Source organism: Sedimentibacter saalensis, assembly GCF_007830175.1.
GTDB lineage: Bacteria > Bacillota > Clostridia > Tissierellales > Sedimentibacteraceae > Sedimentibacter > Sedimentibacter saalensis.
Map to the genome: position 1 here is coordinate 57,672 of NZ_VLKH01000009.1, position 99,705 is coordinate 157,376.

Sequence of the window (99,705 nt, forward strand, 5' to 3'; positions counted from 1 at the left end):
AAACAAGACTGCCAATCCACAATGAGTAATTTGACAGTCCGGTATTAATCATAACTAATTAAAAACATTTTTTGAACCACATTAATATAAAAGCAACTGTTTTATCCATTACTAATAGTTGTTTTCAGAAAACCTTTTAACTCTATCAGATTTATCCTTCAAATATTTTTCATTTATAATCTTATAGGGACCATCATCTAATTTTTCAATAATGCCTTCAGATTCAAACTTATTTAAGATGTTATATAAACTTCTTCTGCTAATATTCAAGTTGTCACATATGTCATAAATGCTTTTATAGATAAATTTGCAATTGCATGAATTCTCCAGGACATAGTAGGATACCAGCTCGCACTGAGAAAACAAATTGCTCATGAGCATTTTTTTATACATTACATAAACCCTGCTGCTTGTCTTAAAATAAAAGAAAGTAGAAAATTCTGAATTTTTCATCAGCATGTTCATCATATCAGTATTCAGGCACAGCAGTACAACATCAGTCACAGCAATATTATTGCCGTAAAAATTATGTTTTCTGAAATAACTGATCTGTCCGGCAAACTCATTTTCTGAAATGACATCTAAAAGTATTTTTTTGCCCAAATCAGAATAGCTTTCTATTTTAACTGTACCTTCTAGAATATAATAAATTTGATTATCTATATTTTCTGCCCTCGAAAAACATGTTCCCTTTTTCAAAGTCAAAACAGGAATATTATCTAAACATTCTTTAATGTAAGTATATATGTGAGAGTTTTCAATTAACATAAAATACCTCCAATATAAGTTTGAATTATAATATATTATTATAATTCAAACTTACAAACTATACAAGCAGCTTAAACAGCTTTGTTCTCTTCAACTACCTCACCCTTGTCTAACCATTCAACAATTCTCTGTTTATAATGTTTCATTATAAAGCCAACAACTTTTCCAACAAGCAGTGCAGCTAAAATTGTTCCTTCTCTAACTGTCTTCAAAGAACCTAAAAATACAAGAGACAAAAGTGCTGATACTAAAACCATGCCTGTGTCAACTCCAACCTTAGCATTACCAAACTTTATTTTATCCTTGCTCACCTGCACAATAGCAGCGCAAAGGCCTTCTGCCGGAAGAGGCATGATGTTTGGAATAAGAAATCCGGAAACACCTATACCGATAACCACTATACTTATTGCCAAATATACAAGTTGCATTACGTAATTACCAGGAGCTGGCAACCAAAACAACAAATATTTTGTGCTTGTATATGTTATGAAAGTTCCAAGAATAAAAGTCGGAACAATTTGCAGCAAGTTTCTTACTTTATATTCTTTTCTCAACAATATTATCTGCAGTGCCATTAATCCCATGTAGACAAAATATGTTGCCTTTCCAAGTTCAACTCCCCAAACAAGTTCACAGGCATAAGGAATTGAACTAACAGGAGAAATACCGAGACCTGCTCGTTTCGAAATATTTATTCCAATTGCTAATATTAAAAATCCTAATAGATAAAGACATACTCTTTTTGCTGTTTTCATTTACTTCCTCCATGTTATTTTAATTTTTTATTCTACTTATTATAATAAAGGCTGGAGAAATGAAAATCAATCATTATCACCAGCCCTATTAGTGTACCCTATAGATCAGAAAGGAGTGTCATCACCAATATAGCAAGCTATATTATTATCTAAATATATTCCTTGAAGAAGTTCCATTTTTTCTTCTGTCATATCTCCATGATTGCTATATTCATACTCTTTCCCCAACTGTTCCCACTTGGTCAATCCAAGTCTATGAAATTTTAACAGATTAATTTCGTACAATCCATTTTCATTCATAAACTCAATTAATTTATGAGCATTTTCAACGCTGTCATTGTACCCTGCTATAGTTGGCTGTCTCAGAATTAATCTTCCTTTCCAACCTGCTTTAACCAAGGCCCTGATGTTCGAAAGTACTAAATCATTATAAACTCCAGTACCTTCCTTATGCTTTTCTCTGTCCATGTTCTTGACATCAATAAATGCAAAATTGATATATTTCATAATTTCCAAAAATTCTTCCTGTTTTGCATATGCTTCGGTCTCAATTGCTGTGTGAATTTGCAGTTTATGGCATTTTTTTAATACCTCCAGCAAAAATTCATAATGCATCAGCGGATCTCCGCCTGTAAATGTTACTCCTCCGTCCGGACCCCAACTGTTGAAATCCCGCCTAAGTAATGCAACAAGTTCATCAACTGAATATTCTTTAACGACCTGTTTGAAAGCATTGTTTGGACAAATATTGATGCAGTCGAATGTTTCACATTTCATGCAAATGCCCCAGTCTATGCTCGGTTTGCCTGACTGATCAAATTTTATGTTGTGATGTGGGCATACATTTCTGCATGCCGCACATCCCTTTTCCCATTTGCACATTTTATCCGAAAACATAATATGTTTTTTCTTGTTCCAGCTTTCAGGATTAGCGCACCATTTGCATGTCATAGGACAACCTACAAAGAAAACATTAGTTCTGCAACCTGGACCGTCATGCACTGAATATGCCTGTATGTCAAATATCAAACCTTTTTTTCCAGTGCCTAAATTTATATTTTCTTTATCCATATCAAATCCTATTGTTGGTTGTTTTTTGTTATTTATTGAACTTTTCACATGCAAATGCTCCACAAGAAGCATATGCCCAGTTTTCTTTGGCAAAACCTTTACAAGTTCCTACTCCATACTTGTCAGGATCAGCAAAATTCTTGCAAACTCCGCATTTTTCAGCCTGCATGAACATTGGGCATGCATCGCTGCCTTCGCCATCTATTGGAATTAAATTTTTACTTAATGCGCATTGTCCTTTTTCGCAGTCCAAGTTTATATAATTTTTACAATCATAATGTTTCATCATCATACCTCCATCAATTTTTTTATGCTTCATCATATTGAGTTCTAAAGATAACCTCATCCTGGATCGGTTTTCCGATTTCACACCAGTACTGTGTAAATCCGGCAACACGAATCATAAGATCTCTGTACTTGTCAGGTGTTACCTGTGCACTTCTTAATGTCTTAGAGTCAACAATATTGAATTGAACGTGGAAACCACCTTTTCTCATGTAAGCTCTTACAACGTCAAGAAGCTTTCTTGTTCCGTTCAAACCTTTTACTGCTGATGGATGAAGCTTTAGATTCATTTGAGAATTCTGATGTATACCGTGATCATATACAGTTGCAGATTCAAACAATGCATAAAGTCCGTTCTTATCTGTACCAGGTGCTGCTGACAAAGAACCATCTGAATATGTTGTTCCTGCAAGTCTGGAATCAGCTGTACCCAATGTTATAAATCCTTGAGGACCATGTGTTGAAACTGATATCTGGCACAAGTATAATGGTTTTCCATAATATGAATTGTAGCTGTGTACCATTTCATACATGTCGTATTCATATGTCTTGAGCAATTGGTCAACATATGGAATTGCATTACCATATTTAGGTGCATTTACACATGCTGCAAATATTTTTTCATATTTAGGACTGTTTTCAGTGCTTTCTCTAAAGTCTGGTGAGAATACTCCTGTTTCATAAGCAGTCTTGAAACCAAAGTTGTTGATCATTGCATCTGTCATTTCTTCTATTGTAAACTTCTTGTCGTCATATACGTTTTTCTTAATAGAAGCTAATGAATTTATTAATGTAATAGTTCCGCATGATTCAACATTGATGCTGGCATTGTATCTAGCCCCCATAGTACCCAGGTGTTGACCTTTTCTGAAGCAGTCAGGTTTCAACAAGGAGTTAACAGCTGGCATAAGGTATTTTCTCCATACATCCATCTGAATGTTATTTACTTTATTAAGAATAAGTATTGAATCATTCATGTACTGTTTCCATTGCTCATAAACAGCTTCAAATGAATCAAGATTTTTATTATGTGCAGGATATACTCTTTTGCCTGTTCTCTTATCTACTCCGTTTGTCAATACAAGTTCAAGTATCTTTGGCATTGCCAGGAAGTGAACTCCTGTACCGCATGTTGGTGAAGCTCCTCCAGGTACCCAAGTTACTTTTCCGTCAAAATGCAATGGCTGGAAGCATCCAGGTGAAGATTCAAGACATCCTCCCAGGCACCAAGCTCTTGCATCTTCAAGATTCATGCCTTCCGGTCCATAGTTGTCAAGCATATAGTTCATACCACCTTGGTTGTTCATCCATGCTGGATATCCAAGTCCAAGTTTTGTACAAGATGCAGCTTTCATGAGGAAATCTTCAGGTGTTTTTTCATCATATAAAACGCTCAGTGTTGGCTGAGGAGTTCTGTTTCTCATTCCTGCTTCAATAATCAAATATTCCAAAGGAACAACTGCTGTAAGTCCTTCTTTGTTCAATCCGCCCATTGACAAGTTATTGAATGTATTTCCGGAAAGAACTCCGCCTGATACTCCGGCAGAAGCAAAACATTCTATACAAGTAATTTTAATTCTGTATAATTCAAGGATTTCTATTACTTCTTCATCAGTCATGATTCCTTCACGGATGTCATGTTCATAGTATGGCTGCAATACCTGTCCGAGTCTACCAATAGATAATCCTGACATTGCATCTTCATTTGTAACACCAAGATGACAACATACTGTCATTTGTATAGCTTCCCAGAAGTTAGCAGGTTTCTTATGTGCAATATTGTGCATAACTTCTTTGATTTTTTCGTAATTAGCTTTTAATTCAGGATCTGTCTCAACAGAAGCAAGGTAAGCTGCTTGTCTTGAATAGTTTTCACACCATTTGCTCAAACCCATTACAATTTCTTTCATGGCTGCATAGTAATATCCTCTGCTCATGCCAAGGATTCCGTCATCTCCTGCTTCACCCATCACTTCAGCCATTTTTTCATCACATATTTCTAAGATTCTGTCAAAGCCATATTCTAAAGGAACATAGTAGTTTGATACTTCACGTCCTTGTGCAATTGCAAAGGAGTCAAACATACAAACAACACTGTCCATTAAATCTCTATATTGTCCATATCCAGGTAATGTTCTTGAATATTTATCACTTATATCTTCTATGGAAATTCCTCTCCAAGGTTCAGATGTTTTAACAAGTACCGGAATTTCTTCTTTTCTCATACCGAATTTCTTAGCTAAAGAAATAATATTGCCATAGCTTTTAGTAACGTTTCCACCACCTGCGCCAACGATACTTACAGCATCAGCTTCATTCTCAGCAGGAGCATCAACTTCTGCCATCAAAGCATCTGCTTGAGCAAGGAAAAAGCTTGACGTTGTCCAAGGGAAAGGGAATCCGCCTCTGACATTTTTTGTCTTGTTCATAACAATTTTTTCATAAGGCTGAATAGTCGGTGTCATGTGTGATAAAGCAGCTCCCATGGCTCTGGCTCTTCTGACTTCAATTAATTCGCCGTCATTTTCCCACCAGCTTCTGTTGTACCAGTATGGAACTTCCATATCTGCAGTAACTTTTAAGGTGTAATAAGTTTCCATTAATTTTTTTGAAGACTCTTTTGCTTCTGGTATTTCAGCTTCCAATTGCTCGTCAACTTGAGCAATGTCTATGCCGCGTGATTTTAAAACATCTTGTAATTTTGTTTCATTAGAACTCATAACAATTCCTCCTTGTTAAATTTAACTCATTATACTGCTACCCAAAATTATGAGTTAGTGAAAAGTGCACAGTTTTAAAAATTTTATTCTGTTTATTTTCTTCAAATTGTTTGATTTTCCAACAAATATTTACGTGTTTTCATGTTTGTTGACTAAATTTTCAAAACATTCTTGCAATCCATGAAATGAAAATATTTTATCAAAATTATATTGATGAAAAGCAAAAAATAAAAAAGATGTTCAGCATTTTACTAAACATCTTTCATTATTTGTTAATTAATTTCTGATAATTTTACCCGGCCCATATGTAATGCTTAAACATTTACATTATCATACAATTTTTCGCAGCATTCAATGTTGCAACTTAAGTTGTCTATTACATAAAATACTACCTTTTCATCAATAAGCTTAACTATTATGCTGCTTCCCGGTGCAACATATTTTGATAAGAGCTCAGTAGCCAATGCATCTTCAAGTTCCAGCTTGACTGCACGTTTCAACGTCCTGGCACCCATTTTTAAATCGTTATGTTTCTCTACAATGTACTCTTTAACTGCATTTTCAATTACAAGGTTAATTCCATACAGCTTCTTGCACCTATTAGAAAGTTCATTTACAAGCAATGTCATAATCTGTTTCATATCATCAATATTCAATGCATTAAACACTATGACATCATCAATTCTGTTAATGAATTCTGGTTTAAACGTTCGCTTTACTTCAGCCATGACACTTGTTTTCATTTTCTCATAATTTTCTTGAGCGCTGTTTATACTTGTGAAACCAATAGTTTCAGGCACCATAATCCTATGAGCACCCACATTGGACGTCATAATTATAACAGTATTTTTAAAATTGATTTTTTTGCCTTTTGCATCTGTTAACTGACCGTCTTCCAATACTTGCAGCAAAATATTCAATACATCAGGATGAGCTTTTTCAACCTCATCAAATAATATTACCGAGTATGGATTGCGCCTTACTAATTCACTCAATTGTCCTCCATCTTCAAAACCCACATACCCTGGAGGAGAACCTATCATTTTTGATATAGAATGAGACTCCATATATTCAGACATGTCTATTCGTATAAAAGACTGTTCTTTTTCAAACATAATATTTGATAACACTTTGCTTAGCTCTGTCTTTCCAACACCAGTAGGTCCGAGAAACAGGAATGATCCAATGGGTTTATTCGGATTTTGTATTCCTGCTCTTCCACGCCTCATAGCCCTTGCTACTGCATCTACTGCTGATTTTTGTCCTATAATACGTTTATGAATAAGCATTTCTAACTTAAGAAGTTTTTCACTTTCTTTTTCTGTAAGACTTTTTACCGGAATATTTGTCCAGTCAGATACCACATTAGCTATTTCTGTTTTATGAACAGTCAGTACATTTCCACCTGCATCTGGTGTATCAATAATTTTCAACCTCATTGCTGCAGCTGCCTCATCTATCAAATCAAAAGCTTTATCAGGCAATCTCCTGTCGTTAATGTAACGATTGGACATAACCACTGCTGCTTCAACTGCTTCCGGCAAAATATATACGTTATGATAATCCTCATATTTTTTAAGAACCCCGTTGAGTATTGATATGGTTTCTTCAGTAGTAGGTTCTTCAACCATTATTGGCTGAAATCTTCTTTCTAATGCAGCTTCCTTTTCTATGTACTTTCGATATTCTTCTAAAGTTGTTGCACCTATCAGTTGAATTTCTCCTCGTGCCAAGTATGGCTTCAATATATTAGAAGCATCAATAGCTCCTTCTGCACCACCAGCTCCAACAATTGTGTGAATTTCATCTAAAAACAGCAAAATATTGCCAGCCTCCAGTACTTCGCCCAAAATTTTTTTAAACCTTTCTTCAAATTCTCCCCTAAATTTACTGCCAGCAACAATCCCAGCCAAATCTAATGCAACTACTCTTTTACCCGCCATAGAAACAGGTGCCTTGTTTTTAGCAACAAGCATTGCAAGGCCTTCGACAATTGCAGTTTTTCCAACACCCGGTTCACCTATTAGACAAGGGTTATTTTTAGTTCTTCGTATTAATGTTTGCATCATTCTGCGTATTTCTTTTTCTCTTCCAATCAGAGGATCCAGTTTTTCGTCCCTGGCTAATGCAGTAAGGTCTCTGCTGTATTTATCCAGCGTTTCAGTTTTTTTACATGCAGCACCTTCATCATAGGATTCTTTAACCCTGTAGCCGGATTTATTTTCTTTCATAGCCGAAATAATGTCTATGTATAATTTATGAGCTTCAACTCCCAATATTTTCATCAACTTTAGAGCCATATTATCTTTATCCTTTAGAATTGCTAAAATAATATGTTCTGAACTTGTAGCTTGTGCATGGAACCAGTCTGCCTGACTGTGACTATTCTCTATTATTTTCATAACGGAAGGCGAGTAATCACGAACGACTCCAAATACCGGTGTCTCACCGGCAGGAATCCATTCTTTTATCATTTCAGTTATTATTTCATCAGCAACATCATTTTCACTAAGAATCCTTGAAACAAATCCAGTCTTTTCCCGGATAAGCCCCAGCAGAATGTGCTCAGATCCAATATTTATTTGTCCAAATTTTCCGGCTGATTCTGATGCTATGGTTAAAACATTGCTTGCGTCTTCAGTAAAATATGGTTTCAAAAACAATCCTCCCAATTATATTAATTTTATATAATCTTCCTTCTTAATCAATTGTTTCCATCATTAACTTTATTATTCTCATAACAAATAGACTGCAACATATTTTAACACATAAAAAAATGGCGTCGTATTCACTTCGCCATTGAGTGCTATAGTCCTGATGTATATTTCTTTTTTATTTTAAGACGTTCCATTGCTCTTGCTAAATTTGCTTTTGACATATAATATTCATATGTGCTCTGATCCTGGCGCATTTGTTCTTCTGCACGTTCTTTTGCTTCCAGCGCTCTTTGTTCATCAATTTCCTCCGGAAGTTCCACAGTATCCACAATCATAACTACTTTGTTATTAGAAATTTGAATATGGCCGGCACCTGTAACTGCTATAATCCATTTGTCTTCAGCAGTTTGAATGCGTAATTCACCAACACTGACAGCTATAACAGCATCCTCATGATGAGCCAAAATACCCATGGATCCATCTGTTGACGGCAATATTAACTGCTTTGATTGACCTTCGTAAAATATTTTATTAATGGCAATTATTTTCAACTCAAAGGAGCTCATCTTATCACCTCATTCGTTACTGACCTTTTTTTGATTTTTGGATTACTTCTTCTATGGTTCCCACATTGAAAAATGCCCATTCAGGATAATCATCCATTTCACCGTTAATTATTGACTTGAAACCACGAATGGTTTCTTTTAAAGGAACGTATTGTCCAGGTACACCGGTAAAAACTTCTGCCACATGGAATGGCTGAGACAGAAATCTCTGAATTTTTCTTGCTCTTAAAACCGTAAGTTTATCTTCATCTGAAAGTTCTTCCATACCGAGAATTGCAATAATATCCTGCAATTCCTTGTATTTTTGTAATATCTGCTGAACACATATTGCCGTGTTATAATGTTGTTCTCCTACAACATCAACTTCTAATATTCTTGAAGAAGATTCCAGTGGATCAACAGCTGGGTAAATTCCTTGCTCAACAATTTTTCTGGAAAGAACAGTTGTAGCATCCAAATGAGCAAATGTAGTAGCTGGTGCAGGGTCCGTCAAGTCGTCTGCCGGTACATATACTGCCTGTACGGACGTTACAGAACCATTTTTAGTTGATGCTATTCTTTCTTGAAGCTCGCCCATTTCTGTTGCCAGAGTAGGCTGATAACCTACTGCTGAAGGCATACGCCCAAGAAGCGCTGAAACTTCTGAACCTGCTTGAACAAATCTGAATATATTGTCTATAAACAACAATACATTTTGATGTTCCACATCCCTGAAGTATTCTGCCATTGTAAGCCCAGATTCTGCAACTCTCATACGTGCTCCCGGAGGTTCATTCATTTGACCAAATACAAGAGCAGTTTTTTCCAACACACCTGATTCTTTCATTTCTATCCACAAATCGTTACCTTCTCTTGAACGTTCTCCAACTCCTGTAAAAATCGAGTAACCTCCATGTTCTGTTGCGATGTTTCGTATTAATTCCTGAATCAATACAGTCTTGCCTACTCCTGCCCCGCCAAAAAGACCTATCTTACCTCCTTTTGCATAGGGAGCAAGGAGATCTATTACCTTGATTCCTGTTTCCAAAATTTCAACAACCGGATTCTGGTCCTCAAATTTTGGCGGATTTCTATGAATAACCCATTTTTCCACATTTTCTAAATGTTCTTCTTTATCTATTGTATTTCCTGTTACATTAAATAGTCTTCCAAGTGTCTTTCTCCCAACAGGGACCTTAATTCCGTCACCTGTTGCTGTTACTTCCATGTTTCTAAAAAGGCCATCACTGGACGAAAGCATGATGCATCTCACGATATTACTTCCAATGTGCTGCGCTACCTCCATAACACGAACTTCACCATCTTTTATTACTTCTAATGCTTCTTTTATAGAAGGCAGTTTATTTTCATCAAATTCAACATCTACAACAGGGCCTAAAATTTGAACTATTTTTCCTTTATTCATAGCTTCTTCCTCTTCTGTGCTTTAGCACCGCTGATTACTTCTGTTACCTCTTGAGTAATAGCTGCCTGCCTAGCTCTATTATAAATAATCGACAACTCTTTCAGCATGTCTTTTGCATTATTCGTAGCTGCTTCCATTGCCATCATTCTGGCATTCTGCTCACTTGAATAAGCTTCTGTTAATGCACCATAAATAAAACCTGTTACAAAGTTCGGTATTAAATTGTTTAAAACATCGTGGGGTGTCGGTATGTAATTTGTTTCATCTGTACCATCGTCAGTTCCATCTTCATCCATGAAATCGACTTTCCTTAAGGGTAAAATTTTCTGAATTTCAGCTTTGCTTTCCAATGAATTAATCATCCTTGTATATATAATATAGATTTCATCCAGCTTCTTCTCATTAAACATTTGAACAACCCTTCCTGAAATAACCCTTGCCCTATGAAGTGTAGGGTTTTGAACTGTATATTTAAATTCAGCATCATAATTAGTTCCTTTGTTTTCAAAGTAGCTTCTTCCAACATTACCGGCTACAAATAAAACATGATTTCCATCTTTTTTAAGTTCATCTTCAGCAATTTTAATAACATTATTGTTATAAGCACCCGCCAGACCTTTGTCTCCGGTTATTACTATATACCCTTTATTTCTGTCTATTTTATCAGTCCTGTCATCAAAATAGCTGAGTTTTACATCTTCAGGTATTCTCTTAATCACGCGAACAATTGCTTCCTGTAGTGAATAAAAATATGGCTGAGTATTTTTAAGGTTTATTTTCGCCTTTTTTAACTTTGAAGAAGAAATCATATACATTGCATTTGTAATTTTCATGGTATCCTTAACGCTGCTTATTCTATTTTTGATTTCTCTTGCATTTGACATATGCTACCACCTGCTTTTATAATCGGATGATGCTTTTAATATTCTTTTCTCAAGGTCTTCACTCAGCACTTTTGTAGTTTCCAGCTCCTGAATGATATCGAGATGATACTGTTCGAAAAATTCCAACAATCCGTTCTTATATTCTTTAAAGCGTTTAGTATCAATGCCTGTCATACACTTCTTTGTTGCAGCACAAAGCAAAATAACCTGTTTTGCCATGCTTAACGGTTCACATAACGGCTGTTTTAAAAGTTCCATCAATCCTTTTCCATAATTCAGCTGTGCAAATGTTGCTTCATCCAAGTCAGAACTGAACTGAGTGAAAACTTCCATTTCTCTGTACTGGGCAAGGTCGATACGAATGCTTCCTGAAGACTTTTTCATCGCTTTCGTCTGTGCTGCACCTCCTACACGAGACACAGAAAGTCCAACATTAACAGCAGGACGTTGTCCCGCAAAGAACAGGTCACTCTCCAAATAAATCTGACCGTCAGTAATTGATATAACATTTGTAGGAATATATGCAGAAACATCATTTGCTTGTGTTTCAACAATTGGAAGCGCAGTTATGGAACCGCCGCCTAACTCGGGTACAAGTTTGCTGGACCTTTCCAGAAGTCTGGAATGCAAATAAAAAACATCTCCCGGATATGCCTCACGGCCTGGTGAACGTTCAAGTAAAAGAGAAAGAGATCTGTATGCTACCGCATGTTTAGTCAAATCATCATAGACTATCAATACATCCTTTCCCTTATACATAAAATATTCTGCCATTGAGGTACCTGCATATGGAGCAATATATTGCAAGGAAGCTGGATCACTTGCAACTGATGATACAATGATTGTATAATCCATGGCGCCATGCTTTCTCAAGGTATTTTCTACCTTTGCAACTGTTGATGCCTTCTGTCCTATAGCTACATATATGCATATAACATTTTGTCCTTTTTGGTTTATAATAGTGTCAGTAGCAATGGTTGTCTTACCTGTCTGCCTGTCACCGATGATGAGTTCCCTCTGGCCGCGCCCTATGGGGAACATGGAATCAATTGCAAGAATTCCTGTTTGCAAAGGAGTATTGACTGATTTTCTGTCTACAATACTCGGCGCCTTGCATTCTATGGGCCGAAAATCTTCTGCTAGAATTTCTCCCCTTCCGTCTATGGGAGTTCCTAAAGCATCAACTACTCTACCTAAAAAATTTTCTCCTACAAAGACACCTGCTATTTTGCCTGTCCTGATTACACGTGAGCCTTCTTTTAAATCATTTTCACTTCCGAATAAAATGCATCCTATTTCATCAGACCGTATATCCTGAACCATTCCTTTAACGCCTGATTCAAAAATTACTATTTCGCCAAACATTGCATGATCTATACCGTCTACTGCAACTATACCATCTCCGATACTTTTTACAAATCCAATTTCCTTTTCTGTTTTTTCAAACTCCAAATTTTCAATTTTTGCTTTAAGCAAGGAAATTATCTCTTCAGAACTGGAGAAGTTTTTGTTGCTATCAAAAACTTCCTGCTTCACCTGGTTAAGAAGTCCACGCATGCTACAATCGTATTCCTGATTGCCGACACGTATTATAAATCCACCTAAGAGCTGAGGTTCTTCTACTAAATCAATTTTCATATCAGTAATATTTACTTCATATTTTTTTGACAAGAAATTTATGATTTTATTATACTGCCCTTCATCAGGCGCTGTTACATATGAAATAATGATAGAGAGCTTTTTCTTATTTTCATCTGCTGTCTTTTGTACCATCTAATTCACCTGCTTCGGTTAAGAACCTTTCATAGATTATCTTATTGCTCTGTGGTGTAACATTTGCACCAATAATTTTAGTCGCAGTGTCCATTGCAAGATTAGCAATTTCTGTCTTCATCTTAAGAAGTTCTTTGCTATGTTGAGATTCAATATTTTTATGTGCATTGGCAATTATTTTTCCAGCCTCTTCATTTGCGCTTCTTATTATGTTGTCGTATTCTATTTTTGCTTGTGCTTTAGTTTCATCAATTATTTGTTTTGATAAATCGTTTGTAGTTTTTAAAGCATCTTCATATTCAATTTTCAATTTTAATGCATTGTCCTTAGTCAGATTAGCTTCTGCATACTGTTGTTCCAGCAAGCTCTTTCTTTTATCCAATATGTTGTTTATTGGATTAAACAAGAACTTTTTCATTAAGAAATAGAGAACAAGCAGATTTATGATTGTGAACAAGAGATTGATATTTATTTTAAGCAACGCTTTCTCCTACCTTTCTTTTTCTTAATGCTATGCCAAAAACAAAATAATTAATATGGCTACTACGAATCCATATATTGCAGTTGCTTCTGCAAGTGCGCATCCCAATAACAGCAATTTTGTAATTGCTCCCTCAGCTTCCGGCTGTCTTGCCACTGACTCTGTAGCCTTACCTGTTGCTATACCTATGCTTATACCTGCTCCTATACCTGTTAATACTGCTATTCCAGCTCCAATTGCTAATAAAGTTGTCATATAATACTCCTTTTCTTTTTTAGTGTTTTATTCAATTGCTTCTTTGATAAAAAGTGATGTTAAAAAAACAAAGACGTATGCTTGTATAAGCCCATCAAAGATATCAAAATACAGACTAAAGGGAACCGGTATACCCACTGGTATTATGATTTTGATTAATTCCATAACTACAAAGGCTCCAAGCACATTCCCAAATAGTCGCATACATAGCGATAATGGACGAATAAATATTTCTAAAATATTTATTGGGGTAACAACAGCAACAGGTTCTGCAAAGCTTTTAAAGAATTTTTTCGGCCCCTTTTTTTGAAACTTAGCCGCTTCTGTCAAAACTATGCTCATTATGGCCAGTCCCAAAGTTACATTAAGATCCTTTGTGGGGGGCTTAAATCCAAAAAGAGCACTTGTATTGGCTATTCCAAGAAAAATCAGAACCGTGGCCAAGTAAGGTACAAATTTCTTCCCATGTTCTCCAATTATGCCTTCAATCATATCTTGAAGCCCTACAACAGCTGTTTCTAATATAAGCTGTTTCTTGCTGATGTTTTCTACCTTTAAATCCCTTGTAAGCAACATAGAAGCAATCAATAAAATTGCCATTATAACCCATGTTACTACAACTGATTCAAGTACTTCTATTCCTCCAAGCACCGGGATAATCAGCACAGTCTCACAAGTAAGTTCATGCATTAATTCTTCTGCTAAATGATTCATTCATTCACCTCCTTTTTGTATATTGATGCTTTCGTTTTTGTTAATTATTTATCATAATTGGTGATTCTTATGTATCATTTGCTTAAATAGTTTGATTTTTACTTATTCTAAATAAATTCACCCGCTTATGCTTGTTTAACATATTAATATGTTTTATTATCTTTTAGTTAGTAAAGTTTGCACATATATTAATTTTATTTCACTTTTTTCAATTTTTTATTCTTTTTATATTTCATGTTACATAACAAACATGTTGATTTTCTTTTAACACAATCAATATAAAAAAGATGCTCCGCAACTCCGCTAGGGGGACCTTTATACAACAAAAATAGGGATGGCTGTGCCATCCCTAAGACTATTGACAAACCCTGACGATGTCATCCTGAACGATAGTGAAGGATCTCATCTTTACTGAAAACATGAGATTCTTCGGCTTCGCCTCAGAATGACAACGTCCAATTTTTTACTTTGCCATCCCTATTATCGTTATCCAAAGTTATTAATATATTTTGTTGCTTATTTTAATAAGCTCTTGCAGCATATATCATGTGCTTTGCTTCCTTGCCGCATATGTGGCACTTGTCGCCTAAATTTTCCTGCTCAAAAGGAATGCATCTGATTGTTGCTCCTGTTTCTTCTTTCAGTTTGTCTTCACATTCTCTGCAGCCGCACCACATCATTTTTGCAAAACCAGGCTTGTTTGGAAGATCCTTTTTATACTGCTCGTAATCTTTCACAATGTATGTGTGAGCTTCTCTGTGTGCTTTAGCTTTTTCAAACATGTCTTTTTGCATTGTTTCAAGCATTGAAGACAGTGTTTCTTCTATGTTGTCCAGTGATATAGTTTCTTTTTCAAGCTTATCTCTTCTTACAGCCACAGCCTGATTGTTTTCAATGTCTCTTGGTCCTATTTCAATACGGATTGGATATCCCTTCATTTCATATTGGTTGAATTTCCATCCTGGTGAATTTTCTGTGTCATCATCAAGCTCAACTCTGATTCCTTTTGCTTTTAACTTGTCGAAAAGTTCATTTGATTTTTCCAGCACTCCTTCTTTTTTCTGAGCTATTGGAATAATAACAACCTGGACTGGTGCCATCTTTGGAGGAAGAACCAGACCTCTGTTGTCGGAGTGAACCATTATGAGTCCTCCTATAAGTCTTGTTGAAATACCCCATGATGTGTGGTATGGGAATTCTTCCTTGCCTGTTCTTCCCTGGAATTTGATTTCAAAAGCCTTTGTAAAATGCTGGCCTAAGTTGTGTGATGTTCCTGCCTGAAGAGCCTGACCGTCATGCATCAATGCTTCCATTGTGTATGTTGCATGAGCTCCTGCAAATTTTTCCTTTTCGCTTTTTTGTCCTACAACAACAGGCATTGCCATTAAATCTTCAGCAACCTGTCTATATATGTTAAGCATCTTGAGTGTTTCTTCTTGAGCTTCTTCTTCTGTTTCATGAAGTGTGTGACCTTCCTGCCATAAGAACTCTGAAGTTCTGAGGAATGGTCTTGTAGTTTTTTCCCATCTTACAACGCTGCACCACTGATTGTAAAGGTATGGCAGGTCTCTGTATGAACTGAGCCATTTCTTGTACATGTGGCATATTATTGTTTCTGAAGTAGGTCTTATTACAAGTCTTTCTGCAAGTTCCTGACTTCCTCCGTGAGTAACCCATGCAACTTCAGGAGCGAAACCTTCCACGTGCTCTTTTTCCTTTGTCAACAGACTTTCAGGAATCAAAAGAGGAAAATACATGTTCTTGTGCCCTGTAGCTTTGAACTTTTCATCTGCATATTCCTGAATTTTTTCCCACAAAGCATATCCGTAAGGTCTTATAACCATGAATCCCTTAACCGGTGAATAATCTACCAATTCATTTTTCAATATTACGTCTGTGTACCACCTGCTGAAGTCTTCTTCCATTGGCGTTATTTCTTTTACAAAATTCTTTTCTTGTTTAGCCATAATTTCTCCTTTCATACACCTGCGTTAATGTCCGCAGTCTCATTACAAATTTAAATTCCTTTTAAAATATAAAACCCGCCTCCATACAAGAGGCGGGTTAGTCCGCGGTACCACTCTAATTGCTTAAATTATAAGCATCTCATTTAAATAAGGGTTTTGGCCCTTTGGGTTTTCCCAAAAACTCGGAGGCGGGTTCTCTACACAGAGGGACAAAAATCTTTCACCGGTGATTTTCTCTCTTGAGTCCATGTATAAATACTGATTCTCTTCATAGTCTAATATTCAACAATTAATATTATAGTATATTAGTTTTTAATTTTTGTCAACTTCAATTCATTATATTTTAAAATGAAAATGTTTCCTTGAAAATGTAATTCCATGAATGTATAATGTAATCAGTTACATAATTTTACTTAGGAGGGAATTTATGAAAAGAAAAGTATTGAGTTTGGTCATGATCAGTTTGCTGATTTTAAGCAGTTTCAGTTTTGCATTTGCAGCTGATGCTTCTACAACAATCACAATTTTTCATACCAATGACACTCATGCAAGACTTTTGAGCAACGACACAAACATCGGTTTTGCAAAAATTGCTACATTGGTTAAAGAAGCAAGGTTATCAGATCCAAACACCCTGTTGTTGGATGCGGGAGATACGCTTCACGGTATGCCTATAGTAAACATAAGCAAGGGTCAAAATGCAGTCAAAGTCCTTGAAGCGACAGGATATGATTACATGACTCTTGGAAACCACGACTTCAACTATGGACAGGAAAGACTTTTGGAACTCAAAAACATGAGCTCAGTTGGAATGTTGAGCGCAAATGTTCTTGACAAAGACGGCAAGTCACTGTTCACACCTTATGTAATTAAGGAAATCAACGGAGTAAAGGTTGGTATATTTGGACTTTCAACTCCGGAAACAGCGTACAAAACAAGCCCTGCAAATGTTGAAGGACTGACATTTGCTAACCCTGTTGAAACTGCTCAAAAAATTGTAAATGAAATCAAGGATCAGACAGATGTCATCATAGGCATTGTACACCTTGGACTTGATGGAGGTTCTGAGTTCACTTCAGAAAGATTAGCAAAAGAAGTTGAAGGAATAGATGTATTAATTGACGGACACAGCCACACGCTGCTTGAAAACGGTCAAGTTGTTAACAATACACTCATAGCTCAGACATTCGAACACGACAAAAATTTAGGAAAAGTAACAATTGAAGTAACAGGCGGAAAAGTTGTGAACAAAACAGCAGCACTTATCAACGTAAGCAAGGTTGCTGAAGTTACCCCGGATCCTGAAGTTACAAAAATAATAGATGAAATAAATGCTGAAAATGCAGAAGTATTTGCACAGGTTGTTGCAAAAACAGATGTATATCTTGACGGTGTAAGAGCAAATGTAAGAACAAGGGAAACAAACCTTGGAAACCTCTCAGCTGATGCTGTTAGAAAAGCTGCGGGTTCAGACATTGGTTTTGTTAACGGCGGAAATATAAGAGTTGATATTCAGCCTGGAGACATTACATTTGGCAAGCTTGCTGAACTGTTCCCATTTGGAAACACAGTACAGGTTAAGAAAATCACAGGTGCAGACCTGTTAAAGGTTCTTGAAATATCAGTACAGGCATATCCTGAAGCTCAGGGAGGATTTATGCAGGTAAGCGGAATGAGCTTTGAATTTGATCCTTCACAGCCTGCAGGTTCAAGAGTTGTGGGAGTTAAAGTAGGCGAAAGCGAACTTGATTTGTCAGCAGAATACACTGTTGCAATAAATGACTTCCTTGGAATAGGCGGAGACGGATATGAAGTTTTCAAGAACTATCCTATTTACGGTGAAGTTGGAACTTATGAAGAAGTATTTGCAGATTATCTGAATACAAACGGAACTAAGGGAAGCGACGTTTCAGGAAGAATCACTGTTAAAGCAACAGCTCCTGCAGCAGAACCAACACCTGCTCCGGCACCTGTTGAGCCTGCTCCTGTTGTTGAGCCAGCACCAGCTCCTGCTCCTGCACAGACTGAAGTTTCATACATAGTTGTATCAGGAGATGTTTTGTGGAAAATAGCTGAAAAATACAACACTACATGGGAAGCTTTGGCTAAATACAACAATCTGAGCAATCCGAACTTAATATTCCCGAACCAGGTAATAAAAGTACCGGCAAAGTAAAAAATGAAGAATTAAGAGTTAAGAATTAAGAATTAAATGAAAACATCCGTTGATAAAATCAACGGATGTTTGTTTTTATGAAAAAATAAATTGTTGACGTTGTCATTCTGAGGGCGACACGTAATAATCTCATGTTTTCAATAAAGATGAGATCCTTCACTATCGTTCAGGATGACAGCGTCAGGGTTTATCAGTAGTCTGACATTAGTTAATAAAATTAACAGATGTATATTTTAGTTCTATATGTTTAACCTTCAAGGTTAAACTAATAATTCTTCACTCTTCATTCTTCACTCTTAATTGTGATTACCCTTCAGGGTAATAACCGTCAGTTCCGGAGCTGCCATGAAGCGCATTGGAATTGTTGAAGTCCCAAGACCTATGTTCACATAAACCTTTGTTTGTCTAAAATTTTCAAAATCATAAAATCCCCTCACATATTTTTCTCCAAGGCTGGGCAAGTAGTTTGCGAAAGGAAGATTAACCTGTCCCCCATGGCTGTGTCCAGCTAACAATAAATCTATGCTGTATTCAAGCAGTCTATCAGCTACATCCGGTTCATGACTGAGCACTATGTTGTACATGTCTTTATCCATGTTTCCTGAAATTACTGCAGGTTCATATTCTCCAAATATTGAATCATCCATTCCGATGAAGTTTATGTTGTACTGGGGAAGTTCTTCTTTTTCGTTTATTAGCAGCTTGAAGCCGCTTTTTTCCATTATTTCCTTGTAGACTTTTTCTGCTCCGCCGCCATAATCGTGATTTCCGTAGACAGCATATTTTATGGGGGCATTTATTGAGCCTAAGATTTCCCAAATTTCATGAATATTTTCCTTGTTTTCATAATTGTTAAATTGGTCAATGAGATCTCCTGTGAAAACAACTATGTCTGGGTTTTCCTCATTTATCTTATCTATTGCGTTATTCAGATCATCAATGTCAAAATATTCAGAAATATGTGTATCTGAAAACTGCAGTATTTTTATTTCATCGTTTTTTAAATAATCTGTGTTGATTGTTTCATAGCGCACAGTCAGAAGCTCCGGCTCTATGAATCTTGCATATATGTAAATCATTATTAGAATTGTCATAAGTATTGATAATACACTCAAAAATTTTTTCACTTTATACTCCTAGGAAAGTTTCAATTTTTAGTATATCAAACTTCAACAATAAAATAAAGCGAAACTTAAATGTTTAAGTTTCACTTCAATGCTACACAATGCGAGTTTCATTCTCATTGCATATGAAGAGCTCAACGTAATTTGTCAATATATCAATATAGTTAAACGATACAACTCTTTTTAATCCTTTGCTTTCCACCCTTACGGTAAAAATAGACGGGTATGTTTCAGCTATAACCCCTTCGCTTATAAGAGGCTTGCTTTTGCCTTTTTTTATTTTGAATTTAACTTTCTGTCCTACACAGCCTTCAACAATTCCCTTTACTCTTGTTACAGAACTCACTGTCAAAAAATCACCTTCTATACTATATTATATGAAAAGTGGTGAAATATAATTCATTTGCTTTTATCTTAACCATTTACATAAAATTTATTCTATTTTTCTTTAATTTGCGTATAATTGTCTTGCAAAACAGATTAAAATAGACTATTATAATAAAGGCAATTAATCATATAAAAAAGGATGTGAAAGTAATGGATGAGGTCCCTACGGTCAAGTCTATAAAATTGTTAAAAACAACTGAATACTTCTCTATTACTGATTTGATTTCAATTTGGCAATAGAGAAAATCTATTATTAAATTGAGGTGAAAAATGCTTGATATATTCAAAACCATTGACGACACTTTATTCAAGCTTGAAGAAATCGAGGACGGTGCTTGGATCAACCTTGTAGAGCCAACTGCAGAAGAACTGGACAGAATCGAGGATGAGCTGGGTGTTGACAGAGATTACTTAAGAGCTGCTCTGGATGAGGAAGAAAGTGCACGTTTAGAAAGCGAAAACGATCAGGTTTTAATTTTAGTGGATACTCCATATGTCGAGAAAACGGATGATCATATTATTTATGAGACACTTCCTCTTGGAATTATAATAACTGAAAATAACATCATAACCGTATGCTTGAAAAATTCCATTGTACTGGATCAGTTTGAGAAAAATTCAATACGTACATTCTACACATACAAAAAATACCGTTTTTTGTATCAGATATTGTATAAAAATGCTCAGAGGTATTTATTGTACCTGAGACAAATTGACAGGATGAGCAGTTTTATTGAAAAACAGCTTCATGAATCAATGAAAAACAAAGAGCTGATTCAGCTTCTTGACCTAGAAAAATCATTGGTTTATATTACAACTTCCTTGAGGGCCAACCAGGTTGTGCTTGAAAAGATATTAAGAATCAACATCATCAAGAAATATTCCGAAGACGAGGATTTGCTTGAAGATGTTCTAATCGAAAATAAACAGGCCATAGAAATGGCTAACATATACTCAGGAATATTAAGCGGTACCATGGATGCATTTGCTTCCATAATATCAAACAACCTGAACATAGTAATGAAACTATTGACTTCAATAACAATATTGATGGCAATTCCGACCATGTTTTCAAGTTTCTTTGGAATGAACATGATAAATATGCCATTTGCAAACTCCCCTTTCGGATTCTGGATAATTCTTGGGGCGTCAGTAGTTTCTGCTGCTACAGTTGGTTTCATACTTGTGAAAAAGAATCTGTTTTAATTTAAATATTTCAAAAATTAATAACACCCGATTTTCTGCAGTTACACACTAGAAAACCGGGTGTTATTCTTTTAGCATTTCACTTTCTGTGTTTGGAGGACTCACCTCTTCCATTCATCTGTTGTTAACATTTGTTTTACATCATCCGATAATTTAATACCTCAACATTCAGGAAATTCAATTTGTTTTAAGTTTGTAAATAAACTACTTAAACTCATAATCTTTAATTGATATTAATCTTAATCTTTTGTGTAAATTTAAATATTTTTACTTTAAAGCCTAAATCTTGATTAAAAATCATTTAATTTTTGATCCAATAGCTTTATTTAAATTAATTTTAAATCTAAACTGCCGATATTAATTTATATCTATTAAATCTTTACTAAATTTAAACCATTAACTTAATACTTAAAACCATGAATTTTATTGAAGCTAAATATTAGAAAATATGTAAAACATATGTTGTATTATATTTATACCCGACATTTTATTTTTTAAACATTGGTTTTGAAAAAATTGAAATTAATTTTAAATTCATTGTTAATAGATTGTGTTTGCTATATAATGTTCATATTATATTTATGTGAGGTTCCTATGTTGAAGTTGAAATCATATGCAAAAATAAACCTTTTTCTTGATATTGAAGGAAGGCGCCAAGACGGTTACCATCTTATAAAGACAGTGATGCAGTCAATCGACCTTTACGATGAAATTACCATTGATTCAATTGCTGAAGACAAAATAGAAATTGAATGCAGCAATCCTTTAATTCCAACAGACCAAAGAAACACTTGCTGGAAATCAGCTGATATTATAAAAACACTGTATAATATCAAGTACGGAGTTAAAATTAGAATCAAAAAGCAAATTCCATCAGAAGCTGGTCTAGCAGGAGGAAGCAGTAACTGCGCAGCTGTAATTGAGGGACTTAACAAACTGTGGAGATTAAACATGTCCCAGGATGAAATGCTTAACATTGGACTAAAGGTTGGCGCTGATGTACCATTCTGCATTCTTGGAGGAACTTACCTTGCTGAAGGCATTGGTGAAAAATTAAGCAGGCTTAATGATTTTAAGTGGGAAAATATATTGATTATAAAACCTGATTTTTCAATGTCTACGGCATTTGTTTACAAAAATCTTCTTCCGCAGGATTACAATTCATTCAAAGAAAACAAAATAATTGAATTTATAAACTCCGGTGAATTTTACAATGCTGCAATATCGACTTCAAACACCCTTGAAAAAGTTGTTGAAAAATTTCATCCTGAAATTAAAGATATTATTAACTTATTGCTTGAAAATAAGGCTGTAGCAGCACGAATGACAGGAAGCGGCTCAGCAGTACTTGGTTTTTTTGAAAGCGAACAAAGTCTAGAAGAAGCATATAATAACATTGTAAAAGAATTTCCCCATACATTTAAAACAAAAACAACTCTAAAAGGCATCGAAATTTGTGATTAAATTGTTGCGGTATGGGTATTAGCTTAATGACGAATGCGAGGGATGTATATGAAAAAAATCATAATTTTAGCACTAATAATAGCTTTAATTGCTTCAGGATGCTCCGAAAAAAATGAGACTGAAGAAAATAAAAACACGAGCACTCAAAAACAGGAAAATCCACAGACTTCCGAAGATGCAATAATAGCCCCCGATTTTGAACTTGAATCTCTGGACGGCACGACAATTAAACTCAGTGAAATGAGAGACAAAAATGTAATAATAAATTTCTGGGCTACATGGTGCGGGTACTGCGTTATTGAAATGCCTGACCTTCAAAAACTTCAAGAAACATATAAGGACGATTTGCTCGTTTTAACTGTGAATGTTGGTGAGTCAAAAGAAATTGTTCAGAAGTTCATGGAAGAAAACAACTTAAATCTAACTGTAGTACTGGATAAGGACATGGCTGTGTCGAACAATTACGGCATACGCTCATATCCTACAACAATTGCAGTAAATAAAAAGGGAGAAGCCGTAAGAGGTTATGTAGGAATGCTTACTTACGAACAGATGGAACTTCTTTACGATTATTTTGAAGAATAACATGACTATTGATTACAACATAATTTTTCACAAAATGTAAGGGCGGATCTTGTGGACGTCACTGAAAAAGTCCTTCCTGTCATCCTGAACGATAGTGAAGGATCTCATCTTTGTTGAAAATATGAGATTCTTCGGCTATGCCTCAGAATGACAGTGAATAAATGTATAGTTTTTCAGTGGCCTCATCTTGTGTCCGCCCGTATTATTAAACTCAACCCTACATCATTGAAACAACTTTGTTATGAGACTGACATGGCTATGCATGTTATTTTTTTGCTTCTTTTATTTCCTTTATTAAAAGAGGCAGAATTTCTCTTACGTCTCCTACTATGCAGTAGTTTGCAACCTTGAATATCGGCGCATCAGGATCAATGTTTATTGCAACTATTGTCTCTATATCTGCAAGTCCTGCAAGATGCTGAATTGCTCCGGAAATTCCGCATGCTATATATACTTTTGGAGCAACTGTCTTGCCTGTCTGTCCAACCTGTTGACTGTAGGGCATCCATCCCTGATCAACTACAGGCCTTGAAGACCCTAATGCTCCTCCGAGGGCATCTGCAAGTTCCTGTGCAAGCTGTATATTTTTTGCACTTCCTATTCCTCTTCCCACACTTACAATAATATCTGCATCGGAAAGATTTGCTCCTTCTTCATTGTCAATGTTTCTGATTTTTTTTACAAAACTTTCTATTGGTGAAGGAACAGGTAGTATTGTTATTTTTCCTGTTTTTGTATAGTCTGGTAAAAGGGGCTTGAAAACTTTTGGTCTTACTGTAGCCATTTGTGGGCGGTTGTTTGGGCACACTATGGTTGCCATGAGGTTTCCACCAAATGCTGGCCTTGTCTGGAGAAGAAGTCTTTCTTCCTTGTCAGCTTCAAGCACAGTGCAATCTGCAGTAAGTCCTGTTCTCAATGTGGATGAAATGTGTGGAGCTAAAGACCTTCCGTTTGATGTTGCACCTATTAAGACTATTTCAGGCTTATACTCTTGAATAAGCTGTATCATCATTTCTCCATACACATGATCGTTGAAATCATCCAACCATTCTGCTTCCATAACCAGAACTTCATCAGCTCCATATGCACAAAGTTCCTGTGCAAGATTTTTTATGTTGTTACCAATGAGTACCGCAGTAACAGGCACATCTAAATTTTTCGAAAGATCTCTTGCCTTTCCCAGGAGTTCAAGTGAAACTGTCTTTAACTTCCCATATCTTTGCTCGGCGAAAACCCATATTCCTCTGTAAGAGCTTAAATCTTTTTGAACAATATCATCTCTTACAAAATTAATTGCACTAAACTTGCAGCTATCAGAACATGAACCGCACAATGTACATTTTTCATTTATGTCTGCTTTTTTATCCTTAATTTCAATTGCTCCAAATGGGCATGCTCCCACACACTTCTTGCAGCCAACACATTTTTCTTTAATTATGTTTATGTTTGCCATATTATGATTCCTTCCCCATCAATATTTCAGCTAACTTCTTCGATTGTTCGAAAGGTGTTCCCAATAGGTAGATACTGTTCACATCATGAACAGGAACAAATGTCTTTCTAACTTGTGTTGGTGAACCCTTGAGGCCTGATCTGTTTTCATCAGCTGCTGCATCCTTTGATGTAACAATTTCAATTTCCGCACTTTTAGCATTTCTCATGCTTTTTATAGAAGGAAGCCTTGGCATGTTTATTTCCTTCACAACTGTTATGAGGGCTGGAAGCTTTATTTCTATTTCTTCATAACCGTCATCTGTTATTTTCATGCAGCGCATAAAGCTGCAGTTTAATTCAATAATTTTGCTTATGTCTGTTGCATAGGCAATTCCCAATGTCTTTGCAAGGCTTGGTCCCACTTGGGCAGTGTCTCCATCTGTTGCCTGTTTTCCGCATATAATAAGATCATATTCTCCGATTTTTAGAGCTCCTCTGCTCAGGGCATAGGATGTTGCAAGAGTGTCTGCTCCGGCAAATTTTCTGTCAGTTAAAAGCATTGCCTTGTCTATTTTAAGTGAAATTGCTTCTCTGAGCATTTCAGTGGCCGCTGGTATCCCCATGGAAAGGCCGTAAACTTCAGCACCGTATTTTTCCTTTATGCGCACAGCTTCTTCAATGGCATAAGTGTCAAATGGATTTATGATAGATGCTACATTTTCTCTTATTATTGTATTTGTTGAGGGATCCATTTTTACTTCATTGGTTCCCGGAACTTGCTTTATGCATACAATTATTTTCATTATATGTCCTCCCCTTTTTCATATGGAAACACAGCGCCTCTGTTTAATAGCTGATCAGGGTCAAATAATTTTTTTATACTTCTCATTTCATCCAGCTCTTCATAGCTGTACATTTTCTGAAGGAAAGGAACCTTAAGCTTTCCAACCCCGTGTTCAGCAGAAACAGCTCCTCCCATGGCAGCAATTTTTTCAGCCCATGTGAGATACAGTTCCTTACCTTTTTTATATTCTTCCATGTTTCTTGGAATTGTGTTCACATGGAGGTGGTTGTTGCCTACGTGACCAAATATGACAGCATGAAGATTATTTTTTTGGATGTCTTCATTGTACATTTTCATCAGTTCTTTCAGCTTGTCATCAGGAACGGACATGTCTGTCCCAAGCTTAGTAATTCTTGAGTCAGTTTTCTTGGCAATATCTATTTGCATGTTCACGCATTCAGGGCATGCATGCCTGAAACTGTGAAGTTTTTCAAGGCTTGTTGCATTGTTTGCAACCCAGGTTGCATCTCCATCTCCTCCAAGTTTTTCTATACAAGTTCCAAGGCTATCAATTCCACTCCATATTTCGTCATCAGAATCGCTTTCAATTTCTATGTAGACAGCTGTATGATATCCGTCCTTAATTTCCTGTATGGCTGCAAAGGCAGGATTTGTTTTTTGCTGCACTTTAAGCATTTCCAGTGCATTGTGGCTAAAAAATTCAATGGCTGAAGGTTTTAAGCTAAGCGTCTTCATATCTTCAAAAATCTTCTCTCCCCGGGCTGCACGCACCAGATCAAGAGCCTTGTCCTCATCCGGCATGAAGACAGTAACTCCCCAGTTTGCTCCTTGCTTTTTATTCAGTTCAATTTCTATTTCGCTTATTATTCCAAGAGTTCCGTCCGAACCTATGAACAAATCAATCATGTCCATGTCAGGCTTGTTGTAGTATCCGGAAGTGTTTTTCCTCACATGAGGCATCTTGTATTTTGGAAGTTCTCCCTTAATTGTTCTTCCGCTCTTTGTGACCAGCTGGAAGTGTCCATCTCTTGCCATGTACTGTCCTCTTTTTAGGCTCAGCACATCTCCGTCTGCGAGAACAACACGAAGTGATTCAACGTGATCCCTGGTTGAACCATATCTGAAGCTTTTTGCTCCGGATGCGTTGCATGCAGCCATCCCTCCTATGGAAGCAGAAATTTCTGTTGGATCCGTAGAATAAAACCACTGATTTTTTTCCATATTATTAAGTGCTTCTCTTGATTGCTCATCCCAGTCCATAGTCACAAATGATTTGTTAGCGAGATATTTTCTCACTTCCGTCAAAAGAACACCTGGCTGAACCCTCAGGAAAAAGCGATCATTTTCATGGTCATATCTTGCTCCTGTAACTTTGTTCATCTTGCTGAGATTTATGATGTGGCCGCCAAAAGGAACGGCAGAAGCAGCAAGTCCCGTTCTCGCTCCCTGTGTTGTTATTTCCATGTTTTTATAAGCACATTCCTTTAGGGAATGTATGATTTCTTCTTCTGTCTTTGGAAATGAAATGCTCTGTGCGGTTCCTGTCTGACGTGATTCGTCCCTCAGGTACTCACTGTACATTTCAGCAAAGGTATTATAATTTTCCATTGGTCCTCCGCTTATATGATTGAATTAATTTAGTTAACTGATTGAAGAAAGTTTAGCACAATTACTAGATGCTGTCAATGATATTAAGTGTAAAAATAACAAACAAAAAAACAGATCATTGTCTGTTTATATGTTGATATGGTTTTTCAATACCGTAGGGGAGGACTTCATGTCCTCCCGCAAATTTTACTATTGAATTATAATACGGGCGGATACAAGATCCGCCCCTACAACTCGTTGAAAATTCAGTTTGTCAAGTCTGAAGATTTCGTCTGCTTGTTATTTATTTTTGTAAAACCTGTATGGCCTTTCCATGTGCTCCTGCATGTTTTCTCTTGCCTGTTCAGGTTTTTGATCCCGTATGGACTCATATACTCTTTCGTGGAGATTCACTGTGAGCTTGCGGTCTTCCACAGGAAGGTTGTATATAGTTTCAACCATTTGCTTCTTCATGAGAATGTTCAAAGTTTCCATAAGCTTGAAACACATGTCGTTGCCTGAACACTTAACTACCTGCTGGTGAAAATCATAATCCAGTCTTGCAAAGATTTCGTAGTCTTCATTTATGTGTTCCTTGTGGTTTTTTATGATTTCTTCAAGAACATGCAAATCTTCCTCTGATCTGTTCCTTGCTGCAGCTTCAGCCATGGCAATCTGAATTGCACGTCTTAGTTCAAACAACTCAAGCTCCGTGGTTTTTTCAAACATCAACATATAAATAAGCGGCATGTAGCTGTCAGTCATGTCCGGCTTGTTGATTCTTATTCCCTTGCGGGGACTTACGGTAACAATGCCCAGAAACTCCAGCACTCTCAAGGCTTCCCTAAGGGTTGGCCTGCTTACATTGAGCATCTTAGTCAGTTCAGGCTCACTGTATAGCTTATCTCCATATTCAATCTTGTTTTCATGTATGCTGTTAAGTATTCCTTCAACTATCTGCATATATGCTTTCTTGCTCTTAACTGGATTTAAGCTGATATTTTCCATATTCTTCTCCGGATTAATTTTTCCTTAGTATACCACAGTTAACTGAATTAATCAATTGCCGCAAGAACAACTCCTGCGGCAATAAAAATTATTTTATAATTTCTTTTAGACATTTTATGGTGAAATCAATGTCTTCTCTTGAAACTCCTATGTGGCATACAAAACGGTATTCTCCGCCTTCTTCGCCGTTTATTTTTATGTTTTTCTCATAGAGCTTTTCAACAAGTGTATTGCTTGAAACTATTTCTTCGCTGATTTCAAAGAACACCATGTCTATGTCGAGCCTGTCAGTTACAACCTTTACTCCGTCAATCTTTGAAAGTTCTTCAGCCATGTATTTTGCATTCTTGTGGTCTTCTTCAAGTCTTTCTGTCATTTTTTCCAGCGCAATTATTCCGGCAGCTGCAAGTATTCCAACCTGTCTCATTCCGCCGCCCATTAATTTTCTGTTTTTTCTTGCCCTGTCTATGAATGATTTGCTTCCTGCAAGCATTGACCCTGCCGGAGCCGCCAGACCCTTAGAAAGACAAAACATAACTGTGTCGGCACATGCAGCAAGTTCCTTAACATCGACTCCCAATGATATTGCAGCATTGAACAGTCTTGCTCCATCCATGTGAACAGGAAGTGAATGTCTTTCTGCTATATTTTTTATTTCTTTCATTGTTTCAAGAGGAACAACAGCCCCGCAGCCATGAGCATTTTCCACGCATATGAGTCCTGTTTCAGGTTCATGTATGTCATCGACTCTTATTGCTTTTTCCACATCCTGGGGATTCATGGCTCCATTTTGAGTTTCAAGAGTACGAAGCTGGACACCTGCTATTACTGCAGAAGCTCCTACTTCATGAACAACAATGTGGTTGTTTTTACCTATAATGACTTCCTGTCCTCTTCTTGCATGAGTAAAAAGAGCAAGCTGATTTCCAAAAGTTCCGCTTGGAACAAAGATTGCCGCTTCCTTGCCAACTTTTTCAGCTGCCAGCTTTTCAAGCTTGTTTATTGTTGGATCGTCCCCGTAAACATCGTCACCGACCTCAGCATTTGCCATTGCCTGTCTCATTTCATCTGTTGGCATTGTTACAGTATCGCTTCTCAAATCAATAAATTTCATTTTATCATCCTCTATTCTATATTGTTGTTTATTTGTCTGCATGCTTTCACAACGTGCTTTGCCAGTACAGCTGTTGTTACAGAACCCACTCCTGCAGGTACCGGTGTTATGAGTCCGCACTTTTCAATGCAATCTGTTGTGTTTACATCACCTGTCATGTTTCCTTGGCTGTCGACGTTTATACCAACATCAATTACTGCTGCCCCTTCTTTTACAAAGTCAGATGTTACCATGTTTGATTTTCCTATGGCTGCAATTAAAATGTCCGCCTTTGCAGCAACATCAGGCAAGTTTTCTGTCTTTGAATGGCATATGGTAACTGATGCATTTTCTTTCAATAAAAGCATGGCAGCAGGCTTTCCTACAACCATGGATCTTCCAAGAACTACAGCATTTTTGCCTTTCAAGGGAACATTGTAGTGCTTAAGAATTTCAATTGCTGCAGTAGGTGTACATGGAGGAAATCCTGTTTCATCACCTTCCAAAACCTTTGCCACATTAATTGGGTTGAAGCAATCAATGTCCTTTTCAGGACTTATAATAAATTTAACGTCATTTTCATTTATTTGTTTTGGAAGAGGTCTGAACAAAAGTATTCCATGTACAGTTTCATCACCGTCAACCTTTTTTAATTCCTGTGCAAAATCATCCTGGCTTATATCTGCAGAGAGTTCCAGAACCTCGCATTCTATTTTGCAGGAATTCATTCTTTTAACAGCTGCTCTTTCGTAAGACAAGTCGTCTTCTCTTTCGCCAACTCTTACGATTTTAAGTTTTGGAAAAATGTTTTTTCCCTTGAACTGTTCTACTTCTTTTTTAACTTCTTCTGTTATTTTATCTGCAACGGGCTTTCCTTTTGCCAATAGTCCCATATTATTCTCCTATAATTAATTGCTCAATATTTCAATTACCCTTTCATAAACCTCATCGGCTTTTTCATTGCCGTCCTTGAGAAGTTTTTTTGAACTTTCCAGATTGTTTTTAACATATTCTTCATCTGTTATGGAATTCAGATTTATGAGTACATTAAGATACGCGCTGTTTATGGCAGCCTTCAAACACTGTATACCAACGCCCACATCGCTTACTATTGTCTTCGTACAAATTTCTATGAGCTCTTCATGAAGAAGTATTCCTTCGTATGAAAGCTTCAATGTTTCCAAAGGTGCTTCACACGCTTCTTTAAGGCACTTCTGAAGAGTTTCTTCCTTTATTTTTTGTTCCTGCTCTGTTTCTTTGGGCATGATATATGCTCTTGACAAAGGTTCAAAGCTTTTTGCATCTTTTTCCACCAGATCCAGCAGTTCGTTTCTTAATATGTCTGCTCTTCTTAAAATATCCATGTGCTGTTCTTCAAACTGCAGCAATTTTTTCTTACCAACGGAATAGTTTACAACCATTGAATTAAGGGCAGCTCCTAAAGCACCTGCAAGTGCTGCAGCTCCCCCTCCCCCTGGAACAGGTTTTTTTGCTGCAAGCTCATCTGCAAAATCCCTGCATGACAATTCAGTTAACACCATATCACCTCGCTAATATATAATACACAAATATCATTACCATTTTATTATAATATAGCATTTTTAAAAAGTCATCATAAATCATGAACAGATATTCTTTTATAAAAAAGACCAGCACCACTGCCATTCAGTTGATACCAATTTTTTTCAATAATGCAGGGTAGGACTGCCGTCCCCCCCAAATATAACAATATTTTGAATTAATAACACTCGGGCGGACACAAGATCCGCCCATACGAACTATTTAATTAACATATAGCGGTGAATCAGAAATCCCGGATATTTTTTGATTTAATAAAACAGGCAGACACTGAATCTGCCCTTACAATTAGTGGAAAGCTATTTATCGTTGTACACAGCAAAATGAATGTGGTCTTCCCACACCCCGTTTATTTCAAGATAGCGTTTTGAAAATCCTTCCTGTTCAAATTTAAGTTTTTCCATAACCTTCAACGACCTCTGATTCCTTGGCACCACATTGACTTCTATTCTGTGGAGTCCGAAATCGTCAAACATTATTTGAACTGTCTTTTCTATTGCTTCTGTCATATAACCCTTGTTTATTTCATCCTTATCTAATTTGTATCCCAAAAAACAAGATTTGAAATTTCCCATTATAATATTGCTGTAGCAAACATTGCCTATGATTTTATTGTCTTCTTTTTTTATAATCCAGAAGCGCACAAGGCTGTTGTTCTTAAATGTGTTGTATTCATAGTTAAGCTGTCTTTTATGATATGAAAGGGTATAAAAATCTCTAGTTCTTTTTGGCTCCCACTCACTTAAGAAATTATGATTCCTCTTGTAATATTCAAGAACCTCTCTGCCGTATACAGGTTTTAAAATTTTTAAGTACAGTCTTTCCGTTTCATATCGCGTCTGTTTAAACATTAAATCACTCCCCTTAAGACTATTACAATTTTATATTTCATCTGCTCATAAGTCAACTTATTTTGCTTTACTAAGCATTTTATTTGTGATAGTATACATTATTATAGCTGACTTCAGGGGGTGGGAAAAAATCAAAAGAAAAAATATATTTCTCATATTCACATTATTTTATTTGTACTTCATCATGGCTCTTTTTGAAAGTTCCAAAGGAAACTTTGTTCCGTTTTTTCTTGAAGAATTCAAAATAACCAATGCTGAATTAAGCCTTGTGCTTTCTCTGAACACAGTGGGGTGTGTAATAGGAAGTTTTCTTGGAGGATATTTTTGTGAAAAATTCGGACATAAATTTGTGTACATAGCAGGTTCGGTCTTATCAACCATCGGTGTATTAATTGCACCTTTTACTTCAAACATATTTATGCTTGGACTTTTCAATTTCATATTCGGAATCGGGCGTTCAGCCATATCCGTGGGAGTAGACTCCATGGTTCCTGTTTTGTCAATAGGATTTGAATCCATATTGATGAACATAACCCATTTTACATACGGTCTTGGAAGTTTTGCAGGACAAAATGCCTATGGAAACTTTCTTACACAAGGAGTGGAATGGAGGAGAATATATCTGTTCCTGGGGATATTCTATGTTGTATCGGTAATATTAAGTTTGATTGTAAAAACACCAAGCATCAAGGTAATAAAAAGCGAAGATTCACCAATGAAGAACAAAATGTACAAGGAGCCATTGATATACATGTTCATGTTTGCCATAACATTTGGACTGGTGACAGAAGCTGTTATCAATACATGGTTTATAAGCTACATAAGAAGCTCTTACAGTCTTGATCCTGCAGCAGCAGCAAAATATGCTTCAATATTTTTTCTGATGTTTGCTATGGGAAGGCTTTTAGGCGGGTTCATAGTGAATAAAATAGGAGATTCAAAGGGGCTGCAGATGTTTTTGCTTGCAGGTGCCGTGTGTATTTTGGCAGGTCTTAAATTAAAAAGTGAAGGAATTATGCTCATCGCCATGTCAGGATTTTTTATTTCAATAACATTCCCAACAATGATGGTCATAATCAATTCCATATTTAAACAGAAATCATCTCTTGCCATTGGTTATTCAGTGACATTAAGCAACATTTTATATGTCATCATATTTAATCTGACAGGATATTTAAATGATTTGCTTGGAACATACGCTGCATTTTACGTCGCACCTGTTTCTATGATAGGATGTTTGACAATGCTCATATTAATAAACAAAAAAGTTAAAAATGAAAATTATGTATAGAAAATCGGAGGAAATATGTCTTTAGAAAACCTTATAATTCCAGAAAACTACACCAGTAAACTTTCACTGCTGGAAACTCAAATTGCAATCAAAAAAATAAAAGATTTTTTTGAAGGCGAACTTTCAAAAAACCTGTCACTCATAAGAGTATCAGCACCACTTATGGTGCGACCTGAATCAGGACTTAACGATGACCTGAACGGCATTGAAAGAGCAGTTCGCTTCGATATGCTTGATACAAAGTATGATGTTGAAATTGTACAGTCTCTTGCAAAATGGAAAAGAAATGCTCTGGGAAGCTACCGCTTTGACACATATACAGGGCTTTACACAGACATGAATGCCATCAGACGTGATGAAGATTTGGATAATATCCATTCTATTTATGTTGACCAATGGGACTGGGAAAAAATCATAAAGAAAACTGATCGCAGCAAAGATACACTCAAGTATGTTGTTACCCAGATTTACAATGTTTTCAGATCTACAGAAAAATACCTAGAAAGTTTGTATCCGTTCCTGAGGAATGAACTTCCTTCAGAAATTCATTTTATAACTACCCAGGAACTTCTTGACCTTTATCCGGACAAAACTCCAAAGGAAAGAGAATACCTGATTACAAAAGAAAAGAAAGCTGTATTTTTAATGGAAGTTGGAAAAAAACTGTCTGACGGAAAAATACATGACGGCCGTGCAGCCGACTATGACGACTGGTCATTAAACGGCGACATATTGTTTTATTTTTCAACTCTCGACATTGCACTTGAGCTTTCATCAATGGGTATAAGAGTTGACAAGGACGCACTTCTTTCTCAGCTTGAAGAAAGAAATCAAATGCACAAGTCTAAATTTCCGTTCCATCAGGATGTCATCAATGAGAGAGTTCCTTTTACCATCGGCGGCGGCATCGGACAGTCAAGAATATGCATGTTCTTCCTTCAGAAGGCCCACATAGGTGAAGTTCAGTCATCTGTATGGCCTGAAAACATGATAGAGCTGTGCAAGAAAAATGAAATACACCTTTTGTAAAGAAATGAAGAATTAAGAGTGAAGAATTAAGAATTAAAGGAAAGGCATTGTGCTTAAGCACAATGCCTTCAATCATTTTTAACTCTTAATTTTTAATTCTTAATTACCTACATATGTAGGCGTCTTTTTATTTCAGCGCGCAATTTTTGTTCCTCGAATATGAGTATTGTAGATAATGAAATTATGCTTGTCACTATGCACAACAGCGAAGGAAACAATGATTTTACCAGCCCCATCAGTATGAATATAACCGGAATTATTCCGAACAATCCGTCTATTATTATGTAAAGGATGTAATCTTCAACGTGAAGATTTCTGACCTTTGATATGATCGCCATGGATATTATGGCAAACACACATGCAAGTGGAATAACATATGTTATGGACCATCCTCTCCATCCCGTTATCAAATCCCACAGAATTGTTATTACAGAAATAATCATTACCTGGTATACAAGGTTCTTCGGAATGTTGTTTCTTTTGTTTATGGCTGTAATCAGGCTGGCCCATACTGACCCCAGGCCGCCCAGCACGAACAATGACCATGCTCCCCTTTGAGGAAAAAGAATATTAAATGCTACAGACACTGTGGCTATTACTATTGAAGCAAGCAGCATTATTTTAAAGAACAACCCATGTTCTCTGTATACAAACGATATGGTTGGAAATACTTCATCAGTGGGGTCTCCCTTTATTGCTTCCTGACAAAGAGGGCAATATTTTCGATTTCCCACTACATTTACTTTACAGTTATTACAATATTTCATAAAGCACTCCTATTCTTCATCAACTTTGTTGGATGCTATGTCAACGGGTATACCCATGTCAGTAAGTGTTTTAAAAAAACGCCTTTGAATTTCCGTACTAACGAAAGCAGAAGTAAAACTTATTCTCAATATGTTTTCGTAGGAGCATACACAAGCCTGAAGCTTGTTTGTGCTTACAAAAATATCAAAGGATGAAATGAATGGTTTTATTTCATCGGGCATGTTTACCTTTCCCACATTTGACAATGTTGAAGTATAGCTTCTGTCAACAAAGCTGTTTGCAATTTTAAGAAAAAAGTCCTTTACTGACAAAGGGATGGCCCTCAATAAATAATTGTGTTCAAGAGAAGCCAAAGAGTTTATCCTTCTTCCAAGGTGTTCCGGAGTCAGGTTTTCCCTGAAACTGTTTTTTAAAGCTTCTATAACTTCCTCTATTTCGTTGCCCCCTCCCGAAAAATTATAATCAACATTTATTACCCCGAAGAAATTTCTGGCTGTCTGGGAATAATAATAATTTCTCAGGTTTACCGGTATGCTTAGAACAACAGGTCTTTTCTTTAGTCTTGCAGGGATTTCATCGTTAATTGCAATCATTAATATTGCAGCTAAAAATATGGTAAGAGATGTGTTGTATTCCTTTACCTTTGCAAGTATTGAATCAACAGGAATAACACCTTCTATAATTCGTATTCTGTATTCAGGCAGCTTCAACCCCCTTATTCTAAAAGCCTTCTGACTTTTTTTGCCATTAGATGTACTTGTCTTGGAATAATATTTTTGAAAGCTGTCGTCCATTTTCTGTGTTCTGGAAGCATCGCTCAACAATACAGGAACATGTTCCTTAAATTGGCCTTCGTGCTTTATGGTTATGTAATGAAAAACAAGAGTTTTGAAAAACTGCAGCGCACCGGCACCGTCAGACAATGCGTGATATACCTCAAAGCTTATGCGTTTTTTAAAGTACATAACCCTGAAAAGAAGCGTCTTGTTGTTTTTATCGTACAATGTCGAGCACGGAGGAAGATTTTCCTCAGTTACAACTGCCTTGAAGTGGCTTTTTTCAAAATAATACCAGAACAAGCCGCTTTTTATTATGGACTTGTAAAGAGGAAATGTTTCAATTGTAATGTCAAGGGCGCTCTGAAGTGCATTTTTGTCAACATTTTCATACAGTTCGCATGCAAATCTGAACACCTTTGTATCGCTGTTTTTGCTGTTTGGGGGAAATATTTTTGCAGCATTGTCCAGCTTGCTCCATTCTGATACTCTTTTATTCTTCAACGTTACTCACCTCATCTAAAAAGCGGTTTATTATTTCATAGCAAATCTTCACCTGCGGAAAGCTGGGAGGAAGAGCAAAAAATCCGTGGAGGGCATCCTTGATTCGGAATATTTCAACTTTATTTCCGGCAGCTCGAAGTTTCCTTCCGTATTCCTCTCCTTCATCTCTGAGAGGGCAAAATTCAGCCGTTATTATAAGCGTTTCAGGCTGATCTGATAAATCATCTGCAAGTAGTGGAGCAAAATAAGGATTTGAATAATCGCTGTCATTTGATTTATATAATTCCATGTAATCACATACTCTTTTGGATGTGAGAAGGTAATCAGTTCCATTTAAATGAACAGACTGAAATGGTGATGTTTCACTGTGATTGTTGTAAGTGGAAGGATATATCAATATCTGCTTTTTAATGCTGAATTCCTTCCTTTCCCTGGCCATGAGGGACAATGCAGCAGCTAAGTTGCCTCCTGCGCTGTCTCCTATTATGGTGATTTCTTTAAAATTGTTTTCTTCCTTAGTTATAAAGGCTTTCGCTGCCTGATAACAGTCTTCCAGCCCTGCAGGAAACGGATGTTCAGGAGCAAGCCTGTAATCCACTGAAACGACGTTGTGATTTGTTATTCTTGCCATGTTGGCGCACACTTTGCTGTAAGAATCTATGTTTCCTGTAACCCATCCTCCTCCATGGAAAAAAAGAAGCATGGGATAATCTCCTTCCTTTTCAGGAGAAAAAATTCTCACAGGTATGCTGTGATTTTCAGAATCAACCTCACAGTCCCATGTCTTGAAGAACGGCTTAAGGTAGTGCCTGTGAGTAATATTTACAAAATTCCTTTGAAGCTCATAATTTTTTTTAACATCTATGTCTTTGTAGGACAATGCCTTAAGGGCAGCTCTTACAACCTTATTTATTGCCATAATTACCTCATATTATTATTTTACATCATTATATATATAAAAATAATAGGTGTCTACATTTCTTTTAAAATTTGATAAAGTAGTCTCATTGCTTACATGGAGAAAATCATTTCCTTTTTTGGTTGACTTTTGTTTATAATATATTAAAATAATAAGTGAACAAAATATAATTTAGGAGGAAACTATGCAAAAATACGTATGCGACGCTTGTGGTTATGTTTATGATCCAGCCGAAGGAGATCCAGACAACGGAATCGCTCCTGGAACATCATTTGATGCTTTGCCGGATGATTGGGTTTGCCCATTGTGCGGTGTAGGCAAAGATATGTTTTCACCAGAATAAAATATTTGTTTATAAAGATGGCGTAAGCCATCTTTATTAATGTGTTATGAATGTTCCTTCTTCAAGCTCCTTGAAAGCTTGATTAAGCTGTTCTCTTGTGTTCATTACAATGGGTCCTCCCCATGCTACAGGTTCTTTTAGAGGCTTTGCTGCATGCAGGAAAAATCTTATTTCACTGTCAGAAGCCTTTACTTTAAACTCATCACCTTCACCAAACAACAATGCTCTCCTGCTTTTAACAAGTTCTTCTGATGTGCCGAAAAAGCCTTCACCCTCGACTATATAAACAAACAAAGTATTATCACTGTCAATCTTCAAGTTCCATACAGCATTTGGTTTCAAAGAAACATCCAGATAAAGCATTTTTACATAATTGCCAAATACAGTGCTGGTATTTTCCTTATAATCACCTGAAATCACCCTTATTTCTGCATTGTTTTCATGAACAACCGGCACCATGTCATTTGTAATATCACAGTAAGCAGGTTCCGTCATTTTATCCTTTGCAGGAAGATTAAGCCATAGCTGAGTGCCAAGCATTCTGTCTGATGCCTGTGGCATTTCCTGATGCATTATTCCTCTTCCTGCAGTCATCCATTGACAACATCCGTCCTTTATGCTCCCTTTGTTCCCAAGGCTGTCACCATGTTCTATATCTCCATTTATAAGATATGTTATAGTCTCAATTCCTCTGTGCGGATGCCACGGAAATCCTTTGATGTAATCCTCCGGATTTGTTGAATCAAACGCATCAAGCATCAAAAACGGATCAAAATCCTCAACGTCCTTATGTCCTATTACCCTTACCAATCTTACTCCTGCACCATCGACAGCCCTGGCTCCTTCAACGGTCTTTTTAATCTCTCTTATCATGTCGCCTCCAAATTTTTCATTTTTATAAATGATACCCAATTACTGTGCAGATAAACAAAAACAGCATGCTATGCATGCTGTTGATTGTTAAATTATTGTTCCGCCGCCTATTACAATGTCTCCATCATAAAAAACAGCTGCCTGTCCGGGAGTTATTGCTCTTTGCTTATCTTTGAACTCCACAAGTATTTTATCATCATCAACAGGATGAAGAGTAGCCTCAGTTTCCATTTGGCTGTACCTTGTCTTCACCATTGCCTTCATTGGTGCAGTGAGTTTTTCTACAGCAATCATGTTAATGTCTGAAGCCGTCAACCTGTTTGAATACAAGTCTTTTTCGTCTCCAATGGTAACAGTGTTCATATTCTTGTTTTTGCTTACTACATAAGCAGGTTTTCCGAAAGCAACCCCAAGACCCTTTCTTTGTCCAACGGTGTAATGGATGATGCCCTGATGCTGTCCAATAACCTTACCTTCCATGTCAACGAAGTTTCCACGTGGGGATTCAACACCCATTATATTTTCAAGAAATCCGGCATAATCTCCGTCTTTAACAAAGCATATGTCCTGGCTGTCAGGCTTCCTTGCGTTTATGAGATCTCTTTCTTCTGCAATTTTTCGAACGTCTGTTTTGTACATTCCTCCAAGAGGCAGAAGCGTCCTGGACAAATCATGCTGAGAAAGAACGTAAAGGACGTAGCTTTGGTCCTTTGAAGCATCAACGGCTTTTTTAAGCAAATATCTTCCGCTTCCTTTGTCCAGTTCAATTTGTGCGTAATGACCAGTTGCTATATAATCTTTTTCCATTAAAATTGCTCTTTGGATAAGTTTTGAAAACTTTATATATCTATTGCAGTCTATGCACGGATTAGGCGTGTTTCCCATTTCATAGCTATGAGCAAACTTATGCATAACTTCTTCCTTGAATTTTTCTCCGAAGTTGAAAACAAAATGCTCTATACCAATCTTGTAGCATACCCTTCTTGCATCCTCCACATCCTCTAAGGAGCAGCAAGTTCTTGTTCTGCATGAGGTTTCTACATCTTCATTTGAAAAGAGTTTTAACGTAGCACCGCATATGTCGTAACCCTGGTCCCTCAAAAGTACTGCGGCAACTGAGCTGTCAACCCCGCCGCTCATGGCAACCATTACTTTTTTATTCATTAATATCTCCTATTCTAAAAAACAGGACATTTCTGTCCTGTTTAAAAGTTCTTTATTACATTATATAGCTGTATGTTTTTAATGTCAATTGTTAATCTTCCTCTTTGTCTTCTGCCTTCTTCTTATTTGTCTTTTCTATCAATGTGGAGAGAATTATTCCAACTTCAAACAAAAGAAGCATTGGAGCTGCCAACAGCGTCTGTGTTATTACATCAGGCGGCGTTAATATTGCAGCTACTACAAATATGGCAAGAATGAAGTATTTTCTGTTAGCCTTAAGGAACTCAACTTTAACTATTCTGAATTTTGTCAAAATTACCATTATTATTGGAAGCTCAAATATCAGTCCAAAGGACAACAATGTTCTTATAACGAAACTCAGATAATTTTCAAAGCTTATCATTTCCTGTATCTCATCAATCTGGAATCCCATGAAGAATCTGAGCATTATAGGCATAACTACCATGTAGGAAAAAACAATTCCGACTATAAAAAATATTCCGCCTACAAACAACGAAACGGCAATAGTTCTTTTTTCGTTCTTCTTAAGCCCCGGGCTTATAAACATCCATAACTGAAGAATCAAAAATGGTGCAGCTATGACAAATCCGCCTATTACAGCTATTTTCACATAGGACATCAGAAGCTCTGCAGGTGCTATAAAGACAAATTGGATTTCTGGAACTATTCCTATTATATCCTTGACTACAAACTCAGAAAAATTATAGCATCCCAAAATAGCAACCAATAGCACTATGCTTGAATAAACAAGCCTTTTTCTCAGTTCAGTCAGATGTTCGACCAGTGTTAAATTTTTTACATCTTCTACTTTTTCTTTTCTTCTTATCATAATTTACCTTCAAGTTAAGCTTGTATTTGCATAAAATATATTTTACCTTTATAGTCTATGTTTGTCAACAAAATATCATTTTAATTATTAGTATAATTCTTCCAGCGACTTAATTATGCAGTACAAAACATGATTGACCGGTGTTGGAATGTTAAGTTTTTTCCCAAGTTCAATAACTGTGCCTGCGAAATAATCAACTTCAGTCTTGCGTCTTGCTTCCACATCCTGTAGCATGGATGTCCTTCCTGAAGGAGAAAAATTATTCATTAATGTTACAAAGTCTTCTATGTCTTCTTCCCGAAGGTCAATATTTGAAGCTTTGGCTATTAATAGAACCTCCGTCATGGCTTCCCGGAAAAGAGTAAGGTTTGTACCTATTTTTGTCACTTTGCCGTAAGGGGCTTTCGTAACAGCCGTTACCTGGTTTACTCCGACATTCAGCATGAACTTTTTCCATATCATTCTGATCATGTCCGGAAATACAATGTTTTTAATTCCGGAATCGTTGAAGCATTCCTGCACTGCCTTCACTTCAGGAGACAATACTGTATTGTCGGCCTCACCGAAATGAATTTCACCGTCTTCTGTGTTTACAACTCCATTTTCAACTCTTTGGGCATCAATTTTCATGGACAGTCCATAGAGAACCTTGTTGTTTGGATATGCTGAATGAATTCTGGTTCTTGCAGTCACGCCGTTTAAAAATGTAATTAAAATAGTGTTGTCATCAATAAAACTTCTAACATCTTCTATGGCTTCCTCAAGCTGATAATTTTTTACGCAGAATATTAAAAGATCAAATTTTACATCAAGATCTCCCTTTGACAGCACATTTGTGTGAAATGTTTTTCCGTTTAAGGTGAACCCTTGTTTAAGCAGTCTTTCTTTTCGTGAAGCATCAGATATAACGGCAAAATTATTGCCGAAGTGATTGTTAAGTATATTGCCGTATACAGTTCCTACGGCTCCCATTCCTATTAAAGCAACATTTTCAATCTTCATATTAAACTCCCTTTGCTGATATTTAATATATTATAATCAAATTAGCAACATATGGCAATCGTTTTAAGGTTAATTAAAAATTTAACTTTCTCTATAAATATTAAAGCAGCGAATCTTTCAATAATGAAAGTTCGCTGCTAGATAGCTATATATTTTGTTCAAGCATTTCAAGCACGTAGTTTGGAAGTGCAAATGCTCCTTTGTGAAGAGCACTGTTGTAGTACTTTGTTTTTATAAGGAGCTTGTTCCATGCTTCTTCATCCATATGGTTTATGGGGTCGTACTTCTTTGAAGCAAACCCAAACAGCCAGTGACCTGAGCCATAAGTAGGAATATGTGCCTGGTATACTTTAGCCACAGGGAACACCTTCTTGATTTTTTCGTGAGCACGCTGCATTGCCGCTGCTTCCCTTGCATAGTATGGGCTTTCATGCTGATTCACAAGAATTCCATCTTCTTTCAGAGCCTTGAAACAATTTTCGTAAAAATCAACCGTAAAAAGTTCCATTCCCGGGCCAACAGGATCTGTTGAATCTACTATTATCAGGTCATATTCATTTTCTTTGGTCTTTACAAACTTCAAACCATCCTCGAAATATAAATTGACTTTTTCATGGCTCAATTTACATGCTGTTTGTGGAATATGGTCCACACACACATCAACAACCATTTTGTCGATTTCAACCATGTCTATTCTTTCAACCGTATTGTAGCGTGTGAGTTCCCTTACTGTTCCTCCGTCTCCTGCTCCGATTACAAGAATTTTTTTAATGTTTGGATTAACGGACATGGGTACATGTGTTATCATTTCATGATATACGAACTCATCCTTTTCAGTGAGCATAATATATCCGTCTATAACCAGCACTTTCCCAAACTCCGGAGTTTGGAAAACATCAATTTTTTGAAAATCGCTCTGCACGCTTTCAATCTGTTCGTCCACCCTGATGGTGAATCTTACATCTTTAGTGTGCTCTTCTGTAAACCATAATTCCATTTATTTATCCTCCTGAAAAATATTCATTCCGCTGAAAATTTCAATCATTTCTTTCCTCAAGCTGTCTGAAATTTCAAGCCTTTTCTTAGGAGCAAGCTCATTGACATCCTTGTTAAAAAGATAGTTCTGCAAATCAATGTCCTTTATGAGCATCTTTGTATGAAATGTATTTGACTGAAACACATTTATATCTATGGCGTCATACTTTTTCAAAGTTTCCTTGTCAATATAATCCTGAATAGATTTTATATCGTGGTCTATGAAAAACTTTTTGCCTGAAACATCTCTTGTAAAACCTCTGACACGGTAATCTATTGTGATTATATCAGAATCAAAACTGTCAATAAGATAATCCAATGCATTAAGAGGTGAAATCTGCCCGCACGTAGAAACATCTATGTCAACTCGGAATGTTGATATGGCATTTTCAGGATGATGCTCCGGGTAAGAATGAACGGTTACATGACTTTTGTCCAAATGGGCATGTATTGTTTCATGCTCCAATTTCTTCTTTTCTCCGATGATACCTTGATTACATGATTCATCTATTTCTTCCGGGGTCAATGCTCCTTCCGCAATCAGAATATTAACCGAAGCGCCTTGAGGATCATAGTCCTGCTTGGAAATATTCAGAATGTGTGCTCCTATAACATCCGTTACATTGCACAATATTTTCGTAAGCCTTTCAGAATTATATTGCTCATCAATATATTCTATATACTCCTTTTGTTCTCTCTCGCTTTTGGCATAGCAAACATCGTAAATGTTAAAGCTAAGAGATTTAGTAAGATTATTAAAGCCATACAATGCCAGCTTTTTTTCCAACCCTAACACCACTACCTTTCTTTTTTCAATTTACCTAAAATATTCCAAAGAATAATATTCTTTAGAATTAATTATTACATTATAAACTATTGTTTTTAGTATAGCAATATTTTTGTTTATGCTAATTTAATCTGACTTACATTTTATAGTGGATATCCTTTATTTGCAAAAAAAACGTCCGAAAGGACGTCAGCTTGATGACAAATTATATATAGAACGTTGTCATTCTGAGAGCGCAGCTCGAAGAATCTCATGTTTTCAATAAAGATGAGATCCTTCACTATCGTTCAGGATGACAGCGTCAGGGTTTGTCAATAGTCTGACGTCCGAAAAGACGTTATATTAGGTTTTTCCCAAATTCCCTGCATCTTTCAAGTGAATCAGAATCCGGGTTCCAAAGTTCTTTTATTCCTTCAGAAACCACTTCAAATTTTGCTTCCTTAAGTTCATCATAGATGATTTTCACTGATTCGCCGCTCCAGCCGTAGGAACCGAACGCTGCAGCCTTCTTTCCCGTAAACTTGAGGCCTTTAATCATCTCAAGAATACCTGCCGTTGCAGATAAAATACCATTATTTATTGTAGAGGAACCCACCAGAATCATTTTCGATTTGAAAATTTCCGTAACTATGTCATTTTTATCCCTCTTTGCACAGTTATACAATTTCACATTCACAGACGGATCCTTTGCTCTTATTCCTTCAGCAATTGCTTCTGCCATTCTGCGGGTTGCGTTCCACATGGTATCATAAATTATTGTAACTTGATTTTCCTGGTATGAATCAGCCCACTCCAGGTACTTTTCAGCAATCTGCAGAGGATTATCTCTCCATATTATCCCGTGGCTGGGGCAAATCATGTTCACAGGGATTTTCATATTAAGCACTTCATTGATTTTAGCAGTTACAAACTTAGAAAAAGGTGTCAGGATATTTGCATAGTATTTTATGGCTTCATCATAAAGTTCATCCTGATCAACAAGATTGTTGTACATGAGCTCAGAAGCATAGTGCTGACCGAATGCATCGTTGCTGAACAAAATGTTTTCACCAGACATGTACGTCATCATTGAATCAGGCCAGTGAAGCATTCTTGCCTCCACAAACACAAGCTTGTTTTTTCCTATGTCCAGAGTGTCCCCGGTTTTAACTTCAACAAAATTAAAATCCTTGTGGTGGAGTCCCTTGATTATTTTTGCTCCGTTTTTTGTGCAGTATACAGGAGTGTTGGGTATTTCCTTCATGAGTTCAAGAAGAGCACCTGCATGGTCAACTTCTGAATGATTCATTATTATGTAATCAATTTTGTCCAGCTCAATTTCCTTTTTTAGGTTATTAACAAACTCTTTTGCATATGGTTCCCATACTGTATCTATGAGCACTGTTTTTTCGTCTCTTATTAAATATGAATTGTATGATGAGCCTTTGTGTGTTGAATATTCATCGCCATGAAAGCGATTAAGTTCCCAGTCTATTTTTCCGACCCAGTCTACTTTATCAGTTATTTTAAACATATTTCCTCCTTATAATTTCAAGGAAGAACCTCCTGTAAAAGGAGATTCTTCCCATAATTTTTATCCTATTTCCTGAGCAAATTTTGTGTTGTTTGGTTTAGGAGTTAATGTGACAAAAATGGATAGGTCTTCTTCAACACTTGGTATTCCAAAGGATTCCTTTCCCTTGGCAAGAACTGCCGAGCCTTTTTGGATCTTCTGAACTTCCTCTCCAACCTGCACTTCACCTTTTCCTTGAATAACTATGAATATCAAATCTGAATTTTCATGCTGGTGGTTTGGAAGTGACTGTCCTGGCTTAAAGTTAAGAACAAAGCTCAATACATTTTCATCTTCAAATACTATTTTTTTAGTAAACTGATTGTCGTTAAAAACAATGCTGCTTTCCGTATTTCTATAATTCATGTTTTCCTCCAGATATTTTTTCTTATTATCTGCAATAAACATGAAATTATTTTTTAAGCCAGGTATTTCTTCTCCAGATTTTCTAACATATCAATATAATGTTTCTGTATTCCTTGTTTTTCTGCTTCATTTTCAAATTCTTCAGACTTTTTGTTTATTTCTTCCATCACATCTGCAGGAAGATTGTTTTCTCCAAACTTGTATACTGCATCATTTTCTTTGTTTATGTGTCTTGTAAGAAGAGAAGCATATCCAATGGCGTTGCTTATTACATCAAGCTTGCTTTCTTCGTCTCCGTTTTTTACTCTGTGAAGTGCTTCTGTAAGATCATTCATGTAAAGTCTTCCGTAATCATGCTCAACCAGCATTCCATGAGTGATCAGATTTTCTCCCAGCTTTCCAAGTTTAAGCTGCATTTCCTTGAAAAGAAACTTTTCTTCCTTTCCATGGTGATGGGCATCTGCATATTTCCTTACGAAATCAATCATGTTGTTGAAATCATCATAATTTATTTCTCCGCCATTTAAGATGTTCATGCATGCCTTACGGACAACCTTTAGCATTCTGAGTATATTGTCATGTTCCTTTACCATTAATTCAACACTGTTCATTTTTACCTCCTGGAAATTTTACTTGTTGTTTCGTCTATTTTCTCATAATTTAAATTTGCTTTTTCAACCAGTCCTTTTATGAATTCATCTCTCAATGAATAATATACGGCAATGTCTCCTTTTGCAGCTTCCCAGAATCTGCTGTGTACGCATTCATATCTTTTCCAAACTGCTTCATTTTCATCCTGCGATATAACCCCTAATGCATGGTCGCAGGGCATTCCGTCAAGAAGTGTGTCATTAATTGATTTAAATGCTTCTTCAACTGATGAATTTTCATTTAGTGCAGAAGCTTTCACTCCGTTGTTGTAGAAAATGTCCTTCAATGTTTTTATTGAATCTGAATTCTTATTGATTATTTGGGTTACTGAAATCGCCAGTTTGTTTTCAACCTTTATGATTTGATCCTGAAGCCAGCCATGAATGTTTGATGTGTCTATAACCTGATCAAGTTCTTTTAAGTCCCCGTCACCAAACTCACTGTAGAGATCTTTTCTAAGATTTAATCCTTTTTCTTCTGAGAAATCCAGTATTTCTTCAACTATGTTGTTTTGAATTTTAATTTTATTGTACAGCCAAAAGTGTATTGGCCCTAAAAATGCGCTCATACTTCCTCCAATTTTTCCTATTTATAATAATGAGCATGAATTAATCATGCTCAGATTATTATCAAACCCTATTCTGTAAATTGTAGGGGCGGATCTTGTATCCGCCCGCGGGAGGGCAGTAACCATCCCCTACATATAATTATTCTGCTGATTTAAGGTAATTATTCAGCTGATTTAGTAAATCATCAACATTGAAACCGTGAACCATTGCTGCTTCTTCAATTGTTTCCATTTGTGAAGAAGGGCAGCCCAGGCAGTGCATGCCGGCGTTCATCAATATTTCTGCAAGTCCTCTGTCCATCTGAAGAACTTCGCCTATATACATTCCTTTTGTAACTTCTTTCATATAGTCTCCTTTTCCGTTTATTAATTATAATTTGCCCATTTGACAATTAATTATTAACTCATCACTCTTAATTCTTAATTTTTATTTATTATCCTAAAAATATTTTCAAATCATCTTCAACAGTTCCTATTCCAGCTATTCCGAATGTATCAACCAATACTTTAGCTACGTTTGGTGAAAGGAATGCAGGAAGTGTAGGTCCTAAATGAATGTTCTTAACTCCCAGGTACAACAGTGAAAGAAGAACTATAACTGCTTTTTGCTCATACCATGCAATGTTGTAAGCTATAGGAAGCTCATTAACATCGTCAAGTCCGAACACTTCTTTCAGTTTAAGTGCAATCAATGCCAATGAATATGAGTCGTTGCATTGTCCTGCATCAAGAACTCTTGGAATTCCACCGATATCTCCTAAATCTAACTTGTTGTACTTGTATTTAGCACAGCCTGCTGTCAATATTACAGCATCCTTTGGAAGTGCCTGTGCAAATTCAGTGTAGTAGTTTCTTGATTTTGCTCTTCCGTCACATCCTGCCATAACGAAGAACTTCTTGATTGCTCCTGATTTAACTGCATCAATAACTTTATCAGCCAGTGCAAATACCTGTTCGTGAGCAAATCCTCCGATTATTGATCCTGTTTCAATTTCTGTAGGAGCAGGGCATTTCTTTGCAAGTTCGATGATTTCTGAGAAATCCTTCTTGTCTCCTGAGAAGCCTTCAAAGTGTTTGCATCCTGGATATCCTGCAGCTCCTGTTGTGAACAATCTGTCCTTGTAGCTGTCTTTAGGAGGAACTATACAGTTTGTAGTCATAAGAATTGGTCCGTTGAATGACTCGAATTCTTCTTTTTGTTTCCACCATGCATTTCCGTAGTTTCCTACTAAGTGTTTGTATTTTTTCAAATGTGGATAGTAGTGAGCTGGAAGCATTTCTGAATGTGTGTAAACATCAACTCCGGTGCCTTCAGTCTGAATTAAAAGTGCTTCAAGGTCTTTAAGGTCATGGCCTGAAACAAGGATTCCAGGGTTTGTTCCAACACCAATGTTTACCTTTGTAATTTCAGGGTTGCCGTATGTGGTTGTGTTAGCCTTGTCCAAAAGTGCCATTCCATTTACGCCGAATTTTCCTGTTTCCATTGTAAGTGCAACAAGTTCATCAGCTGTCAATGTATTGTCAAGGAGTTTAGCCAAAGTTTCCTGCATGAAGGCATTTACTGAAACATCGTTGAATCCTAAAGCATTTGCATGCTTAACGTATGCTGACATACCTTTTAATCCGTAAGTGATGAGTTCTCTTAAGCTTCTTACATCTTCATTTTCAGTTGCAAGTACACCAACTGTCATTGCTTTTTTGTCAAACTCATTTTCATCTTCTGATGTCCATAAAGCAGCTTCGCTTAAGTTTTCTTTATTTGTTAATTTATTTAATAAGTCATTTTTAACTTTTAATGTCATTTTTACTCTGTCATAAAATACATCATCATCAAAGTTTGCATTTGTGATTGTTGTAAACAAGTTCAATGTAATCAGGAAATCTACATCTGATTCAATTTCTTTTCCTTCTTTTCTTAATCTTGTAGTTACTTCAGATAATCCTTTTGATGTATATATAAGTAGGTCTTGCATTCTTGCTGTTTCAGGTTTCTTTCCGCATACTCCGACTTTTGTACAGCCTGTGCATCCGGCAGTTTCTTGACATTGATAACAAAACATTGCATTTTCCATTTTTTAATTCCTCCAGATTTTTTTAGTTTGTTTGTAGGTACATCATAAAATAAAACCAGCACTTTTTCTGTAACATATGTTACCAACATAAAATTTTTACCTTTACCGATAATTTTATACCCTGATTTATTTGAGCTAATCTTTTTTCTTCATATTAGTAATTATTAAATGTATTCAAGCTTGACACCCGCAGAGTTTTAATGTATGTTTTATTTACTAATCAAATGAATATTGGAGGTATTTATGGAATTCAAACATGAAAAAAGCAGAATATTCCTTAACAACGAAGAAGGAAAAACAATTGCGGAAGTAACATTTCCGGAAACTTCTGATAACACTGTAGACATAAACCATACATTCGTGGATGGCTCTTTGAGAGGACAGGGCGTAGCAGATAAACTTCTGTCGGAACTGGCTCAGGAACTTAAAAGCAAAAATAAAAAAGCAGTTGCAACCTGCTCTTACGCTGTGGGCTGGTTTGAAAAGCATCCTGAATATGAGGATTTGTTAAAATAAGATACGATTAATATTTTTGATTAAAAAAGGCTTTGTACAAAAACATAAAGTATTTGGCATTGTCATTCTGAGAGCTTGCTCGAAGAATCTCATGTTTTTAACAAAGATGAGATCCTTCACTATCGTTCAGGATGACACCTTCGGGATTAGTCAATAGTCAAAGGCTTTGTGCATGCACAAAGCCTTCGTTTTTAATTCTTAATTCTTAATTGTTACAGACAGCCTTGTGAGAAATCCGGATGACACACAATTTCAACTTCCTCGCCGGATATTAATCTTGCAACATGTTCATCGATTTCTTCAGGAGTTATGTTTGGAGCAAATCTTCCTACAACTTCTCCATCCTTGTCAATTAAAAATTTTGTAAAGTTCCATCTGATATCATCATCTGCTATGCCCGGTGTGTACTGAGCAACTTTTTCATAAAAATCTAAAGTTTCCTTGTTTCTATATTCAACAGCTGCAGTCTTCAAATATTTATACAATGGTTCTTGATTTTCGCCATTAACTTCAATTTTTGAAAACTGTTTGAAATCAACTCCAAAGTTCAACCTGCAAAAACCAACTATTTCTTCATTGGTTCCCGGTGCCTGACCTAAAAACTGATTGCTTGGAAAGTCGAGGATTTCGAAACCGTCATTTTTATATTTACCATATAGCTTTTCCAGTCCATCGTATTGCTTTGTAAAGCCGCATCCTGTTGCACCGTTTACAACAAGCAATACTTTTCCTTCATATTCTGATAAAGATACTTCTTTATCTTCTGCATCTTTTACTTTAAAATCATATATTTTCATTTATTCCTCCTAAAATTTAAGTACATTTATTATGATTCTTATATACCCGTTTTCTTGACACTTAAGCAACAAATTTATATTTTATGATTCGACCTCTTCAACATCGTTGAAACAGTACGAAATTTCTGTTATACTGAATTTATATGGAAACATTTGACTGAAGATTTCTGCAGTGTTTATTATAAATGCAAAATTTCTATAAGGAGATGATATTTTGAAAACAATTTTGAAAAACGGAAAGTTTTATGTTGAAAAAAATGTTTTTAAAGAAGCAGTGCTGATTGAAGACGACATTATTAAACAAGTAGGCTCACATGAAGATATACTTAAAAACAGTGCAGACAAAATAATAGATCTTGATGGCAAGACTGTAATTCCTGGTTTAAACGACAGCCACATGCATATTTCACTTGTTGGAGATGCTATGACTTCATGCAATTTGACATTTGCAAAATCAATTGATGAAATAATTAGTATCGGCAAAAACTTCATCCGTTTAAATCCTGGTCTCAAGGCACTCAAGGGAAGAGGATGGAATCAGGATAATTTTCAAGAAGGAGAAAAACGAAATTTAAACCGCTTTGATCTTGATAAAATTTCAACTGACATTCCGGTTGTGTTCGAAAGAGTTTGCAGCCATATAGTATCAGGCAACACAAAAGCATTGGAAGTTCTTGGAGTTGACGAAAACACATTTGTTGACGGAGGAGTGGTTGAACTTGGACCTGACGGCAAACCAAACGGAGTGTTCAACGAAAATGCAACACGTTTAATTAAGGAGGCAATTCCTAAAAAAGAAATTCAAGACAAAGAAAATGAATTTTTGAAAGCTGTGTCTTATGCAGTAAGCATGGGGCTAACATCCATTCAATCCTGTGACATAATGGAATCAGACTTTCAAATTATGTTTGACTTAATCAGCAGCATTTATAAAAATAAAAAAACGAAACTCAGGTATAGTCATCAGTTTAATTTTCAGAAAATTGAGGACTTTGAAAAATATCTGGATACAGAATTTAAAACAGGTGTATATGATGAAAAATACCTTTCCAGAGGTGCTTTAAAGCTTTTCAAGGATGGTTCCTTGGGTGGAAGAACAGCTTTGATGATAAACCCATACTTTGATGCTCCTGACACAAAGGGAGTTGCAGCTTTAAGCGATGAACAACTCAATAATTTGTGTGATTTAGCTTCAAAAAACAACATAAGGGTAGTAACCCACGCCATAGGAGACGGTGCAGTTGAAAGCGTCATAAATGCATATGAAAAAACAATGAAAGGCTTGAAAAATCCACTTCGCCACGGCATTGTTCACTGCCAGATTACAAGCATGGAACAGCTTAGAAGAATTGCAAATCTTAACATACCTGTAATGTACCAACCTATATTTTTGGATTGCGACTTGAAAGTTGTTGAATCAAGAGTCGGAAAAGAATTGGCCTCCACATCATATGCCTTTAACACGCTTAAAAATCTTGGAGCAGCAATAAGTTTCGGAACAGACTCCCCTGTTGAAGATTTAAATCCATTTAACAACATATACTGCGCAGTAACAAGGCAGGGAATGGACTTGAAACCTGAGGGAGGATTTAATCCGGTTGAAAAAATGGACGTTTGTGATTGTGTTGATGCATATACTATTGGCAGTGCATTTAATGAATTTAAGGAATTCTCAAAGGGAAGAATCAAGGAAGGCTTTCTTGCCGACCTGGTTGTTATAGACAGAGACATTTTCACTGTAGATCACAATGAAATAAAAGATATAAGAGCAGAAAAAACAATGATAGGCGGAGAATTTGTATTTGAAAGAAGCTAGCTAAATGAAAAAAACAAAGCATCCCAGATGCTCATAATATTGACACCACCGTAGGGGCGGACCTCGTGTCCGCCCGGGGCAATTAATTCATTTAATGACTTTGCCTTCAGCCTAAGCATCCCAGATGCTTTATTTTTATGTCCATGTTAGATTTTCAAGCTTCATATGATTTTTGTACCACTGGTCATTTTTCAGAAGCATTTCAGGTGTTCCAATATTTTTTACCCTTCCTGCTTCAAGTATTACAATTTTGTCTGATGCTGCCATTGATGACAGGCGGTGGGATATTGTGAGTATTGTTCTGTTTTCACATGCTTTTTCAAGAACAGAAACTATTTTTTCTTCAGTTACCTGATCAAGATTTGCTGTAATTTCATCAAGTATCAATATGGGAGGATTATTTACCAGTGCTCTTGCTATAGACAAAAGCTGTCTTTGGCCCTGGGAAAAAATATTTTCATTTTGAACAACAGTGCTGCATCCTTGTTCGAATCCCTCCACATATTCCAGTAGTCCTACCATGTTCAAGGCATTTTTTATCTGATCCATTGTAATGTCACTGTCTCCAAGGCTTACCTGATCTGCAACAGTTCCCTTTATCATATGAAAGTTCTGCTCAACATAACCAAATATTTTCCTCTTGTCTTTGTTTTGTATTTGAAAAACATCTGTTCCATTAATTGTGATGCTTCCTTCAGTAGGTTTCAACAGACCGACAATCAGCTTAAAAAGAGTGGACTTTCCAACCCCTGTTCTTCCAGTGAATGTTACTTTTTCAAAAGAATTAATTTGAAAGTTAATGTCTTTTAAAACTTCATTTCCTTTGTCATAGGCAAATGATACATTGTTGAATCTTATATCAACGTTGTTTATATCAAAATTAAATATTTCTTTTGTTTCTTTTATGTCTTCCTCTTCTCTTAAAAATTCGTCGACCCTTTTAACGCCGGACAATGATTTTTGTATGCTTTGAAGCTCCATTCCCAGATTTTCCACAGGTGTGAACAGACTGGATATTAAATCTATGCTTGCTGCTGCCATACCTACGGAAATACCTAGATAATCAAGTTCCTTAGAACACATAACTGCAATAAAAGCAATAACTGCAGCACGGATTATCCTAATTATTGGTGAAAATATTGAATCATAAAAGTTTACCTTTTCCAGGGTTTCATAATTGTTTTCAAGTATTAAGCCATACTTGTCTTCCATGTAACTTTCTTTGGAAAATGACTTTATCATGAAGATGTTTTTGAAGCTTTCAGCAATATGGTTGTTGACTTCCCCCACCTGCTTCCTGTTTTCAATTTGAGCCCCCAGCATTTTCTTTTGAAAAAATCTAGTTATAAAATAAATTACCGGCAACAGCAAGAGGGCTATTATTCCAAGGCCTCTGCTTAAATAAAAAACAGAAATCAGCACTCCGATTATTTTAAACAAATCTATAGCCATTCCGGCTATTCCTGAAGTAAACATTGAACTTACTGCATCCACATCATTTATTAATCTAGAAGATATTTGTCCGGATTCATTTTTTGAAAAATAAGAAGCGCTGATTTTTTCAAGTTTTTCCATCATCAAAAGACGAATATCCGTGGTTATATTCTGACCCAACACTGTCAGAACTGCTTCCCTAAAAAAATTAACAACACCTGTAGCAAAAATAACCATTACATAAATAACTGCCGTAAAAATAAGTTTGTCTTCAGTTTTCAGCGTAAAATTGTAATCTATCAATTTTTTCATCAGCAAAGGAGGAACGACATTTAAAATTGTTGCAGCAGCAACAAGCAACAAAAGCAATGCTATGTAGATTTTGTTTTTCTTTGCAGTGCCAATAACTGAATTTTTCACATTATATTTTTTCATTGTCATCACCTGCAGCACTTTGTAAATTGTATATTTCCTTGTATATGGGATTGTTCTTCATCATATTCTCATGGGTTGAAAATTCATAAGATTTGTCTTTGTTCATAAACAGCACATTATTAGTTTTTTCAAAAATGGCAATCCTGTGAGAAATTAAAATAATTAGGCTGTCCTGATATTTTGCTTTAATGTTTTCAATTATTTTTTCTTCCGTCTTCATGTCAACGGCCGAAAAAGGGTCATCCAGTATGATAATTTTATTTTTGTTTATAAGAGTTCTTGCCAGAGCTATTCTTCCCTGCTGCCCTCCGCTTAACCTTATTCCTCCGTTGCCCACTCTTGTATTTTGTCCCTCTGACATTTCAATCATGTCCTGATCGAAGCATACATCTTTTAAAACTTCTTCAATTTCCACTTTGATTCCAAGGGTTATGTTGTTGTATATGGTGTCTGACAAAAGCTGTGGCTTGTGGCTCAAATATGATATCATTTCACTTCTCTCCGGTGCAGAATAGTCCTTTAATTCCCTTCCATTAATCTTGATGCTCCCACCGTATGAATAAAGGCCCAGAAATGCTATTCCAAGAGTAGATTTTCCGCATGCAACAGGCCCTGTTATACCTATTATTTCTCCTTGTCTTCCTTCAAATGTAATATTCTCAATTATATTCTCTTCAGTTCCCGGATATCTGAAAAATAATTTATCAACAGTCAATGTTATATTTTCTTTTGTTGTGAACATCTTCTTTTCATCTTGTTTATATTCTGTCAGATAATCTTTTATTCTGTTCCATGAAGGCCGTGATTTTTGAACTGTATTGAAGAGTTTTGCTGCCTTGCTTGCTTTTATGGCCAAATCTCCGAACATTGCAGCATATGCAGTAAAAGTTCCAATTGTCCAGCTACCTCTTATAACCATATTTCCACCCATGTAAATTACAATAATAATTCCTGACATGGCTATGGCATTATAAATTGGATGCATGGAATTTTCAAGGAGATTAGCTTTAACAGTCTTGTTCTTAAGGTCATTTATTTCTTTTTCATAATTTTTTCTGTTTGTTTCTTCCATGCCGCTTATTCTGAAAAGCATTGCATTTTCAATCGTGCTGTAAGTAACTTCAGCAACCTCACTGCTTTTTTTTCTATAATCCATAGAATACTTGTATATTTTAACTTTAAGTTTTTCGGCAAGAAGCATTGCTACAGGTATAAATACAATTGATAACAATGTTAATTTTACATCATAAAAAAGCATGGATACAAAATACGCTGCCATCATTACACCGGTGTCAAAAACCTCGGTTGTAAACTTACGCATTCCTTCCACACAAAATTCCACATCGGATACAGCTCTTGTCATTAGGTTTCCTGCATTTTCTTTGTCCAGCTTTTCAGCAGTTTCATGCATTATGTTATTGTAAATCATAAAGCGCATTACAGCACTGGTGCGGTTGGCAAAACGCCGTATGTAAAAACGTTTGAAGTATCTGAAAATCTGTATGACCGCAATTATTGATATAAATTTAACAGAAGAAAAAATTACTTGTTCCAATTTTCCGTCTGCAATGGAATCTATGAGTTTTCCTTGGAATACAGGACCCAAAACCATTGATACATTGTAGGCAAGTCCAAAAATTAAGATGCACGTGACAGCAAATTTTTCTTTTTTCCAATAATTAATCAGCTTGTTTGGTTCTTTCATTGGTTCAATTTTAATTTTACTCATATTATGGCCTCTCTTATGTATAAATGAATAATATCACAGTGTAATGTTTATTACAACTTTTATTGCATATGAAATATTGTTATGAAATTCTCATGATTTGTACAAAAATTTAGTCAATTAACCATTTTATTCATCATAATAGATACATAAAACACTCAGAAACAGCAACATATGTTTAATGAAACGATAAAATATTGAAAAATGTGGAATTTGAAAACCATTTCGCAAATCTATTTGTAAGGGGCAAATGTTATTTAATTAACTTTCTGTTAAATAAATGTAAAATATAATATTTTTTTATGGAAAAATTTTAATTCCCTGCTTTTTGAAAGATAAAAACCAACATACTAATTAATTATTATGAAGTTTTTTTCATTATATTATAATTGAACACTGCTGTATTATATGCTATAATCTAAAAGCAAACGTTATTTATTGTTTGTTTTCTCAAAACATACGGGAGGAACTATGATGCAGTTACACTTTTGAGAATAGACAAAATTATGCGGAACCGCCTGTCTGACTATACGCTACCATAATTCTAATTCTCACCTTTACTTTTCCTTTTACACTTCTATTAATGTTCTTTGTTCTGCGCTATGGAGTTACCACCCAAAGCTGTTGCCGCAGCTTGCAGCAAATGTTAGAACATACTTTACGGCAAAACACTTCATTACATGATGAAGCCTTGCTTTTTGGCAGACTGCATAATTTATGATTTTGCAATATTTAAATGACTCTCGTTGTATTTCGCATTTATACCAAAGCTTGTTTTTGACGGGAAAACATTTGTTTTTTCAGTCTTTATTAAAATTTTGTTTTTTTAAATTATTATTGGTAAAAATATTAACACAAATTAAATTTTGGAGGTATTTATGGAAACAATAATGAACATTAACAACACCATTAACGGTATTGTGTGGGGACCACCTATTCTAGTTTTAATTGTTGGAGCAGGACTCTTCCTGTCAGCAAAAACCGGATTTTTTTCAATTTTTAAACTTGGTTATATCCTAAAAAATACACTGTTAAAAATGTTCTCTAAAGAAAACAAAGGTGAAGGAGAAGTAACAGCATTCCAGGCAGTAGCTACAGCTTTGGCTGCTACAGTAGGAACAGGAAACATAGCCGGAGTAGCAACAGCTATTGCAGCAGGCGGACCAGGTGCAGTTTTCTGGATGTGGTTGGCAGCAATCTTAGGTATGACTACAAAGTTTGCTGAGGTTGTACTGGCAGTTAACTTCAGAGAAAAAACTGAAGACGGCCGTTTCGTGGGCGGACCAATGTACTACATCACAAACGGACTGGGATGGAAATGGCTTGCAGTGTTGTTTGCATTATTTGGAGCATTCGCAGCATTCGGTATAGGCAACATGGTTCAATCCAACTCAGTAGCAGCTGCTCTACAGTCTTCATTCAATCTTAATCCTTGGGTAACAGGTATAGTATTAGCAGTTGTAACAGCACTGGTTATTATAGGCGGAATTAAAAGAATTGGTGCTTTTACTGAAAAATTAGTTCCTTTTATGGCAGCTATTTATATACTCGGTGGACTTGCTATTATAGTTATTAATGCAGCTAAGATTCCAGCAGCATTTGCTTTGATATTCTCAAGCGCATTCACAGGAAAAGCTGCTGTAGGCGGATTTGCCGGAGCTACAATTTCTCAGGCAATAAGATTTGGTATTGCTCGTGGAGTATTTACAAATGAAGCAGGCTTAGGTAGTGCACCTATAGCTCATGCTGCTGCTACAACAGACCATCCTGTACGTCAAGGTTTATGGGGAGTATTTGAAGTATTTGCAGACACATTAGTAATATGCTCAATTACAGCACTTGCAATAGTAACTTCAGGTGTTTGGGAATCAGGTGCTACAGGTGCTGCTCTTACTACATCAGCTTTTGAGCAGGCAATTCCCGGCGGCGGATACATTGTTTCAATAGGTATAGTATTGTTTGCATTTTCAACTATTGTTGGTTGGGAGTATTACGGAGAAAGATGTGCTGAATACTTGTTTGGACCAAAAGCAAACATGATATACAGAATAATTTGGATTCCGTTTGTATTGGTAGGAGCTATAGGCGGACTTGAATTTGTATGGTCATTGGCTGATACATTAAATGGTTTGATGGCAATTCCAAACTTAATAGGTGTTCTTGCATTAAGCGGAACTGTATTCAAGCTTACAAAGGAATTCTTTGCTAAAGAAAAAGTAAGCAAATAATAACACATAAAAAATGCTAATCCTTTCGGATTAGCATTTTTATTTGATTTAATCAATTACTTTAATTTCGATTACGCCGTTGTATTCTTTATCAGCTTTGTCTTCGTCAACTGCTGTAAAGTTAATAGTTACCAACTCATCATCTCCATTGGAATCATCAACCGGCACATATTTCAAATTAAGGATTTTATTTAACTTATATTCTGTACCAGCTACAACATTTTTATAACTGTCGCTGTCCCCATCCAAGTCAATCATTAATTTGCCCTGGTCAGGAAGTTCAAATGTTACATAATCAATTGAGTCAAACACTGTTTGTGTGAAAATCTTTCCTCTTTCAGTCAAGCCATCAAGTTCATCTTTAAAATCTATAACCAAATCTTCATCTTCATCAACAGAAAGTTTTAATGTCTTGATTTCCTGAACTTCTTTTACTGTGATTCTGATCATTCCTGAATAAGAATCTTCTCCGTCTTTTGCAGTGTATTGTATGTCTACTACGCCACTGAAGTCCTGAGCAGGAACAAATACTATATTGTCAAATTCACTGTCATCATAGAAATTACTTTCACTTGCTTTTACATCTTTTGTATCTAAAAGGTCTCCGTCACCGTTATAATCAAAGTATAAAGTTCCCTTTTTATCGCTAGGCTGAACAAATTTCACTTCATCCATGTTGCTGTCAAGGTCGTCTTCAAATTCTTTTGCAGTGTTTTCATTAGTTGTATACTTGATTAAAGCAAGATCTTCATGTCCATCATCAACAACTGTTATTATAATCTTGCCTGAATAATGTTTGCCATCATCATCATATGCATGGTAGCTGACATTTACTGTGCCGCTGAAATCGCTCTTTGGAACAAATGTTATTTTTTCAAGCAAATTGCCGGAACCATCTAAATAATATTTTGTGTTTTCTGTTACCAAATCGTTCTCGTTGCTGTTGGCATTATATTCATAATAAAGTGTGCCGTTTTTTGGATAATCAAATTTTACATATTCTATATCTGAATTAAAATCTTCAAGAATATCTTCAATTGAATCCTTAAAGTTATTATCTGTTGATGTAAATGGAAGAACTTCATCTTCGTCTATTTTAAATTTAATATCGTCGATTTCATCATCTTCAACTTCGCCTTCATCTTCGTCATCTTCATAATCATTTTCGCCTGTCATCATGTAATGAAGCATCAATGCGATATCTTTTCTTTTTGCAAATTTATTCAGTTCGTTTTCATCAAACAATACGTCTAAGTCATCTTCTTCAATATCAAGATCATCATCCACCAACTGCTCTGCTCTCTCAATGAGCCATATTGCTTCTTGAATTGTAACAGGTTTGTTTGGTTTGAAATACTTTCCATCTCCCTTTGCAATACCAAGCTCCTTAGCAGCTTTTACAGGTCCGTAAAAGTATTCATCTTTAGCTATATCAAGAAAGTTTTCACCTAACTCTTCATTGCTAATTTGAATATTAAAGGCTCTTACAATCATAACGATAACATCCCCACGTTTTACATTACCTTCTAAACCGTAATCACCATGTCCGTTCCCTTTCATTATTTCCTTTTCAATCAGTGATTCAACAGCAATTTTATAGTTTTTTTCATCTCTGACTTTTTTATTCCCCGGTGTAGCAAATGCTGCTGTGGTAAATATCATGCTCAATACAACCACCAATGCTAATACTCTTAGCATACTTTTGTTTTTCATTTTTTTCCCTCCATTTTATACAATATATTTAAATTATATTTCTGTATCAAGGTTGTAACACAGATACATTATAATTTTCGTACTATTAGAAAGTTTTTTGGGGGTAACATATAAATATTAGAATTCAATGGAATCATTGTTCATGTCAACCAGAAATCTCTTTACTTTTCCGTTGAATCTTTTTATTACCAAATTTTCTATTTCATCCATGGATTTTTTTAATGTTGAATCTTCGTTGTATTCAAAGCCAACCAATTGAAAAAATACATTGCTGCTTTCATTTGTAAGCTTCCCAAGCTCGCTTTGCCTCCACACCCACTTTAACGTCTGCACTACATTGCCGCTGGTAAAAACAAGCTCTCCTTCAGGAACATCCTCATATTCTTCGGCGCCGAAAGGTAGAAAAATGTCGCCTTTTCTGCTGTATCTTACTTCAAGGTCCTGGTGTATATCCCTGAGGTCATGTCCTCCCAATGATATGCCGTTTTCTATGGAAACTGCGTTACATAAATCAACCAGTGCATTAATGACAGGAAGCTGACCTCCCTTGATTATCCTTTTAAACATCGCTTCAACAGAAGGAGGATATTTGTTGGGATTTATTCCTGATTTTATCATCACATCTCTGTACAACTCAACATTGTGAAGGCTTCTGAGGTTTTCAGGCTTAATTTCTTCTCTCATTTTGTTTTCTGCTTGTCTTAATCTTTCTTCATCTGCAAAAGTTGTTTCAGAATTTTCAATGTTTTCTCCTATTAAAATTCCAAACTTAATGTCTTTGTTCAATTCAAATACTGATTTATCAACGGTGTATTTCATAACTATCTCCTAATTAAGTATTAAGCAAATGTTTCCAGCATGCTGATAACATTATAATACTTTTTAAGCATTACACAACCTTTTTTAAAATATAAAATTTGATTTTTTAAAAATTCGGTCATTTAAGGGATATATTTTGTTGTTTTGAAAATAATATTGTAGGAGGTGTTTATATGAATTTTTCAACAAAAGAAAGATATTTGCTTGAAGACCAGAAAAACCATGAAAAACTTTGTATTCAGAAGTATGCTAATTACGCCAATTTAGCCTCAGACCCAGCTCTTAAAAACATTTTTAAGCAGAATGGTCAAATTGAACAAGAACATTACAATACAATTGACCAGCTTCTTAAAGGACAGATGCCTGCTGTGGGACAGCAAAGCGGAGGTCAGCAGCAGTCCGGTGGTATGCAATCTAAAGGTATGCAGTCACAAGGACAACAAAACAGCTCTTCACAGAATATGATTTTCCAAAACACTAATCAGTCTGGTTCACAGGGCAGCGGAAGTATGAATACAAACGACAGAGATCTTTGTACAGATATGCTCATGACTGAAAAATATGTTTCAGGAGCATATAACACTGCAATTTTTGAATTCAGAGACACACAGGTAAGAAACATCCTTAACCACATTCAAAAAGAAGAACAACAGCACGGAGAATCAATTTTCAAATATATGGAAAGCAACGGTATGTACAACGTGCAATAAAAAAAGTGGCATTGCCACTTTTTTTATTGCAGCATCCCTTCACATAATTTCACTAAAATAAAATATATCAATAAACCTTTATAAATCCTATTATACTGTGTTTATGATTTTATATTAACGAATAATTAACCATATTATTCCTTTCTAATCATTTATTAACATTTTAAATTGTAATCCAATTATAAAATAAAGTAATGTAAAATTGACTTTGTTATTATTTTAATTATTCTTGACAAATGTTGAAAACTCAATATTTTGTTCATATTTCAACGTTACAGAACGCGTTCACCCAAAAATATATCTTGAACTTTCATACACTCGATGCTAAACTATTAATGAAGACAAACATTGTCTTACATATTATAATTATATCGGGAGAAATAATATGACAGAAAACAAACAAATTTCAAGGAAGGATTTTCTTAAGGGAATGGGCCTTACTGTAGCAGGCGTTGCAGTAACAGGATCTCTTGCAGGAGTTTTAACAGGATGTTCAACTAAGGAAGCCGAAGCACCAGCACCAGCAGCTGTTGCAGCGGCAGTAGATACATCACAGGCTCCAGCATGGCCATTTAAATATGAGAAAATCGACGTAGCAACAGCACAGGAAAAAGCTTATGCAGGCTATAAAGAAAAAGGTGGCTGAGGCAGCGGCGTAGCCGAAGGGTTCTTCGGTACATTAGCTGAACAGGTTGGATATCCATTCAATCAATACCCAGCACAAATGTTTACAAACTATGGAGCAGGTTTCACTCAAGCATCTTTATGTGGTTCACTGGGATGTGCTGCAGCATGTATTGGTTCAGTATGTGATGCAGATACAGCAAAAGCAATATTAGGAGAATTGGAAAACTGGTACAAGGAAGCAGAACTTCCAATGTATCAGCCAGAAAATCTTAATTTGCCAACAACTGTAGCAGGTTCAATATTGTGTTCAGACTCTGTAGGAAACTTCATGGCAAAATCAGGATATGCAATGGGTGACCCTGAAAGAAAATCTCGTTGTGCAGGTGTTGCTGCTGACGTTACAGGAAAAATGGTAGAGCTTTTAAATGCTAAATTAGCTTAATAAAAACGAGGAGCAATCCTCGTTTTATTAATAATACTTGATTAAAATTGATAAATGATTTACAATGTACATATATAAAGTAGGAGGTACTCTATGGGTAGAATTGGAGCAACAGAGCTTATATTAATATTAGCTATTGCGCTTATAATATTTGGTCCTTCCAAGCTTCCTGAAGTTGGAAAATCTTTAGGAGAAGCATTGGGACAATTTAAGGCTCACGCTAATAAGGTTTCAGATAATGCAGCTGCTGAAACTAAGAAAGATGATGAAAATAAAGATATATAAGCCAATATATGTACTTATTTGAATTAATATATTTGATAAATTCCTCAGTTGAAAAATTGGGGTTTTTTATTTTTATAAGCATGTGAAAATTATTTTATAAATTAACTCTTGACAAATCATATGGATTCTAATAATATGGGATAAATTTAAAACATGCCATGAAAAAGAGGAGTAAGTACAAATGCTCACAGAGAGTGAAGTCCACAGGCTGAAAGATTTCACAGTTGAATTTGTATTGAAGGTAGCTTTGGAGCATTTAATCTGAAGTAGCAGTAGGATTAAACGGTTATTCCGTTATAATAACAAGAGCCTTTATGGAAATTTGGTGGTACCGCGGGAATTCTCGTCCTTATGTGAGAATTCCCGCTTTTTGTTTACAAAAAAAAAGAAAGAGGTAAGCGTATGAAAATGAAAGCATCAGAAGCAATCGTAAAATGTTTTGAAGCAGAAAACGTAGACTTGGTATTCGGATATCCCGGCGGAGCAGTCCTCCCCCTTTATGAAGCCCTTCGTAATTCTGCCGTCAAACACATACTTGTAAGACAGGAACAATCAGCAGCACATATGGCAAGCGGTTATGGACGAGCTCTATGCAAAGTTGGAGTATGTATTGCCACTTCAGGTCCAGGTGCCACAAATTTAATAACAGGAATTGCAACGGCTTATATGGATTCAATACCTCTTGTTGTTATAACAGGTCAGGTAAACTCATCAACTATCGGAAGAGACATGTTTCAGGAAGCTGACATCATCGGAGCAACTCAATGTTTCACAAAAAACAGCTACCTTGTAAAGCATGCTAGTGAACTTCCGCGAATACTGAAAGAAGCTTTTTATATTGCTTCCACCGGAAGGAAGGGCCCTGTGCTTATAGACATTCCCCGTGATATTCAAGAGACTGCAATTGACTTTTCTTACCCTGAAACAGTTAACATAAGAGGATACAAGCCTACACTTAGCGGCAACGCAAAACAAATCAAAAAAGCTGTTGAACTGATAAACAAATCCCAACGGCCGATAATTTGTATAGGCGGAGGCATCAGGTCTGCCCAGGCTTTTAATGAACTTAACATGTTTGTTGAAAAAACAGGAATTCCGGTTGTGTGCACCCTTATGGGAGTAGACTCTTTTTCTAACACAAGCCCTTATTTTGCAGGACTCATAGGATCTCACGGCTATCCCTTTGCAAACAGGATGATAAATGATTCTGATTTGCTCATAGTTATTGGAGCACGTTTTGCAGACCGGTCCACATCAATGATGAAGAAGTCCTTTAACAGTAATATTATTCACATTGATATTGACCCGGCGGAAATAGGAAAAAATTTTGAAACAGCTGTCCCCATTGTAGGAAATGCAAAGGACATACTGACTGATTTATTAGAATGGGATTACAGCTTAAACACTGCTGAATGGGTTAGCGCTTCACAACACATGCGCAAAGACTACATGGATAAAATTTACTCCCATGATACAACCATGAATCCAAGGCTGTTAATCAAGAAAATTTCTGACTTTCTTGGAGAAAAAGGAACATGGGTTGCTGATGTAGGTCTTAATCAAATATGGGCAGCCCACAGCTTTTCAGCAGGTTTAAACAAGAGATTCTTTACTTCCGGAGGTCTGGGCACAATGGGTTATAGTCTTCCTGCTGCCATAGGTGCAAAAATGGCATTAAATGAAGAACTCGTAATTGCTTCCATGGGAGACGGGGGCTTTCAAATGCTCATGAGCGACATTGCTGTTGCCAGAGAACACAACGTTGGTGTAAAATTCATTATTTTTAACAATGGAAAACTTGGCATGGTAAGGGAACTTCAAAAAAATTCCTACGGGAATCAGTCATACTTCGGTATAGAGTTCGGGTTCAATCCTGATTTTATGAAAATTGCAGATGCCTACTGCATCAAATCCATGAAAATTTCAGACAATGGAGAAATTGACGAAGCAATTAAGGAAATGTTCAAGACCAATGAACCATTTGTGCTTGAATGCATTGTAGATCCTGAAATTTCTTCAGTACCGCGTTTAGGAGGCAGATCATGAGCGAAAACAAAAAAATATTGTTGTCAATACTTGTTGAAAACTATTCAGGAACTTTAAGCAAGGTAGCCGGACTTTTTACCAGAAGAGGATACAATATTGACAGCCTTAATGTAGCAGAAACACAGGATCCTAAAATTTCAAGGATTACAGTAACCGTAACCGGCGACTCATATGTAATAGAACAAATAACTAAACAACTTCATAAGCTTATCAATGTTATTAAAATTTCAATACTTTCATCTGAGTCCTCCGTACAGCGTGAGCTTATGATGATAAAAGTGAATTCTGAAGGACAAAAAAGGTCTGAATTAGTGCAGATAGTGAATATTTTCAAAGCAAACATAATTGATGTGCAACATAAAAACTTAATTGTTTCAATAAGCGGAGATGAAGACAAAAACAATGCTTTTCTAGAACTTCTTAAACCATTTGGCATTGTGGAAATGACAAGAACAGGCCCTACTGCTCTTGAAAGAGGATAAAAAGGAAATCTCAGAACGCTGAGATTTCCTTAAATGCTTCCGGCAGGTACTTGATTATGTCCCCTGCAATAAGCGAATATTCACCAACATTTTTTGCAGCAATGTCTCCTGCTAGGCCGTGAATGAATACAGCAGCCATAAGAGCATGTTTAATATCTATTTGTTGCCCAATAAACGATGTTATGATACCGGTCAACACATCTCCGCTTCCTGCAGTTGCCATTCCCGGATTACCTGTGGTATTTATAAAAATGCTGCCATCCGGACATGATATTAAACTCCGTGCTCCCTTAAGCACAAGGTATGCATTGTAAAACAAAGAAAAACTTCTTGCAGTTTCAATTATATTTTCTCTAATTTCTGCAACACCCTTATTTAACAGCCTCGCCATTTCTCCGTAATGAGGGGTTAATACAATTTCTTGGCGATGATTTTTTAATTTTTCAAGATTTAATAAATTTATGCCTTCAGCATCAAGTACCAGTGGATTTAAACATTCATCCAGAAGGCTGTTCAAGATTTTTTCATAATTGAACAAATTAGTACATCCTGAACCTGTTGAAACCACATCTGCAAATGAAAGAACTTCCCTGCTGAATTCGTCAAAATACAATCTTTCTTCATTGAAGGGATGTGTGATTGCTTCAAGAGACATTGTTTCAACAACATTGTATATTGAAGCAGGAATAAACCCTTTAACCAGCCCTGATCCGCTCCTTAATGCAGCGTTTAGGTTAAGAACTGCAGCTCCAGCCATTCCTTTTGAACCTGATACAAAAGCAGCTTTTCCGTATGTTCCTTTGTGGGAATCTCTCTTCCTCTTAGTTATAATTTCTCTCACATCATGAATTGTAATTAATTTTGCGTCATTGTTCTTCAATTGTGACGGTTCAACAAAATCCTCAATTCCTAAAATGAATTTATCCATTGCTCTCCTACCCTTTGTTTGTTGACATTTTCTTTCAATTATTATATCTTAAATTATAAGTAAAATCAAATTAAACAGGAGGTTTACATGGCACAATTCAAGTGTTCTTCATGCAAAACTACTGCACCTTTAAGCACATTGTCCTTTAAGTGCAGCTGCGGCGGTCTTTACGAACTGGATTTTTCTACGCCGAAGTTTTCCATGAATTTAATAGATACAAAAGAGTTCAATATTTTTAGGTACAGAGCTTTCATGCCTTTAGATAATGATTTGTGGAAACAGATTACTCTTGGAGAAGGACTGACTTCAATCATACACTACAGCGAAAATTTGTACGTGAAGCTTGATTATGCAATGCCAACTCTTTCCTTTAAAGACAGAGGAGCAGCCGTTCTTGTATGGCTCTTGAAAACCATAGGAGTTAAAAAGGTTGTGCAGGACAGCAGCGGAAATGCCGGAAACTCTGTTGCAGCCTATTGTGCCCGAGCAGGTATTGAATGCGAAATATTTGTTCCTAAAGGCACATCTCCCAAAAAAATCAAAATGATAGAATCCCATGGAGCAACCGTGACTGTATTTGACGGTACAAGGGATGAAACTGCAGATGCGTGCAGAAAAAAAGCAGCTGAGGAAAATATCTACTATGCTAACCATGTTTACAACCCCATGTTTTATCAGGGAACAAAGACATACATCTATGAAGTTTATGAACAGCTTGGAAAAATTCCAGACAATTTGTTTATACCTGTAGGAAACGGAACACTGCTTATTGGATGCCGCCTTGCCTTGATGGAGCTATATGAAGCAGGGTTAATTAAGAAACTTCCGAAAATTTTTATAGTCCAAAGCGAGAAGTGCGCTCCTCTTTTCAATGCAACGGATACTCCTCTTGAAATAGTACCCCATAACACATATGCTGAAGGGATTGCAGTTGGAAAGCCCATGCGTGGAAAAGAAATACTAAACAGCACTTATGCAGGAGTTCAGGAAATAATTCTTGCTCCTGAGGAAAAAATACTGCCTGCAAGAAGTGAACTTGCTTTGGGAGGATTTTTTGTGGAACACACTACTGCAGCAACTTATGCAGCATACACAGATTATATTTCAAAACACCGCCTTGAAGGAAATTCACTTATACCTCTTTGCGGTGCCGGACTTAAAAGCGAAAAGTAATTTCATAATAAAAGAAGCACTTATGTGCTTCTTAATTTTATTCAAGTACAATAAATACCGGGCAAGGAGAATCAGAAATTACCCTTTGTGTAACCGAACCAACAAAGAATCTTTTAACCTTTGAGAATCCTCTTCTGCCCATTACAATCAAATCAAATTTTCCGTCTTCTGCAGCTGCAAGAATTTCTTCGTAGGGTTGTCCTGTAACAATCAATTTTTCGACTGCCACTCCGTTCAAATCAAGTCCTTCAAGGAAGGAATCCACGAATTTTGTACCTGTAGCAATCATTTTTTCTTTCATTTCTTTGAAGTCATATTCCATGTAAATACCGTACTTTGTATGGCCTACAGTGTCAGGAATATATATAACATGAATAAATGTAAGTTCACTGTTGAACAATTTTGCCAATTCCACACCCTTTTCTGCCGCTTTCTGTGATGCAGCAGAACCGTCAATTGGAACAAGAATTTTTTTCATATAGGTACCTCCCTTTTTTAAAATCATTTTTCCATTGTATTATATATATACCTACATTTTTCAATTGTAAACATATTCATGAAAAATTATGTTGGTAAGTAACAAATCAGGACTCCTTGAAAATATCTGAAGCATATGTTATAATCAGTTAAACTATTTTGGGAGGATGTCATGATACACGAATCCGGAGAAGATTACTTAGAAACCATACTCATGCTTCACAATAAGAACGGTTATGTGAGATCAATAGATATAGCCAATGAGTTGAATTACACAAAACCAAGCATAAGCCGTGCTGTGAGCATTTTAAAAAATTCGAACTACATAACAGTGGATAAAAACGGCCATATCCTTCTTACTGACCTTGGCAGAGAAACTGCCGAAAGAATTTATGAACGTCACAATGTCATTGCAGAATTTATGATTGCATCTCTTGGAATATCAAGAGAAACTGCCGAAAAAGAATCCTGCAGAATTGAGCACATAGTAAGCGAGGAAACTTTTCAAAAAATGAAAGAATATATAAAAACTCCTGCGAAATATGAACAGACACTTGTCAAGTAGACAGGTAATTTAATTAAAACGTTATGCACATATGGATGTATGGTTTCGATATTCTAAAGGAGCCATGCATCCTAGTCTTTTTTGAAATCTTTTTTCATTGTAAAACTCAATATACTTAACTATTTTCTCCTTTAATTCTTCAAGTGTTTTGAACTTTACCTATTACATATTCTTCAACTACTGACAATTTAAATTCTTTGCTATATGAACTATTTCTATTTGATGTTTCAAATGCACTAGGTCCATGTTCTTTATATCTTAGATACCAACGACGTACAGATGCTTCATCAGCTTCGACTGATTTCGCAATACTTTCAAAGCTACCATTACCTTTTTCATAATTCTTACATGCTTGAATCTTAATTTCTTTACTATGTTTAGTTTTTCTGCCCATAAAAAATACCTCCAAGTAGATAATCTAATTTTAATTAATTAGACTGTCTACTTTGGAAGTATCATATCAATAACAGGAGTTTATTTTTATTTATGCTTTTGCTTCAGCCTTTTTTCCGTATAGACTGAATTTGTTGTATATCATAAATCCAATAGCAACAAGAAATAATGCTGTGAAAATTATTAGTACAATATCACCATTTACAACAGCACCTTCAGCTGCTTCTTCCATAATAGATATATCAAGAACTTTTCTTTCTGTTGCAGAAGTACCTCTTAGTAAAAAACTTCCAACTGTGTTTACAAGGAAGGAAAGTACATATGCCAATCCGGTCTGATATCCTATGGCAATCAAAGTCCATTTCCAGTTGCCCATCTCATTTCTAATTGCTCCTATGGCAGCAAAGCAAGGTGCTGCAAGAAGAGTGAACACCATGAATGCAAAAGCTGTAACTTGTGTAAATTCAATTGGAATAACACTTCCAACCGATGCAAATGTTGCTACAACAACTTCTTTAGCAATGAGGCCTGTAATTGAAGCAACGCTTGCTGCCCATGAATCTCCAAACCCAATAGGTACAAATATCCATTTTATAGACCCGCCTATGGCTGCCAGCATGCTCTCATCAACTCTCTCGGCACCTAGATATTCAAATGTTGCACTGAAATTCTGAAGAACCCACAGCACTGTACACGAAAGAAATATGACAGTTCCTGCCTTTACAACAAAAGATTTTGCCTTTTCCCACATGTGAATTGCAACGCCTTTCATTCTAGGCAACTTGTAGTTTGGAAGCTCCATAATAAACGGTGCAGGGTCTCCTGCAAACAATCTCGTTTTTTTCAAAAATATTCCTGAAATTATAACAGCTGAAATTCCAATTAAGTACATTGACGGTCCTACCCATGCAGCACCGGGAAACATGAGCGCTATAAACATTGCAAACACAGGAAGTTTTGCTCCGCATGGAACAAAGGGAGTGAGCATTATGGTCATTCTTCTGTCTTTTTCATTTTCCACAGTCCTGCTTGCCATAATACCAGGAATGGAGCATCCGGTTCCTATGAGCATTGGTATAAATGATTTTCCTGAAAGTCCAAATTTTCTGAATATTCTATCCATAATAAATGCAACTCTTGCCATGTATCCGCTGTCTTCCAGAAGAGACAGGAAGAAAAATAATATCATGAGCTGAGGAACAAATGTGAATATTGCCCCTATACTTCCTATTATACCGTTAACTGCCAGGTCAATCGCCCAAAATGAAGCTCCTGTGCTGACAAGAAGATTTTCTACTCCTGTCTGTATGGATTCCACAATTGACTCCACATATCCTATGGTCATGTCACCTATGGTTGAAATTGATACATAATATATTAACCACATCACTGCAAAGAATATAGGGAGTGCAAGGAACTTGTTTGTAACTACGCTGTCAATTTTGTCAGATGATGACAAGCCGTTTCTTCTTTGTTTGACAACAGTATCCTTAACAATTTTTTCTATGTACTCATATCTTTGATTTGTAATTATGCTTTCAGAATCATCATCGTATTTATTTTCGGCTTCTTCCACTATTTCCATGATTTCTGTTTTAAAATTCTCAGGAAGTTTGACACTTTCCATAACAAGCTTATCTTTTTCGAAAAGTTTTGCTGCAATCCATCGTGAATTTGGAGAATATTCACAGCTGTTGTATATGTCTTCTATTCTTGTTATGGAATCAGCTACATATTTGCTGAACTCAATGGTCGGAATAATTTTCACATTTGTTTTTGCAGCTTCAACAGCCTTTGAAGCCAATTCCTTAAGCCCTGTCCCTTTGACTGCAGAAGTTTCCACAACTGTACAGTTAAGAAGTTTCGAAAGTTTATCTGTATTTATCTTAATGCCTGCTTTTTCAACAATATCCATCATGTTTAACACTGCTACAACCGGTATGTTTAGTTCTGTTAACTGTGTTGTAAGATATAGATTTCGCTCTATATTTGAAGCATCAATAATATTTATAATTGCATCCGGTTTCTCTTTAAGTAAAAAATCTCTTGCAACAACCTCTTCAAGCGTATATGGAGAAAGCGAATAAATTCCCGGCAAATCCACTACTGTAACACCCTTGTGTCCCTTTAGAATTCCTTCTTTTTTTTCAACCGTTACTCCCGGCCAGTTTCCCACATGCTGGGAGCTTCCTGTAAGCTCGTTGAACATGGTTGTTTTACCGGAATTAGGATTTCCGGCTAGTGCTATTTTAATATTCATAAACCCTCCCTTGTTAGCTATCGCTAACTCAATTTTAAAAAAATATTACTCTACGATTATTTTATCTGCATCTTCTTTTCTTAGGGACAGTTCATATCCCCTTACTGTTATTTCTATTGGGTCCCCAAGAGGAGCAATCTTTTTAACACATAGTTCAGTTCCTTTTGTAATTCCCATGTCCATAATTCTTCTTTTTACAGCAGCTTCACCTGAAATTTTTACAACTTTTACAATTTCTCTGCATTCTGTTTCTTTTAAAGTTTTCATTTCCCCTCCATTATCAGACCATTATTCTGTTTGCCATTGACTTATCAATTGCAACTCTGGAATTTTTCACCATAACAATAACATTTCCATTATTTTCAGATACTACAGTGACAAATCCTCCAATTACAAAACCCAAAGTTTCCAAAAATTTTTTAGTTTCATCCCTGCCCAGTATTTTTTTAATTAACAAATTTTCTCCAGCCTTGGCCATTGTTAAAGGCATTAAAATCACTCCTTTATAGTTGTTAGTCATTGCTAACTGTTACGAGTTTACCATCGCTAACTATCTTTGTCAACATTTTTTTGAAATAAAAAAAAGAACTCAAAGAATTCTTTAGACAATTGATACCCTTGTTTTCCACGGATCGTAGGGGCGGACCTTTTGGACGTCACTGAAAAAGTCTTTCATGTCATCCTGAACGATAGTGAAGGATCCCATCCTTGTTGAAAACATGAGATTCTTCGGCTACGCCTCAGAATGACAGTGAATAAATGTATAGTTTTTCAGTGGCCTCACCTTGTGTCCGCCCGTATTATTAATTCTTTAATCACTATCTTATGGTCGGGAAACGATCAGGTATTACAATTCCTGCTCTTTTTCTTATTTTTTCGGCCATTTCTTCTGCTCTGTCCAATATATCTTCTTCTGAAACAACCGCAACTTTTCTGTTTTTCATGAGCCACCTGCCATCACACATGGTTGACTCAATATTTGTTGAGTGCATTGAATATACAATACTTGACACAGGATCATGCTGAGGCATGTTTCCAATGCTCCTAGGGTCAATAACAATCAAATCCGCTTTTTTCCCAACTTCGAGGCTTCCTGTTTCCTCTTCCCTCAATATTGTCTTTGCACCGTTTATGGTTGCCATTTCAATTATTGTTTCTGCAGGAGTTGTTTTGGGACTAAGAGTTCTTCCTTTGTGAATGAGAGCAGTCAGATACATTTCATCAACCATGTCCATTCTGTTGTTGCAAGGCGCTCCGTCAGTTCCTATGGATACAACCACTCCCTTTTTAAGCATTTCAGGTACCTTTGCAAAACCAAGAACTCTCATGGCAGCAGCCGGGTTGTGAGATGATTTCACGTTGTGCAGCCTGAACAAATCAACTTCCTTGTCAGTGAGCCACACTGTGTGGGCACCAAGTATGTTTTTGTCCAGGAAACCTATTCTTGATAAGTGCTCAACAGTTGAATACCCTCCTGTTCTTTCCTTAACATAATCTATTTCTCCCGGGATTTCAGCTATGTGCATGTGAATTCCTGTGCCATGTCTGTCAGCCAGCTCTTTCGTCCTTATAAGAAGTTCATCTGTAGCATTGAATATGGTCCTTATTGCAAACCAATACTTTATCCTGCCATTTCCTTTGTTGTTCCATTTTTCAAAAGCTTCTTCCTGTTTGTTCAATGTGTAGTCTGTGCTTTCTCTCCATGACAGTGGAAGGCCTACGCCGGAATCCATTGTTGAACGGGCAAGGGCACATCTCAATCCTGCTTCATCAACTGCTCTTCCCAGGCCGTCCACATGGAAGCCCCCTGATTCTGCAAATGATGTAACACCTGATTTAATCATTTCAACACAGCATGCAAGGGCAGAAATGTATTGCTCTTCTTCTGTCATGCTGCTTTCGTAGGGCCAAATCCTATCTCTTAGCCATGTGAGTAAATCCACATCATCGGCTAGTCCTCTTCCAAGCTGCTGTGACATATGGACATGAGTGTTTATTAATCCTGGCATTACAATTTTTCCTTTAAGATCAATTATCTCTGCAGCATCTGTTAAGTCGGAATCTATAAGCTCTCCTACTTTGATTATTTTATCATTTTCTACAACTATACTTCCTTTTTCGTAAACCTGCCTACATTTGTTCATTGTTATTATGTAGGCATCTTTCAATATTATCCTGCTCATATATTCTCCTTATGTTAGTCTTCCCCATTCTTCACTAATCACAACTAGTCATTTTTATCCTTTGTGGTATCTTCATAGACGGCATACTGGTTTTTCCCGTTTCTTTTCGCCTCATACAACGCATGGTCTGCTTCCTTGTATATGTCATCGAATGTCTTTTTGTCATCCACAAGAGAAATTCCAATACTCAATGATATGTTCATACCATCCACAGAACTGCTGATTTCTTCATTAAGCTGCCTGCATCTGGATTTGACGAATTTTTCAGAAGGTATATTCTGCATGTAAATACAAAACTCATCGCCTCCAAACCTGCCTGCCACATCTGTTTTTCGGAATGTTTTTTTAATTGTTTCGGAAAGTCTCTGCAAAACCTGATCCCCAGTGTAGTGGCCATAGTTGTCATTTATTTCTTTGAAGAAGTCCACATCGATTAGTATGAATGCATCAACAGTGTCTGCCTGTCTCTTTGCAATCATAGTTATGATTTTCTCCCTGGTTGAGGTTGGATTGTACAAACCTGTCATACCATCAATTTGAGCTTTCCTGATTAGAGCATTTTTTTCAGCAACTTCTTCACTTATGTCTACGAGCTTTCCTACTACATATTCAATCTTTTGATTTTTTCCATACAGATTTGTATTTATAACCTTGAAATGCCCTTTCCTTCCATCAAGAAATGGAATTTCAATTTCATATGATTTATCATTTTCCTTCATCATTTTATTCAATTCCATAGTTTCAGAAGAATTTTCATGAATTACATCAACAAGATGGTTTTTAAGTCTGTTTCCATATCCTCTAATCTTTCTTTCAGTTCCAATGAGTAAAGCAATTTTATCTGATAGTATCAAAACATCTCTTTTAACGTCATACTCAAAGAAATATTCGTTTGATATTTCAGCAAGCATTGAGTAGCGACTGTTTCTGATTTTAAGCTCTGCATTTGTTTTCATTAAATAAAAAACATATATCAATACAAACACATATAAAATTAAAGAAATTGCAGGACCTTTGGAGTTAAATATAAACATCATAGGCAGTGATTCTGCAACTTCATTCTGTCCATGCTTCAGAGCTTCTGCAGACACATCAACAAATGTAAGCAAAGCCAGGCACATTATTATAATCTTTTTTGCTATGTTATTGCAACTCTTCATATGGTTCTCCTTGTAATATCCTAAAAAACAAGAATGCAAAAAACAATATTTGCTCATGCAAATACTGCATTTCCCCATACCCTTTGAAGCTTATGTTAATGTCTAGCTCTTAATATATTTACTGCCCTGTAAATTGATGTTCCTGCTAATGCTCCTGAAGTGTCAATAATCACATCTTTCAATTGGCATCCCCTGCCTGGCACAAATAGCTGGTGTAGCTCATCGCTTACAGCATAAGTTATGCAGATTGCCAGTGATAAAGCAATGGTTCTTTTTCCTCGGATTTCATTTTTAACCAAAGCATATGAAACCAGTACTCCAAGGACAGCATATGCTGAAAAATGTGCAAATTTTCTCACAAAATGATTCAGCTGAGAAACAATGTCATTTAACGTACTCATTTCAATATCTAAAGGAATTACTTTTCCAATAGTTTCAACAATAATTTTAGTCACGCCTCTGCTCAGGCTGTTTGAAGCAAAAGCAGGCTGAGCTGAAAGGTAAAATATTACCAGCATCCATACTGCAGCAGGCAGCCAAGGCGTTATCCTTAATTTGTTATTCATATTGCATTCCTTAATAATTTATAATTTTTAATCTTACTAACAATATCATTATTTTATGTCTTAATCAATATATTATTTCTTAATTTATTAAATACCCATTAATAACCAAACAGAGCAGTTTGCGTATAATGACATATAATATTGAGGAGGAATAAAATGAAATTCTTTTATGGCGATAAAAACATCCTTAGAGCTCTGGAAGAAGCTGAGTTCTGGAAGCATCAGGAAAGTGAGCATACAGATGTAATAATGGAGGTTGCTCCCGACCTGGAAAACGAATATGTTGAAAAACTTGAACAGTATAAGCAGATTTTTGACTCAACCCACGACCGTGCAGTCCAGTATTCACAGGCAGCAATAAACTGCAGTAACATCATATCAGGGGAAATGTACGAAAACATAGTGAACATTGTTGATCTATCAATAAGGCAAAGCAAAGTCTTTGTTGAATTTCTTGGAATGCTTCTTAGAGAAAGTGAAGCAGTAAAGGAAAATCCTGCAGCAGTAACAGTTGTAAACCACATAAGAAGAGAGTCTGAGTACTTCATAGGAGTTGTCACTGCATTTTTAAATGAAGGGTGCTCAAATCATTATGATGGCGGTCCGATTTACGGAAATATTATGTAATTGAAAAAACGGCGGTATCCCGCCGTTTGTTTATTTTTTTGAATTAGGTGCTGCAAAACTTGGTGGCTGTGCATTTTGAGCACTGAAGGAATTGCTTCCCGGTGATGATAAATCAAAATAAAGTTTTGAATCAGCTGTGACACCCCAGCTCTTATTGGAACCTGTGTCTTGAATTTTATTGAATGCTTCACGAAACATTGTGTTATGTGCTTCTTCGCGGTTTAATAAAAAGTCTATAGTTTCTCTTACACCCTTGTCGTTGATTTGTCTGTACAAATATTCATAAACAACCTTTGCTCTTTGTTCCGCAGAAATGTTTGACAAAATGTCAGCTGCCAGATCTCCTGTTTCTTCGATGTAAGCAGCAGTCCAAAGATATCCTGAAGCGTTTGAAAGCACAGGTGTAAGTCCTGATGATACATGAGCCTGAATGTTTCCTATGGTTGCATTTTGAGCATCAAGTTCATGTCCATTCAGCAAATTCACTGTTGTTGCAACCATTTCAAGATGGCTTAATTCTTCAGCAGCAATGTCAAGAAACAAATCCTTTATTTCCTTGTCCTTGATTCGTAGACTTTGGGACATGTACTGCAGTGCTGCTTTAAGTTCCCCATGAGGTCCTCCAAGCTGTTCCTGCATCATAGCCGCATAATTTGGGTTAATATTATCCACTTTTACTTCAAAAAGTAACTTCTTGTCATGTTTAAACATATATTTCTCCTTAAAAGATTTTGTTTTATCTTTTCCTTTAAGCGAGAAAATATGAATATTATTTTCTTAAATCAAGGTTTATTCTTCCATCCTTTACTTCAACAATTCTGTCTGTTTTTTCAGCAATTCTCTGATCATGGGTTATTATAACAAATGTTGTTTTATATTTTTGATTTATGCTTCTTAATATTGAATAAACAGTTTCAGTTGTATCGGAATCAAGGTTTCCTGTAGGCTCGTCAGCAAGAATTATTTTTGGTTTATTAATAAGTGCCCTTGCAATGGCAGTTCTTTGCTGCTGCCCTCCTGACATATCCGTAGCCAGGTTGTTTTTAACCTTTGAAAGCCCCACCATGTCAAGAAGCTCGTCTGCCCAAAAGTCTACTTCCTTTGGGACATTAAAATTTTTTATTTTATAAGGCATCAGCACATTTTCTTTTGCTGTGAATTCAGGAAGAAGGTAGTGAAACTGAAATATAAAGCCCATAGTCTCATTCCTTAGCTTTGCAAGAGAATCCTTGTCCAATGTGTCAGTCCTGAATCCGTCAATGTAAACTTCTCCGCTTGTAGGTTTGTCCAATGTTCCAATGATGTTCAGCATGGTACTTTTCCCGCTTCCTGATTCTCCTATTATTGAGTTGAAGCTTTGTTCTGCAAAGCTTAAGTTAATGTCGAACAAAACATGCGTCTTTATTTTTTCTCCGTAAATTTTATTTATATTTTTAAGTTCAATAATATCAGCCATTTTTAATCACCTCTATGGGGTTAAGTCTCGAGGACAGTCTTGCAGGAATTAGTGATGCTGCAACTGCAGAACATACGGCAAACATTCCTGAAAGAGTAATAAATCCTATGTTTATGTAAATTGGAACAATTGGTGAGCCGTCAGGGTTCACTGCAAATTTTGTGAAGAACCATAAGAGTACAAAACCAAGGATTATCCCAAACACTGCTCCCACAATACCCAGCATGAAACCCTGGAAAACAAATATTAAGCTTGAATCCCTGTCCTTTATTCCCATTGCCTTAAGTATTCCTATCTGTTTTGACCTCTGGACTACAGAAATGGCAAGCACACTGGAAATTCCAAGAAGTACTGCAACCAGCACAAAGACCTGAATCATATAGCTTGATACGCTTTGACCGTTTAGACCGCTTAATAGAGACTGATTTTGATCCTTCCAGTTTTCAACTTCAACATCATTTACTGACAGATTGTACGCTAAATCCTTTGCTGTTTCATCGGCTGTAAACACTTTTTTGACCTGCATTTCTATTTTTGTGATGCTGCTGTCCAGTGACAGCATGTCCTGTGCTGTTTCAATTGTTGTTACAACCCATGATTCATTCAGGGATGAAACTTCCAAATCGAACAGACCTGTTACTTCCAGTCTTGTTACATTTCCTGAAGGCAATATAAGTGTTATTTCATCATTTATCTTTGTGTTTGACTTAAGTGCAAGGTCTTTTCCTATTATTGCTTCATCTTTTTTGACCGGCAGTCTTCCCTCATAAAGACCTTCGCTGAATTTGTATATTTTGTCAGCATCATCTACCACAAATCCTCTTACAAGAACAGGAGCAGTATCATCATAGTCAATGGTAGCTGAGCCCTCTGCAGCAGCTGATATGTTAATTATGTTGCTGTCTGAAATCCCAGCCTCATACATTGCTCTCTCCCAATCCTTGATTGATGTTTTGCCATTTGCAGGAACTATGGTGATGTGTGATGAACTTCCTATAGTTGTATCAATGAGACTTGCCTGAAGACCTTGTATTAACGATCCTATAAAAAGCTGCACTGCAACTCCCACAGATATTCCAAGTATAATTAAAAGTGTTTGTCCTTTGCCTGACTTTAAAAAGCGCAGGGCTATGGTAAAAGATAATCTCACTTTTCTTCACCTGCCCTTAAACTTACTATATCCTGGTATGACTCAAGGTAAATGTCTCCGCCTATTTTTTCAACTGAAACCAAATTGCTCCGGAAAGCATTGCCTCCAACCAGCACAGTTACTTTTCCGCCTGTCATTTCCTTTATTCTATTTATCATTCTCTGAGCTTCAAACAAAAGATAATAATCTGTGACACTTATGGCTGCATATTTTGGACTATTGCTTGCAATTGCATAATAGACCTGTTCTCTGGGAGTGTTTGTTCCAACAAATATTGCTTCATATCCGTTCAGCGAAAAAAAATCTGCAATCATTCTAAGTCCCACCTCATGATATTCCCTTTCGGGGCACGCAAGGACCACCTTCATTCCAAGAGGCTTTACATGTTTTTTCAGTTCTATTACAAAAGGATATGCGGATTCTATGACAGTCCTGATGATGGAAGTTTTAACGTGTTCAATCCATATGGAGTCTTCCATTCCCATGCTTGTGTCTATGGAATAAAGGGCAGGACGAAGAACATCCTCATATAGCTCAGGAATTGTAATCTCATTATTTTTCAATGCATTTATTGCAAGCAATACGCATGCATCCTTGTCCAGTTTATCGAAATGATTTATGAAACTTAACTTAAACTCATCCATACAGATCTCCTTAATTCTTAAGTTTCACAGAATCACCGTCAATCAATTCTTCAGGCGGGTTTAAAATAACTTTTTCACCTTCAGGAATTCCTGATACCTCTGTGAGATACCCATCAGATAATCCTGTCACAACGTATTTCTTTTCTACAGTATTATTTTTTAAAACAAAAAGGTACATTTTGCCGTCAACATCTCTTTTAAGAGACTCATTCTTTAATAAAAGGGAATTATCACTGATGTCAATTATTATATTTGCTTTTCCTTCATATCCTGACTTAATGAAATTGTCGCTGTTTGTAATCTTTATTGTTATTTCAACTTTTGGAGTTTTGCTGCCGCTGTCCTTGTCAATCTCAGCCGTTTTTCCTACGTTTATTACTTCTCCTTCATAGACGCTGCTCATTCCGTTTAAATACACCATTGATTTTTGGCCTTCTCTAATTAATACAGCATCTTCCTGAGGTGCCTTTGCTGTAAATTCGTAGGAATTTGTGTCATAAATAATGATTTTGCTGCCTGCAGAAGTTTTTCTTCCTTCATTCAATGGAAATTCTGTGACAACACCGTTTACAGATGCGTAAATTTTATTGTTTTCAATTTTATTGTTTATGTTTTCAATGTCAAGCTTCAGGGTATTTATGTCTCTTCCTGTATTTATGGTGTCAATTTGTAAAGACTTAATATAGTCGTTGTAATTAGCCTCAGCATCGCTGTAATCAAGATTGGCTATATTAAGTTTGCTTTCTAAGTCCTTTGCTGCTGAATCATATCTGTCATATTCTAATTTGCTTATGGCGTTTTCATCATACAACACACTGATTTTCTTAAGGTCTTCATATGATGTTTCAAGATCAGATTTAACATTGTTGTACGCTTCCTGACTCTTTAAAAGCTTGTTTTTAAGGATGCTCACTTGCGAATCTCCGTTTTTTGATTCATCAAGATCTGAATAAAGTTTTTCCAGATTAATTTCAGATTTCTTAAGTTCAATCAAAAGGTCTGTTGAATCAAGTTCTGCAAGAAGCTGCCCTTTTTCAACAGTGCTGTTTTCTTCAACATAGGTTTTCAGGACCTTCAATTCAGAAGGTATTGTTATTTCTTCGTAATCTGCTGATTTTATCACCCCTGAAAGTTCTATACTTTTAGTTACACTTCCATAGTAGGTTTTCATTGTGCTAACTTCAATAGCTTCATCATCCTTTGAAAGCATAAAATAAACAAATAGAAATACTATTATTACTGTTACTATAATTATTACAGTCTTTATATTCTTTTTCATAGAGTCCTCCCTTGTGAGAATTTCCATGAAATAATACCCTATAAAAATTGAAATTAAACACTGTTTTAAAATATATTATTTTTATTAGCTCAATATAAAGTAATATGAGTTTTTTAAGTATTCCTGCCTGTATTTGATGGTAAGTTTTTTAAGGTGACTTTTAACTGTCTGAAGGGATGTTTCCGACTTCATGTATTCATCCACCAGCTTCATGAAAATGCTTTTTTCATTTTCTGTTGCCACGCCCTTAAAATATCCCCATACATGCTGCAGCGAGTTTATGGCATGGCCCTTCTCCTCTTTCTTTGACATTGCAAATTCGAGAATATTATAAAAACCCACAGCATCATAAACATTCTTGTTCTTTAACATTTGCCTTATTTTTAAATAAACCTCAGGTGATTTTTCCAGCACGCTGTACTTGTACCTGCTCCATTCCTTTTCAAGATACTTGATATTTTCATGTTGAACTGTTGAGTTGATGCATTTTATGCAGGAAATGTTTTTGTCCTTAACTTCAAGCATTATATCTAAATTTTCTCCTCCCACATGTTTGTAAAACTCCATGAATTCATTGATTCCTATTGTTTCAGAATGTGAGCCTTTCTTTTTATGAGGATTTTGCTGAGAATAGTGTACTTTCTGCCTGCCGTCACTAATATTCCAAGTCTTGCTGCACTCCTTTATCCAGAAATCATCACTTGAGTTATCATAAGGATTTGCAGTATTGTGCAAATTGTCATATACAACTGGTATGTTAAGCTGAACTCCTGCTTCAAGCACATCTCGTACATTAAATGATTTATCGTCATTTTCTATAACAAGTCTGTTCTTTATGTTTTCGTCAAGCAGTTTATAATTGTCCATGAATCTCATAATGGCTGATTTTTTATCTCCATAAACTCCTCCTATGTGGAGAATTATTTTCGAATCTCTTCCAGCATTCAGACAGTCCAGAAAGTGGTTGTGGTAAATGAGGTCTTCCACAGCTCTATGAACCACCTCGTGTTTTGGAGAGTTCAAAACTGTGTATTGACCGGGATGCATGGAAACCCTCATGTTGCTTTTTTTGATTTTTTCTCCTATTATTTGAAATCTCTCTTCGAAAATATCCCACCAGGGAATGTTGTTTACAACGCTTGAGCCAAAAGGAATGATGTCGGAACTTATTCTGAATAGGTTTATATTGTTTTCAATGTTGTAATCAATTATATTTTCAAGTGATGTAAGATTGTGTTCAATAAGTCCCAGAAGTTTTTCATATCCTGCATTCTTGATTGTGCAGCTTTTAAATCCTGCGTTATGTACACCAACTGTAAGACATGCATATCCTATACTCATAATTCCTCCTATAATAAAAGAGTTGCTGTGCAACTCTCAGATTATTGACAAATATGGGCGGATCTTGTATCTGCCCGTTGTCAAATCAATAATTTTCTTATCTTCGGGAGGACAGTAGTCCACCTTACATTATTAAGAAAAACTCCGGCAATTTTCTAGCCTCGTTTTCTTCTTCTAGTTCTATTTTGTGTTTCACAAAATTCTCATCGTCAAAATATTTTGCATGTACAGGGCATTTTTTTATGCAAGCGCAGCATTTTATGCATATGCCATTGAGTGTTGATACGTTATCATAATCAATGCTTCCCATGGGACACACTTCTGCGCAAATTTTACAGTCTGTGCATGAATCACCGGTCTTTGGAGTAATTTTTCTGAAGTCCACCGGATTACCTTCTCTGTCCTTTGGTTTGTAGTAATCCCTGTAAACTTTTTCTATTACCTTATATTCATTAACTGCATTGATTTTTGGTTCTTCATTTATTATTTTAATGATTTTTGCTGCAAAATCAGCAGCTGTATTCATATCTTCTTCATCAGGCCTGTTCATGGCAAGTGTGTCAGAAAATGAATGTTCACCAATAAATGCACAGCCACATAAAACATTAAAACCATCTTCATCGAGTATGTCCCAAAGTTCCTTCAAGGCATCGTCATAATTTCTGTTTCCGTACATGACAATGGCTACAGCCGTTGCTTTGTTTCCTTTGACTGTGTTCAGGAACTTAAGAAGTACGTTTGGAACCCTTCCTGCTATAACCGGAACCCCTACTACCACTATGTCATCTTCCGTAAATGAATACTGTTTTTTTCTTGCTTCAGGCAATGTGAAATCAATTATTTCCCACGAATTCTGCCCTGCTCCTGCTGAAATCTCCAGCGCCAATTTTTCAGTGATTTTTTTTGTTGTTCCTGTGGCGCTAAAATAAAATGCACTGATTTTTCTGTTAATAATCTCTCTCTCCATATTATTCCTGCTTTATTTTATTTTTATTACGTGACGATAATAATTCGCCAAAATTTATTTCCATTATAAAAATGCTTGTAATCATAAGCACTGCTCCCACATACGACTTTGCAGTAAGAATTTCTCCTGCAACGAAAAATGCAACAATTCCCGCAAACAATGTTTCCAGGGAAAAAATAATACCTACGTGAGAGGCATTTGTATATTGTTGAGCAATTGCCTGTACAATAAATGCCACTCCCGTGCAGAACACAGCCAGGAACAACACAGGAGCCCATATTTTGGGTTCTGTTGGCAAATGTGGTGTTTCAAACACAAAAGCCAAGATTAAATTAAATAATCCTGTAAATCCAAGTTGAAAAACTCCCAGCTGGAATGGATTCACCTCTTCATGGGCAACAACTTTCTCCGTTACCAATAAATCAATGGCATACATGAAAGCGCACATGATGGAGAGAAGATCTCCCTTTAAATTTGCATAGTTAATTGTAAAACTTTCGGTAAGTGTCAAGAGCCCTATTCCAATGAGAGTCATAAACACAGCAAGAATGACTTTTTTGTCCGGTATTTTTCTGTACACAATGCTGGACAATATGGGTGTAAAAATTACAGTCAACCCACAAAGAAATCCTGTATTTGACAAAGTTGTATACTGAATGCCGAACGTTGCTCCTATGTAAACAACAACAAGAATGGCTGACAGCAGCACGCTGTACTTCAGCGTTGCCTTAGAAACGTTTTTTAGTTTCGTAAAAGCCAATATTCCTGCAACTGCAAATGCAATGAGAAACCTGTTTGCATTAAGTGTAAACGAACCCATATCTTCAAGACTCAAATCCACCAGGTAGTAAGAAACCCCCCAGCTTAATGTTACAAGCAGCAGCATTAAGTCTGCCTTTAATTGCTTAGACATTTTATCCCTCTATATCAATGAAATTTTATTCTATAATTCAATATATATTATATCTTAAACATTAAAAATTTACAATTGCATAGTCATTATTTCATTCAGTAATCTATTTAGAAAAATTTCGAAATAGGTATTGACATTTATGTTTTACTGGATTATAATCTATTTAGAAAAACATCTAAATAGTGAGAGGTGATAAATTGGGATTCCCAGAAACTTTTAAGGCGCTTTCCGATCCGGTACGAAGAGAAATACTTGTGATGCTCAAGGATGGAAAAATGTCTGCAGGAGAAATATCAGAACACTTTGACATGACAGGCGCTACCATATCCTACCACCTGTCACAGCTTAAGAAAGCTGGATTGATTTTTGAAAGCAAATATAAGAATTTTATTTATTATGAAATAAATATTTCCGTATTTGAAGAGGTTATGTTGTGGTTCACCCAGTTTGGAGGTATGAAAAATGAAAATTAAATTTGACAAAATGCTTATTTTAACCACTGTTATATGTATTCTTCCCGTAATAATGTCACTGATTGTCTTTGACCGTCTTCCGGATCAGATTCCGGTTCACTGGAACTTCAAAGGCGAGGTAGACAACTACGCTTCAAAGGCATTTGGAGCATTTGGACTTCCTTTTTTAATGGCTTTCATCAACTTCATAGTGCATATGAGCCTTAACAATGATCCTAAGAAAGCCAATTATTCAGTTGTTCTAAAGCAGTTTTCTCTATGGCTCATACCTGTGATGACATTGTTCCTGGTTCCTGTTACTCTTCTCATTTCCATGGGCTATGACATCAAAATAAATATAGTTGTTCCGGTTTTTGTTGGTATTATTATAATAATATGCGGCAACTATCTTCCGAAGTGCAAACAAAATTACACAATGGGTATTAAGCTTCCATGGACATTGAACAGTGAGGAAAACTGGAACAAGACACATCATCTGGCAGGTTTTATTTGGACCATAGGAGGAATACTTCTTGTTTTGACCACATTTTTAAACGTGAATTCTTTGCCGCTTCTCCTAACTATAGTATTTTCCCTGGTTTTTGTACCGGCAATATATTCATACATGCTTTATAAAAAAGGAATTTAGCAAAAGGCGCAGAAAATTTTCTGCGCCTTACTTTTACTTCATTGATTCAATTATTTTGTCAACAAATTCATCAATTGCTTTGTGCTGCTCTTCTTTCATTGATGATGTTATTTCAATGGGATTCCCAATTATTTCAACATTTTTCATTGTACATGCTATTTCTTCCATGACCTTTGATGCTCTTGGTGCCCAGGAGCCGTTTCCTACCAGTGCAACCTTCCTGTTCTGAAACTGAAGTGCTGCAAGTTCCTTCATGAGGTTTTCCATTCCATAGTAAAGTCCAAGGTTGTATGTTGGAGATGCAAAAATTATGTGGCTGTATTTCCAAGCATCAGAAATGATGTATGAAGGATGTGTCTTAGAAACATCATACATGTGCATATCTTTCACACCTTTGACAGCAAGCTTATTTGCAATTACATTCATTACATTTTCCGTATTGCCGTACATTGAAGCATAAACCAACATTACACTTTTCTTTTCAGGTTCATACCTGCTCCACAAATCATATTTATTTAAAATGTATGACAGGTTGTTTCTCCACACCGGTCCGTGAAGAGGACAAATCATTTTTATCTCACATGATGACAATTTCTTCATTACAGCCTGAACCTGCTGTCCGTACTTGCCAACTATATTGGCATAGTAGCGCCTTGCTTCTTCCGCATATGTGCATTCAAAATCAGTGTCATCTGAAAAAAGATTTCCGGATAGTGCTCCAAATGAACCGAAGGCATCTGCTGAGAATAGAATTTTTTCAGTCATTTCATAGGTAAACATAACTTCGGGCCAATGAACCATGGGTGCAAAGAAGAATTTCAGGCTGTGTTCTCCAATACATAGAACATCGCCTTCTTTAACTTCATGCATGTTCATGTGGAAGTCAAAATTGTAAAACTGGCTTATCATCTGGAATGTTTTTTTATTTCCTACAATTTTAATGTTTGGGTACCTTCTTACTATTTCTTCAATGTTTGCGCAGTGGTCAGGCTCCATGTGGTTTAAGACAAGATAATCAAGATTTCTTCCGTCCAAAGCTTCAATTATGTTTTCAATAAACTGTCTGCTAATAGACTGATCAACAGTGTCTATGAGTGCAGTTTCACTATCTATGATTACAAATGAGTTATAGCATACCCCAGACGGTATTGGAAACATATTTTCAAAACGCTCAAGTCTTCTGTCATTTCCCCCAACCCAAATTATATTCTTGCTTATATTTTGTATACAGTGCATAATTTTCCTCCTGTTATGCTATGTAGTAGTTTTATTGATATTTGCATAAATTATATCACACAAAGGTATTTCGTGAAATATTTTTGACGACAAAATGAGATTATTTTTTCAAATTCTATTAAACAGGGATTACAAAAGCAAGTTGACTACGTAGATAATTAAATGTAAAATAAAATAACAAATTAGGGAGAATGACTATGAAATATGAAGTAATAATGTTTGACGCAGATGATACACTGTTTGATTTTAAAAAAGCAGAAAAGGAAGCTTTTAAGAATACAATGGTTGGTTATGGTATCAATTATGATGAAAATTACCACTACAAAATATATGATGAAATAAACACTGCACTGTGGAGAGATTTCGATAATGGGCTCATAACTCAGGAAAATTTGAAATACCAGCGTTTCAAAGAACTGTCCCATAGACTGGGTGCAGGATTTGATGAGTATGAGTTTGCAGAAATTTATATGAAAAATTTGTCTCAAGGTTCATTCCTGTATGAAGACAGCATTCCATTGGTGGAGAGCCTCAAGAATGATTACCGTATGACAATTATAACAAACGGACTTACAGATGTGCAGCACAACAGGGTAAGAAATTCTGCCATAGGTAAGTACATGGAAGAAGTTATAATATCAGAGGAAGTGGGTCTTTCAAAACCTGATTTCAGAATTTTTGACTATGCACTTAAAAAAATCAATTACCATGACAAAAGCAAGGTTATAATGGTGGGTGACAGTCTCACCACGGACATACAGGGAGGAATCAACTCAGGAATTGACACATGCTGGTACAATCCGGATAAAAACGTAAATAAATCAAAATTTAAACCTACATATGAAATATCTCAGCTCATGATGCTGAAACAAATACTTGAAAATTAAAAAAGTCAATTTGCATTAGCTCAGATTGATGACAAAATTGTTGGATATATAATACGGGCGGACACAAGGTCCGCCCATACAACTTATTCTGTTATAATTTAATTATTAAGACTTTCGTAGAGAGAATTCAACAACACTTTGTTCGGGTCCTGGCTTAATTCCCATACTGCAGCTCCCCCTAGCCCCTTAGTGTTTATGTAATTTGCCTTAAGAGACATTGAGGCAGCATCATCATAGCTTATGAAAATTTTTCCGTTGTAAAGCCATGGAACCATGGACTGTTCATGAAAATATCTTACAAAGCCAGCTTTGTTTATGTAATTTGCTTCGATACTTGAATAACTCAAAGATTTTCCTGTTGAAAAAGTCTGATAGAGGCCATTGTTGCCTGTGCTTGAAGTTTCATATAAATATCCGTAAAACGGAACTCCCGCTACCAGTTTTTCCTTTGGGAAACCTGCATTTATCCAGGCATTGACACTTGAATCAACGCTCCACTTGTACTGCAAAGAGGCATCAGTGTTGTTGTAAAGAGGTGCATTGAAATCTGTGTAGGAATCCCATGTACCATGAATATCATATGTCATGAGTGTGGCATAGTCTACATATTCATGAAAAATGCCAGGCTCGGTGTTTCCTATGTAGTAATTGCTAGCACCGCCTGCAATTGTTAAAAGATAATGCTTGTTGTCCTTCAAGCCTTGTTCATCCATTTTTTCACGTATTTTTTTCAACAGAAGTGTAAAGTTTTGCTTGTCTTCAGGGCGCCTTGAATTTTCAGCCAGGCCGCCGCCTACAGGGTATTCCCAGTCAAGGTCTACGCCGTCAAGTCCATACTTTGTAATGAACTCAACACACCCGGATGCAAAGGCTGATCTTGATGTTTCAGTTGCAGCAGCATCTGAGAACTTTCCGGACCATGTCCAGCCGCCAACTGAAATCAGAATTTTCAAATCAGGATTGATTATTTTTAAGTCTTGAAGCATTTTAAAATTGGCAGGATCCTTATCAGGATATCCCATTACTAATTTAAAATCAGAACCGATATTAGCAAATGCGTAATTTATGTGGGTAAGCTTGCTTGCATCAAGCTTGTTCGGAGTAAATCCGGAATATGCAGACCACGCAGCATAATAGCCCACAATTTTCTTTGTAGATTCTGTTGGAAGATCAGGAGCATAATCCTTTGACAAAGTCACAGTTATAACATTGCTTGGCTTTGAGAGATTTCTCTTCACATCCTTAGCCTTTATGTAAAATTCATATTCAGTTCCCGGAGTCAAATTTTCGACTGTATAAGTGCAGTTTAAAGTTGATGCGAAATATGTACCGTCCTTGTAAATGCTGTATGCATTGACACCCACATTGTCCGTTGATGCATCCCACTTAAGAGTAACCGATGTTTCATTTGCATACGTCATATGAAGATTGGCTGGAGCTGTTGGCGGCTGCTTGTCCGCTTTGTCTGCAAATGCAAAGTTGTCGAAAGACAAAACGAGCAGCACAAAGGCAAGAGCAATTGATAACGTTTTTTTGATTTTTAAGTTCTTATTCATGATAATTCTCCTATGTTGTAGTGATACAAGTATAGCATAGCCCCTTTTATTAAGGTAATGCAATATATGGCAAGTTGTTTTGCACTTAGTTTTTCAGCCATAATAATCCATGATTTTGCATTGAATAGCCCTTATCACATAAAAAGTTCCGGCAAATTTGCCGGAACCTAATACTATACAATTAATCTATCCTTTTGTCACCGTAGAAGAATAAGGCAACTGTGCCCGGACCAGTGTGTGAGCCTATTACGGTTCCAACGCTGTTTATCATTATCTTACCGTCCAATTTGAGGAATTTGCTTTCGATTAAATCAGCAACTTTTCTGGCATCTTCATAGCAGGCTGAGTTAGATATGTAGCACCTGCCTGAATAATCAAGCTTGTTTTCCGCATGTTCTTCCATTCTTGTAACAATTTCTTCAATAACGTGTTTTTTCCCTCTGTATTTTGACCGAGGTATGAGTTTTCCTTCATGGTTCATGTTGAGGAGAGGGCAAATATGGAGCATTGTTCCGACTATATTTGAAGCTGCTGAAATTCTGCCGCCTCTGTAGTAACTTGTAAGGTCAGTTGAAAAAAACCAGTGGTTGACTCTCAGTTTGTTTTCCTCAAGCCATTGAAATGTTTCCTCAATTGTGCTCCCTCCATCCCGCATGTCGCAGGCAGATGTTACAAGTAGTCCGTAACCTGATGATGCCCCCAGAGAATCCACAATCATTATTTTTCTTTCAGGATACTTTTCCATGAGTTCTTCTCTTGCAATGTTAGCAGAGTTGTATGTACCGGAAAGTCCGGATGACAACGAAATATGCAGTATGTCTTTTCCTTCCTTAAGCAACGGCTCGAAAAATTCTACAAATTGAGCTGCATTTACTTGAGACGTAGTTGGCTTTGATCCATCTGATATTTTTTTATAAAACTCTTCAAAGGGCATTGATTGACCTAAATCGTCCTCATATTCTATTCCGTCCATAATAAAATGAAAGCAAACAAATGGTACATTTCTAGATTTAAAAAATTCAAGAGGCATATCTGCAGTTGAACAGGATGTGACAATAAAATCAGACATATTATAACTCCTTTTTTTATTTTACAAATTATTTTATCATGAAAATATTGCAGATTTAGTCGAAGTTTATCCGAAAAATCAACGCTTAAATGCAATTAAGTTTATTATTCCAAAAATTACATCTATTTACATTATAAATTATTGAAATTATATGTCAAGTTTATGCCATTTTTGATTCTATTTCTGTTCCTATTTTTGTTTCACCTTCTGTGTTATGTCTTCTCTTTTTCCAAAAATACATGTAGTATATGATAAACAACACTGAAGTTACAGCCCAGCTCAAAGGATAGCTGAATATAACCGTCTTGATTTCAGGCCTTTTTGGAACTGCTATTAATATCCATAAAACCCTTAATCCGCACACACCTATACTAGTGAGAAGCATTGGTACAAGCGAATTTCCCATGCCTCGCAGCGCTCCTGACAATATTTCTATAAATACAAATGTAAAATATGTGGGAACTAGGAATTTTAAAATTTCCATTCCTTTTTCAACAACGGCAGCATCTTCAGTGAACAAAAGGTACACATACTGTCCTGTAAAGTACAATATTATGCTTAAGGTAACTGCTGCTCCCATGCACATTACAAGGGTCTGGCGAACTCCTTTTTTCACTCTGTCGATTTTTTCCGCACCGTAATTTTGTCCTGAAAAAGTTGTAATGGAAACACCAAAGGCTCCCATAATCATCCAGAACAATCCGTCTATTTTTGAAAATGCAGTCCAGGCGGCAACCGTGTCTGTACCGAAGGAATTTATACTTGACTGTATCACTATGTTTGCTATGTTGTACATTGAAGACTGAAACCCTGCAGGAAGTCCTATTCTGAAAATTTGTGCAAGCTTGTCTTTATCTATTTTAATTTTACCAAGCATTATCCTGTATGACTCGGATGTATGCATTAATATATAAATTACCAGAAATGCACTTATGCACTGTGACAACACAGTGGCTATACCAACGCCGTAAATACCAAGACCGAGCACCGCTACAAACAACAGGTCAAGCACTATATTTATAATGCAGCTGGCTATCAAAAAGTAAAGAGGTCTCTTTGAATCCCCAACTGCCCTGAGAATTCCTGAACCTATATTGTAAACCATGTTTGGAATCATTCCGGCAAAGTATATTTTTATATAAATCAGGGAATATTGTATTACATCTTCAGGAGTTCCCATTGCTTCAAGTGCAATAGGAGCAATCAGTATTCCTCCAACTGTGAAAAGTGCTCCTCCTATGGTTGCCATTGCTATGGCAGTGTGAACAGCAACATTTAAATCATCATGTTTTCTTGCTCCATAATACTGTGAAATTATTACTGTGGCTCCTGAAGAAAGTCCAACAAAAAAACCAACAAGAAGGTTTATAAGAGTGCCTGTTGTTCCCCCTACGGCCGACAGCGCTTGTTTTCCTATGAATCTTCCCACAACAATGGCATCTGTAGTGTTGTAAAGCTGCTGAAAAAATGTTCCCAGCAAAATAGGAAAAAAGAATATGAGTATCTGTTTCCATATAACCCCTTCAGTTATATCATATTTATTAATATTATGCTTCATTACTTGCTCCAATCAAAAGAATATCATTTTGATGTTATATCACTTTAGCATCAAAGTCAATAATTCAAATTTATTTTTTAGCATAGCCATAGGAAAACATTTTAAAAAAATAACAAAAAGGCAAATGTGATATTCACATTTGCCGATGAGTTATTTAGTTAAATGACTGTTCTGTTCTGTCAATTATTTCATCCTGCAGAGCCTTTTCAAGGTTGTTGAAGTGGTCTGAATATCCTGCAACCCTCACTATAAGGTCCTTATATTCATCAGGATTTTTCTGTGCGTCAAGAAGAGTGCTCTTGTCTATGACGTTGAATTGAATGTGGTGACCCATCATGTGGAAGTAAGCTCTTATAAGCGCTGACACATTGTCAAGTCCTTCTTCTCCTGCTATTGACGACGGTGTGAACTTCTGATTTAAAAGTGTTCCTCCCGTTGAAGTGTGATCCATTTTTGCACATGATTTTATAACTGCAGTAGGACCGTTTGTATCTGCCCCCTTCTCAGGTGAAATACCGTCTGTAACAGGTTTTTCCTTGAGCCTTCCGTTTGCTGATGCTGTCATGACAGAACCGAAATATACGTGGCAGGTTGTCGGAAGCATGTCAATCTGGTACGTTCCGCCGCATACTGCCTTTCTTCCTCTTATTCTGTCTCTTACATTTTCAAAAACATCCAGCATAATGTCATCTGCATAGTCATCGTCATTTCCATATTTTGGTGTATGATTGAGAACAAGGTTATGAATCATTTCATGGCCTTCAAAGTTTGCATCTATGGCAGCAAGTAGTTCCTTCATGGTAAATCGTCCTTGTTCAAACACGTTGTATTTTATTGATGCCAGACAGTCAGTGATTGTTCCTATTCCAACAATCTGAATGTACCTTGTGTTGTACTTAGCACCGCCAGCGTTGTAATCTTTTCCGCTTTCCTTGCAGCCGGTTGTAAGAACAGACATGAATGGTGAAGGCATGTGTTCTGCAAATATTTTTTCTATTACGTTGTTTCCTCTTATCTTAACATTGATGATGTGTTCAAGCTGTTTAAAAAATGCAGCTTCAAGCTCCTCATATGATTTGAAGTCTTCAGGATTGCCGGTTTGAATGCTGATTTGCTTGTTTGTGTACTTGTCAAAACCATTGTTCATTGCAAGCTCGAATATTTTAGGAACGTTGAGATATCCCGTCAATACATATGCTTCTCTTCCATGGCATCCTGTTTCAACACATCCGCTGGAACCTCCGAACCTTGCATCTTCAAGAGATTTACCTGCGTTTATAAGCTCCTGTATGAGTTCCTCTGTGTTGTAAAATGCCGGCTGTCCCCATCCCTTTCTGGAAATTTCAACAGCGCGTTTTAAAAACTCATCAGGTGTTTTTTCGCTTATCTGCACATTTGAACTTGGCTGGAGAAGTCTCATTTCATCCATGGTATCAAGTATGATGTATGAAACTTCATTCACTCCGTCTTCACCCGTGTAAGGATTTATTCCTCCGGTGTTGAAGTTTGCAAAGTCAGTGTATGTTCCGCTTTCCTTGAGGGTTATTCCCACTTTTGGAGGAGCAGGCTGGTTGTTGAATTTTATCCACAGGCACTCCATCAGCTCTCTTGCCTTATGGTAATCAATTGTTCCTGATTCTTTTTCCTTCTTATAGAAAGGATACAGGTACTGATCAAGCTTTCCTGGAGAAAATGCATCCCATGTGTTCAGTTCTGTTGTGATACCTATGTGCACAAACCAGTACATCTGAAGAGCCTGTGCATAAGTTTCCGGTTTGTTTGCAGGTACAACATCACAGTTTCCGGCAATCCACAAAAGTTCTTCCTTTCGTTTTGGGTTAGTTTCTTTTTCAGCCAGTTCCCTTGCATAGGCTGCATATCTTTGTCCGTAAATCATTATGGCATCGCATGAAATTGCCATTGCTTCAAGCTGTGCCTTTTTGTCGTAAGCATCCTTGTCATTTAAAAAATCCAGCTCATCAATTGCTTCAAGGATTTCCTTTTTAAATTCCAAAAATCCCTTGTGATAAAATTTATCATCTGCAACTGTATGTCCCGGAGCCCTTTGTTCCATGAATTCCGTGAACATTCCCGCTGCGTAGCAATCTTTCCATTCCTGTGTCATGGAGGCAAGAATTTTGTCTCTTGTGGACTTGTTCTGCCAGTAAGGCAGAATTGTTTCAGCCTGTACTGTTTTGTCTTCTTCATTGACTTTGAAATTGATGTATTTTCTTTCGTTCATTACAGTCATGTCTTCAACGGTGTGGGCGCAAAGTTCAGGGAATGTGGGAACAACCTGAGGTCCTTCGCTTTTTTCTCCAACTATAAGCTCACCTTCACCAATGTACAGTTTCCTGTTTTCCATTAGATATTTAAAGTTCATTGCACGGAGCACCGGGATTTCCACGGTTCCGAAATTATTCTTATAAAACTCCGTTTCAAGCAGTGCCCTTTCCAAACTTACCCTAGGCTGTGTAGACACACTTTCCAGTCTCAACATCTTTGTTCTTTCTGTATAGCCTCTCATATTAACCTCCTATTTTTGCTTTATAGCCCTTATTTTCAAACATTTCCTTAAATTTTTGCATCTTTTCATCGGATGGTTTTGACATCCTGTCATCTTCATAAACTTTTCCTAGTTTTTTGTATTTGTGCTTTGCTATGTCGTGGTATGGAAGTAGATTTACTTTGCTGATGTTTAACCCTTCAATAAATTCAATTGTTTTAATAATGTGTTCTTCGTCTCCATTGACACCTTCAATTATGGGCATCCTGAGATTAATATTGTTGTGGATTTCAGATAATTTTATTATGTTTTCAAGAATCAGCTTATTTGACATTCCGATAAACTCAACGTGCTTTTCATCATCCATGAGCTTGATGTCGTAAAGGAACACATCCGTATATTTTGCTGCTCTTTTAAGATTTTCAAAGCTCACGGCTCCACAGGTGTCAACTGCAGTGTGAATATTATTATCCTTAAGTTTTTTTAGGAGCTCTTCTACAAAATCAATGTGAATCAAAGGCTCTCCTCCTGATAATGTCACTCCTCCGCTGGATTTTTCGTAGAAAACCCTGTCCTTCAGAACTTCCTTCATTACATCATCAACAGTGTATACTTTTCCGGCAATCTGCCTTGCGCCCTGAATGCAGTATATTACACATTGCCCGCAGCAGTCACATGACTCATCTGTAGTAAGCTTGTTGTTTTCAATTTTAATGGCTTTTTTATGACAAATTTTTTCGCATGTTCCGCAAAGAACGCATTTGTCCCTGTCGTAAAGAATTTGAGTGTTTATATTCTGGCTCTCTGGATTATGGCACCACAGGCATTTAAGTGGACATCCCTTAAAAAATACGGTTGTCCTTATGCCGGGTCCGTCATGTACAGAAAACTTTTGTATGTTAAAAATATTTGCTGTATTCATTTTATCTCCAATTATATTTTCATACAATTATATATGCAATTTTCAAGCCAATAATTAGCATTTAAATTTCAATGTTTTTATTTTTATGTATAATTTTTAATACAAAAATGTGCCCGATTTTATGACAGTTGTAAAATTTTCATATTTTTCAATAAATCGGCTCCTATGCTGATATTATAACAGTAATCGACAAATTACAACATTTGATTTATTCAAATATGTTGAATTTCATTTTTTTCAGTGCTATTATGGTTAAAAGAGTGTAAATCACAAAAACAGAAACAGAGGATATCATGGACTATAAAAATATTTTGAAATTAATATCTGAAAACTTATATTGTGGAATATTTATTGTTGATAATGAAGGAAGGGTAATATTCTATAATCAGTCAATCAATGATCTTGCCGGGCTGAATGTTGAAAACGCTGTAGGAAAACATATGCTTGAAATTTTTCCAAAACTTACAGAAGAAACAAGCACCATTTTGAGAACATTGAAAACCGGGGAAGGTTTAAAAAATTATGTTCAAAATTACTATAACTACCAGGATAAGAGAGTAACAATTCTTTCAAGCACTGTTCCAATATATGAAGACGGGCACCTTGTAGGTGTTGTTGAAATATTTTCTGATGTGGACAAATACAATAACATGAACCAGACCAAGAGCAGCAAAGGCTTCATGGAAAATACCGTATACACACTCAATGACATCATTGGAAACAGCAAGGAAAAAAAAGAATTGAAAGAAAAAATCAAAAAAACAGCCAACAGCAATTCACCCGTCCTTGTTTACGGCGAAACCGGAACAGGAAAAGAACTGGTTGTACAGTGCCTTCACAGCGAAAGTACACGCAGAAATAAACCTTTTATAGCACAAAACTGTGCTGCCATCCCAAGCACACTTTTCGAAAGTATTTTGTTTGGAACTGCCCTGGGAAGTTTTACTGGAGCAAAGGATTCAAAAGGTCTCATCGAATCAGCTGAAGGCGGAACGTTGTTTCTTGACGAAATTAATTCCATGGATATTACATTACAAGCTAAGCTCCTTAGATTCCTGCAGGAAGGCCACATAAGAAGACTTGGGGAAAACAAGTCCCATGAGGTTGATGTTCGTGTTATAGCAGCTTTGAATGAAGACCCATATGAAGCAATAGAAGCAGGCACACTGAGAAAAGATTTATTTTACAGACTTAGCGTTATAAATTTTAGTCTTCCTCCTCTCAGGGAAAACAAAAAAGACATAATTGAAATAAGTAATTATTTCCTTGAATTTTTTAACAGTAAGCTTAACAAGAACATAAAAGGATTTTCAGATGAAGTTCTGGAGTTTTTCAAGAGTTATGACTGGCCCGGAAATGTAAGAGAACTAAAACATTCAATTGAATATGCTGTAAATATAACTGAAAGCAACACAATTTCTAAAAGTGATCTCCCTGATTACTTTAAACTGAAAAATAAAAAAACAAATGCTGACGTTAAAATGACAGATGATTTATTAACAGATGATAGTTCTTCACTCCTTACTCTGAGTGAACAAGTAGGACAGTTTGAAAGAAAGGTAATAATAAACGCACTTAAGCAATATGACTGCAACATTTCCAAAACTTCTAAAAAACTTGGACTTCCAAGGCAGACACTGTACTACAAAATGGATAAGCTAAACATAAAAATGGACAAAACATTAGATTAAAAAAGTGCTTAGAAAACCTTTATGAGGTTTTCTTTTTTTGTAACCAAATAAATATTCCACATAAGATAATATACACTAAAAAGGAGGTATTCTTTTGGAAGTATCAGCAATTGCAGAAAGTGTTTTTTCGCTTTTCATAATAATCCTTGTAGGAGTTTATGGCAGCAAGAAAAAAATAATTACCCCAGAAATCAACAAGGGACTTACAGATATCCTAATAAAAATAGCACTGCCTTTCATGATTGTTTCTTCTTTTATTTTTACATATGACGACACCATAAGGACAAATGTTTTAAAGACATTTTACTTAAGCCTCACTGCATATGCATTAATGGCCGTCTTTTCTTGGCTTGCTCTTTTTCCTGTGAAAAATGACAAAAAAATAATCCTTCATTTTGCCAATGTCTTCGTAAATACCGGTTATGTTGGTTTTCCAGTTTTATATTCCATATATGGTGCAGAAGGTGTAATTTACGGATCAATATTCAACATGTTTTTTGTTGTATTTGTCTGGACTTACGGGCTCCTGCTTTTTAAAGGTTCTCTAAATAAAAATGAAATCAAAAAAGAAATGTTAAGCGTGATATTAAATCCATCTATTTTAGCAGTATTTATAGGAATCTTCATGATGATATCAGGCATAAGGCTTCCTGCTCCTATTTTTTCAAGCATTAAAAGCATAGGGAACATTACTGGACCATTATCCATGTTCATTATAGGAAACATTCTGTCAAATGTAAAAATTAAAAACCACTTCAGAGACTGGACAATATATTACGGAATAACATTAAAACTTGTTGCTATTCCATTAACCATATATTTATTTTCACTGCTGTTAAATGATTATTCTAAGGCTGTCAATTCTGTTATTGTCATGACTGCCATGCCTGCTTCTGCCATGACTTCCATCCTTGCAGAAAGTTTTGATAAAGAAAAAGAATTTGCAGCCATAATTGTATCTGCAACAACACTGCTTTCCTTGATAACAGTACCTGCACTGATACAATTCACAACATATTTTGCTCCATAATAATTTGTTGCCAATGATACAAATAAAAAGTTGCTCCGCAACTCCGCTAGGGGGACCTATGTCCCCCGACCGCGCAAAAAATACTGACGTATTTTTTGCTGAGCACCCCCCTTGACGGCAAGGGCGTCCCGCCCTTTGCAATCCCCGTTTTTTATATACTAGGAAAGAGAATTTTCCTAGTATATAAAAAAGCCGCAGTTGAAAACTAATACAACTGCAGCTTTTGTTTCATCTGTTTATATAAAAGTTGACTCTTTATGAGCTAGAATCTTCTGCAGCATCTTCTGCGACAGCGATTATTGCACCTGCCAACTCCATAACCAAGTATGAACCATGGGAATAAAGTACACCACATATTATCAAATCCTTTATTTTGTACTTGTACTTATATTATTCCATTTTCGTTTTTTTGTTACAATACTTTGAAAATCTATTTTATAACAGTCATACCGCCCATGTATGGCTGAAGAGCAACAGGGATGTTTACTGAACCATCTTCATTCAGGTTGTTTTCCAGGAAAGCTATAAGCATTCTAGGCGGAGCAACAACAGTATTGTTCAGTGTATGAGCAAAATACTTGCCTTCTTCGCCATTTACACGAATTTTCAGACGTCTTGCCTGTGCCTCTCCTAAATTAGAGCAGCTTCCAACTTCGAAGTATTTTTTCTGTCTTGGTGACCATGCTTCAACGTCAACAGATTTAACCTTAAGGTCTGCTAAATCTCCTGAACAGCATTCCAGGGTTCTTACAGGAATATCCAGTGAGCGGAACAAATCAACAGTGTTCTGCCACAACACATCAAACCATTTTGGGCTTTCTTCCGGTTTGCAGACAACAATCATTTCTTGTTTTTCAAACTGGTGGATTCTGTAAACTCCTCTTTCTTCTATGCCGTGAGCTCCCTTTTCTTTTCTGAAACAAGGAGAATAGCTTGTTAATGTCTGAGGCAATGAGCTTTCAGGAAGAATTGTATCTATGAACTTGCCTATCATTGAGTGCTCGCTTGTTCCTATAAGGTACAAATCTTCGCCTTCGATTTTATACATCATGGCATCCATTTCAGCAAAGCTCATTACTCCTGTAACAACTTCGCTTCTTATCATGAAAGGAGGTACGCAGTATGTAAAGCCCCTGTTTATCATGAAGTCTCTTGCATATGAAATAACAGCTGAATGAAGTCTTGCAATGTCTCCCATGAGGTAGTAGAATCCGTTTCCGGCAACTTTTCTTGCACTTTCAAGGTCAAGTCCGCTGAATTTTTCCATTATTTCAGTGTGGTATGGAATTTCAAAGTCTGGAACAACCGGTTCACCGTATTTCTGCACTTCCACATTTTCACTGTCATCCTTGCCTATTGGAACGCTTGGATCGATTATGTTAGGAAGTGTCATCATTATTTTTTTAATCTTTTCTTCAAGCTCTGCTTCTTTTGCTTCAAGTTCAGCCAGCATTTCAGAATCCTTTGTAACCTGCAGCTTCAGCTCTTCAGCTTCTTCCTTCTTGCCTTTGGCCATGAGTCCGCCGATTTCCTTAGATATTTTGTTTCTGTCTGCTCTTAAATTGTCAGCCTTTTGTTTTGTTTCTCTGCTTTCAACATCCAGTGCTATTACTTCATCCACCATAGGCAGCTTGTTGTCCTGAAATTTCTTCTTAATATTTTCTTTTACTATTTCAGGATTTTCTCTCACAAATTTTAAATCTAACATGTCAAACCTCCAAATTATTTTTTTACCGGCAAATGCCGCAATATTTTTAAACAATAAAAAAATCCTCCATCCCGTACATGGGACGAAAGAACCGTGGTGCCACCCAAATTGTCAGCATAAGCTGACCACTCGCAGTATTATAAAGGTTACTAACCTTCGATTCATCACCGACAGCTCCTAAAGTGGAAAGATTTAGTCTTTCACCGGTTCTCACCAACCACCGGCTCTCTTGAGAAATTCATAAATCGAAGCTTTAATCATCGCTTAAAATATTTGTTTTGATTATTATATAACATTTTTTTCAAATTGCAAAGCTTTTTTAATATTGTTTCCAAATAAAAATATAATAACAATTATTTCTACGTTTAATTTTGAAAATGGAGACAATAATATTCATATAAAGAGAGGAATTTAATATGGATGATAAAATATTAAGTAAAAATATTGTCTCACCTGAAGCAAGAATGGCTTTAGATCAGATGAAAGCCGAAATGTCCAGAGAACTTGACATAGCTAACCCACAGGCAACAGACAGAGGAAATCTTACTTCAAGACAAAACGGCTACGTGGGTGGATATATAGAAAAAGCAAAAAAACAATTCAACATAGAACACAAAGGAACAAAAATCACATAACATTAATCCCCGAATTCAATCGGGGATTTAATTTATAATTTTCTATTATTATCTAAGTCCATTAAAGTACCTGGCTTTATTATTGAAGATCCGTACTTTTGACGTATATTATGAATGGCATTTTCAAGGCTGTCAATTTTGTTGTTACTTGTCATTTCATTGTCTGATTTTGGAAGTTCAAATAATGATATTTGTTTTGATTCATGATTTTTATCAAAACCACTTAAACTTATGCCAAGAAGCCTCACGGGATTTCTGTTCCAATTAGCCTTAAGAAGATGAACTCCTGCAGTATAAATATCCTTCACCAGACAGGTAGGAGGAACGCTCATCTGCCTTGTGATGCTTTTAAAATCCGAATACTTTATTACTATTTGAACTGTGTGGCCCTTTTTTTTATACTTTCTTGCAGACATTCCCACATCATCTGAAAGTTCTAAAAGAACTGATTTTGCAAATTCTATATCGGTGGTGTCATGTGATAGAGTAACAGACCTTCCAATTGATTTCATGTCACCTTCACAGTGAGGTGCAACAGGCGACATGTCAATGCCGTTTGCCAGCAGATGAATTTCTCCGCCCATCTTTCCCAGCTTGCTTATTAAATAATCCCTGTCTGAAAGAGCAAGGTCTTTTATAGTTCTCAATCCCATATTTTGAAGCTTAATAGAAGTTTGTTTTCCAACTCCATACATGCTGCCAACAGGAAGAATCCACATTTTTTCTTGTATGTCTTTCTTCCAAAGCTCTGTAATCCCAAGAGGCTTTTTCATCTCTGAAGCCATTTTAGATAAAAATTTATTTTCAGAAATACCAATGGAACACCACAGATTAAGTTCACTTTTTATGCGTTCCATTATATTTTTAGCAGCTTCCAGAGGTTGACCGAAAATTTTTCCGGTTCCTGTCATGTCAAGCCATGCTTCATCGATGCTGTTTTGTTCTACAACAGGAGTGAATGAAGATAAAATTTCCATTAATTCACTTGATTTTTCTTCATAGAAACGATGGTCCGGTGGGATTACAACAAGATCAGGGCAAAGCCTGAATGCTTCCCTGAGAACCATAGTGGTCCTGATTCCATATTTTCTGGCTTCATAATTTGCAGTTAAAATTATTCCGGTTCGGTTTTCAGGGTCACCTGCTACTGCTGCAGGCTTCCCTGCAATTTCAGGATGGCGCGTACTTTCGCAACTTATAAAAAAAGCATTCATATCAACCAGAAAAACAACTCTTTCCATCTTCACACCTCCTTTAATCTTTATACAAGTATATCCTTTTTGAGCTTTAAATTCAAGGCGCTTGTTCTTTTAATGAGTTATTGAATTCAATAATATTTATAAATCATAAATTAATAACAAAAAAACAGTTGAAAAATTTCAACTGTTTTCATTACCCGGCGACGTCCTACTTTCCCAGGCAGTTTCCCACCAAGTATCATCAGCGCTAAAGAGCTTAACTTCCGTGTTCGGGATGGGAACGGGTGTGTCCTCTTTGCT

At 36.3% G+C, this 99,705-nt stretch carries 94 protein-coding genes, 1 rRNA gene, 1 pseudogene and 3 other annotated features; of the genes and pseudogenes, 25 read left to right on the forward strand and 71 right to left on the reverse strand.

The features are described from left to right. Positions 1 to 111: 111 nt before the first annotated feature. From LY60_RS13785 to proS, 14 genes are all read right to left on the reverse strand, one after another. The gene (locus LY60_RS13785) at positions 112 to 768 is read right to left on the reverse strand and encodes a Crp/Fnr family transcriptional regulator (protein WP_145085017.1); all 657 of its coding nucleotides are present in this window, start codon (positions 766 to 768) and stop codon (positions 112 to 114) included. A 71-nt stretch (positions 769 to 839) separates the two neighbouring features. Further along, positions 840 to 1,523 carry a YczE/YyaS/YitT family protein gene (locus LY60_RS13790; RefSeq protein WP_145085019.1) on the reverse strand — a complete coding sequence of 228 codons (684 nt, stop codon included), beginning with the start codon at positions 1,521 to 1,523 and terminating at the stop codon, positions 840 to 842. A 105-nt stretch (positions 1,524 to 1,628) separates the two neighbouring features. Next, a complete protein-coding gene (hpdA, locus tag LY60_RS13795) occupies positions 1,629 to 2,594 on the reverse strand; it encodes a 4-hydroxyphenylacetate decarboxylase activase (protein WP_145085288.1) in 966 nt (321 codons plus the stop codon). Positions 2,595 to 2,622: 28 nt separating this feature from the next. Further along, a complete protein-coding gene (hpdC, locus tag LY60_RS13800) occupies positions 2,623 to 2,880 on the reverse strand; it encodes a 4-hydroxyphenylacetate decarboxylase small subunit (protein WP_051011017.1) in 258 nt (85 codons plus the stop codon). Positions 2,881 to 2,902: 22 nt separating this feature from the next. Continuing rightward, positions 2,903 to 5,599 (reverse strand): 4-hydroxyphenylacetate decarboxylase large subunit, encoded by a 2,697-nt coding sequence (hpdB, locus tag LY60_RS13805; RefSeq protein WP_145085022.1) that lies wholly within the window; start codon positions 5,597 to 5,599, stop codon positions 2,903 to 2,905. Between the two features lie 314 nt (positions 5,600 to 5,913). Next, positions 5,914 to 8,256, reverse strand: a complete 2,343-nt coding sequence (locus LY60_RS13810; RefSeq protein ID WP_170226240.1) for an ATP-dependent Clp protease ATP-binding subunit — start codon at positions 8,254 to 8,256, stop codon at positions 5,914 to 5,916. 149 nt (positions 8,257 to 8,405) lie between these two features. Continuing rightward, positions 8,406 to 8,822, reverse strand: coding sequence for an ATP synthase F1 subunit epsilon (atpC, locus tag LY60_RS13815; protein WP_019229292.1), 417 nt, complete (start codon positions 8,820 to 8,822; stop codon positions 8,406 to 8,408). A gap of 16 nt (positions 8,823 to 8,838) precedes the next feature. Further along, a complete protein-coding gene (gene atpD / locus LY60_RS13820) occupies positions 8,839 to 10,227 on the reverse strand; it encodes a F0F1 ATP synthase subunit beta (protein WP_145085027.1) in 1,389 nt (462 codons plus the stop codon). Continuing rightward, positions 10,224 to 11,111: an ATP synthase F1 subunit gamma gene (gene atpG, locus LY60_RS13825; RefSeq protein WP_145085030.1), complete on the reverse strand. Its 888-nt coding sequence runs from the start codon at positions 11,109 to 11,111 to the stop codon at positions 10,224 to 10,226. The genes atpD and atpG overlap by 4 nt, the downstream gene beginning before the upstream one ends. Before the next feature lie 3 nt (positions 11,112 to 11,114). Further along, entirely contained in the window at positions 11,115 to 12,884 is a 1,770-nt protein-coding gene (gene atpA / locus LY60_RS13830; protein ID WP_145085033.1) for a F0F1 ATP synthase subunit alpha, read from the reverse strand. Next, the gene (gene atpF / locus LY60_RS13835; RefSeq protein WP_145085036.1) at positions 12,862 to 13,365 is read right to left on the reverse strand and encodes a F0F1 ATP synthase subunit B; all 504 of its coding nucleotides are present in this window, start codon (positions 13,363 to 13,365) and stop codon (positions 12,862 to 12,864) included. The genes atpA and atpF overlap by 23 nt, the downstream gene beginning before the upstream one ends. A gap of 30 nt (positions 13,366 to 13,395) precedes the next feature. Next, entirely contained in the window at positions 13,396 to 13,620 is a 225-nt protein-coding gene (atpE, locus tag LY60_RS13840) for an ATP synthase F0 subunit C (protein ID WP_019229297.1), read from the reverse strand. Between the two features lie 27 nt (positions 13,621 to 13,647). Next, a complete protein-coding gene (locus LY60_RS13845; protein WP_145085039.1) occupies positions 13,648 to 14,334 on the reverse strand; it encodes a F0F1 ATP synthase subunit A in 687 nt (228 codons plus the stop codon). 521 nt (positions 14,335 to 14,855) lie between these two features. Then, positions 14,856 to 16,301, reverse strand: a complete 1,446-nt coding sequence (gene proS / locus LY60_RS13850) for a proline--tRNA ligase (RefSeq protein ID WP_145085042.1) — start codon at positions 16,299 to 16,301, stop codon at positions 14,856 to 14,858. Positions 16,302 to 16,386: 85 nt separating this feature from the next. Further along, positions 16,387 to 16,582 (reverse strand) — a binding site (T-box leader). 146 nt (positions 16,583 to 16,728) lie between these two features. On the opposite strand from proS, the gene LY60_RS13855 reads away from it, so the two are divergent. Continuing rightward, positions 16,729 to 18,477, forward strand: a complete 1,749-nt coding sequence (locus LY60_RS13855; protein ID WP_145085044.1) for a 5'-nucleotidase C-terminal domain-containing protein — start codon at positions 16,729 to 16,731, stop codon at positions 18,475 to 18,477. Between the two features lie 296 nt (positions 18,478 to 18,773). Here the strand turns inward: LY60_RS13855 and LY60_RS13860 are convergent, their stop codons facing one another. After that, positions 18,774 to 19,604, reverse strand: a complete 831-nt coding sequence (locus LY60_RS13860; protein WP_145085047.1) for a metallophosphoesterase — start codon at positions 19,602 to 19,604, stop codon at positions 18,774 to 18,776. 91 nt (positions 19,605 to 19,695) lie between these two features. After that, complete coding sequence (locus LY60_RS13865; RefSeq protein ID WP_198018505.1) at positions 19,696 to 19,947, reverse strand: Veg family protein; 252 nt, start codon at positions 19,945 to 19,947, stop codon at positions 19,696 to 19,698. Positions 19,948 to 20,258: 311 nt separating this feature from the next. Between LY60_RS13865 and LY60_RS13870 the strand changes: the two genes are divergently transcribed. The 3 genes from LY60_RS13870 (at position 20,259) to LY60_RS13880 (ending at position 23,243) form a co-directional block, all read left to right on the forward strand. Continuing rightward, on the forward strand, positions 20,259 to 21,194 hold the full coding sequence (locus LY60_RS13870) for a magnesium transporter CorA family protein (RefSeq protein ID WP_145085050.1): 936 nt from the start codon (positions 20,259 to 20,261) through the stop codon (positions 21,192 to 21,194). A gap of 594 nt (positions 21,195 to 21,788) precedes the next feature. After that, positions 21,789 to 22,658: a 4-(cytidine 5'-diphospho)-2-C-methyl-D-erythritol kinase gene (gene ispE / locus LY60_RS13875; RefSeq protein ID WP_170226241.1), complete on the forward strand. Its 870-nt coding sequence runs from the start codon at positions 21,789 to 21,791 to the stop codon at positions 22,656 to 22,658. A gap of 48 nt (positions 22,659 to 22,706) precedes the next feature. After that, on the forward strand, positions 22,707 to 23,243 hold the full coding sequence (locus LY60_RS13880) for a TlpA family protein disulfide reductase (protein WP_170226242.1): 537 nt from the start codon (positions 22,707 to 22,709) through the stop codon (positions 23,241 to 23,243). Between the two features lie 265 nt (positions 23,244 to 23,508). Here LY60_RS13880 and LY60_RS13885 read toward each other — a convergent pair whose 3' ends face one another. The 8 genes from LY60_RS13885 to LY60_RS13920 all read right to left on the reverse strand — a co-directional run bounded on the left by LY60_RS13885 (position 23,509) and on the right by LY60_RS13920 (position 31,599). Continuing rightward, complete coding sequence (locus LY60_RS13885) at positions 23,509 to 24,696, reverse strand: electron transfer flavoprotein subunit alpha (protein ID WP_145085059.1); 1,188 nt, start codon at positions 24,694 to 24,696, stop codon at positions 23,509 to 23,511. Between the two features lies 1 nt (position 24,697). Further along, a complete protein-coding gene (locus LY60_RS13890) occupies positions 24,698 to 25,480 on the reverse strand; it encodes an electron transfer flavoprotein subunit beta/FixA family protein (protein WP_145085061.1) in 783 nt (260 codons plus the stop codon). Continuing rightward, on the reverse strand, positions 25,480 to 27,090 hold the full coding sequence (locus LY60_RS13895) for an FAD-binding oxidoreductase (RefSeq protein WP_145085064.1): 1,611 nt from the start codon (positions 27,088 to 27,090) through the stop codon (positions 25,480 to 25,482). The genes LY60_RS13890 and LY60_RS13895 overlap by 1 nt, the downstream gene beginning before the upstream one ends. 279 nt (positions 27,091 to 27,369) lie before the next feature. Next, on the reverse strand, positions 27,370 to 28,077 hold the full coding sequence (locus tag LY60_RS13900; protein WP_145085067.1) for a FadR/GntR family transcriptional regulator: 708 nt from the start codon (positions 28,075 to 28,077) through the stop codon (positions 27,370 to 27,372). 88 nt (positions 28,078 to 28,165) lie between these two features. After that, positions 28,166 to 29,191 carry a low-specificity L-threonine aldolase gene (gene ltaE, locus LY60_RS13905; protein ID WP_145085070.1) on the reverse strand — a complete coding sequence of 342 codons (1,026 nt, stop codon included), beginning with the start codon at positions 29,189 to 29,191 and terminating at the stop codon, positions 28,166 to 28,168. An 11-nt stretch (positions 29,192 to 29,202) separates the two neighbouring features. Next, complete coding sequence (locus LY60_RS13910; protein WP_145085074.1) at positions 29,203 to 30,063, reverse strand: bifunctional 5,10-methylenetetrahydrofolate dehydrogenase/5,10-methenyltetrahydrofolate cyclohydrolase; 861 nt, start codon at positions 30,061 to 30,063, stop codon at positions 29,203 to 29,205. Between the two features lie 15 nt (positions 30,064 to 30,078). Then, positions 30,079 to 30,711 (reverse strand): cyclodeaminase/cyclohydrolase family protein, encoded by a 633-nt coding sequence (locus tag LY60_RS13915; protein ID WP_145085077.1) that lies wholly within the window; start codon positions 30,709 to 30,711, stop codon positions 30,079 to 30,081. A 336-nt stretch (positions 30,712 to 31,047) separates the two neighbouring features. After that, complete coding sequence (locus LY60_RS13920) at positions 31,048 to 31,599, reverse strand: GNAT family N-acetyltransferase (RefSeq protein ID WP_145085080.1); 552 nt, start codon at positions 31,597 to 31,599, stop codon at positions 31,048 to 31,050. Positions 31,600 to 31,684: 85 nt separating this feature from the next. Here LY60_RS13920 and LY60_RS13925 point away from each other — a divergent pair, with 85 nt between their 5' ends. Both LY60_RS13925 and asnA read left to right on the forward strand, forming a co-directional pair. Then, the gene (locus tag LY60_RS13925; RefSeq protein WP_145085083.1) at positions 31,685 to 32,890 is read left to right on the forward strand and encodes an MFS transporter; all 1,206 of its coding nucleotides are present in this window, start codon (positions 31,685 to 31,687) and stop codon (positions 32,888 to 32,890) included. Positions 32,891 to 32,905: 15 nt separating this feature from the next. Further along, a complete protein-coding gene (gene asnA / locus LY60_RS13930) occupies positions 32,906 to 33,919 on the forward strand; it encodes an aspartate--ammonia ligase (protein ID WP_145085086.1) in 1,014 nt (337 codons plus the stop codon). 107 nt (positions 33,920 to 34,026) lie between these two features. Here asnA and LY60_RS13935 read toward each other — a convergent pair whose 3' ends face one another. Genes LY60_RS13935 through LY60_RS13945 form a run of 3 tightly spaced genes read right to left on the reverse strand, consistent with a single transcriptional unit; the run spans position 34,027 to position 36,886 of the window. Continuing rightward, positions 34,027 to 34,686, reverse strand: coding sequence for a DUF6320 domain-containing protein (locus tag LY60_RS13935; RefSeq protein ID WP_145085089.1), 660 nt, complete (start codon positions 34,684 to 34,686; stop codon positions 34,027 to 34,029). 9 nt (positions 34,687 to 34,695) lie between these two features. Beyond that, positions 34,696 to 35,967: a hypothetical protein gene (locus LY60_RS13940; protein ID WP_145085092.1), complete on the reverse strand. Its 1,272-nt coding sequence runs from the start codon at positions 35,965 to 35,967 to the stop codon at positions 34,696 to 34,698. After that, positions 35,957 to 36,886: an alpha/beta hydrolase gene (locus LY60_RS13945; RefSeq protein WP_145085095.1), complete on the reverse strand. Its 930-nt coding sequence runs from the start codon at positions 36,884 to 36,886 to the stop codon at positions 35,957 to 35,959. The genes LY60_RS13940 and LY60_RS13945 overlap by 11 nt, the downstream gene beginning before the upstream one ends. A 184-nt stretch (positions 36,887 to 37,070) precedes the next feature. On the opposite strand from LY60_RS13945, the gene rd reads away from it, so the two are divergent. Further along, on the forward strand, positions 37,071 to 37,229 hold the full coding sequence (gene rd / locus LY60_RS13950) for a rubredoxin (RefSeq protein ID WP_019229860.1): 159 nt from the start codon (positions 37,071 to 37,073) through the stop codon (positions 37,227 to 37,229). Positions 37,230 to 37,265: 36 nt separating this feature from the next. Here rd and LY60_RS13955 read toward each other — a convergent pair whose 3' ends face one another. The 12 genes from LY60_RS13955 to hcp all read right to left on the reverse strand — a co-directional run bounded on the left by LY60_RS13955 (position 37,266) and on the right by hcp (position 48,149). Continuing rightward, on the reverse strand, positions 37,266 to 38,102 hold the full coding sequence (locus LY60_RS13955) for a pirin family protein (RefSeq protein WP_145085098.1): 837 nt from the start codon (positions 38,100 to 38,102) through the stop codon (positions 37,266 to 37,268). Positions 38,103 to 38,189: 87 nt separating this feature from the next. Then, a complete protein-coding gene (gene mnmA, locus LY60_RS13960) occupies positions 38,190 to 39,266 on the reverse strand; it encodes a tRNA 2-thiouridine(34) synthase MnmA (protein ID WP_145085101.1) in 1,077 nt (358 codons plus the stop codon). 91 nt (positions 39,267 to 39,357) lie between these two features. Then, entirely contained in the window at positions 39,358 to 40,116 is a 759-nt protein-coding gene (gene tatC, locus LY60_RS13965; protein ID WP_145085104.1) for a twin-arginine translocase subunit TatC, read from the reverse strand. Positions 40,117 to 40,203: 87 nt separating this feature from the next. Next, positions 40,204 to 41,118 (reverse strand): ketopantoate reductase family protein, encoded by a 915-nt coding sequence (locus LY60_RS13970; protein ID WP_145085107.1) that lies wholly within the window; start codon positions 41,116 to 41,118, stop codon positions 40,204 to 40,206. Positions 41,119 to 41,263: 145 nt separating this feature from the next. Next, positions 41,264 to 42,115 (reverse strand): polyamine aminopropyltransferase, encoded by an 852-nt coding sequence (gene speE, locus LY60_RS13975; RefSeq protein ID WP_145085110.1) that lies wholly within the window; start codon positions 42,113 to 42,115, stop codon positions 41,264 to 41,266. Beyond that, the gene (gene speD, locus LY60_RS13980; protein WP_212633492.1) at positions 42,116 to 42,952 is read right to left on the reverse strand and encodes an adenosylmethionine decarboxylase; all 837 of its coding nucleotides are present in this window, start codon (positions 42,950 to 42,952) and stop codon (positions 42,116 to 42,118) included. A 325-nt stretch (positions 42,953 to 43,277) separates the two neighbouring features. Next, the gene (locus LY60_RS13985; protein ID WP_145085116.1) at positions 43,278 to 44,453 is read right to left on the reverse strand and encodes an anaerobic nitric oxide reductase flavorubredoxin; all 1,176 of its coding nucleotides are present in this window, start codon (positions 44,451 to 44,453) and stop codon (positions 43,278 to 43,280) included. Positions 44,454 to 44,513: 60 nt separating this feature from the next. Beyond that, complete coding sequence (locus LY60_RS13990) at positions 44,514 to 44,858, reverse strand: cupin domain-containing protein (protein ID WP_170226243.1); 345 nt, start codon at positions 44,856 to 44,858, stop codon at positions 44,514 to 44,516. 53 nt (positions 44,859 to 44,911) lie between these two features. Then, entirely contained in the window at positions 44,912 to 45,469 is a 558-nt protein-coding gene (locus tag LY60_RS13995) for a hemerythrin domain-containing protein (RefSeq protein WP_145085122.1), read from the reverse strand. A 2-nt stretch (positions 45,470 to 45,471) separates the two neighbouring features. Continuing rightward, a complete protein-coding gene (locus LY60_RS14000) occupies positions 45,472 to 46,077 on the reverse strand; it encodes a hypothetical protein (protein WP_145085125.1) in 606 nt (201 codons plus the stop codon). A gap of 139 nt (positions 46,078 to 46,216) precedes the next feature. Continuing rightward, positions 46,217 to 46,423: a DUF1858 domain-containing protein gene (locus LY60_RS14005; RefSeq protein WP_019229849.1), complete on the reverse strand. Its 207-nt coding sequence runs from the start codon at positions 46,421 to 46,423 to the stop codon at positions 46,217 to 46,219. 88 nt (positions 46,424 to 46,511) lie between these two features. Then, complete coding sequence (gene hcp / locus LY60_RS14010; RefSeq protein WP_145085128.1) at positions 46,512 to 48,149, reverse strand: hydroxylamine reductase; 1,638 nt, start codon at positions 48,147 to 48,149, stop codon at positions 46,512 to 46,514. Between the two features lie 243 nt (positions 48,150 to 48,392). Between hcp and LY60_RS14015 the strand changes: the two genes are divergently transcribed. Then, positions 48,393 to 48,665 carry a GNAT family N-acetyltransferase gene (locus LY60_RS14015; protein ID WP_145085131.1) on the forward strand — a complete coding sequence of 91 codons (273 nt, stop codon included), beginning with the start codon at positions 48,393 to 48,395 and terminating at the stop codon, positions 48,663 to 48,665. A gap of 212 nt (positions 48,666 to 48,877) precedes the next feature. Here LY60_RS14015 and LY60_RS14020 read toward each other — a convergent pair whose 3' ends face one another. Next, positions 48,878 to 49,462: a glutathione peroxidase gene (locus tag LY60_RS14020; RefSeq protein ID WP_145085134.1), complete on the reverse strand. Its 585-nt coding sequence runs from the start codon at positions 49,460 to 49,462 to the stop codon at positions 48,878 to 48,880. 214 nt (positions 49,463 to 49,676) lie between these two features. Between LY60_RS14020 and LY60_RS14025 the strand changes: the two genes are divergently transcribed. Then, the gene (locus LY60_RS14025; RefSeq protein WP_145085136.1) at positions 49,677 to 51,278 is read left to right on the forward strand and encodes an amidohydrolase; all 1,602 of its coding nucleotides are present in this window, start codon (positions 49,677 to 49,679) and stop codon (positions 51,276 to 51,278) included. A 135-nt stretch (positions 51,279 to 51,413) separates the two neighbouring features. Here LY60_RS14025 and LY60_RS14030 read toward each other — a convergent pair whose 3' ends face one another. After that, on the reverse strand, positions 51,414 to 53,147 hold the full coding sequence (locus LY60_RS14030; RefSeq protein WP_145085138.1) for an ABC transporter ATP-binding protein: 1,734 nt from the start codon (positions 53,145 to 53,147) through the stop codon (positions 51,414 to 51,416). Further along, positions 53,134 to 54,876: an ABC transporter ATP-binding protein gene (locus tag LY60_RS14035; RefSeq protein WP_145085141.1), complete on the reverse strand. Its 1,743-nt coding sequence runs from the start codon at positions 54,874 to 54,876 to the stop codon at positions 53,134 to 53,136. The genes LY60_RS14030 and LY60_RS14035 overlap by 14 nt, the downstream gene beginning before the upstream one ends. A gap of 875 nt (positions 54,877 to 55,751) precedes the next feature. Between LY60_RS14035 and LY60_RS14040 the strand changes: the two genes are divergently transcribed. Then, positions 55,752 to 57,101, forward strand: a complete 1,350-nt coding sequence (locus tag LY60_RS14040; protein ID WP_145085144.1) for an alanine/glycine:cation symporter family protein — start codon at positions 55,752 to 55,754, stop codon at positions 57,099 to 57,101. 48 nt (positions 57,102 to 57,149) lie between these two features. On the opposite strand, the gene LY60_RS14045 is transcribed toward LY60_RS14040, so the two are convergent. Continuing rightward, positions 57,150 to 58,814, reverse strand: a complete 1,665-nt coding sequence (locus LY60_RS14045; RefSeq protein ID WP_145085147.1) for an S-layer homology domain-containing protein — start codon at positions 58,812 to 58,814, stop codon at positions 57,150 to 57,152. 117 nt (positions 58,815 to 58,931) lie between these two features. Next, positions 58,932 to 59,633 (reverse strand): B3/B4 domain-containing protein, encoded by a 702-nt coding sequence (locus tag LY60_RS14050; RefSeq protein ID WP_145085150.1) that lies wholly within the window; start codon positions 59,631 to 59,633, stop codon positions 58,932 to 58,934. A 173-nt stretch (positions 59,634 to 59,806) separates the two neighbouring features. On the opposite strand from LY60_RS14050, the gene LY60_RS14055 reads away from it, so the two are divergent. The 6 genes and pseudogenes from LY60_RS14055 to ilvN all read left to right on the forward strand — a co-directional run bounded on the left by LY60_RS14055 (position 59,807) and on the right by ilvN (position 64,225). Then, a complete protein-coding gene (locus tag LY60_RS14055) occupies positions 59,807 to 60,343 on the forward strand; it encodes a spore coat protein (RefSeq protein ID WP_145085153.1) in 537 nt (178 codons plus the stop codon). Between the two features lie 385 nt (positions 60,344 to 60,728). Further along, on the forward strand, positions 60,729 to 60,989 hold the full coding sequence (locus tag LY60_RS18230; protein ID WP_246145497.1) for a hypothetical protein: 261 nt from the start codon (positions 60,729 to 60,731) through the stop codon (positions 60,987 to 60,989). A 24-nt stretch (positions 60,990 to 61,013) separates the two neighbouring features. Then, positions 61,014 to 61,412, forward strand: a pseudogene (locus LY60_RS18235) (C-GCAxxG-C-C family (seleno)protein); the annotation flags it as partial. A gap of 93 nt (positions 61,413 to 61,505) precedes the next feature. Next, positions 61,506 to 61,697: a twin-arginine translocase TatA/TatE family subunit gene (gene tatA / locus LY60_RS14065; RefSeq protein WP_145085158.1), complete on the forward strand. Its 192-nt coding sequence runs from the start codon at positions 61,506 to 61,508 to the stop codon at positions 61,695 to 61,697. Positions 61,698 to 61,846: 149 nt separating this feature from the next. Beyond that, positions 61,847 to 62,051: a binding site (T-box leader), on the forward strand. A 48-nt stretch (positions 62,052 to 62,099) separates the two neighbouring features. Further along, positions 62,100 to 63,743: a biosynthetic-type acetolactate synthase large subunit gene (gene ilvB, locus LY60_RS14070; protein ID WP_342783543.1), complete on the forward strand. Its 1,644-nt coding sequence runs from the start codon at positions 62,100 to 62,102 to the stop codon at positions 63,741 to 63,743. After that, entirely contained in the window at positions 63,740 to 64,225 is a 486-nt protein-coding gene (ilvN, locus tag LY60_RS14075; RefSeq protein ID WP_145085161.1) for an acetolactate synthase small subunit, read from the forward strand. The genes ilvB and ilvN overlap by 4 nt, the downstream gene beginning before the upstream one ends. A 10-nt stretch (positions 64,226 to 64,235) precedes the next feature. On the opposite strand, the gene LY60_RS14080 is transcribed toward ilvN, so the two are convergent. Next, complete coding sequence (locus LY60_RS14080; protein WP_145085193.1) at positions 64,236 to 65,153, reverse strand: NAD(P)H-hydrate dehydratase; 918 nt, start codon at positions 65,151 to 65,153, stop codon at positions 64,236 to 64,238. An 87-nt stretch (positions 65,154 to 65,240) separates the two neighbouring features. Here LY60_RS14080 and LY60_RS14085 point away from each other — a divergent pair, with 87 nt between their 5' ends. Then, complete coding sequence (locus LY60_RS14085) at positions 65,241 to 66,326, forward strand: threonine synthase (RefSeq protein ID WP_145085196.1); 1,086 nt, start codon at positions 65,241 to 65,243, stop codon at positions 66,324 to 66,326. Between the two features lie 37 nt (positions 66,327 to 66,363). On the opposite strand, the gene LY60_RS14090 is transcribed toward LY60_RS14085, so the two are convergent. Then, entirely contained in the window at positions 66,364 to 66,804 is a 441-nt protein-coding gene (locus tag LY60_RS14090) for a universal stress protein (RefSeq protein WP_170226244.1), read from the reverse strand. 174 nt (positions 66,805 to 66,978) lie between these two features. Between LY60_RS14090 and LY60_RS14095 the strand changes: the two genes are divergently transcribed. Beyond that, a complete protein-coding gene (locus tag LY60_RS14095) occupies positions 66,979 to 67,368 on the forward strand; it encodes a metal-dependent transcriptional regulator (RefSeq protein ID WP_212633493.1) in 390 nt (129 codons plus the stop codon). A gap of 21 nt (positions 67,369 to 67,389) precedes the next feature. On the opposite strand, the gene LY60_RS14100 is transcribed toward LY60_RS14095, so the two are convergent. The 8 genes from LY60_RS14100 to LY60_RS14135 all read right to left on the reverse strand — a co-directional run bounded on the left by LY60_RS14100 (position 67,390) and on the right by LY60_RS14135 (position 73,930). After that, on the reverse strand, positions 67,390 to 67,491 hold the full coding sequence (locus LY60_RS14100) for an IS3 family transposase (RefSeq protein WP_145085294.1): 102 nt from the start codon (positions 67,489 to 67,491) through the stop codon (positions 67,390 to 67,392). A gap of 16 nt (positions 67,492 to 67,507) precedes the next feature. Further along, complete coding sequence (locus LY60_RS14105) at positions 67,508 to 67,762, reverse strand: helix-turn-helix domain-containing protein (protein ID WP_145085205.1); 255 nt, start codon at positions 67,760 to 67,762, stop codon at positions 67,508 to 67,510. A gap of 90 nt (positions 67,763 to 67,852) precedes the next feature. Then, a complete protein-coding gene (feoB, locus tag LY60_RS14110) occupies positions 67,853 to 70,021 on the reverse strand; it encodes a ferrous iron transport protein B (RefSeq protein ID WP_145085208.1) in 2,169 nt (722 codons plus the stop codon). Positions 70,022 to 70,066: 45 nt separating this feature from the next. Then, positions 70,067 to 70,288, reverse strand: a complete 222-nt coding sequence (locus LY60_RS14115) for a FeoA family protein (RefSeq protein ID WP_145085211.1) — start codon at positions 70,286 to 70,288, stop codon at positions 70,067 to 70,069. Between the two features lie 13 nt (positions 70,289 to 70,301). Continuing rightward, positions 70,302 to 70,511 (reverse strand): FeoA family protein, encoded by a 210-nt coding sequence (locus LY60_RS14120; RefSeq protein ID WP_145085214.1) that lies wholly within the window; start codon positions 70,509 to 70,511, stop codon positions 70,302 to 70,304. Between the two features lie 328 nt (positions 70,512 to 70,839). Beyond that, on the reverse strand, positions 70,840 to 72,204 hold the full coding sequence (locus tag LY60_RS14125; RefSeq protein ID WP_145085218.1) for an amidohydrolase: 1,365 nt from the start codon (positions 72,202 to 72,204) through the stop codon (positions 70,840 to 70,842). 44 nt (positions 72,205 to 72,248) lie between these two features. Next, entirely contained in the window at positions 72,249 to 73,364 is a 1,116-nt protein-coding gene (locus tag LY60_RS14130) for a sensor domain-containing diguanylate cyclase (RefSeq protein WP_170226245.1), read from the reverse strand. 95 nt (positions 73,365 to 73,459) lie between these two features. Further along, positions 73,460 to 73,930: a VanZ family protein gene (locus tag LY60_RS14135; RefSeq protein ID WP_145085224.1), complete on the reverse strand. Its 471-nt coding sequence runs from the start codon at positions 73,928 to 73,930 to the stop codon at positions 73,460 to 73,462. A gap of 156 nt (positions 73,931 to 74,086) precedes the next feature. Between LY60_RS14135 and LY60_RS14140 the strand changes: the two genes are divergently transcribed. Beyond that, entirely contained in the window at positions 74,087 to 74,557 is a 471-nt protein-coding gene (locus LY60_RS14140; RefSeq protein ID WP_145085227.1) for a DUF2935 domain-containing protein, read from the forward strand. Positions 74,558 to 74,587: 30 nt separating this feature from the next. Here LY60_RS14140 and LY60_RS14145 read toward each other — a convergent pair whose 3' ends face one another. The 8 genes from LY60_RS14145 to LY60_RS14180 form a co-directional block, all read right to left on the reverse strand. Further along, positions 74,588 to 75,268, reverse strand: a complete 681-nt coding sequence (locus LY60_RS14145; RefSeq protein ID WP_145085230.1) for a manganese catalase family protein — start codon at positions 75,266 to 75,268, stop codon at positions 74,588 to 74,590. 58 nt (positions 75,269 to 75,326) lie between these two features. Beyond that, entirely contained in the window at positions 75,327 to 76,013 is a 687-nt protein-coding gene (locus LY60_RS14150; RefSeq protein WP_145085232.1) for an ABC transporter ATP-binding protein, read from the reverse strand. Then, positions 76,006 to 77,163 carry an ABC transporter permease gene (locus LY60_RS14155; protein WP_145085235.1) on the reverse strand — a complete coding sequence of 386 codons (1,158 nt, stop codon included), beginning with the start codon at positions 77,161 to 77,163 and terminating at the stop codon, positions 76,006 to 76,008. The genes LY60_RS14150 and LY60_RS14155 overlap by 8 nt, the downstream gene beginning before the upstream one ends. Beyond that, the gene (locus LY60_RS14160) at positions 77,160 to 77,807 is read right to left on the reverse strand and encodes a cobalamin B12-binding domain-containing protein (protein WP_145085237.1); all 648 of its coding nucleotides are present in this window, start codon (positions 77,805 to 77,807) and stop codon (positions 77,160 to 77,162) included. The genes LY60_RS14155 and LY60_RS14160 overlap by 4 nt, the downstream gene beginning before the upstream one ends. Positions 77,808 to 77,817: 10 nt before the next feature. Further along, positions 77,818 to 79,086, reverse strand: a complete 1,269-nt coding sequence (locus LY60_RS14165) for an efflux RND transporter periplasmic adaptor subunit (RefSeq protein ID WP_170226246.1) — start codon at positions 79,084 to 79,086, stop codon at positions 77,818 to 77,820. 84 nt (positions 79,087 to 79,170) lie between these two features. Next, positions 79,171 to 80,427, reverse strand: coding sequence for a UV DNA damage repair endonuclease UvsE (gene uvsE / locus LY60_RS14170; RefSeq protein ID WP_145085243.1), 1,257 nt, complete (start codon positions 80,425 to 80,427; stop codon positions 79,171 to 79,173). A gap of 124 nt (positions 80,428 to 80,551) precedes the next feature. Further along, on the reverse strand, positions 80,552 to 81,379 hold the full coding sequence (locus tag LY60_RS14175) for an EFR1 family ferrodoxin (protein ID WP_145085296.1): 828 nt from the start codon (positions 81,377 to 81,379) through the stop codon (positions 80,552 to 80,554). A gap of 16 nt (positions 81,380 to 81,395) precedes the next feature. Then, a complete protein-coding gene (locus LY60_RS14180) occupies positions 81,396 to 82,307 on the reverse strand; it encodes a DMT family transporter (RefSeq protein ID WP_145085246.1) in 912 nt (303 codons plus the stop codon). Between the two features lie 197 nt (positions 82,308 to 82,504). Here LY60_RS14180 and LY60_RS14185 point away from each other — a divergent pair, with 197 nt between their 5' ends. Together LY60_RS14185 and LY60_RS14190 are read left to right on the forward strand one after the other, a co-directional pair. Continuing rightward, a complete protein-coding gene (locus LY60_RS14185) occupies positions 82,505 to 82,780 on the forward strand; it encodes an autorepressor SdpR family transcription factor (RefSeq protein ID WP_019228105.1) in 276 nt (91 codons plus the stop codon). Next, positions 82,770 to 83,408 carry an SdpI family protein gene (locus LY60_RS14190; protein WP_019228106.1) on the forward strand — a complete coding sequence of 213 codons (639 nt, stop codon included), beginning with the start codon at positions 82,770 to 82,772 and terminating at the stop codon, positions 83,406 to 83,408. The genes LY60_RS14185 and LY60_RS14190 overlap by 11 nt, the downstream gene beginning before the upstream one ends. Positions 83,409 to 83,441: 33 nt before the next feature. Here the strand turns inward: LY60_RS14190 and LY60_RS14195 are convergent, their stop codons facing one another. Beyond that, the gene (locus LY60_RS14195) at positions 83,442 to 84,644 is read right to left on the reverse strand and encodes an FprA family A-type flavoprotein (protein WP_145085249.1); all 1,203 of its coding nucleotides are present in this window, start codon (positions 84,642 to 84,644) and stop codon (positions 83,442 to 83,444) included. A 197-nt stretch (positions 84,645 to 84,841) separates the two neighbouring features. On the opposite strand from LY60_RS14195, the gene LY60_RS14200 reads away from it, so the two are divergent. Further along, complete coding sequence (locus LY60_RS14200; protein WP_145085252.1) at positions 84,842 to 85,531, forward strand: YjjG family noncanonical pyrimidine nucleotidase; 690 nt, start codon at positions 84,842 to 84,844, stop codon at positions 85,529 to 85,531. A 98-nt stretch (positions 85,532 to 85,629) separates the two neighbouring features. Here the strand turns inward: LY60_RS14200 and LY60_RS14205 are convergent, their stop codons facing one another. The 5 genes from LY60_RS14205 to LY60_RS14225 form a co-directional block, all read right to left on the reverse strand. Further along, positions 85,630 to 87,087 (reverse strand): glycosyl hydrolase family 18 protein, encoded by a 1,458-nt coding sequence (locus LY60_RS14205; protein ID WP_145085255.1) that lies wholly within the window; start codon positions 87,085 to 87,087, stop codon positions 85,630 to 85,632. Between the two features lie 181 nt (positions 87,088 to 87,268). Beyond that, the gene (locus tag LY60_RS14210) at positions 87,269 to 88,156 is read right to left on the reverse strand and encodes a DegV family protein (RefSeq protein ID WP_145085258.1); all 888 of its coding nucleotides are present in this window, start codon (positions 88,154 to 88,156) and stop codon (positions 87,269 to 87,271) included. A 160-nt stretch (positions 88,157 to 88,316) separates the two neighbouring features. Next, entirely contained in the window at positions 88,317 to 89,714 is a 1,398-nt protein-coding gene (locus LY60_RS14215; RefSeq protein WP_145085261.1) for an MATE family efflux transporter, read from the reverse strand. 154 nt (positions 89,715 to 89,868) lie between these two features. Further along, positions 89,869 to 92,241, reverse strand: a complete 2,373-nt coding sequence (gene hypD, locus LY60_RS14220; protein ID WP_145085264.1) for a trans-4-hydroxy-L-proline dehydratase — start codon at positions 92,239 to 92,241, stop codon at positions 89,869 to 89,871. A 1-nt stretch (position 92,242) separates the two neighbouring features. Then, positions 92,243 to 93,142, reverse strand: coding sequence for a trans-4-hydroxy-L-proline dehydratase activase (locus LY60_RS14225; RefSeq protein WP_145085267.1), 900 nt, complete (start codon positions 93,140 to 93,142; stop codon positions 92,243 to 92,245). Positions 93,143 to 93,435: 293 nt separating this feature from the next. Between LY60_RS14225 and LY60_RS14230 the strand changes: the two genes are divergently transcribed. Beyond that, on the forward strand, positions 93,436 to 94,833 hold the full coding sequence (locus tag LY60_RS14230; protein ID WP_145085270.1) for a sigma-54 interaction domain-containing protein: 1,398 nt from the start codon (positions 93,436 to 93,438) through the stop codon (positions 94,831 to 94,833). A 94-nt stretch (positions 94,834 to 94,927) separates the two neighbouring features. Further along, a complete protein-coding gene (locus LY60_RS14235) occupies positions 94,928 to 95,863 on the forward strand; it encodes an AEC family transporter (RefSeq protein ID WP_145085273.1) in 936 nt (311 codons plus the stop codon). A 430-nt stretch (positions 95,864 to 96,293) separates the two neighbouring features. Here the strand turns inward: LY60_RS14235 and serS are convergent, their stop codons facing one another. Then, complete coding sequence (gene serS, locus LY60_RS14240; RefSeq protein ID WP_145085276.1) at positions 96,294 to 97,571, reverse strand: serine--tRNA ligase; 1,278 nt, start codon at positions 97,569 to 97,571, stop codon at positions 96,294 to 96,296. A 75-nt stretch (positions 97,572 to 97,646) separates the two neighbouring features. Further along, positions 97,647 to 97,841, reverse strand: a binding site (T-box leader). 146 nt (positions 97,842 to 97,987) lie between these two features. Between serS and LY60_RS14245 the strand changes: the two genes are divergently transcribed. Further along, positions 97,988 to 98,206 (forward strand): alpha/beta-type small acid-soluble spore protein, encoded by a 219-nt coding sequence (locus tag LY60_RS14245; RefSeq protein ID WP_019228117.1) that lies wholly within the window; start codon positions 97,988 to 97,990, stop codon positions 98,204 to 98,206. 32 nt (positions 98,207 to 98,238) lie between these two features. Here LY60_RS14245 and LY60_RS14250 read toward each other — a convergent pair whose 3' ends face one another. Next, the gene (locus LY60_RS14250; RefSeq protein WP_145085279.1) at positions 98,239 to 99,447 is read right to left on the reverse strand and encodes a DNA polymerase IV; all 1,209 of its coding nucleotides are present in this window, start codon (positions 99,445 to 99,447) and stop codon (positions 98,239 to 98,241) included. Positions 99,448 to 99,600: 153 nt separating this feature from the next. Next, positions 99,601 to 99,705: ribosomal RNA gene (gene rrf, locus LY60_RS14255) — 5S ribosomal RNA — on the reverse strand; the annotation flags it as partial.

What these genes read in the sequence shown, in the direction of transcription:
- LY60_RS13785 (WP_145085017.1), bottom strand. Translation starts at nt 768, where the DNA reads ATGTTAATTGAAAACTCTCACATATATACTTACATTAAAGAATGTTTA.
- LY60_RS13790 (WP_145085019.1), bottom strand. Translation starts at nt 1,523, where the DNA reads ATGAAAACAGCAAAAAGAGTATGTCTTTATCTATTAGGATTTTTAATA.
- hpdA (WP_145085288.1), bottom strand. Translation starts at nt 2,594, where the DNA reads ATGGATAAAGAAAATATAAATTTAGGCACTGGAAAAAAAGGTTTGATA.
- hpdC (WP_051011017.1), bottom strand. Translation starts at nt 2,880, where the DNA reads ATGAAACATTATGATTGTAAAAATTATATAAACTTGGACTGCGAAAAA.
- hpdB (WP_145085022.1), bottom strand. Translation starts at nt 5,599, where the DNA reads ATGAGTTCTAATGAAACAAAATTACAAGATGTTTTAAAATCACGCGGC.
- atpC (WP_019229292.1), bottom strand. Translation starts at nt 8,822, where the DNA reads ATGAGCTCCTTTGAGTTGAAAATAATTGCCATTAATAAAATATTTTAC.
- atpD (WP_145085027.1), bottom strand. Translation starts at nt 10,227, where the DNA reads ATGAATAAAGGAAAAATAGTTCAAATTTTAGGCCCTGTTGTAGATGTT.
- atpG (WP_145085030.1), bottom strand. Translation starts at nt 11,111, where the DNA reads ATGTCAAATGCAAGAGAAATCAAAAATAGAATAAGCAGCGTTAAGGAT.
- atpA (WP_145085033.1), bottom strand. Translation starts at nt 12,884, where the DNA reads ATGGTACAAAAGACAGCAGATGAAAATAAGAAAAAGCTCTCTATCATT.
- atpE (WP_019229297.1), bottom strand. Translation starts at nt 13,620, where the DNA reads ATGACAACTTTATTAGCAATTGGAGCTGGAATAGCAGTATTAACAGGT.
- LY60_RS13845 (WP_145085039.1), bottom strand. Translation starts at nt 14,334, where the DNA reads ATGAATCATTTAGCAGAAGAATTAATGCATGAACTTACTTGTGAGACT.
- proS (WP_145085042.1), bottom strand. Translation starts at nt 16,301, where the DNA reads ATGGCTAAACAAGAAAAGAATTTTGTAAAAGAAATAACGCCAATGGAA.
- LY60_RS13855 (WP_145085044.1), top strand. Translation starts at nt 16,729, where the DNA reads ATGAAAAGAAAAGTATTGAGTTTGGTCATGATCAGTTTGCTGATTTTA.
- LY60_RS13870 (WP_145085050.1), top strand. Translation starts at nt 20,259, where the DNA reads ATGCTTGATATATTCAAAACCATTGACGACACTTTATTCAAGCTTGAA.
- ispE (WP_170226241.1), top strand. Translation starts at nt 21,789, where the DNA reads ATGTTGAAGTTGAAATCATATGCAAAAATAAACCTTTTTCTTGATATT.
- LY60_RS13880 (WP_170226242.1), top strand. Translation starts at nt 22,707, where the DNA reads ATGAAAAAAATCATAATTTTAGCACTAATAATAGCTTTAATTGCTTCA.
- LY60_RS13885 (WP_145085059.1), bottom strand. Translation starts at nt 24,696, where the DNA reads ATGGCAAACATAAACATAATTAAAGAAAAATGTGTTGGCTGCAAGAAG.
- LY60_RS13890 (WP_145085061.1), bottom strand. Translation starts at nt 25,480, where the DNA reads ATGAAAATAATTGTATGCATAAAGCAAGTTCCGGGAACCAATGAAGTA.
- LY60_RS13895 (WP_145085064.1), bottom strand. Translation starts at nt 27,090, where the DNA reads ATGGAAAATTATAATACCTTTGCTGAAATGTACAGTGAGTACCTGAGG.
- LY60_RS13900 (WP_145085067.1), bottom strand. Translation starts at nt 28,077, where the DNA reads ATGGAAAATATCAGCTTAAATCCAGTTAAGAGCAAGAAAGCATATATG.
- ltaE (WP_145085070.1), bottom strand. Translation starts at nt 29,191, where the DNA reads ATGAAATTTATTGATTTGAGAAGCGATACTGTAACAATGCCAACAGAT.
- LY60_RS13910 (WP_145085074.1), bottom strand. Translation starts at nt 30,063, where the DNA reads ATGGGACTATTGGCAAAAGGAAAGCCCGTTGCAGATAAAATAACAGAA.
- LY60_RS13915 (WP_145085077.1), bottom strand. Translation starts at nt 30,711, where the DNA reads ATGGTGTTAACTGAATTGTCATGCAGGGATTTTGCAGATGAGCTTGCA.
- LY60_RS13920 (WP_145085080.1), bottom strand. Translation starts at nt 31,599, where the DNA reads ATGTTTAAACAGACGCGATATGAAACGGAAAGACTGTACTTAAAAATT.
- asnA (WP_145085086.1), top strand. Translation starts at nt 32,906, where the DNA reads ATGTCTTTAGAAAACCTTATAATTCCAGAAAACTACACCAGTAAACTT.
- LY60_RS13935 (WP_145085089.1), bottom strand. Translation starts at nt 34,686, where the DNA reads ATGAAATATTGTAATAACTGTAAAGTAAATGTAGTGGGAAATCGAAAA.
- LY60_RS13945 (WP_145085095.1), bottom strand. Translation starts at nt 36,886, where the DNA reads ATGGCAATAAATAAGGTTGTAAGAGCTGCCCTTAAGGCATTGTCCTAC.
- rd (WP_019229860.1), top strand. Translation starts at nt 37,071, where the DNA reads ATGCAAAAATACGTATGCGACGCTTGTGGTTATGTTTATGATCCAGCC.
- LY60_RS13955 (WP_145085098.1), bottom strand. Translation starts at nt 38,102, where the DNA reads ATGATAAGAGAGATTAAAAAGACCGTTGAAGGAGCCAGGGCTGTCGAT.
- mnmA (WP_145085101.1), bottom strand. Translation starts at nt 39,266, where the DNA reads ATGAATAAAAAAGTAATGGTTGCCATGAGCGGCGGGGTTGACAGCTCA.
- tatC (WP_145085104.1), bottom strand. Translation starts at nt 40,116, where the DNA reads ATGATAAGAAGAAAAGAAAAAGTAGAAGATGTAAAAAATTTAACACTG.
- LY60_RS13970 (WP_145085107.1), bottom strand. Translation starts at nt 41,118, where the DNA reads ATGAAGATTGAAAATGTTGCTTTAATAGGAATGGGAGCCGTAGGAACT.
- speE (WP_145085110.1), bottom strand. Translation starts at nt 42,115, where the DNA reads ATGGAATTATGGTTTACAGAAGAGCACACTAAAGATGTAAGATTCACC.
- LY60_RS13985 (WP_145085116.1), bottom strand. Translation starts at nt 44,453, where the DNA reads ATGTTTAAAATAACTGATAAAGTAGACTGGGTCGGAAAAATAGACTGG.
- LY60_RS13990 (WP_170226243.1), bottom strand. Translation starts at nt 44,858, where the DNA reads ATGAATTATAGAAATACGGAAAGCAGCATTGTTTTTAACGACAATCAG.
- LY60_RS13995 (WP_145085122.1), bottom strand. Translation starts at nt 45,469, where the DNA reads ATGAACAGTGTTGAATTAATGGTAAAGGAACATGACAATATACTCAGA.
- LY60_RS14000 (WP_145085125.1), bottom strand. Translation starts at nt 46,077, where the DNA reads ATGAGCGCATTTTTAGGGCCAATACACTTTTGGCTGTACAATAAAATT.
- LY60_RS14005 (WP_019229849.1), bottom strand. Translation starts at nt 46,423, where the DNA reads ATGAAAGAAGTTACAAAAGGAATGTATATAGGCGAAGTTCTTCAGATG.
- hcp (WP_145085128.1), bottom strand. Translation starts at nt 48,149, where the DNA reads ATGGAAAATGCAATGTTTTGTTATCAATGTCAAGAAACTGCCGGATGC.
- LY60_RS14015 (WP_145085131.1), top strand. Translation starts at nt 48,393, where the DNA reads ATGGAATTCAAACATGAAAAAAGCAGAATATTCCTTAACAACGAAGAA.
- LY60_RS14020 (WP_145085134.1), bottom strand. Translation starts at nt 49,462, where the DNA reads ATGAAAATATATGATTTTAAAGTAAAAGATGCAGAAGATAAAGAAGTA.
- LY60_RS14030 (WP_145085138.1), bottom strand. Translation starts at nt 53,147, where the DNA reads ATGAAAAAATATAATGTGAAAAATTCAGTTATTGGCACTGCAAAGAAA.
- LY60_RS14035 (WP_145085141.1), bottom strand. Translation starts at nt 54,876, where the DNA reads ATGAGTAAAATTAAAATTGAACCAATGAAAGAACCAAACAAGCTGATT.
- LY60_RS14040 (WP_145085144.1), top strand. Translation starts at nt 55,752, where the DNA reads ATGGAAACAATAATGAACATTAACAACACCATTAACGGTATTGTGTGG.
- LY60_RS14045 (WP_145085147.1), bottom strand. Translation starts at nt 58,814, where the DNA reads ATGAAAAACAAAAGTATGCTAAGAGTATTAGCATTGGTGGTTGTATTG.
- LY60_RS14050 (WP_145085150.1), bottom strand. Translation starts at nt 59,633, where the DNA reads ATGAAATACACCGTTGATAAATCAGTATTTGAATTGAACAAAGACATT.
- LY60_RS14055 (WP_145085153.1), top strand. Translation starts at nt 59,807, where the DNA reads ATGAATTTTTCAACAAAAGAAAGATATTTGCTTGAAGACCAGAAAAAC.
- LY60_RS18230 (WP_246145497.1), top strand. Translation starts at nt 60,729, where the DNA reads ATGACAGAAAACAAACAAATTTCAAGGAAGGATTTTCTTAAGGGAATG.
- tatA (WP_145085158.1), top strand. Translation starts at nt 61,506, where the DNA reads ATGGGTAGAATTGGAGCAACAGAGCTTATATTAATATTAGCTATTGCG.
- ilvB (WP_342783543.1), top strand. Translation starts at nt 62,100, where the DNA reads ATGAAAATGAAAGCATCAGAAGCAATCGTAAAATGTTTTGAAGCAGAA.
- ilvN (WP_145085161.1), top strand. Translation starts at nt 63,740, where the DNA reads ATGAGCGAAAACAAAAAAATATTGTTGTCAATACTTGTTGAAAACTAT.
- LY60_RS14080 (WP_145085193.1), bottom strand. Translation starts at nt 65,153, where the DNA reads ATGGATAAATTCATTTTAGGAATTGAGGATTTTGTTGAACCGTCACAA.
- LY60_RS14085 (WP_145085196.1), top strand. Translation starts at nt 65,241, where the DNA reads ATGGCACAATTCAAGTGTTCTTCATGCAAAACTACTGCACCTTTAAGC.
- LY60_RS14090 (WP_170226244.1), bottom strand. Translation starts at nt 66,804, where the DNA reads ATGAAAAAAATTCTTGTTCCAATTGACGGTTCTGCTGCATCACAGAAA.
- LY60_RS14105 (WP_145085205.1), bottom strand. Translation starts at nt 67,762, where the DNA reads ATGGGCAGAAAAACTAAACATAGTAAAGAAATTAAGATTCAAGCATGT.
- feoB (WP_145085208.1), bottom strand. Translation starts at nt 70,021, where the DNA reads ATGAATATTAAAATAGCACTAGCCGGAAATCCTAATTCCGGTAAAACA.
- LY60_RS14115 (WP_145085211.1), bottom strand. Translation starts at nt 70,288, where the DNA reads ATGAAAACTTTAAAAGAAACAGAATGCAGAGAAATTGTAAAAGTTGTA.
- LY60_RS14120 (WP_145085214.1), bottom strand. Translation starts at nt 70,511, where the DNA reads ATGCCTTTAACAATGGCCAAGGCTGGAGAAAATTTGTTAATTAAAAAA.
- LY60_RS14125 (WP_145085218.1), bottom strand. Translation starts at nt 72,204, where the DNA reads ATGAGCAGGATAATATTGAAAGATGCCTACATAATAACAATGAACAAA.
- LY60_RS14130 (WP_170226245.1), bottom strand. Translation starts at nt 73,364, where the DNA reads ATGAAGAGTTGCAATAACATAGCAAAAAAGATTATAATAATGTGCCTG.
- LY60_RS14135 (WP_145085224.1), bottom strand. Translation starts at nt 73,930, where the DNA reads ATGAATAACAAATTAAGGATAACGCCTTGGCTGCCTGCTGCAGTATGG.
- LY60_RS14140 (WP_145085227.1), top strand. Translation starts at nt 74,087, where the DNA reads ATGAAATTCTTTTATGGCGATAAAAACATCCTTAGAGCTCTGGAAGAA.
- LY60_RS14145 (WP_145085230.1), bottom strand. Translation starts at nt 75,268, where the DNA reads ATGTTTAAACATGACAAGAAGTTACTTTTTGAAGTAAAAGTGGATAAT.
- LY60_RS14150 (WP_145085232.1), bottom strand. Translation starts at nt 76,013, where the DNA reads ATGGCTGATATTATTGAACTTAAAAATATAAATAAAATTTACGGAGAA.
- LY60_RS14160 (WP_145085237.1), bottom strand. Translation starts at nt 77,807, where the DNA reads ATGGATGAGTTTAAGTTAAGTTTCATAAATCATTTCGATAAACTGGAC.
- LY60_RS14165 (WP_170226246.1), bottom strand. Translation starts at nt 79,086, where the DNA reads ATGAAAAAGAATATAAAGACTGTAATAATTATAGTAACAGTAATAATA.
- uvsE (WP_145085243.1), bottom strand. Translation starts at nt 80,427, where the DNA reads ATGAGTATAGGATATGCATGTCTTACAGTTGGTGTACATAACGCAGGA.
- LY60_RS14180 (WP_145085246.1), bottom strand. Translation starts at nt 82,307, where the DNA reads ATGTCTAAGCAATTAAAGGCAGACTTAATGCTGCTGCTTGTAACATTA.
- LY60_RS14190 (WP_019228106.1), top strand. Translation starts at nt 82,770, where the DNA reads ATGAAAATTAAATTTGACAAAATGCTTATTTTAACCACTGTTATATGT.
- LY60_RS14195 (WP_145085249.1), bottom strand. Translation starts at nt 84,644, where the DNA reads ATGCACTGTATACAAAATATAAGCAAGAATATAATTTGGGTTGGGGGA.
- LY60_RS14200 (WP_145085252.1), top strand. Translation starts at nt 84,842, where the DNA reads ATGAAATATGAAGTAATAATGTTTGACGCAGATGATACACTGTTTGAT.
- LY60_RS14205 (WP_145085255.1), bottom strand. Translation starts at nt 87,087, where the DNA reads ATGAATAAGAACTTAAAAATCAAAAAAACGTTATCAATTGCTCTTGCC.
- LY60_RS14210 (WP_145085258.1), bottom strand. Translation starts at nt 88,156, where the DNA reads ATGTCTGATTTTATTGTCACATCCTGTTCAACTGCAGATATGCCTCTT.
- LY60_RS14215 (WP_145085261.1), bottom strand. Translation starts at nt 89,714, where the DNA reads ATGAAGCATAATATTAATAAATATGATATAACTGAAGGGGTTATATGG.
- hypD (WP_145085264.1), bottom strand. Translation starts at nt 92,241, where the DNA reads ATGAGAGGCTATACAGAAAGAACAAAGATGTTGAGACTGGAAAGTGTG.
- LY60_RS14225 (WP_145085267.1), bottom strand. Translation starts at nt 93,142, where the DNA reads ATGAATACAGCAAATATTTTTAACATACAAAAGTTTTCTGTACATGAC.
- LY60_RS14230 (WP_145085270.1), top strand. Translation starts at nt 93,436, where the DNA reads ATGGACTATAAAAATATTTTGAAATTAATATCTGAAAACTTATATTGT.
- serS (WP_145085276.1), bottom strand. Translation starts at nt 97,571, where the DNA reads ATGTTAGATTTAAAATTTGTGAGAGAAAATCCTGAAATAGTAAAAGAA.
- LY60_RS14245 (WP_019228117.1), top strand. Translation starts at nt 97,988, where the DNA reads ATGGATGATAAAATATTAAGTAAAAATATTGTCTCACCTGAAGCAAGA.
- LY60_RS14250 (WP_145085279.1), bottom strand. Translation starts at nt 99,447, where the DNA reads ATGGAAAGAGTTGTTTTTCTGGTTGATATGAATGCTTTTTTTATAAGT.